The organism is Pseudomonas sp. T8 (genome assembly GCF_024610635.1).
Lineage (GTDB): Bacteria > Pseudomonadota > Gammaproteobacteria > Pseudomonadales > Pseudomonadaceae > Aquipseudomonas > Aquipseudomonas chlororaphis_I.
In genome coordinates, this window is record NZ_CP102374.1 from 2272569 (window position 1) to 2387911 (window position 115343).

Consider the following 115343-nt stretch of genomic DNA (forward strand, 5'->3'; position numbering starts at 1 on the left):
TCGTATTCCAAATTTGTTTAAAAAACGAGCAAGGCCAACTGGACTGAATTCAATAGTGATCAATACTTGAACTGTCGGCGTGACATCTCCCCCAAGTGAAGCGCCGATGAAGGTACCAAGGGATGGCGTGCCTTTGTTTTACTCCTAATGGTCTTAACCCGGATTCACCCCCCAGAACCCGGGTTTTTTTTGCCTGCGATTCAGCCCTTGACGTGCGCCAGCGGGAACAGACGCTTGAAGTTCTCGGTGGTCTGCTCGGCAAAACGCTCGTAGGGCTCCCCACGCAACATGGCCAGGAACTCGGCGACTTCACGCACATACTGCGGCAGGTTGGGCTTGCCGCGATAAGGAATCGGCGCCAGGTACGGCGAATCGGTTTCCACCAGCAAACGGTCGGCCGGCACCTGGCGTGCCACGTCCCGCAGCGCATCGGCATTGCGGAAGGTGACGATTCCAGACAGGGAAATGTAGAAACCCAGGTCCAGAGCGGCCTTGGCCATGTCCCAGTCTTCGGTGAAGCAGTGCAGGACCCCGGCTTGCGGCAACGCCGCTTCGCGCAGCAGGGTCAGGGTATCGGCGCGCGCGCCACGGGTATGGACGATCACCGGCTTGCCGGTCTGCTGGGCGGCTTGCAGATGCAGGCGGAAAGACTCCTGCTGCAACTGCGCGGCTTCCGGTTCGTAGTGGTAATCCAGGCCGGTCTCGCCGATGGCCACCACCCGCGGGTGGTTCAGTTCCTGCAGCAGCCAGTCGAGGGCTGGTGCGGCGCCGGGCTGGACATCCAGGGGATGGACACCCACCGAGCAGTCGACATCGTCATAACGCTCGGCCAGGGCTTTGACGTCGGCCGCATTGTCGGCACTGACGCCAATACACAGGAAATGCCCGACACCGCGCTGACGAGCCGCGTCCAGGGCGGCGTCAAGGGAGCCGTCGTGCGCGGCAAGGTCGAGGCGATCGAGGTGACAATGGGAATCTACAAGCATAAGAAGCGACAACCACATTCGGTCAATGAACAGGCCGGCCCGAGCGGCAGCCGGCGATTCGGTTTGTTTCCAGGTGCCGCCGTCAGTTGCGGCCAGGCAGTGCGGCCCACTGCACCAGCAAGGCTTCGAGCAACAGCACCCGATTGAGGTTGGCCTTGTTCAACACCTTCTGGCGTTGCGCAAGGATCCAGTCCTGGATCTCCAGAACCTTGGCCTGGGAGGATTTCTGCGCGAGGTACTGCACCACTTTGCGCATATCGGCCAACCCCAGCCCCTCCTCGTCCTGCGTCAGCTGATAACGCAGGATCAGGCTCGACCAGTCGCAAAACCAGTCGAACAGCAACAGCAAGGGTATCGCATTCCAGCCTTCGGCCAGCTGGGTCGGCGATTGCTGCTGCTTGAGCAACTTCTTCACCCCGTCGACCACCTGCGCCCGCTGCTCGCGCGCGCCCTGGGCTTGCAGGCTGACAGCTGCCAGGGGCGAACCGGCCGCCAGGGTCAACAGCTCGACCCGCTCCTCTTCCGAGCAGTCCGGCAGGGCCTTGCTCAGCCATTGCAGGCTCATGGCCTCACTGGGCAGAGGACAGGCCTGCTGCACGCAGCGACTCTTGATGGTCGGCAACAAGCGGCTCGGCTGGTGGCTGACCAGCAGCAACACCGTATCGCCGGACGGCTCTTCGAGGCTTTTCAGCAGCGCGTTGGAAGCGTTGATGTTCATCGACTCCACCGGCTCGATCAGCACCACCTTGCGCCCGCCCAGCTGCGCGGTCTGCACCACGAAGCTGACCAATTCGCGCACCTGATCGACCTTGATCGCCTTGTCCGCTTCTTCCGGCTCCAGCACGTAGTTGTCCGGGTGGCTGCCGGCCTGCAGCAGCAGGCACGATTTGCACTGCCCGCAGGCATCCAGCCCCGCCGGATGCTGGCACAGCAGGCGCGCCATCAGGCGCTCGGCCAGCGCACGCTTGCCGATGCCCGCCGGACCATGGAGCAGATAGGCATGGGCATGCTGGGCACGGCCCGCCAGTTGCTGCCAGAGCTCGTCCTGCCAGGGAAAGGCCTCAGCCACGGTGCAACTCCAGCAATTTCGGCAACAGGGCGTCCAGCGCCTGCTGGACCCGGGACAGTGGTTGCGCCGCATCCACCAACAGGTAACGCGCCGGGTCGGCCGCCGCACGCTTCAGGTAGGCCTGGCGTACCGCGTCGAAGAACACCCGGCCTTCCAGCTCGAAACGATCCAGGCGACCACGGGCGCTGGCGCGGGCCAGACCCACTTCGACCGGCAGGTCGAACACCAGGGTCAAATCAGGCCGCAGCTCACCCTGAACGAACTGCTCCAGGGTCGCGATGCGCTCGACGGACAAACCACGACCACCGCCCTGGTAGGCGTAGGTGGAATCGGTAAAACGGTCGCACAACACCACTGCGCCACGCGCCAGTGCCGGACGAATCACCTCGGCCAGATGCTGGGCGCGCGCGGCGAACACCAGCAACAACTCGGTATCAGGATTCATGACCTCGTCGCCGGGGGTCAGCAGCACCTCGCGGATCCGCTCGGCCAAAGGCGTGCCGCCCGGCTCGCGGGTCAGCAAGACCTCGATGCCGGCCGCGCGCAGGCGCTCGGCCAGGTATTCGCGGTTGGTGCTTTTACCCGCGCCTTCCGGGCCTTCCAGAGTAATAAACAAGCCAGTCACAGGCAGTCCTTAATCAAAGTCATTGCGGGCTTTTCGGCTCGGGCTCGACGGGAGTTTCGACCGGTGCTTGCGGCGATGCTTCCGGGCTCACCTGGGGAGCCTCCTGAGAGGGCTCTTGAGGAGGCTCTTGAGGCGCCACCTGCGGAACCGCCTCGGGCGCCGTATCGGGCGACGGCGCCGGAGTCGACTCCGGAGTCTCGGAAGCTGCCGGGCTGCCCGTCGGTGCCGGGCTGGAACGATAATCGGCGCGACGCTTGAGCTGGAACTCGCGCACGGCATTGTTGTGCGCATCCAGATCATCGGAGAACACGTGACTGCCATCGCCACGCGCCACGAAATACAGACTGCTGCCCGGCACCGGGTTGAGCGCGGCATGGATCGCCTCGCGGCCAACCATGGCGATCGGGGTCGGCGGCAAGCCACTGATCACGTAGGTATTGTAAGGGGTCGCTTCCTTCAGCAGAGCGCGGGTCAACTTACCGTTGTAACGCTCGCCCAGACCATAGATCACCGTCGGATCGGTTTGCAGCAACATGCCAACCTGCATGCGGCGCACGAATACCCCGGCAATCTGTCCACGCTCCTGGGGCACGCCGGTTTCCTTCTCCACCAGCGAGGCCATGATCAGCGCCTGATAAGGCTCGGTGTAAGGCACATCGGCCGAGCGCTTGTTCCATTCCTTGGCCAGCACCTCGTCCAGGCGGTTGTAGGCCTTTTCCAACAGCTCGGCATCGGTCATCCCGCGCACGAAACGGTAGGTATCGGGAAAGAACCGGCCCTCGGGGAAAACGCCGCCGTGGCCGAGCTTTTCCATGACTTCGCTGTCACTCAACCCATTCAGGGTCTGCTCGAGCTTGTCATGCCTGGCCAGCGCGGCACGCACCTGGCGGAAGGTCCAGCCCTCCACCAGGGTCAGGCTGTACTGCACCACTTCACCGCGCTGCCAGACCCCGATCAGGCCTTGCGCGGTCATCCCAGGAGTCATGCGGTATTCGCCGCTGTGCAGCGGCTGCCCTTCCATATTGAAGCGCCAGTACAGGCGCAGCCAGAACGCGTCCTTGAGAACGCCATTGGCTTCCATACGGTTGAAGGTACCGCCAGGCGTCGAACCGGCCGGCACGTCGAGCAATTGCTCTTGGGTCAGGTTGAGAGGCTGCTCCAGCGCCGAATTCAACTTCCAGGCCGAGGCGCCCAGCGCCAGACCTGCCAGAACCAGTCCGGTCTCCAGCAGAAGCAATAGTTTACGTCTCACAAATCAGGCATCCAGTAGCGTGCGGGCAATGCGTTGCAGTTTACGGGTGAGCGGTCCGGCCGACCAGCGCAGCGCGCCACAGGCAAGCACCGGCCAAATGCCATAAACGCTGTTGCAGACAAAGACTTCGTCGGCCTGTTGCAACTGTTCGAGACTGATGTCGGCGATTTCCGTGGGGATCCCCAACGACGCGGCCTGAAACAATATTTCAGCGCGCATCACTCCGGCGACCCCGCAACGGCTCAAATCGGCCGTGAACAAGGCACCGTCGCGCACCAGGAACAGATTGCTGAACACCCCCTCGATCACCCGTCCGGAAACATCGAGCATCAAGCCTTCGGCATGCTCGCTGTCCTGCCACTCGGAACGGGCGAGAACCTGCTCCAGTCGGTTGAGGTGCTTGAGGCCGGCGAGCAGGGGCTGCTCGGACAAACGGGTGGTGCAAGGGAACAGTCGAATCCCCAGCTCGGCATGCTCTGCCGGGTAAGCCGCTGGCGCATTGCCTTGGAGGATTCGCCGCGGCTGCGCTCGCGGGTCGGCGGCATAACCGCGCAGGCTATCGCCACGGGTGAGGATCAGCTTGAGCACGCCCTCCCCCAGCAGCGAGGCGTAGGCCGTGAGTTCGCTGCGGATCAAGGCTTGATCGGCAGCGATGGCCAGACGCGAACAGCCCTCGGCCAGGCGCAGCAGGTGTCGCTCCAGCAACAAGGGCTGGCCCGCCTTCACCGCGATGGTCTCGAACAGACCATCGCCATAAGCCAGGCCGCGGTCCTTGAGCGACAGAACGTCAGCCGGCTGACCGTCGACCCAGCTGTCCATCAGCCGGCGAACCGGCGGAACACCAGGGAGCCGTTGGTACCACCAAACCCGAAGGAGTTGGACAACACCACGTCGATGTCCATGTTGCGTGCGGTGTGCGGCACGAAATCCAGGTCGCAACCTTCGTCCGGCTCATCGAGGTTGATGGTCGGCGGCGCTGCCTGGCTGTTGATCGCCAGCACGCTGAAGATGGCCTCGATCGCGCCCGCCGCACCCAGCAGGTGGCCGGTCATGGACTTGGTGGAGCTGATGGCCAGTTTGTAGGCGTGATCGCCGAACACGCTCTTGATCGCCTCGGCTTCCGCCAGGTCACCGGCAGGGGTCGAGGTACCGTGGGCGTTGATGTACTGCACCTGCTCGACGTTCAGCTTGGCGTCACGCAGCGCATTGGCGATACAGCGCGCCGCACCGGCGCCATCGGCGGGTGGCGAAGTCATGTGGTAGGCGTCGCCGCTCATGCCAAAACCGATCAGTTCGGCATAGATGGTCGCGCCACGGGCCTTGGCGTGCTCCAGTTCTTCGAGCACCAGCGCGCCGGCACCGTCGGACAGCACGAAGCCATCACGGCCTTTGTCCCAAGGACGGCTGGCACGGGTCGGCTCGTCGTTACGGGTCGACAGCGCGCGGGATGCGCCAAAGCCGCCCATGCCCAGGCCGCAGGCGGCCATTTCAGCGCCACCGGCGATCATCACGTCGGCTTCGCCAAAGGCAATGTTGCGGGCCGCCATGCCAATGCAGTGGGTTCCCGTGGTACAGGCCGTGGAAATGGCGTAGTTCGGCCCCTGGGCACCCAGATGGATGGACAGGAATCCGGAAATCATATTGATGATCGAGCCAGGCACGAAGAACGGAGAAATTCGACGCGGGCCAGATTCATGCAGCGTGCGGCTGGTTTCTTCGATATTGGTCAAACCGCCAATACCCGAACCCATGGCAACGCCGATTCGCTCACGGTTGGCATCGGTCACTTCCAGGCCGGCATTACGCACTGCCTGAAAACCGGCCGCCAAGCCGTATTGAATGAACAGGTCGAGCTTGCGGGCCTCTTTGACCGACAGGTACTCCTCGACATTGAAGCCTTTTACCGAGCCGCCAAAACGGGTGGAATAGGCAGAAAGGTCGGTGTGTTCGATCAGACCAATGCCACTGCGGCCAGCCAGAATGCCCTGCCAGCTGCTCGGAACATCCGTACCCAGTGGCGACAACATACCCATACCGGTGACTACGACGCGTCTACGCGACACAGCACTCTCCTTTTTTCTAATGACGACACTTTGCATCAGGCCTAAAGAAAAAACCGCACGCCGTGACGGCAGTGCGGTTTTTCCATGACAGCAAAAGACGACTAAATACGATTAAGCCTGGTGGCTGGTAACGTAGTCGATAGCTGCTTGAACGGTAGTGATCTTTTCAGCTTCTTCGTCAGGGATTTCGGTCTCGAATTCCTCTTCCAGAGCCATCACCAGCTCAACGGTGTCAAGGGAGTCGGCACCCAGGTCTTCAACGAAGGAAGCGGTGTTAACAACTTCTTCTTCCTTAACGCCCAGTTGCTCAGCAACGATTTTCTTGACGCGCTCTTCGATGGTGCTCATACCTTGTTTTCACTCCTAATGGACAAATTCAGGCAGCTGGCCAGTGGGTAAGTGTATAGAAAGGCTTTTCAGCTTTTCAACTGAAAGCTTCACTCCTCAAACCCTTTGGCCACCTGCCCTATAAATTGATTGCAGCTTTATAACGGATTTTAGACAGCTCGTATGACATTTTTTTGAAGCAATCCGTCACATTTAACTCACATGTACATCCCGCCGTTCACCGGGATTGTAGCCCCGGTCACGTATGCCGCACCGTCGGATGCAAGAAAAGCGACCACTTGCGCGATCTCTTGAGCCTGCCCCAGACGACCCAGCGGAATTTGGGTTTGCAGCGCTTCACGCTGCGCTTCAGGCAAATCGCGGGTCATGTCGGTATCGATGAAACCCGGGGTCACCGAGTTCACGGTAATCGACCGCGAGCCAACCTCACGCGCCAGAGCACGGCTGAAACCTTCCAGACCGGCCTTGGCGGTGGCGTAGTTTACTTGGCCAGCGTTGCCCATGGCACCCACCACCGAACCAATACTGATGATTCGACCCCAGCGAGCCTTGGTCATGCCGCGCAGAACGCCCTTGGACAGGCGATACAGACTGTTCAGGTTGGTATCGATCACGTCGTACCACTCGTCGTCTTTCATGCGCATCATCAGGTTGTCACGGGTAATACCGGCGTTGTTCACCAGGATCGCCGGCGCGCCGAACTGCTCCTGAATGCTGGCCAGTACGGCAGCAACGGACTCGTCGCTGGTGACGTTGAGCTCAAGGCCGGTGCCTTGAATGCCGTTTTCCTTCAAGGTGGCAGCAATGCCCTCGGCACCCGAAGCGGAAGTTGCGGTACCCACAACGATCGCGCCCAGGCGACCCAGTTCAAGGGCGATGGCCTGGCCAATACCGCGGCTGGCGCCGGTAACCAATGCAACTTTACCTTGCAGACTCATGCAGGCTTCTCCTAATTCAGACCAACACTGCGCGAGCGGCAGCGAAGGCATCTGGGGTGTTCAGGTTAGAGGTCGATACGCCTTCGGCGCAGCGCTTGTTGAGACCCGCCAGGACCTTGCCCGGACCGCACTCGACCAATTGGGTAGCGCCCTTGGCCGCCAGAGTCTGCACCGACTCCACCCAACGCACCGGCTTGTACAGCTGTTCCAGCAGGTCGCGCTTGAGGGTTTCGAGATCCGGCGCCACATCGGCGCTGACGTTCTGTACCAATGGAATCTGTGGTGCCTGCCAGTTGATGGCGGCAATCGACTCGGCGAAGCGCTCGGCGGCCGGACGCATCAGCTCGCAGTGCGATGGCACGCTGACCGGCAATGGCATGGCGCGCTTGGCGCCACGCGCCTTGCAACCCTCGATGGCGCGCTCGACAGCGGCCTTGGCACCGGCGATCACTACCTGGCCCGGGGAGTTGAAGTTGACCGCGCTGACCACTTCACCTTGTGCGGCTTCGGCACAAGCGGCCAGCACATCGGCATCTTCCAGGCCGAGAATCGCCGCCATGCCACCCTGCCCCGCAGGAACGGCTTCCTGCATCAATTGACCGCGACGCTCTACCAGCTTCACGGCCTCGCCCAGAGTCAGACTGCCAGCGGCAACCAGTGCGCTGTATTCACCCAGGCTGTGGCCGGCGACGAATGCCGGGCGCGCACCGCCTTCCGCCAGCCACAGACGCCACAGGGCGATGGAGGCTGTCAGGATGGCCGGTTGGGTTTTATCGGTTTGATTGAGCAGCTCTTCGGGACCCTCTTGGGTCAAGGCCCAGAGATCGTAGCCCAGAGCATCGGAAGCTTCTTTGAAGGTTTCGAGGATCAACGGGTACTGCGCGCCCAACTCGGCCAACATGCCGAGGGACTGCGAGCCCTGTCCTGGAAAGACGAATGCGAGGGATGCAGACATGTAACAAGCCCCTAATGATCTTGTCGTCGGAGAATTGACGCCGCACCGTGGTGGACGCAAGAAACTGAGAGTTGGATGGCCAATTGAACTGAGCGGTCACATTTAAGCATTTCCGAGTGCAAACGCCTAAAGCAACAGATCTTCGAGCCGGCCGTGCAGGCGCTCCGGGAGGTTTTCCTGGATCTCAATCAATGCCCGTTGAATCGCACTCTGGAAGCCTTGAACCCCTGCCGAACCGTGGCTTTTCACGACTATTCCCTGCAAGCCGAGAAAGCTCGCACCATTATGCCGCGCCGGCGCCAGATCGGCCTGCAGGCGCCGCATCAGCGGCAACGCCAGGGCGCCGACCACACGGGAAACCGCGTTTTGCTTGAACAGCGATTCGATACGCGCAGCAATCATGGTCGCCAACCCCTCGCTGGACTTGAGCAGGATATTGCCGACAAAACCGTCGCATACCACCACATCCGCCTCGCCGCGATACAAGCCGTCACCCTCGACAAAACCGATGTAATTCAGCCCCCTGGCATTCTGCAACAGGCTCGCCGCCAGCTTGACCTGCTGATTGCCCTTGATGTCTTCGGTACCGATGTTGAGCAATGCCACTCGCGGACGAACGACCCCCAATGTCTCGGCCGCCACCGATCCCATGACAGCGAACTGGAACAGGTGCTCGGCACTGCAATCGACATTGGCACCCAGATCCAGCAGCTGACAATAACCGCGCTGGGTCGGAATGGCCGCCACCATCGCCGGACGATCGATGCCCGGAAGGGTTTTCAGCACATAGCGCGACAACGCCATCAGCGCTCCGGTATTGCCGGCACTGACACAGGCCTGGACCTTGCCATCGCGCAGCAGCTCGAGCGCCACCCGCATGGAGGAATCCGGCTTGCCACGCAGAGCCTGGGAAGGCTTTTCATCCATGCCAATGACTTCTGCGGCGGGCACAACCGTCAGGCGCGCGCGATCCACAGCCGAATGACCGGAAATCAGTTCTTCTAGAAGGAAAGGTTGGCCGATGAGGGCCAGGTGCAACGAGGGGGTGGCAGACAGGCAAGCAAGGCTGGCCTGAACAATGCTGCGGGGACCGAAGTCCCCGCCCATTGCGTCAATCGCGATGACTTGAGCGGACAAGGATTACTCGTCAGCGCCCTTGTCGATCACTTTACGACCACGGTATACGCCTTCTGGCGATACGTGGTGACGCAGGTGAACTTCACCAGTGGTCTTTTCTACGGACAGGGTGCTAGCCTCGAGAGCGTCGTGCGAACGACGCATGTCACGGGCAGAGCGGGATTTTTTGTTCTGCTGAACAGCCATAATTGATTAACTCCTAAACGTTTGGGTCACGCTTTAACTGCGCCAATACACTGAACGGGTTGGACCGCGTTACCTCGTCCTCGCTCGGTTCGGGCTCATCGAGACCCGCCGGCTGCTGGCATTCTTCCGGATGATGAGCAGGCACGATGGGCAAGGCGAGCAAAAGCTCCTCCTCGATCAAAGCCTGCAGATCCAAAGGATCTTCGCCCAGTTCCAGCACGTCATAACCTTTCGGCAACGACTGGGTATTCGCACCCTCCTTCACCACAGCATAACTGCACTCGCTATGGATCGGCAGGGTGACCAGCTCAAGACAACGCTGGCAAACCATTTTGACTTCGACGTCGATGGAGCTGTGGATAACTACAGCTTTACGTTCGTCACGCTCGAAAACGAATTTAGCCTGCACCGTACCGACATTGTCGGAAAGCGGGTCGCAGAGTCTCTCCAAATCAGCCAGCAGCAGTTCACCTTGGAGGGTGGTGCCACGGTCAGCCAATTTGCGCGGGTCAACGTGAGGTGGAATCGGGTCATTCAACATAGGCGCAGCATTATAGGGATGCCCCCGGCCATGTCAAAGGAAATTCAGCCCTGTCCGTCACTTGCAAGCCCCGCTAGAATTCGCGGCCAGCCTCAGGAGATGCGCATGCTGCCTTTATTACTTGCCTCAAGCTCGGCCTACCGCCGCGAATTGCTCACCCGCCTGCGCCTGCCATTCACCTGCTGCTCACCGGATATCGATGAAAGCCACCGTCCCGCGGAATCCGCCACCGAGCTGGTCAAGCGTCTCGCCGAAGAGAAAGCCCGAGCGCTGGCCGCCACTCACCCAGGACACCTGATCATTGGCTCGGACCAGGTCGCGGTGCTCGGCGAGCGCATTATCGGCAAGCCCCACACTTTCGAAAAGGCGCGCGAACAGTTGCTCGCTGCCAGCGGCGCCAGCGTGACCTTTCTCACCGGCCTGGCCCTGCTCAACAGCAAGAGCGGCCATTGCCAGGTCGACTGCGTACCCTTCACCGTGCACATGCGCGACTTGAACCCCGCCCGCATCGAGCGCTACCTGCACGCGGAACAGCCTTATGACTGCGCCGGCAGTTTCAAGGCCGAGGGCCTGGGCATCAGCCTGTTCCGCAGCACCGAGGGCAGCGACGCCAGCAGCCTGATCGGCCTGCCACTGATCCGCCTGGTAGACATGCTGTTCGCCGAAGGCGTGGAAATCCCCTGACCGACCACCCATAAAAAAGCCGGCCACAAGGCCGGCTTTTTTTGAAAGCAGCGCATTCAGCGCAGCGTTGGCCCCTGAAACCCCATCCACATGGCCAGATGCTCGGCAACACTGGCACCCAGCTTTCTCGAGAAGCGATCGAAAGGCGACTCCTGAACGGTGAAGTCCACCAACTCCTTCTCGCCGACCACATCCCGGGCAACCGAGCTGGCACTGCCCAGACCATCGATCAAGCCCAACTGCAGCGCCTGCTCGCCGGACCAGACCAGACCGGAGAACAGCTCCGGATGCTCCTTGTCCTTGAGACGCTCGCCACGCCCCTGCTTGACGCTGGCGATGAACTGGCGATGAGTGGTATCCAGCACGCCCTGCCAGAACTGGGTTTCCTCGGGCTTCTGCGGCTGGAACGGGTCCAGGAACGACTTGTGCTCACCCGAGGTGTAGGTACGACGCTCCACCCCCAGCTTCTCCATGGTGCCGACGAAACCATAACCGGCTGCCGTGACACCGATAGAACCTACCAGACTCGCCTTGTCCGCGTAGATCTGATCGGCAGCACTGGCAATGTAGTAGGCGCCGGAAGCCCCCAGATCGGAAATAACCGCATAGACCTTGATATCCGGATGCAGGCCGCGCAGACGACGGATTTCGTCATAGACATAACCCGACTGCACCGGACTGCCGCCAGGGCTGTTGATACGCAGCACAATGCCCTTGACCTTCGAATCCTCGAAAGCGGCACGCAAGCCGGTCACGATGTTGTCGGCGCTCGCCGATTCCTTGTCCGCGATCACACCCGTCACCTCGATCAATGCCGTGTAACCGGCCCCGCGGGTGGCGGTTTTTTCCATATCCATCAACGGCGTAAACAGCGCCAGGGCCACAAGCAGATAAACAAAGGTCAGGAGCTTGAAGAAAATCCCCCAGCGCCGTGAGCGCCGCTGCTCCTGCACACCGGCCAGCAGGGTCTTTTCCAGCAGCTTCCAGCTCTTGTCGTCAGCACTGTCGGCAGCCGATTTGCTCGGCGCTTTCCATTCGTCGCTCATGCTTCTTTACCCCAAAAGGCTCAATTGCCCCGCTGGCTGAGCCAGGCATGCAATTGAGGAAAACTATCGATAGACAGGCGCGGCTCATAAGCCTGCAAGGCTGCCAGCGATTGCGCGCCATAACTGACCGCAACCGATGCCATGCCCGCGTTACGCGCCATCAGCAGGTCGAAGGAGGAATCCCCGACCATCAACGCTTGCTCGGGGCGCACCTCGCAATGCGCCAGGATCTGCTCGAGCATCAGCGGATGAGGCTTGCTCGCGGTTTCGTCGGCAGCGCGAGTGATGTCGAAATAATCTTCCCAGCCATGGGCCTTCAACACCCGGTCCAGGCCACGACGCGCTTTACCGGTCGCTACCGCCAGATGATATCCCTCGCGCCGGAAAGCTTCGAGAGACTGCACTACCCCGGCAAACAACGGAGAAGGCTCGGCCTCCAGAGCAATGTAGTGATCGGCATAGTGCTGGCGGAAATCCACCAGCTCGGCATCGCTGATGTGTGGATACAGCGTGCGGATCGCCTCCGGCAACCCCAGGCCGATGATGCCCTTGACCGCAAAATCGTCGCACCGGGCAAATCCCGAGCGATCGGAGGCCACATGCATCGCCTCGACTATCCGACCAATGGAGTCGGCGAGGGTGCCGTCCCAGTCAAAGATCAGCAGCTTGTAATCAGGGTGCACTCAGGCGCTCCACGGTCTTGGCCCACATTTCATCCACCGGTGCCTGCAATTTCAGCTCGCCGCCATCGGGCAGCGGCACGGTCAGCATGTAGGCATGCAGAAACAGGCGCTTACCGCCCAGGTCACGAATTTCCTTGGTGAAATCGTCGTCGCCGTACTTGCTGTCGCCAGCAATGCAATGCCCGGCATGCAGGGTATGCACACGGATCTGGTGAGTACGGCCGGTTACCGGTTTGGCTTCGACCATGGTGGCGAAGTCACCGAAGCGGCGCAGCACCTTGAACACGGTCAAGGCCTCCTTGCCCTCCTCGTTCACTTCGACCATACGCTCGCCGGAACGCAGGTTGCTCTTGAGCAATGGCGCACGGACCTGCTTGATCGAGGTCGCCCAGTTCCCACGCACCAGCGCCATGTAGCGCTTGTCGACACCATCGCCGCGCAAGGCTTCATGCAGATGGCGCAGCATGCTGCGCTTCTTGGCGATCATCAGCAGACCGGAAGTATCGCGGTCGAGGCGGTGAACCAGTTCCAGTTCCTTGGCGTCCGGGCGCAACTGACGAAAGGCTTCGATCACCCCGAAATTCAGACCGCTGCCGCCATGCACGGCGATGCCGGCGGGCTTGTTGATCACGATCAGGGCCTTGTCTTCATAGACAATCGAAGCCTCCAGGCGCTGCAACAGCCCCTGCGCCACCGGCACAGGTTCGTCGCGCTCAGGCACGCGCACCGGCGGCACGCGCACGATATCGCCGGCCTGCAGCTTGTATTCGGGCTTGATCCGACCCTTGTTCACTCGCACTTCGCCTTTGCGCAAAATGCGGTAAATCAAGGTCTTGGGCACGCCTTTGAGCCGAGCGAGGAGGAAATTGTCGATTCGTTGGCCGGCATATTCCGGCGAGACCTCAAGCAGTTGAACGCCTGGGGTCGAGGGGGCAGTAGTCGTCATGGCGCAAATGATAACAATTTTTTATGGAATTGAAGCACTTAATGATTACTGCTATAGTCGCGAACGCCGCCAAAAGCGGCCTGGACAGCGGACCAACGGCCAACAGCCGGCCCTGACCAACGCAATTCACCAGGATGCGAGGCCGTCCTACGGGGCTTTCGCTACGAACGGTGGAGTTTTGCAGTTGTAACAAGCGCAGGTGACATGAGGCCTGAAGCACGCCGAAAAGCAGAGTTCCCACTCGCCTTTCGAGCAAATATTCACGGCCAGTTCACAAAGTGCAGTCAGCTACGAACGAACCCGAGCGAGCGCTTCGGAAACACCGCCTAAATTAGCCATGATGCGTGAGCTCCCCTTTCGGAGCTCACGGTAAATGCCAACCCGCTGCGGATTCTGCGCGCGGCAGCACCCGAATTATCAGGGATACGTGTAGGGTGGAGATGCACAACCGTCGGACTGTGTAGCATTAGGCTTTATCAAGACGCTTCATCTCGTCCACAGTCGCCGGTTGATTCCTCCTCCTGATTGAGCTTTTGCTTAAGAGGTGCCTTTTGTCACCCCAGCAAGCAGGACGCGTGAGTCGCGAGTTCGCCCCAACTGGCCGGATTTCGCTAGACACTGGAGCGGCCAACCGCTCCTGACGCACCTGACACCGACCGTGAGAAGTCGTGTGTGCCGAACGCCGTTTCCGGCAGCCCGGAAACCGACGGTACTACATGAAAAGAATGCTGATTAACGCAACTCAACCCGAAGAGTTGCGTGTTGCACTGGTAGATGGCCAACGCCTCTACGACCTGGACATCGAATCCGGTGCACGCGAGCAGAAGAAGGCCAACATCTATAAAGGCCGTATCACTCGCATCGAACCAAGCCTCGAGGCTGCCTTTGTCGATTTCGGCTCTGAGCGCCACGGCTTCCTGCCCCTCAAAGAAATCTCCCGCGAATACTTCAAGAAAGCCCCCGAAGGCCGCGTCAATATCAAGGACGTCCTGAGCGAAGGCCAGGAAGTCATCGTTCAGGTCGAAAAAGAAGAACGTGGCAACAAGGGCGCAGCCCTGACCACCTTCATCAGCCTGGCCGGTCGTTACCTGGTGCTGATGCCGAACAACCCGCGTGCCGGCGGCATCTCCCGTCGCATCGAAGGCGAAGAGCGCAATGAACTGCGCGAAGCCCTGAACGGCCTGGTAGCCCCTGCCGACATGGGTCTGATCGTGCGCACTGCCGGCCTGGGCCGCAGCAGCGAAGAAATGCAGTGGGACCTCGACTACCTGCTGCAACTCTGGACCGCCATCAAAGAAGCCTCGCTGGACCGCGCAGCGCCTTTCCTGATCTACCAGGAAAGCAACGTGATCATCCGCGCCATCCGCGACTACCTGCGCCAGGACATCGGCGAAGTGCTGATCGACAGCGTTGAAGCCCAGGACGAAGCCCTGACCTTCATCCGCCAGGTGATGCCGCAGTACGCCAGCAAGATCAAGCTGTACGAAGACAGCGTCCCGCTGTTCAACCGTTTCCAGATCGAAAGCCAGATCGAAACCGCCTTCCAGCGCGTCGTCGAACTGCCTTCCGGTGGCTCCATCGTCATCGATCCGACCGAAGCCCTGGTGTCCATCGACATCAACTCGGCCCGTGCCACCAAAGGCAGCGACATCGAGGAAACCGCCCTGCAGACCAACCTGGAAGCAGCGGAAGAAATCGCTCGCCAACTGCGCCTGCGTGACATCGGCGGCCTGATCGTCATCGACTTCATCGACATGACCCCGGCCAAGAACCAGCGCGCCGTGGAAGAGAAAGTCCGCGAATGCCTGGAAGCCGACCGCGCCCGCGTCCAGGTCGGTCGCATCTCGCGCTTCGGCCTGCTGGAGATGTCCCGTCAGCGCCTGCGCCCATCCCTCGGCGAAAGCAGCGGCATCGTCTGCCCACGCTGCAACGGCACCGGCATCATCCGCGACGTCGAATCGCTGTCGCTGGCGATCCTGCGCCTGATCGAAGAAGAAGCCCTGAAAGACCGCACCGCCGAAGTTCGCGCCCAAGTGCCGATTCCGGTCGCGGCCTTCCTGCTCAACGAAAAACGCAATTCGATCACCAAGATCGAACTGCGCACCCGTGCTCGTATCGTCATTCTGCCGAACGACCATCTCGAAACGCCGCACTTCGAAGTCCAGCGTCTGCGCGATGACAGCCCGGAAGCCAGCATCAACCAGTCCAGCTACGAAATCGCCGCTGCCGCTGCCGAAGCCGAAGAAGTCCAGCCAGCCGCCGCGACCCGCACCCTGGTTCGCCAGGAAGCCGCCGTCAAGACTGCTCCAGCCCGCGCCAACGCACCGGTTCCAACCGAAGTTGCCGCCGCTCCTGTTGCCGCCCCGGCCGCCGTTGCCGAGCCAAGCCTGTTCAAGGGCCTGGTGAAGTCCCTGGTCAGCCTGTTCGCCACCAAGGAAGAGCCAGCCGCTCCGGTCGTGGTTGAAAAACCGGCCACCGAACGTCCTGCGCGCAACGAAGAACGCCGCAACGGTCGCCAGCAGAGCCGCAACCGTAACGGTCGCCGCGACGAAGAACGCAAGCCACGCGAAGAACGCGCCCCTCGTGAAGAGCGCGCACCGCGCGAAGCCCGCGAAGAGCGTCAGCCACGTGAAGTCCGCGAGGCTCGCGAGGAAGTCCAGGCCACCGCTCGCGAAGAGCGCGCGCCGCGTCCGCCACGGGAAGAGCGTCAACCACGCCCACCACGCGAAGACCGCAAGCCACGTGGCGAGCGTGAAGAGCGTGTGCGTGAACTGCGCGAACCGCTGGACGCCGCTCCTGCCGCTACCGCTGAAGAGCGTCCGGCTCGCCAGCCACGCGAAGAGCGTCAACCGCGTCCACCGCGTGAAGAGCGTCAACCACGTGCCGAACAGGCCGCTGCCGTCGCTGAAGAAGAGCTGCTGCCGAACGAAGAGCAACTGCAGGAAGACGGCCAGGAGAACGCCGAAGGCGATCGTCCACGCCGCCGCTCCCGTGGCCAGCGTCGTCGCAGCAACCGTCGTGAGCGCCAGCGTGACGCCAACGGCAATGTGATCGAAGGTTCGGAAGAGAACAGCGAAGAGCCAAGCAGCGCCGATCTGGCCGCAGGCCTGGCGGTAACCGCCGCCGTTGCCAGCACCGTGATCAGCGCCCCGGCCGAAGCCCAGGCTCACGAGCAGGCCGAACGTGCCACCGCTGCCGTCCAGGAAGCCGCACCGACCGTCGAAGCACCGGTCGTCGAGGCCACCACTGCGGTAGGGATTCCAGCAGCACCTGCTGTTGAAGTCGCCCAGGCCCGTGAAGAACAGCGTGAAGAACAGACCGCGCAACCTGCTGTTGTTGCAGAACAACCCGCAGTGGTTGCCGAGCCAGTGATCGAAGCGCCAGTCGCACAAGCACCAGCGGCAGAGCCAGCCCAGGAAGCGCCTCGTACCTTCGAGCGTGCCGCCGAGGCGATCGTTGCCGAAGCGCCTGCGCCAGTCGCAGAAGTCGTGGCTGCTGAGCCTGTAGTTGCCGAGCCTGTAGTTGCCGAGCCTGTGGTTGCCGCACCGGCAGCACCGGTTGAAGCACCTGCCGCCGAAGTGGCTGCGCCGGTTGTCGAGACCGCTCCGGTCAGCGCCCTGACCAGCACCGGTCGCGCACCAAACGACCCACGTGAAGTGCGTCGTCGCAAGCGCGAAGCCGAGCGTCTGCAGAAGGAGGCCGAACTGGCTGCCGCTGCCGCCGCTGAAGCTCCGGTAGAAGCCGTAGTGGCTGCCGAGCCTGCGCCGGTGGTTGCCGAGGTGGTCGAGGCTGCTCCTGCTGCCGAACCGGCCATCGAGCAACCTGCCCCTGCTGCCGACGAAGCCCCGCGCTCCGTCGAAGAAGTGGTAGAGCACAAGCCAAAGGCCCTGGAAGAAGAGCACGAGCCTAAACCTCTCGTCTGATTCCTAGCCCGATAAAAAGCCCCGCCTGGTCACCCAGGCGGGGCTTTTTTATGGTTCTTCACGGAATACCGGGAAAGACGCTCTTGATCTTCATGAAAAAGAATTCGCTATCCCGGTAACCGTACGCCATTCGTTTGATGACCTTTATGCGATTGTTTATTCCTTCCAGCTGACCGGTGTGCATCGGCCAGCGAACGCGGCTGACGATGCCCCGCCAGTAACTCTTTAGCCGTTTGGCGAACTGGATCAGTGCCGGTATTTCGCTTTCATGAGCATGGCGCAACCATTGCTTCCAGGCCGATCTCCAGCTCCAAGCGGTATTCGGCGTCCAGAGCGTTTTGAGTTCAGCCTTCATCAAGTAGACCGTCATCAACGCTTGGTTGGCCGCCAGCAAATCCTGCAAGTGAACCTGTTGTTCCGGCGTTTTCAGATTCTGTGGATTGCGTAGCAGTAGCCATCGCGCTTGCTTGATGACCTTACGAGCAGGCTTGTCGTGGCGTAGCCGATTAGCCTCGTCAACGCGGACCCGATCAATCACCTCTCGGCCATATTTGGCCACCACATGGAAGAGGTCGTAGACCACGCGCGCTTTGGGGCAGTGCCGGCGAACCTCCAGGTCAAAAGCGGTGTTCATGTCCATCGCCACCGCTTCGATTCGGGCGCAACCCTCTGGTCCCAACTCTTCGAAGAACGGCCTGACCGCCGCACGGCTGCGGCCTTCGCCGATCCACAGCACTCGTCGTGTATCCGCATCCAGCACCACACTGGCGTAACGATGGCCCTTGAACAGAGCGAACTCGTCCATCACCAGACGCCGTGGTTGCGCCTTCGGCAGATCGCTCAATGCCGTTTGCAGGGCGCGACGCTCTAGCAGCCGAACGGTGTCCCAATGCAACCCAAACAGTTGAGCCACGTGTAACGTGGGAAGGCGCTCGCAGGCTTGAATCACCGCATCGGCCAAGCGGCGCGTCATACGGGCATAGCGATCCAGCCAACTGACAGTCTCCATGCGTTTGCCGCAGTCACGACAGCCAACACGTCTGAGCAAAACGCTGAGGCGCACTGCACGGCCGAGAATGGGCAAATCACGAACGACTCGCTCGCAATACTCGTGAGTGGTTGAACAGGGCTTTTGGCATCCACCACAGGAAGGGAGTCGGGTGGTGTGGGGCGTCAGATCGATCTGTAGGGCATCGCCATCAGGCTTGATCGTGACGACAGAAAAGCCCTCCCAAAAAGGAAGGAAAGTATTAATATCGTGCATAAGAACGCCGGTTTTTTAGATGTGTTTGCTCGCACGAACATCATCAATCAAATCGGCGTTCTTGTTTCTGTGTTTCCCGGAATTCCGTGAAGAACCTTTTTTATGCCTGCGATTCTTTGATCATCACGCCCGCTGCGAGAGCGAACACAACGATCTCAACCGGTAAAAACCAACGCCTGCGGCACATCCACGTCCCACAACACGCCTGCATCCGCCAGCTCTACCTCGACAACCTGCCCCGCGGCAAACAATGGCCTGGCGCCTCGATCCCCGGACAAGCCCTGCAACGCCTGCCCAAAGGCCGCGCCAAAAGCCACCGGATGACCATAGGCACCGTCATGCACAGGTACCCTGATCATTCGCTCGCCCAGCCCCCGCGCCACACTTTCGATACTCGACGGCAGGATAAAGGGCATGTCCCCCAGCAGCACCAGCCAGCCACTGGCATCGGTACAGGCTCCGACGGCGGCCGCGAGGCTATCGCCCATGCCCGGCGAATCCAGAAGCACCACCTGGCAGCCATAGGCTTCAGCCAGGGTAATGACTTCGCGGCGATCCGGTGTTGTCACCAACACCCTACGAGCCAACAACGCGGGCAAGTTCTTCAAGACCTGTTCGATTACCGGCCTGACCACCCTGTCCCGCCCCTGGCATGGAGCCAGCAACTTGTCCTGCCCGGCCCCTGCCGCCTGCCGATAACGGCTGCCCTGCCCTGCGGCCAGGACCACCGCGCACAGCGACTGACTCAAGCGCTCACCTGCGCAGTGACTTGAGACGGCTTTTTCTGCAACAGGTCGATGCCGTTCTTGATGGCGACGATCTCCGACATCACCGACAAGGCAATCTCCGCCGGCGTATGGCTGCCGATATGCAGGCCGATAGGCCCGTGCAAGCGTTCGATGGCCTGCGGCTCCAGCCCCAGCTGGGCTAGGTTCTCCCGACGCTTCTGACTGTTGACCCGAGAACCCAGCGCCCCGACGTAAAACGCCCGGGAATTGAGCGCGGTCAGCAGCGCCATGTCATCCAGCCTCGGGTCATGGGTCAACGCGACAATGGCGGTACGCTCGTCGGTCTCGATGCTCAGCACCGCATCGTCCGGCATCCCCGCCACAAAACGCCCATGCTGCTCTTCCCAGCCGTAGACGAACTCCTTGCGCGGATCGCAGATCAGCACTTCGAAGTCCAGCAGCCGCGCCATTTCCGCCACATACCGCGACAACTGCCCGGCGCCGATCAGCAACAGCCGCCAGCGCGGGCCATAGATCGCCCGCAGGGTCGTGTCATCGAAGCTCAGCACGTCGGTCTTGCTGGCCGGCTTCAGCAGCACTTCGCCGCTGCTCAGGTTCAACTCCCGGGCAACAATCTCATGCGCCTCGCAACGCGCCAGCAGTTCGGCGACCCAGGCCGGATCGCCAACCCGCTCCTCGGTCAGGCGCAGGGTGCCGCCGCAAGGCAGGCCAAAACGCGCGGCCTCCTCGCGGGTCACGCCATAGGTCACCAGCTGGACCGGCGGCCCGTCCTGAGGCAGGCGGCCATCGTGCAAACGGGCGATCAGGTCGTCCTCGATACAACCACCCGAGACCGAGCCGATCACCATGCCGTCTTCGCGCAAGGCCAGCATGGCGCCCGGTGGCCGCGGCGCGCTGCCCCAGGTCTGGACCACGCTGTACAAGGTCACGCGCTGCCCCGCGCGGCGCCATTCCAGCACGCTGCGCAGGACATTCAGATCAACGCTGTCCATCAGGCCTTACCCGCTTGTTGCCAGCCTTGCAGCTGGTAACGCACGGGTAGGTTGCGGATGCGCTTGCCGGTGGCGGCAAAGATCGCATTGCACAGGGCCGGCGCGATCGGCGGCACGCCCGGCTCACCGACACCGCCCAACGGCACATCGCCCGGCGGCGTCACCAGGTGCACGGCAACCTCCTTCGGCGCCAGGGACATGCGCGCCACTTCATACATATGGAAGTTGTCCTGCTGGACCTTGCCGTCCTTGAAGCTGATCTCGCCCACCACCGCATTGCCCAGGCCCATCACACAGGCGCCCTCGAATTGCGAGCGGATACGCTCAGGGTTGATCTGCGGACCGCAGTCCACGGCGATATCGGCCTTGTGCACGATCAGGGTGCCATCATCCTTGACCTCGACCTCGATCACCGCCGCCACATAGGTGACGAAGCTGTAGTGCACCGCCAGCCCCAGGCCACGGCCCTTGGGCAGGCTGCGTCCCCAGCCCGCCGCCTTGGCCGCGGTCTCCAGCACGCCGCGCATGCGGGCGGTGTCGATCGGGTAACGCTCCGGCGACTCACCGTAGTTCCATTCTTCGCTCAAGGTCCGTGGATCGATCCGGCGATCCGGCCCCAGCAGCTTGAGCTGGTACTTCAACGGGTCCTGACCGGCCTTGTGGGCCAGTTCGTCGACAAAGCTCTGGATGGCGAAACCGTGGGGGATGTTCGACACCGAGCGATACCAGCCAACCCGGGTATGCGCGGCGGCCTCGGGGTTTTCCAGGCGCACGTTGGGAATCGCATAGGCCAGGTTGGTAAAGCCCATGCCCAGCTCGAAGGCGGCCTCATGGTTCATGCCCGGGGCGAACAGCGCAGTGATGCTCGGCGCCACGGTGCGGTGCAACCAGCCGGACGGCATGCCGTCCTTGTTCAGGCTGGCCTTGAGGTATTCCGCCGACACGGTGTGAAAGTAGGAGTTATGAATGTCGTCTTCGCGGGTCCATTGCACCCGCACGGCCTTGCCCGGCACTTCCTTGGCGAGGATCGCCGCCTCGAGGATGAAGTCGGGTTTGGATTTACGCCCGAAGCCACCGCCGAGCAGGGTGATGTTGACCGTCACCTTGTCGAAGGGAATACCCAGGCGCTCGGCGATACGTTCGCGGGTCACCTGTGGCGCCTGGCTCGGCGCCCAGGCTTCGCACTGGCCGTCCTTGAAGCGCGCCACGGCGACCATCGGCTCCATCGGCGCCTGCGCCAGGTGCGGCAGGTAGTAGGAGGCTTCCAGGCTGCTGTCGGCGCCGCTCATGGCTTCATCGATATTGCCGGTGCTGCGCACCACCTTGCCCGGCTTGAGCGCCGCGGCCTCCAGCTCCTTGCGGTAGGCAATCGAGTCGTAGCCGGCGTTGACGCCATCGTCCCATTCGATCTTCAGCGCCTCGCGGCCCTTGATCGCCGCCCAGGTGTTGCTGGCGATCACCGCCACGCCCCCCAGCGGCTGGAACTCGGACGGCAGCGGACGGCTGTCGATCTGCAGCACCTTGATCACCCCCGGGACCTTCAGCGCCGCGCTGCCATCGAAGGATTTGACCTTGCCGCCATAGACCCGTGGGCGCGCAACCGTGGCGAAGAGCATGCCGTCGAAATGCACATCGGCGCCGTAGACCGCCTGGCCGTTGACGATGTCCGCACCGTCGATGGCGCGGGTGCCCTCCTTGCCGATGTAACGGAATTCGCCCGGCTGCTTCAAGCGCAGACTGTCACGGGCCGGCACCGCCAGGGCGCTCGCCGCGGCGGCCAGGGCGCCGTAGCCCAGTTCACGGCCGCTCGGCTGGTGGATCACTTTATGCAACTGCGCCCGGCACTCGGCCAGCGGGACTTTCCACTGCTCGGCCGCCGCTTGTTCAAGCATGGTCCGGGCGGCCGCGCCGCAGCGCCGCATCGGCTCGTACCAATGGCGCATGCTGCGCGAACCGTCGGTGTCCTGGTTACCGAACAGCGCCTCGTCGCCCGGTGCCTGCTTGACCTTCACCAGCGCCCAGTCGGCCTCCAGTTCGTCGGCGACCACCATGCTCAGGCTGGTACGCACGCCCTGGCCCATTTCCGAACGGTTGCAGAGCACGGTCACGCTGCCATCGGCGGCGATGCTCACGTACACCTTGGGGTCATCGACCCAGCCATGGGGCATACCATCGGCACCGAATTTCTTCTCTTCGGCAAAGGCATCCTGCCAACCCCAACTGGCCGCCAGCACCAGCGCACCGGTGGCGCCAACGCCCTTGAGAAAACCGCGGCGGCTGAGGTTGCTCAAGGCAAAATCATTCGGCAGCTGGCTCATGCCTTGGCCTCCTTCAGGTGGCTGGACGCCTGGCGGATCGCGGTCTTGATCCGGTTGTAAGTGCCGCAACGGCAGATGTTGCCGACCATGGCGGCTTCGATCTGTTCGTCGCTGGGGTTGGGGTTGACCTTGAGCAAGGCGGTGGCCGACATGATCTGCCCGCCCTGGCAGTAGCCGCACTGGGCCACTGCGCTGTCCAGCCAGGCCTGCTGTACGACTTTGCCGACCGGGTCGCTGTGCAGGTTGTCGATGGTGCTGACGTTCTGCCCGACCACCGAACCGATCGGCGTGATGCAACTGCGCGCCGGGGAGCCGTCGATATGGATGGTGCACGCGCCGCACAGGCCCATGCCGCAACCGAACTTGGTACCGTTGTAGCCCGCCACGTCGCGGATAGCCCAGAGCAGCGGCATGTCCTCGGTGACATCCAGTTGATGATCTTGACCGTTGAGTTTCAGAGTAATCATGGGCACGCCCGCATATTTTCCGTTTATGGGGTCGAGCAATCTGCCGTTGAGTACAACGACTTGCAGGAGCAGATCGACTCAGGCTAATGGGCTCTCTTATGAAGACGAGACGTCTTCACCGGGCCTTTGGAGGTACAAATAGTTGCATTGTTAGCAGGCTAAGTTAAGCCGCGATTAACAAAAAAGCCTTGCAGGGTGTGAACCCGTGCAAGGCTTTGCTAGTGCGCTCTGAGCTTAGCTCAACGGGCTCAATAGAGATTGGGTTCCATCTCCAGCTGAACATGGAAGCGCTCGGCGATATCCTGCTGGATCCTTCGCGCCAGGCTCAACAACTGCAAGCCCGTGGCACCGCCATAGTTGACCAGCACCAGCGACTGCAAGCGATGCACCCCGGCATCGCCATCGCGAAACCCTTTCCAGCCCGCCTGCTCGATCAACCAGCCAGCTGCCAGTTTCACCTGCCCGTCCGCCTGTGGATAACCCACCAGCCCCGCATGCCGCCGCCTGATCTCGGCCGCCAGCGCCGCGGGCACCACCGGGTTCTTGAAGAAGCTGCCGGCATTGCCCAGCACGGTCGGGTCCGGCAGCTTTTCGCTGCGGATGCTGCAAATGGCGCGACTGACATCGCTGGCCGTCGGCTGCTCGATGCCCTGCTCGCTCAAACGCTGGCGCACCGGGCCGTACTCCAGATGCAGATGCTCGCTGCGGGCCAGGGCAAACCGCACCCGCAGAATCAGCCAGCGGCCGGCCTCTTGCTTGAACAGGCTGTCGCGGTAGGCGAACTGGCATTGTTCCAGGCTGAAATCGCGCAGCTCGCCGCTCTGCCGATCCAGCGCGGTCAGGCCGGCGAACACATCCTTGATCTCGACCCCATAGGCGCCGATGTTCTGCATCGGTGCCGCGCCCACGGTCCCCGGGATCAGGCTGAGGTTTTCCAGGCCGGACAAGCCCTGCTCAAGGGTCCATTGCACGAACGGGTGCCAGGTCTCGCCGGCTTCGGCCTCGACCACCACTTGCTGGCCATCGTCGCTCAGCAGGCGAATGCCCCGGGTGCTCATGCGCAAGACCAGCGCCGGAATATCAGCGGTCAGCAGCAGATTGCTGCCGCCGCCAATCACCAGCAGCGGCAGTCGGTGCTGCGCCGAATAGGCCAGCGCCTCACGCACGTCGGCGTCGCTGTGGGCCTCGGCGAACAGCTGCGCGCGCACATCGACACCGAAAGTGTTGAAGGGCTTGAGGGAAACCTGGGACTGCAGATGCAAGCTCATAGGCGCCCCTTCAGCTCGATGACCAGCCGGTCGCTGGCGTACTCGATCAGGTCCAGCACCTGTTCGAAACCTTGCTCACCGTCGTAGTAAGGATCTGGCACCTCGTCCACCGCCGCTTCGTAGCGGCGCAGGAACAGGTCCAGCTCGGCCTTGCCCTGGGCCGGCTGCAGCGCCTTGAGGTTGCGCAGGTTGCTCTCGTCCATGGCCAGGATCAGGTCGTAGCGGGCAAAGTCCGCACTGCTGACCTGCTGGGCGCGCTGGGCCGACAGGTCGTAACCGCGCAACAGCGCTGCGCGCTGGCTGCGCTTGTCCGGCGCCTTGCCGATGTGCCATTCGCCGGTCCCGGCGGACGCGACTTCGACCCGATCGGCCAGCCCCGCTTCGCGCAACTTGTGGCGCAATACGCCTTCCGCCGTCGGCGAACGGCAGATATTGCCCAGGCAGACAAACAGAACCCGCATCAGGCCTCCAGCAGGCGACGAACGCGCTCAAGGTCTTCGGCGGTATCGACGCCACCGGGCGGCGCTTGCAGGGCATCGGCGACATGGATGCGCACGCCGTGCCACAAGGCCCGCAACTGCTCCAGCGACTCGGTGTTTTCCAGCCAGCACGGGCCCCAGTTGACGAAGTCATGCAGGAAGCCGGCGCGGTAGGCATAGATGCCGATATGGCGGCGATAAGGCACGCCTTCCGGCAGCAGGTCGCGGTTTTTCGCAAAGGCGTCGCGCGCCCAGGGCAACGTGGCGCGGCTAAAGGTCAGGGCCAGGCCGTTGATGTCACTGACCACCTTGACCACGTTCGGGTTGAACAGAGTCTCGACGTCTTCGATCGGCTCGGCCAGGGTGGCCATGCTTGCTTCGGTGTGGGCGGCCAGGTTGGCGGCCACCTGATCGATCACCGCCGGCGGGATCAACGGCTCGTCGCCCTGGACATTGACCACGATGGCGTCTGCCGCCAGGCCCAGCTGGCTGGCGACTTCCGCCAGGCGATCGGTCCCGGAATTGTGGTCTTCGCGGGTCAGCACCGCTTCGGCACCGAAACCCTGGCAGGCCTCGACGATACGCACATCGTCGGTCGCCACCACCACGCGCTGGGCGGCGCTCTTGCAGGCCTGTTCCCAGACGTGCTGGATCATCGGCTTGCCGGCGATCAACTGCAGCGGTTTACCCGGCAGGCGGGTGGAGGCGAATCGGGCTGGAATGACAACGGTAAAGGCTGTGGTCATTTATCCAGGCGCTCGTCGGTGCTGAGGGTGCGGGCTTCGCTTTCCAGCATGACCGGGATGCCATCGCGAATCGGATAGGCCAGGCCGGCGCCTTTGCTGATCAGCTCGGTCTTGTCGGCGCTGAGCTTCAGCGGTCCCTTGCAGATCGGGCAAGCGAGGATATCGAGCAATTTGGTGTCCATGAGAATTCCCTGGATAGAAGCGTTTAAGGCAAAAGACGAGCGGGCAACAGGCGCATCAGCTGTGTATCGAACCAGGCCACGAAGGCCGGGGATGGCACAGCATCCACCGCCAGATACCACCAGTCGGAAGCCGCGAAGGTGCGGCACTTCACCGCATCCTTTTCGGTCATGACCAGCGGCAGCGACGGGGTGAAACTCAGCGCCTGCGCGCTGTATTCGGCGTGGTCGGCAAAAGCATGCGGGACAGGCTGCCAGTGTAGCGTTTCAAGGGTAGTGAAGAAACGTTGCGGATTGCCGATACCGGCCACCGCATGTACCGCCTGCCCTGGCGCGAAGTGCTCAAGCCCGCGGCGTTCGCCGCTTTGCAGATTGACCAGGGCGGTGGGCGCCAGGCGAAAGGCAAACCCATCCTCACGATCGTCGCTGGCGCCGTTGTAGAGCACTGCGTCGACGCTTTGCAGGCGCTCGACCGGCTCGCGCAGCGGCCCGGCCGGCAGGCAGCGCCGGTTGCCCAGGCCGCGCGCGGCATCGATCAGCACCAGTTCGAGGTCGCGGGCCATGCGGTAATGCTGCATGCCGTCGTCGGAGAGAATCAGGTCCAGCGGCTCGGCGGCCAGCAAGGCCCGCACGGCGCGGCTGCGGTCGGGGTCGATCATCAGCGGCACGCCGGTGCGCTGGACGATCAGCAAGGGTTCGTCGCCAGCGATATCGGCGCTCTGCTCGGCGGCGACCCGCCATGGCAACTGCGGCGGCTTGGCGCCGTAACCACGGCTGACCACGCCAACCCGCAGCCCGCTGCGCTGGCAATGCTCGATCATCCACAGGATCAGCGGCGTCTTGCCGGTACCGCCCACGGTGATATTACCCACCACCACCAGCGGCACCGGCGGCTGGTAGACATTGCCCTCGCCGGCCAGGAAGCGTTCACGCTTGCGCACCACCACCCGGCGATAGAGCCATTCCAGGGGCCGCAACAGGCTCAGCACGGGATGGCCGTTGTACCAGGCAGCGAGCAAACGATCGGACATGGCCATCAGGGTGCTGGCGCCGCCTCGACGGTGGTCATGCGCAGATGGCTGAAACCGAGCTTGCCGGCGGCGTCCATCGCGGTAATGACGGCCTGGTGCTGGGTCTTGCCATCGGCGCTGATGGACAGAGGCAGGTTGGTGTCACCCGCCGACTCCTTCTGCAAGGCTTCGATCAGGCTGGCCAGGTCGCTCTTGGGCAGCACCTGGTTGTTCACCGAAAACACCCCGTCGGCGCTGATGGCGATATCCAACTGCTTGGTCTGCTGGTCTTCGGCCGGCGAGCCGCTGACGGCCTCCGGCAACTCGACGCGCAACTGGGTTTCCCGGGTAAAGGTGGTGGTCACGACGAAAAACAGCAGCAGGATAAACACCACGTCGATCAACGACGCAAGGTTGATATCAATAGTTTCCCGTGGCTTGCGGCGGAATTTCACGCTTTGCCCTCGGCCAGATCGACGTCGCGGTCGCCCTGCACCACTTCGACCAGCTTGATGGCTTCCTGCTCCATGCCAACCACCAGCTCATCGACCCGGCGTTGCAGGAAACGGTGGAAGAACACCGCCGGGATACCGACCATCAGGCCGGACGCGGTGGTAATCAGCGCCTTGGAGATACCACCGGCCAGCACTGCGGCGTTGCTGGTCATGCCCGAGCCCATGAACGAGCTGAAAATATCGATCATGCCCAGCACCGTCCCCAGCAAGCCCAGCAGCGGCGCCATGGCGGCGATGGTGCCGAGGGCATTGAGGTAGCGCTCCAGTTCGTGAATGACCCGGGCGGCGGCTTCCTCGATGCACTCTTTCATGACCTCGCGACCATGCTTGGAGTTGGCCAGGCCGGCGGCCAGGATCTCGCCCAGGGGTGAATGGGCGCGCAGTTCCTTGAGCTTGTCCTTGTTCAGCTGTTTGTCCTTGATCCAGCGCCACACCTGGCCCAACAGATGTGGCGGGGTAACGCGGCTGGCCCGCAGGGTCCACAGGCGCTCGGCAATGATGCCGACCGCAACAATGGAACTCAGAATGATCGGCAACATCATCCAGCCGCCGGATATGACCAATTCCCACACAGTGACAGTCCCCTCGAAAAAGTGCGCCACTCTAACATAGGGGCCGAATGCACCGAAGAACCTGATGTCGCATGCCTTCAGGCTTTAATAACTCTCGGTTATTTAAGGAGATAGTGGCCATTTGCGCCAAAAGCGTCGCTGCGCCCGCAGGCTCGTCGGTTCGGTGTAGGTGCCCAGCATCAACCGTAGCGCTCCTTGCTCCGCGCTGTCGTAAATGGCAGTCCCTTGCTGGCGATAACGCTCGACGACCTGCGGGTGCGGATGCCCGAAGCCATTGCCGTGCCCTCGGGAAATCAGCACCGCCGAAGGCGCAAGGGCCTTGAGCAAAGCCGGGGACGACGAGCTGCGGCTGCCGTGGTGCGGCGCCTGCAACCAATGGGTCTCGACGGCCAGCGGGGTATCCAGCAACGCTCGTTCCGCCAGGACGTCGATATCCCCCGTCAGCAGCAAACGCTCGCCCTTGGCCTCGACCTGCATCACGCAGGACTTCTGGTTGCCATTCTGCGCATCCGTCCATTGCCACAAAGAAAACCGTACTCCGTCCCAGTGCCATTGCTCGCCGCTGGCGCAAGGCTCTGCCGACAAATAGGCCGGCAAACCCTCGGGATCGCCGCTGACCAGCCTGGCCACCGGCAAGCCGCGCTGGATGGCGTCGGCGCCACCGGCATGATCGGCATCGGCGTGGCTGAGCAGCATCAGGTCGAGGCGCGCGATGCCCAGCTTACGCAACGATGGCAGCACTACCCGGGCGCCCAGGTCGGAATCACCAAAACGCGGGCCGGCGTCATACAGCATCGCGTGCTCGCGAGTCCGCACCAGCACCGCCAGGCCCTGCCCGACATCCAGCTGCCAGACTTCCGCCTCGCCGTATGGCAGCGTGTTTTTCGGCGGAAACACCATCAACAGCAGCATCGGCCATCCCAAGGGACGCAGCGGCACACCCGCGGGCAACAACAGCAGAAAGGCCCCCAGCGCACTGATGCTCCAGGCCCAGAGCGGTATGGCCGGTGCTATCCACGCCGGCCATTGGGCAGCCAATAGCGCCAGACCGCGGAACAATAAATCCAGCAAACCACCGGCCAGCCAGAGCAGGCCTTCGCCCAGGTAAGGCACCGGCAGCAACAAGGTCCCGAGCAACGCCGGCGGCAGCACCAACAGACTGATCCAGGGTTCCGCCAGCAGATTGGCCAGCGGCCCGCTGAGGCTGATGGGCAACCCCAGCGCCAGCAGCACCGGGCACAGGCCGATGGCGATCAACCATTGAATACGGGTCCAGGACTGCCACCAGCGCCAGCCCCCCAGACGCCCGCCAAAGATCAGGATCAGCACCGCCACCGCGGTAAAGGACAGCCAGAACCCTGGCTGCAGGCTGGCCAGGGGCTCGAACAACAGCACCGCATTCAACGCCAGCAGGAACGGCCACCAGGCGCCCAGGTGACGAAAGCGCAGGCGCCAGATCAGTACCAGGGCAACCATCACGCAGGCACGACGCACCGGCACATCGAAGCCCGCCAGCAATCCGTACCCCAGGGCCGAAGCGAACGCCAGCCCACAGGCCCAGGGCAGCCAGGGCCAACGTCCGGGCCACAGGCCGTAGCGGGCCAGCCCCGCCACCAGGGCATACATTACGGCAGCCAGCAAACTGATGTGCTGCCCGGAAATCACCATCAGGTGCACGGTCCCGGTGTCTTGCAGGACACGCCAATCCTCCCGGCTCAGCCCCGAGCCGTCACCCAGCACCAGGGCCGCCAGGCCACCGGCGCGCCCCTGGGCATCGACTTGCAGCAAGCGTTGGCGAATGCGCGCACGCCAGCTCTCCTGCGTGGCGGCCAGCAGTTGCCCATCCTTGACCGTGCCCGTGGCGCCAATGCGCTGGGCCAGCAGCCAGGCCTCGTGATCGAAGGCCTGCAGATTGACCAGCCCAGCGGGCCGCTTGAGTTTTACCGCCAGGCGCCAGCGTTCGCCGCTGTGCACCGGCGGCCCGCCATACCAGGCCAGGCGCAGGCGCTGGGGAATCCGTCCGCGCCGTGCCCGCCCGCCTTCCAGTTCGAAACGCAGCACGCCCTCGGCCTGCTGCGGCAGTCCCACTACCCGGCCCTCAAGCCAGCGGGTCTGTCCGTCGAGCGGTTCCGGCAAACGATCGTCCAGCGCCCATTGCGCACTCACGCAAGCCCACGCCAGGCCCAACAGGAAAAAAGCCAATGGATAGGTGCGAAACGGCAGCAGCATCAAGGCCACCACCGGCAGCACTGCCAGCCATCCGATCGCTGGCAGCGCCGGCAAAAAGCGCAGGCTCAAAAGCCCCGCCGCCAACGCCAGCATCCCTGTGCGCATAAGCCCGTCCTTGAGCAGTTTTTGAGTGTTCCCACTCTCTGGCTTAGCTCAGCGGACAGGGCGCCAGCTTTATCATTTGTCACAAAGTCTGAATGGGCGCCTTCTAGAATCCGGGCATACTTGCCGCTTGAACTGACCGAGAAGCCTTATGCCCCGGCGCCTATTCAAACGTTACATGCCAGATCCAACCAGCATCAGGGAACACAAGTCCTTACGCTTTCTTGGCACATTGCTGCATGACCCCAACCTCTGGCACCTCAACCGGCACTCCGTGGCACGCGCCATGGCGGTCGGCCTGTTCGCGGCCTTCATGCCGATCCCGGCGCAAATGTTGCTGGCCGCGGTGCTGGCCATTTCCGTGCGCGGCAACATGCCGATTGCCGTGAGCCTGGTCTGGCTGACCAATCCGATCACCATGCCGCCGGTGTTTTTCTGCACCTATCAGGTCGGTGCCTGGTTGATGAACGTGCCCGCCCGGACCCTGCCCGACGAGCTGACCTGGGAATGGATCAGCGGCGAACTCTCGACTCTCTGGCAACCCTTCCTGCTGGGCTCGGTGGTGGCCGGCCTGGTGCTGGGCGCCCTCGCCTATTGCCTGACCATGCTGTACTGGCGCTGGTGGGTCGGCCGGCAATGGCGCCGCCGCAGGCAGAGCCGGCTGTAGAAACGCAAACGGCCTCCCGAGGGAGGCCGTTGTTGTATCTGCGCAGGCTTACTGGCGCATGCCGCGACCGCTGACCAGCAGGCGGGCACAACCGAAGTACAGGACCACGGTGGCGACCAGCATGAAGGTAATGGCCACGCTGATCTGGATGTCGGAAACCCCCAGGATGCCGAAACGGAAGGCGTTGACCATATGCAGCACGGGGTTGGCCAGCGACACCGTCTGCCAGAACGGTGGCAGCAGGGTGATGGAATAGAACACTCCGCCCAGATAAGTCAGCGGGGTCAGCACGAAGGTCGGGATGATCGAGATATCGTCGAAGTTGCGTGCAAATACCGCGTTGATAAAGCCCAGCAGCGAAAAGATGGTCGCGGTCAGGACCACCACCAGCAAGGTAATGCCCAGGTGATGCACTTGCAGATGGGTGAAGAACAGCGACAGCAGCGTCACGATCACGCCCACCGCCAGCCCCCGCAGCACACCGCCCAGGGTGTAGCCGATGAGGATGGTGTGCGGCGATACCGGCGACACCATCAATTCCTCGATGGAGCGCTGGAACTTGCTGCCGAAGAAACTCGAGACCACGTTGCCGTAGGAGTTGGTGATCACCGACATCATGATCAGGCCCGGCACGATGTACTCCATGTAGGTGAAACCGCCCATGTCGCCGATCTGCCGGCCGATCAGGTTGCCGAAGATCACAAAGTACAGAACCATGGTGATCGCCGGCGGCAGCAGGGTTTGCGGCCAGATCCGGGTAAAACGCCGGACTTCGCGATAGACGATGGTGTTCAGCGCGACAAGGTTGGGCCGTAGCTCGGAACTCATACCGCCACCTTCGACAGGTTTTTCTCCACCAGGGACACGAACAACTCCTCAAGGCGATTGGTTTTGTTACGCAGGCTCAGCACTTCGATGTTCTGCTGGGCCAACTGGCTGAACAGCGCGGTGATGCCCACGGCCTTGTCGACCTGGACTTCCAGGGTGTGACTGTCGACCAGCTTGCTCGGATAGCCGATCAGTTGCGGCGCCACCTTCATGTCGGTCTTCAGGTCGAGCAGGAAGGTTTCCACATGCAGCTGGCTGAGCAGCTGGCGCATGCTGGTGTTCTCGACGATGGTGCCGTGGTCGATGATGCCGATGTTGCGGCACAGCTGCTCAGCCTCCTCCAGGTAATGGGTGGTGAGGATGATGGTGATGCCTTTCTGGTTCAGTTCGGTGAGGAAGGTCCACATCGAACGACGCAGCTCGATGTCCACGCCAGCGGTTGGTTCGTCGAGGATCAACAGGCGCGGCTCGTGCACCAGGGCGCGGGCGATCATCAGCCGGCGCTTCATGCCGCCGGACAGCGAGCGCGACGGCACATCGCGCTTGTCCCACAGCCCAAGCTGGGTCAGGTACTGCTCGGCCCGCTCCTTGGCGACCTTGGTCGGGATGCCGTAGTAACCGGCCTGGGTCACGACGATGTCGAAGGTCTTCTCGAACTGGTTGAAGTTGAACTCCTGCGGCACCACGCCGATGCAACGCTTGAGCGCGGCGGGCTCGCGGTCCAGGTCATGGCCGAAGACACTCACCGTGCCGCTGGTCTTGTTTACCAGGGTCGAGAGGATGCCGATGGTGGTGGATTTGCCGGCACCGTTGGGGCCGAGCAAGGCGAAGAAGTCACCTTCGGCGACATCCAGATCGATACCACTCAGGGCCTGGAAACCGTTGCCGTAGGTTTTGGTTAGCTGCCGGATGGACAGAGCGGAACTCATATCGGATTTACGCACCAAGAAGGGAGAACATTATAGGTAAGGGCGGATCGCCTGCATTGCAACGGCGCCGGATACACCCAATGGTGCTTGCCGACGCCGCACAAGTACAGTCACCTGTGTTGATAGTCAGTATTAAGTCAACGCGGTCATCACCGCCTTGCGATAGGCCGGACGCTGCTGCAAGCGTGCGTACCAGGCTTGCAGATTAGACAATGGCGGGCGCTCGATGGGCATTTCGAACCAGGCATAAATGAAACTGCCCAGGGGGATATCGCCCATGCCGATTTCGTCGCCGGACAGGTAGGGATGTTCGGCCAGGGCCTGGTCGACCACTGCCAGCAGTTCGCCGCAGTTGTGCAGCGCGGCATCGATCTTGTCCCAGTCCTGCTGCTGCGCCGGCGTGCGCAGCACACCCCAGAACAGGTGGCGGAAGGGTTCGGCAAAGGTCGAGGTGGTCCAGTCCATCCACTTCTCGGCCGAGGCCCGCGCCCGCACATCGTCCGGGTACCAGGCCGTACCGGCGGCATGGCGCGCGACGAGATAACGCACGATGGTGTTGGATTCCCACAGCACGAAGCCGTCGTCCTCGATCAGCGGAATCCGCCCATTGGGGTTCATCGCCCGATACGCCGGGGTATCCACCACGCCGAAGGCGCCACCGGCATCCACCGCCTCGTAGGTCAGGCCCAGTTCTTCGGCGCACCACAATGCTTTCCTGACATTCGACGAGTTTTTCCGACCCCAGATCTTCAGCATGACCGCTCCTCAGTGATGAATGCCGAGGCAGTCTACGCCGGATCAGACCTGACTCAAATCACTCTGCATGTCGCCCAGCAGCATCGGCATCTGCTCGCCGAACAGGTGCGGATAACAGGTTTCCAGGTGTTTGAAGAAGAAGGTCTCGGGGACGTCGGCGAACTGTCCGTGGTCCAGCACGTACTCCATCATCTGCTCACCCTGGCGGTTGAAGGGGTGGAATACGCTGTCGTGGCGGCCATCGAACTCCAGTGGTGCCACATCGTACATCTCGCAGAGTTTCCGGTTGAACGCTGGCGTGGCCTTGACCCAGCGCCCTTGCAGGTACAGCTCGGTATAACCGTGCATGGCAAACACGTCGCTGCGCAGCAATTCCAGCAAACGCGGGGTCGACAGGTGATTGCGCACGTCCGCCAGGCCGATCCGCGCGGCAATCCCGCAATGCCGCGCACAACCGGCGAGCAGGGTGGCCTTGGGCACGCAGTAACTTTCGCCCGCGGCCAGGGCATGGCTGCCACGCAGGGTCTCGGGGTCGCGACTGAAGGTGTAGGGGTTGTAGCGCACGGCCTCGCGCACCGCGTAATAGAGGCTCACCGCCTGCTCCAGCGGATCGCTGCTGGGGCCACGATGAGTTTCCGCGAACTCCACCACCGCGGGATGGTCACTATCGATGAAGCGGCTGGGACTCAAGTACTCGTGCATGGGGATATCTCCGAGTGAAGTCTCGAGTCTAACGACGGCCTCATCCCAGCGATAACGACGTTTCGGCCAAACATCAGAGGCTGCCGCTTCGAGCCTGACAAGATCGACAAGCTGCTGACCCGATGCCTGACGCGCTGCGTCCGCTTCTTCTTACCGCTTCAAGCGCACTGCCCTGTCACCCCTTTTGTCGGATGCCGACTAAGCTCTTTGGGTGATTTTGCCCCTGGCTTCACGGAGGATTAAATATGCTGTTGTTGTGGATACTGGTTCTGCTGGTCGGTATTGCCTACCTGGCCCACCGCCGCATCGCCCCCCTGCCCGCCCTGGGCGTGGTGGCCGTCTACCTGCTGGCCATGGGCGCCTTCAGCCATGCACCGGGCTGGTTGCTGCTGATCTTCTGGGTATTGCTGGCCGCGGTGGCGGCGCCCTTGCTACTGCCCGACCTGCGCCGCAAGTACTTCAGCGCCCCGCTGTTCAGCTGGTTCCAGAAAGTCCTGCCGCCGATGTCGCAAACCGAACGCGACGCCATCGATGCCGGCACGGTCTGGTGGGACGGTGAACTGTTCAGCGGCCGTCCGGACTGGAACAAACTGCTGGCCTACCCGAAAGCGCAACTGAGCGAAGAGGAACAGGCCTTCATCGACGGCCCCACCGAAGAACTGTGCGCCATGGTCAGCGACTGGCAGATCGGCCAGTCCATGGACCTGCCGCCCGCGGCCTGGGAGCACATCAAGCAACACGGCTTCTTTGCCCTGATCATTCCCAAGGAGTTCGGCGGCAAGGGTTTCTCCGCCTATGCCCACTCGCAAGTGGCGATGAAACTGGCAACCCGCAGCGGCGACCTGGCGTCCACCGTGATGGTCCCCAACTCCCTCGGCCCGGCCGAATTGCTGCTGCATTACGGCACCGACGAACAGCGTAACCACTACCTGCCGCGGCTGGCCCGTGGCGACGATATCCCGTGCTTCGCCCTCACCGGCCCGCTGGCCGGTTCCGACGCTGGCGCCATGCCCGATACCGGGGTGATCTGCAAAGGCCAATGGCAAGGCGAGGAAACCATCGGCCTGCGCCTGAACTGGGAAAAGCGCTACATCACCCTGGGCCCGGTCGCCACCCTCCTCGGCCTCGCCTTCAAGGCCTACGACCCGGACCACCTGCTGGGCGAGGATGAAGACCTGGGGATCAGCCTGGCACTGATTCCGACCGACACCCCCGGCGTGGAAATCGGCCGCCGCCACCTGCCGCTCGGCGCCGCCTTCATGAACGGCCCGAACTCCGGCAAGGACGTGTTCATCCCCCTGGACTTCCTTATCGGCGGCCAGGAAATGCTCGGCAAAGGCTGGATGATGCTGATGAACTGCCTGTCGGTCGGCCGCTCCATTTCCCTGCCGGCCGTCGGCACCGGCGCGGCCAAGTTCACCAGCCTGGTGACCGGCCAATATGCCCAGGTGCGTGAGCAGTTCAACGTCCCGCTCAACGCCTTCGAAGGCATCCAGGAAGCCCTGGCCCGCATCGGTGGCAACGCCTGGCTGATGGACAGCGCGCGCATGCTCACGGCCAATGCCGTCGACCTGGGGGAAAAACCCTCGGTGCTGTCGGCGATTCTCAAGTACCACCTGACCGAACGCGGCCGCGAGTGCATCAGCCACGCCATGGACGTGCACGGCGGCAAGGCCATCATCATGGGCCCGAACAACTACCTGGGCCGCAGCTGGCAAGGCGCGCCGATCTTCATCACCGTGGAGGGCGCGAACATCCTCTCGCGCAACCTGATGATTTTCGGCCAGGGCGCCATTCGCTGCCATCCGTTCGTGCTCAAGGAAATGGCCCTGGCCGGGCGCGAAGACCACGATCAGGCGCTGGTCGAATTCGACGGCCTGCTGCTCAAGCACATCGGCTTTGCCGTGAGCAATGCGGCCAGCACCTTGGTGCTGAACCTGGGCCTGGGGCACTTGGAACAAGCGCCGGGGGACAAGCTCAGCCAGGGTTATTTCCGAGCCCTCAATCGCCAGGCCGCGGCCTTCGCCATGCTGGCCGACCTGAGCATGATGCTGCTGGGTGGCGAACTGAAACGTCGCGAACGCCTGTCGGCACGCCTCGGCGATGTGCTCAGCCATATGTACCTGGCCTCCGCCGCCCTCAAGCGCTACCACGACCTGGATTCGCCGGAGCATCTGCAACCACTGTTCACCTGGGCCATGGAAGAAAGCCTCGGCCAGTCGGAACGGGCGCTGGACAAACTGCTCGAGAACTTCCCGAACCGGGTGCTGGGCTGCCTGCTACGGGTGGTGGTCTTCCCCTTCGGCCGCCGCCACAAAGGCCCGTCCGATGAACTGGATGCCGAGGTCGCCGCGATCATCGGCCGGGCCAAGGGCGACCCGACCCTGGAAGAACTGCTGGCTGGCTGCTACCGCCCACAATCGGCAGAGGACCCGGTCGGCGCCCTGCAACAGGCCTTCGACTTGTTGAGCGCCAGCCATCCTCTGCAGAAAAAACTGCACGAGGCGCTGAAAAGCGGCCAGGTCAAACCGGTCGCCGGCGAACATGCCATCGACGCCGCGCTGGAAGCCGGCGTATTGCAACCGGTGGAAGCCCAGACCCTGCGCGAGGCTGAAGCCGCCCGCCGCAAAGTCATCGACGTCGATGACTTTGCCAAGGAAGAGCTGACCCTGAGCGAAGGGAAAACCCGCTAAGGCGCAAGACCGTCAGGCGGATTATGAAACCGGGCGCGGGAGCTATATACTCCCGCGCCCGTTTTGCTGTTGAGGACTCATGTCATGTCCAACGTCGTCGCCGATCACCTCGTCCTGCTCGACCATTTGCGCAGTATCCTGGTCGCCGTGGGTGAAGCCGAGCAGGTTCCCGAAGAAAGCCATGCCTTGTTCCTGGAACGCTTCGACGAACTGCGCGCCTCGCTGCCGATCGACCCGATCGAAAGCCAGTACCTGGGCCAGGACCTGCTGTGCCAGGTGATGCAGCGTTATCCACAGGTCGCCCATCTGGTACCGCGCGACCTGCTGTGGTTCTTCGCCGGGGATTGCCTGCACTACATGCCCGACGAAGAAATCGACCTGTACCAGGCGCTTGAAGAACGCCGCTACGAGGCCGAGCAGAACGATGAACCGTTCGACTGGAACCAGGAAAAGCAGCTGCTGGCGCTCTCCGCCCAGGACAGCAAGCACTGAGTCCGGCCCGGACACTACAAAGGCCCGCATGGTTGAACCGGCGGGCCTTTTGTTTTTCTGCCCATGAGCGGCTGGCTCAGCCGGCGCCATCGCCTTCGGGCTGTTCGTAGCCTTTGGTCTCCTGCTTGCCCTGCCGACTCAAGGTCGGCTCCTTGGCCAGGCACTCCACCAGGTAATCGATGAATACCCGCAGCTTCGGCGGCAAGTAACGGGTCGGCGAATGCAGCAACCAGGCGCCGCCATGGTAGGAGGCGAGAAACGTCCAGTCCGGCAGTACCTGCACCAGCAAGCCCTGCTCCAAGGCATGCCGCGCAGTGAAGTACGGCAAGCTGCCGATGCCGATATGTTCCAGCACCGCCCCCAGCCGGACCCCGGTGTGATTGGCCGCATAACGCCCGCGCACGCCGACGGTCACCGACTTGCTGCCCTTCTTGAACTTCCAGCGCGCATCGCTGGGGGTTTCGCCCAGGTAAATGCAACTGTGGCTGAGCAGGTCATGGGGATGGCTCGGCGTCCCGTGCTCGGCCAGGTACTGCGGCGTGGCGCACAGCATATGGTCGATGGTCAGCAACTGGCGCCCGACCAGCCCCGCCGGCGGTTGATCGGTGATGCGAATGGCCAGGTCGACGTTGTCGTCGATCAGGTCGATATTGCGATCTTCCAATAACAGCTCGACATCGACCTTGGGGTAACGCCGCAGAAACTCGGGCATATAGGGGTGCACGACAAAACGCCCGACCGCCTTGGGCACGCTGACCCGCACCAGCCCTTCGGCTTCGTGGGTGAACTGACCGCTGATTTCCATCACCGACTTGGCGGCGCTGACCATCTCGCTGCAACGCTTGAACACCTCCTCGCCCCCTTCGCTCAAGCGCAACTTGCGCGTGGTGCGCTGCAGCAGGCGGGTCGCCAGCGCCTTCTCCAGACGGGAAATGCTGCGGCTCACTGCTGACGGTGAAGAGCCCAACTGGCGGGCGGCTTCGGAGAAGCTGCCGACCTCGACGACCTTGACGAAAATCGCCATTTCACCCAGCAGCGGAAGGGGGAGATTTATGCTCACAGCACAACAGTCCTTTGATATTTGAACGGATTATCACGCAATTCCGTCGCGCCATATAATTAAAAAAGACATTTTAATAAGGGCACGGAATATGACGCTTCGCCTCTTTTTTCATAATGATGAACTCAAGGCCAACGTTGAAGTGCTCGAATGCACCCCGCAAGACAACGAATTCGCGGTGGTCCTGCGTGCCACGATTTTTCATCCCCAAGGCGGCGGCCAACCCTGCGATACCGGCTGGATCGGCGACAGCCAGGTATTGCGCGTGGTCCAGGAACCCGAGCGGATCGTTCATTACGTCAGCCAGCCGGTGCAACCGGGCATGGTCCAGGTCCAGGTCGATGAGCAGCGCCGCCAGTTCAATACCCGCATGCACTCGGCCGGGCACCTGATCGGCCATTTCGGCGAAACCCGCGGCTGGGTCCCGGTCAAGGCCCATCACTGGCCTGGCGAGGGCCGCGTGTCCTTCAAGCCCGGCGACAGCCCGCAGGAACTCGACGTCGACAGCCTGCAGAGTGGCATCGATCACTGGATTGCCGCCGACCTGCCGCGCCTGGTCTCGCTGCGTGAAGGTTCGCGGGAAATCGGTTTTGGCGAGCTTCCCGCCTATGGTTGCGGTGGTACCCACGTGAAACGCCTGAAGGAATTGGGCAACGTCACTATCGCCTCCCTCTCGCAAAAGAAAGGAATGCTTTCGGTTCACTACCACGTGGACTGATTCATCGGCGGTGTCGCCTTGCACATCACGCGACGCATCGCCTGACACAGGGGAAACCCGCGTGCGCGGGTTCGACGACTATCGGATAGAGGGATCTGCAGATGATGCTTGACGTCGAGCGTCTCGATGAGACGTGCATAAAAAAACTGGCCCAGGAACAAGTGCTCGCCCTGCGCATCAAGAACTTCCTGCCGCACGCCCAGGCGATCCAGTTGGGCGACAAGATTCTCGCTCCCGGCTTCGAGGGCTACATCAACGCTCCCAGCATCGGCCGTATCGGCATGGCGTTTTATGAAGCGGAAAACCAGCCGCTGCTGATCGAGGACTATTTCGAGCGCGCCACCGCCAACATCGACGAACTGCGTTCGCGCTGCGCCCCCTACGCCTCTCCTGTCGACACCCTGCGCTGCATGCTCGACGAGTCCTGGCCGGCCGGCGCCCACCTGGAAAACCTGTACGGGCGCAAGATGTACGTCGGCCTGTCCCGGGTGGTGAAGCCCGGCGTGTGCTTCCTCGCCCATCACGACATCTTCGCCAAGGACGCCCCCGACAGCTTCCAGGCCCACAGCCTGGAAGCGCAGTTCGCCTGCAACCTCTACCTGAACATGCCCGAGGCCGGCGGCGCCCTGCAGATGTGGAATCACGATATTTCGCCGGACCAGTTCGACGAGATGCGCGGCGACAGCTACGGCATCGATCCCGCCCTGCTCGGCACGCCCTCGCTGGAGATTCGCCCGGAGCCCGGGGATTTCATCATGTTCAATTCAAGGCGCATGCACGCCGTCACCCCGGGGGTGGCCAACCCGCGCCTGAGCCTTTCCTTTTTTGTCGGCTATCGCGGCAGCTCGTCCCCCCTGACCTTCTGGAGTTGAAATGCTTTCCAACTATCTAGGCGAATTCCTGGCCCTGGCGACCATCCACTTTCTCGCCGTGGTGGCTCCCGGGCCTGACTTTGCCGTGACCATCCGCCAGAGCGTGCGCTTTGGCCGGGTGGTCGGGCTGTGCACGGCCATCGGCATCGGCGCGGGGATTTCCGTGCATGTGCTGTACACCCTGCTGGGGGTCGGTGCGCTGATGCACACCACGCCATGGCTGCTGAGCGTGGCCAAGGTGGTGGGCGGTGCCTACATTCTTTATCTCGGGGTCAGCCTGCTGCGCAGCAAGCCCAAGACCTCGATCGAAGGCAGCGATGCGGGTAATGATCAAGCACAGCGGCAGACGTTGCCCAAGGCCTTCATGACCGGTTTCCTGACCAACGCCACCAACCCCAAGGCCACGCTGTTCTTCCTGGCGATTTTCACCACGGTGATCAGCGCCAGCACACCGCTCAAGGTGCAGGCGCTCTACGGTGTGTGGATGTGTTGCGTGAACGCGCTGTGGTTCGTGATCGTCGCGCTGTTCTTTTCCAGCCCGCGGGTGCGCTTGTTGTTCATGCGCATGGGCCATTGGTTCGAACGGACCATGGGGGTGATCCTGATTCTGTTCGCCGGGCGCCTGATCCTGTCGATGTAAGCCTCCCAACGCCCAGCTCGATCGAGCCGCCGGTAACTGGCGGCTCGATCCAGGCTTTGCTCAGTGCAGGTCCACGGTCAACGGATGGATGACAGGGCCTGAAGCAAGGCTCCCTCAGGTTTCGCCATTTCATCCAGTACTGAAAAGTGCGTGCAACCCGGCACGTGAACCAGCCGCACAGACTCTCCTCGAGCCAAGGCCTGCTTGGCGTACTCATCGGACTGGCGCACCAGTTCCGACAGCTCGTCGGCGCCTACCGCGACCCATGTATTGGCGCCCTTGTCGATATGGTGCAGCGGGCTATACGCATCGATTTCCGCATCCGAGAGGCTCAGCTTCTCGTTCAGCCAAGACAGGCTGATGGGTTCCAGGTCGACCAGTGCGCTGATGGCCAGGACATCGGTCACCCATGGGTGCGAGCGGAACTGCAGCGCCAGGTGCCCGCCTGCCGAGTGCCCGCTCAAGACTACCTTGTGCCCTGCGATCCCCAGCTGATCGGCGTCGGCCTGAAGATGCTCGAGCAGGCTGCCAATCTCACTGACGATCTGGGTCATCGAGGCTTGCGGCGCAAGCGTGTATTCGGCCAGGACGACGTTGAACCCCGCCGCCAGGGGCCCGGCGGCGATGAATGCAAAGTCTTCCTTGCTGCAATTCTGCCAATACCCGCCATGGATGAAGATGAGCGTCGGGGCGTCGGCTTTTCCACAAGGCAGCCAGTCATAACGCTGTCGAAGCGCCGTGCCGTAAGGCAGGTTGAGGCGACCGGCCGCAGAGGCATAGAAACTGGCGCTACGCGCCTGCAAGGCGGCGTAGATACCGGGGAAATCCGGCACCGCTTGCGTATTGTTGTACGCCGCATCGAGTTGGGCTTGATTCATGTCGCGATAGAGAAGGGTCATTGTCATCTCCGGTGGAAGGAATGTTTGAAAGGGCTTGGCCAGCGATCTGCGGTTCGTTCGGACCTATCCGGCATTGGCCGGGGTGACTTCAGGGGATCGGCTTCGCTGTCCACGGCTGCTCTCTGTGCGAGGAGTGCCACGCGTGGCGGGGGTTGTAGGCAGGAAGGTGGGCAGAACGCGGCTCGAATGCGTTAAAGAGTGAGTGGAGCCCATGTCAGACGTAAATCAGTCGATTCTTAAAACTTATAGGATTTTTCTTACCAACCACCTTGAGCGAACGGGCGGCGCTGGGCGAGCTCAACCAGCGCCGCCATCGTTCGTGATGGGATTGTCGGAATGCTTTCCTAGTAATCAGTTCGTCATGCTCAAGCCCGCGCAGGATCGCGTTGAGTATTCTCCAGCGCCTGTCGCAACACCTGCTGCGTCAGCGGCTTGAACACCACATCGTCCATCCCGGCGGACAGGCAGCGCTGGATCTCCGCATCCTCGGCACTGGCGGTCGCACCAAGGATCCAGCAGCGCCGGCGGCCCTCCTCGCGCTCCTTCTGGCGGATGCGCAGGGTCAAGTCATAGCCACCCAGGCGCGGCATCTGGCTGTCGGTGATCAACACATCGTACTCGGCAGCCAGCCAGGCTTCCCATGCCGCCTGACCATCCTCGACCAGCGTCACGCGATGCCCCAGAACCAGCAATTGCTCTTCCAGCGTCAGCCGGCTGAACGCATTGTCTTCGGCGACGAGAATGTTCAGCGAAAGCGCCTCCGTGCTCGCCTGCGGCACTTCTGCCGCGGCTTCGGCGGGCGCCTCGGCCAGGGGCAGTTGCAGGGTCACGCTGAAGCAGGAGCCGATATCCGGCTCGCTGCTCAGGACGATGCTGCCGCCCATGAGTTCGACCAATTGCCGGGTGATATTCAGCCCCAGGCCGCTGCCAAAGGTTTGCCCGGCCTGGGCCGAGCCGACCTGGGAGAATGGCTGGAACAACCTGGCCTGATCCTCCTCCGAGATACCGATACCGCTGTCGATCACCTCCAGCACCAGGTGCAGATGCTCTGCTTCCCGACGGCCCGAGGCATGCAGCGTCACCCTGCCCCGCTCGGTGAACTTGATGGCGTTGCTCAACAGGTTGAACAGCACCTGTTTCAAATGCAGCGGATCGATCAGCACCCATTGCTCCATGTCGCCCGTGAACTGCATCTCGAACGCCAGGTGCTTCTGCCGCGCCATGCCGACCACCAGGGGCGCGATAGCTTCAATCTGCGCCTTGAGCTGCACCGGCTCCGGTGCGGAATCGATCATGCCGGACTCGATCCGGGTCAGGTCGAGCACATTGCCGAGCAGCAACAGCAGCCCCTGCGCGGCCTCTTGCGCGATCGCCAGCGAAGCCTGGTCCAGCTCGCCCCGTTCGGCCTTCTGCTGCACCACTTCCTGCAGGCCGATGATGGCGTTCAGCGGGGTACGGATCTCATGGCTCATGGTGGACAGGAACACGCTCTTGGCCTCGTTGGCTGCTTCGGCCTTCTCCCGCGCCAGCGCCAGCTCGCCTTCGGCCTGGCGAGTCTTGCGCACCTGGCGGGTCAGGTAGAAACCCCAGATCAGCGACAGCAGGACCAGCAAGCCGAATACACCGCCGAGCCGCAGGATATTACTGCGGTGATCACGCCAGAAATGGCTGCCGGTGGTAGAAATACGAGGTTCCCAATGCGCCACGATGTCCGCCACCTCCTCCGGGGTAATGGCGACCTGAGCCTTCTCCAGGATGCTGCGCAACTCTTCCTGCCCCTTCAGCACCCCAAGGCTGACCGGCCGGGAGAACTCGTCGAGAATGCCGATCACCCGCAAGCGATTGTTGAAACGCTGCGCGGACAGGAAACGGCCGGTGTAGTCACTGCCGATGAACGCGTCGCTACGCCCGTCATCGACACTGCGCATGGCCTCCAAAAAGTTGGGATAGATCTGTAGCCGGATATCTGGATAGTCCTGCTGGATGATCGGGTTGATGAAGTAACCGGGGACACTGGCCAGGCGCTTGCCTTGCAGGTCTTCAAGGCTATGAAAAGGGCTGCCCTGGGTACGTGCGGATCGTGGCCCGGCCATCAGCACGACCGAGCTCCTCAGATAAGGAAGAAGGATATCCATATCCGCCTCGGTATCAGGATCTGCCGAGGTGACCGAGGTCATCAGGGTCTGGCCCTGGGTTATCTGCGCCTTCATCTCGGTATAGTTCTGCGCCCGGACAGGGCGAAACGTCAGGCCGCTTCGCTGGCTGATCAACTTGAGGTAATCGGGGCCGATACCCCGTACCTGCCCACCGCTGTCCAGTTGCCCCAATGCTCCGAGAGAGTCACTGACGCTCACCGGGATTTCCGGGTGTGCCGCCAGCCAACGGTTCTCGGCGGGCGTCAGTTTCACGCGCTGCTGGGTCAGGCGCAGGCTGCTCCCCGCACTCCAGTTACGCAGGATCTTTTCGCTATGCCGCGAGCGTATGGACGGCAAGGCGCGTTCGATCACACCATGCAATCGCGTATCGGAAGCGCGCACCAGGAAACCAAAACCACGGCTTTCCACCGGAGCGAAGTTTTCGATATGCAGGTCCAGCAGGTAGTTGATGTTGATCAGGTAGTGAGCCGACACCGCATCGTCGATCACCCCATCGACCTCACCCAGGCTCAATGCCTCGAGCGCGCGCAGCGGCGAGACAAAGGGCAGGACCTGGCTGTTCGGATAAGCGGCGGAGACTTTTTCCTCGGCACGATAGCCGGCAAATACGCCGAGCCGGGTGCCGGTTTTCTCTGGGTCGAAGGGGCGGCTCTCGGCTGTTACCAGCACGGGTTGGTTCGGTTCATAGGCCTGAGTCAGTAGCAAGCCGTGGTCCTCGGCATCCACCGCGGAGCCGCCGCCGACCAGGTCGATCTCGCCATTGTGCAAGGCGGCCAACGCCGCCTGCCGGGAAGCAAACAGACGGACATGAGGGGGGACTTCGAACAGCAAGGCCAGATAGTCCGCGGTGATTCCCTGAAAGCGATTGACGTCGAGCATGCCCAGCGGCGGGTAGTCGGGCAGTGCCACCCCGATCGTGAGCGGACCTCTGCTTGCCAGCCACTGGCGGTCTGCTTCGCTCAGCCATGGTCGGCTGGTCACTGCCACCCTTGCGATAAGCGAGATGTCTGATTCCTGTGCGAGTAGTAGCGGCGATGGAGCAAGTAACAGGCAGAGAACGACAATCCGACAGCACGCTGGAATCATGGAATACCTTCCTGGAATTCGAACCCCGGCAACCGGCGTAAGCGGGCCATTGCCCCACGAACAACAGCATCACCCTCTTATGGAAAGTGACGCTTTGATCTGTGGCAAATAGGGGATGGATCAAGAGTGATCCGTCGGTATTCTAGCCGGGCGCCGGCTGTTGTGAAATCAGCGGCGAGAACCTCTCTTGAGCGGCCTTCCATTTGCTCTCTGGCGCGCTCGGAAAAGCTGGATAACAGCGGGCTGGCGACAGAGATCCGGCCGGGCTGGGAACAGGTCGGCGAGCAAAAGGATTTGTGCCCGCCGCCAATAGCAATCAGTTGTAGTTGATAACGAAGCTCATGGTCGCATCGCCTTTGCCCGGTTTCATCTCGTCCCCTGTCGGAGCGTACTTGGCTTTGCCGGAGAATCGGTAAATGGAGCCATCGGCAGCATCCCTGTTCCAGTCGAGAGCGACGGATCGGGCGATGTCGAACGGCAACTTGACGCCCTTGTCGTTGACCAGGGAAATTCCCACCCCCGATGCGACACCGGACTGGCCCAGATTGGAAAGCTTGAGCATGCCGTCGGCCTGGGAGGTGCCTTCGAAGTAGACTTTCACCGGAACTTTTGCACCAGACGTCAACCCGCTACAGCGCACATCGAAGTTGAACGGCACCTCCCTGGCGCTACCATTCTTGATGTGCTGGATGGTTTGTTTACCCATCTGCACATTGACCGCCGCGCCCACCGACTCGCATCCGGAAAAATACACATCGTTGACCAGTTCGGTAGTGCCTTGCCCTTTGACCTGAAGGGCAGCACCTCCGGCTACCCAATCTATGGTGAACGCCATGGGTACACTTTTTCCTGACTCTACATCGCGGCCCGTGCGGATGATCCTCGTTACTAGATACGAAGGGAGCGCCTTACCTCCCAAGTTATGAAGCCCCTGGCTATAGAAAGGACACACCAAAGAACCCCACCAGTTCAAACAGAATTGAACGCCAAGGCCTTTGACACCTGTTTCATAAACCTTAGGTATCGCCGATGGTTTCAGTGCAGTACTGATGCGGATAGTGAGCTCCTGGTAATCATCAGAGCACGTAAAAGAACCACTCCAGAGCCTCACCTCATGCCTGGCAAGTTCCCCTCCAATAGGAGCTTCCTTAATGGCGGCCTGAGAGGGTAAAACGATGTCCAGCGCTCGCGGGATATCCGGATACGTACAAATTGCAAACGCCTCCCGAACAAACAGACCGGATAAAAACATCAAGACAAGTACCAGTTTTCGCATATAAATAGAATTCCTTCCCACGCCCCGTTAAGTGTCCGAGTACAAATCGATGATGGCCAAAAGAAGTAGCAAGAAAGTTTCCGTCGCTACCAAAAAGACGCCAAACCTCAGCCGGAGATAGTGCTGTCGTATTTGAGGATTCCGCCGTAATCACCAATGACTTCGAATTCAACCTTGAGGTCGTTGGCCTGGACGCCGTTCGGCAGTTCGGGAATCTCGACCTGGGCAGTGGTGGTCGGCGCGACCATATCGATCGGTGCAGTGAAACTCTTGCTTCCCATCCGCAACGTGATCGCGGCAAAAGACTGATGGAAAGCCGATGGATTGGTCACTTCCAGATAGGGTTTGCCGTCTTTGGCCAGCAGCCGCCACTTGAGCTGTTGCGGGGCCTGCACGACCTTTCCCGGTAGCCCGGCTGGCCGGTAGAACAGCTTGAGACGCTGCTGCACGGCGATTTGCAGGGTATTGTCCTCCCGGGACTTTTGCGGGACCTCGCGCACGTTCAGCCAGAACACCGACTCCTTGTCGGTCGGCAAGCCCTTGCCGCTGTAGAGGATGCGCAGCACTTGCTGCTGCTCGCCACTCAGGCGCTTGAGCACCGGGGTGAGGGCGAAGGGCACATCCTCGCTCTTGTCAGCCCCCTCTATCCAGGCCTGGAACATCAGGTCCTCGGCCGCGCTGTTCTTGATCACCAGGGAGGCTTCCTTGCTCGGTGCCGCAAGCACCACACGGGTGTTTTCCAGATTGATGCCAGCCTGGGAAGAGGTAGAAAAAAGCAGGGACAAGCTGGCCAGAATCACTCCGGCGATGACTGGAATCTTCACGGTAAATGCTCTACTCCGTGTGAATCGAACGGCTGAGGCCCAGTGTTTCGCCTTAGTGAAAAATATCGATGGCGCGATAAGGCCACTGTGCCGATATGAGTAACGTTCGAATGGATCGGGGGGAGGAAATTTACATGAGATAATTCTTATTATCAGTAGGACGATTCTCAAAATCCCCCCGATTCTGGGCCGTCGCGCCAATATCCAGCGCGGAAATCGTAAGCACAGGCAGCGCCCCCCAAGGACGACTCCTTGGGTATTTGCAACCCTGAATTTTCAGGTCGATATGAATGTGCGGCCGTTATTTAAATAATATGACTGCTAACTTCATGCCCCATCGACCTGACTACCGACAAAAACAAACGCAATATAAAAATCTGGAGATCAAGCGAATATAAGTCGACTCCCTCAAGACAAATAACCGCCCCATCATTTATATCCGAACCTCAATTCCAACAATCACCACGCAAAACTTTCAGCGACACTGAAACTTCCCAATACCGCCGCGCCTCGCCTCCAAAAAAGAGGCTAGCCAGAAGCGGTCCGAGCATGCAGCCAAAACAAAAGCAGCGCGGGGTATGGCACAAAGCCCGTCAATGCGGCCCTTTTACAGCGTGAGGCAGGACAAGCCTCAACAGCAGCGAGCAAGAGCCTCCTGCCTCCCCATTCAAACAGGAAAGGGCTAACCACCAGTTAAGAAAGTTCTGGTTTTTTTGCCCCCTGCCTTTTGCTTAATTAATCACCCCGGCCCAACCAGCAAATACAAGCAACTCCCAGAAGGCTCCACAGCCGCGCCAATTAATGCTTGAAGCAAACAAGTCAATCGAACATCGAAAGTATGGAACCCCCTTTAAAGCCCATGACTCGATAAAGGTTTTTCATACCCCATCCAAACAATCGGTCCCAAGTGCACGAAATCCAATTTGGTTGAGAGAAACAGCCCGCGATTGCGTATTGGCGCAGCACCCGACGGACCAAGCGTTCTTCCCTCCTTCCCCCATGGCTTGGGAGGACTGACACACCGTCTTTCACGATCGCTCGGAGCAGGCCGTCATTCCCGCTCCACACCCGTAGTACCCGTTCTGCTGGGGGGACCAGCAGAGTATTCACTTAGAGGATGCACCATGAACAAAAGTTATGCATTGATCTGGAACCAGGCCACTGGTTGCTGGAACGTCGCCAGCGAAGGCACCCGACGCCGAGGCAAATCAAGCCGGCTCAAGGTCGTGATCGCCGCCGGCTTCTCGCTGCTGGGCCTGCTGGCTCAGGCCCCGGCCTTCGCCCTGCCGGGAGGAGCGGCGATAGTCGCGGGCGAGGCCGGCATTCACACCACCAGCGACGGCAAGCAAATGACCGTCGAGCAGCAGAGCAACAAGCTGATCACCCACTGGAACGACTTCAGCGTCGCCGGCGACGAAAGCGTCAGCTTCCATCAGCCCGGTAGCCAGTCGGTCGCCCTCAACCGAGTGGTCGGCACCAACGGCAGTGATATCCAGGGCCGCATCGACGCCAACGGCCAGGTGTTCCTGATCAACCCCAATGGCGTGGTCTTTGGCAAATCCGCCCAGGTCAACGTCGGCGGCCTGGTGGCCTCCACGCAGAACATCAGCGACAAGGACTTCCTCGACGGCACCTATCACTTCGCCGGCGACTCCAGCGCTGCGGTGAGCAACGCCGGCCAGATCACCGCCAGCGAAGGCGGCAGCGTCGCCCTGCTCGGCGCACAGGTCAGCAACAGCGGGGTGATCCAGGCGCAAATGGGTAGCGTCGCGCTGGGCGCGGGCAAGGACTTCAGCGTCAACTTCGACGGCAACGGCCTGCTCAACCTGCAGGTGAACGGTGCCGCGGTGGATGCCCTGGTGCAGAACGGTGGCCTGCTCAAGGCCGACGGCGGCCAGGTGCTGATGACCGCCAGCAGCGCCAGCAGCCTGCTGAAAAACGTGGTGAGCAACCAGGGCGTGATCGAGGCCAAGACCTTGCAGAACAAGGCCGGCAAGATAGTCCTCGACGGTGGCGACAACGGTATCGTCCAGGTAGCCGGACGCCAGGACGCCAGCGCCCTGGGAGGCCAGGGCAACGGTGGCGTGGTGGAAAACCGCGGTGCCCGGGTCGAAGTGCAACTGGCCGCGCAAGTGGACACCCGCGCCGACAAGGGATCGACCGGTACCTGGAAGATCCTCTCGGACGAGGTGAGCGTTTCCAAGGTAGACAACAGCACCCGCGGCCTGGTCATCGGTGGCGGCCTCAACGGCAACAGTGCAACAGGTGGCACCACCGGCGCTGCCCCGACCCTGCATGCCGATACCCTGGCCCAGAACCTGGCCCGGACCAACGTCGAACTGAGCAGCAAGGGCAACCTGTCGGTCAACCAGGCGGTTTCCTGGAACAGCGGCAACAAGCTCGGCCTGACCGCCGAACGCGGTGACGTCCAGGTGAATGCGGCATTGAATGCCACCGGCGCCGGCGCGGCCCTAGCCCTGAATGCCGCGCAGGGCGGCATCCGCCTGAATGACAATGTCGCGTTGAGCGGATCGGGAGCCAGCCTGGAGCTGAATTCCAAAAACGGCCACAGCCTCAAGGATGACAAGAGCGTCACCCTCTCCGGTGCGGATGCCCGCTTCAGCGCCAACGGCGAGGCCTATCAGGTGGTGCAGAACCTGAAGCAGCTGCGCGATATCGAAAACGACATGACTGGCCGTTATGTACTGGGTAACCAGATCACCGGCCAAGGCCGCTTCAAGACGCTTGGCGAAAAAAGCGCCTTCACCGGCAAGCTCGATGGCCTGGGCAATACCATCAGCGACCTGTCGATCTATGGCACCGGTGCCTTTGTCGGGCTGTTCAGCGCAAACCTGGGGCAGATCAGCAACCTGAACCTCGAACGCATTTCAGCCAGCGGCGCCGATTCCAAGGACTACAACACCCAGGTCGGCAGCCTTGCCGCGATGAACATGGGTAGCATCCGCAACGTCAAGGCCAAGGATGTACGGGTGACCGGGGCGTCTCACTTCAACACCCTGGGTGGCCTGGTCGCTCTCAACCTGAACGGCGACATCGCCAACTCCTCGGCCAGCGGCCTGGTGATCGGCAACAAGTACACCTATGCAATGGGTGGCCTGGTGGCCGAAAACGTCTCCAGCTCCGGCGGCGTGGCGAGAATCACCAATAGCCATGCCGATATCAACCTCAGGGGGCAAATGAACAGTGATATCAGAAACGCAGGTGGATTGGTGGGCTCGAACCGCGGGGTCATCGCCAACGCCTCCAGCACCGGCACGATCAGCCTTGCCGCCGCCAACCTGAACATCGGTGGCCTGGTCGGTGAGAATACTGGGGCTGGCAGCATCACCAACTCAAGCTCCAGCACTCATATCTCGGGTAGCCAGGCGCGTCGGATCGGTGGCCTGGTCGGCTCCAACCTGGGTTCTCTGACCAACTCTCACGCCAGTGGCGAGGTAACCGGCAACGGCACGGAAGCGATTGGCGGCCTGGTGGGCAAGAATCAGGGGGGGGCGATCGCCAACAGCTCTTCCAGCAGCAGCGTGTCCGACCTGTATGGTAAAAATGTAGGCGGCCTGATTGGCCACAACCAGGGCGGCCGCATCGATAACGCCTCGTTCTCCGGCACGGTAAAAGGCGGCAGGACTGCCAATATCGGTGGCCTGATCGGCCTGAACCAGGACAGCTCGGTCAGCAACAGCTCGGCCAAAGGCAATGTGTCAGGTTTGTACGATAGCAATGTGGGTGGTCTGATTGGCTACAGCCAGAACAGCCATATCGATAACGTGACCGTCTCTGGCGCGGTGAATGGCGACCGCAAGGCGAAGGTCGGCGGACTGATCGGTTTTAGCGAAGACTCCTCCATCGCCAACGCATCTTCCACCTCGATGTCCGTTACTGGTGGCAATAACACCTTTATCGGTGGCCTCGTCGGCTATAGCCAGAATAGCGATATCGCCAACTCATCGGTATCCACCACAGTGACCAGCGGCAGCGGAAGCCAGATCGGCGGCCTGGTCGGCTACAGCAAAAATACCGACATCACCAACGCTTCTGCATCCGCCACGGTGACCGGCATCGGCAATAACCTGGCCGGCGGTCTGGTGGGCCACTACGAGGATAGCCGTATCACCAACGCCTCGGCATCCGGCACGGTGAGCAGCGGCAACGACAGCATGGTCGGCGGCCTGGTTGGTTACAACCAACGTGGCGATATCACCAACTCCACGGCATCCGCCGCGGTGAGCGGTGGCGACAATAGCCAGGTCGGCGGCCTGGTCGGCAGACAACAGGGCAAAGTCACCAACTCCTTCGCCAAAGGCTCGGCCAAAGGCGGTCGCTATAGCAGCGTGGGAGGTATGGCCGGGTCGAATGAAGGGGAGATCCGCAACTCCACAACCACCAGTGACGTCAGCGGCGGTTATGGCGCGCGCCTGGGCGGGCTGGCGGGAATGAACTTCGCCAAGATGTACCAGTCGTCAGCAGGTGGCAAAGTCGATGGCTCTGCCTCCGCCGGACAATTCTACGGTGGCCTGGTCGGCATCAACTCCTGGTCGGAATTGCAATCCAACAACAGCGTCTTTGGTGAAGCGGCCAAAGTGCAGCCGGTTGGCCTGCAGTTCTAAGAGCAGAAACCCTGCCCCTCGTCATAGGGGAGCAGGGCTTGTTGTCTGAGTGAAAAAGAGGGGGGTAATGATTCAGCCGAATCATTGCCCCTCTCTTTTTATCTGGCCCCTCTCTGCGCCCTCCTCCCGTGCTCTACTTCTCGACCGCGGCCTCAGCAGGGTCGACACCCGAAACGCTGGACCGGGTGAGGCGGTAGATGGATGCGCAGTAGGACAGCAGCGCCAAGGTCGCCAGCAAGCCACCGGCCAAGCCGATATAGGCGAACCCGAGCTGGCCCCCTACCCAGCTGCCAAGCAGTGCGCCGCCACCGATGCCGATGTTGTAGATCCCCGAAAACAGCGCCATTGCCACATCGGTCGCGTCCGGAGCGAGCACCAGGACCCTGGATTGCAGCGCCAGCCCGAAGCCCATGATCGCCATCCCCCAGATCAGGCTGAGCCCACCCAGATACGAAACCTCCCCGCTCAACGGCAGCAGCAAGGCCAGGCACAGGATGAGCAAGGCCACCGTCACCAGCAGAAAGCGCTGTGGGCTGTAGCGGTGAAACCTGCTGAACAGTAGCGAGCCGAAGATACCGGCACCGCCGAACAGCAGCAGGATCAGGGTCACCACATCGCCACTCAAGCCGGCGACCACCTTGATGAAAGGCTCGATGTAGCTGTAGGCAGTGAACTGCGCGGTGACCACCAGGGCTGTCAACACATAGAGCGCCACCAACGCAGGCCGCTTGAACAATACCGGCAGGCTCCTGAGAGAGCCCGAGTTCTGGCTGGGCAATAACGGCAAGCTCCTGGCCAGCCAGAACACCAGCACAGTGGCCAGGCCAGCAATCACGATAAAGGTGGTGCGCCAACCCATGGCCTCGCCCAGCAACCGGCCGAGGGGAATACCCAGCACCATCGCCAGGGAGGTACCGGTGGCCAGCAGGCCCAGTGCCTGGACCTGCTTTCCCGGTGGCGCCAGACGCACCGCCAGGGATGCGGTGATGGACCAGAACAGCGCATGAGATAGGGCCACACCGATCCGGCTCAGCAACAGCATGCCGAAACTCGTGGCCAGCCCCGACAGGATGTGGCTGACGATGAACATCCCGAACAGCACGAGCAACAGCTTGCGCCGCTCGACGTTGCGCGTCAGCAGCATGACCGGCAGCGAAGTCAGGGACACGATCCAGGCATAGAGGGTGAGCATCAGGCCGACCCGGTCCGTCGACAGATCGAAGCTGCTGCCGATCGAGCTCAACAGCCCGACGGGAACAAACTCCGTGGTGTTGAACACAAAGGCCGCCAAGGCCAGTGCGATGACTGCCCGCCAATTACCCTTAGTTGTCGCCACGCAGATACTCATTTAAAGGTTGCACCACGCTATCGATGGTCAATCAGGCCCAGACCGTCGCAAACCCCGTGCCAAACGCACACTCACAAAGGTTGGGCGCACGGTCGGGAGCATGCAGGCGCTGAACAGGACTGCGCCAGCGTACAGGACAAGGGGAAAAACAGCGCCATCCCGCGCTACAGGGGACAAATGGACCGAAGCTCGGCCACTGCCGACAGAAACGAAAAAAGGGTCCCGAATGGGACCCTTTTTCGATGAGCTACAGACCTTTGAGAATCTGTAGCTCTATGTTTGGAGCGGGAAACGAGACTCGAACTCGCGACCCCGACCTTGGCAAGGTCGTGCTCTACCAACTGAGCTATTCCCGCAAATGGCGTCCCCTAGGGGACTCGAACCCCTGTTACCGCCGTGAAAGGGCGGTGTCCTAGGCCACTAGACGAAGGGGACACGCTACCCGGAACACATGGTGTGTGTTTCGGTGTCCAGATCCGCATCCGAAGACTTGGTTCTGGTTTCACTCAGCCCCGCCCGAAAGCAGTGCCGTTTAAAATTGGAGCGGGAAACGAGACTCGAACTCGCGACCCCGACCTTGGCAAGGTCGTGCTCTACCAACTGAGCTATTCCCGCATTGGCGTCCCCTAGGGGACTCGAACCCCTGTTACCGCCGTGAAAGGGCGGTGTCCTAGGCCACTAGACGAAGGGGACACACTACAACATTCACTCCCTGCCGCGTTTCGCTGTGTGCTTTACGCTGCAAGTGGCGCGCATTCTATGGATGGATTGGAGGGTCGTCAACCCCCTGATATAAATTTATTTAAATCAATGACTTCGGGGTGGTTTGCGAGCCCTTTCGGGCATTTGTGCAGCCTGTGCCTTGACGCCTATATTCTGACACTCGACAAGGCGCTATAGTCCACATCCATAGGTGATGGCAATATGAAACCAGCCAGACATTTCCTATATAAGCAGAGAATCGGCCTGTTTCTGCTCGTCGACCTGCGCTAGGCGCCCCAAGGCTAAGTCACTACACTCGCCACTCGTACGCGAACCCCAGAAAGAGGTCTTACACGGTGACACCACTCATGATCACCCTGCTAGTAGTAGCCGGGATCGTACTTTTGATCGCCATTGGCTACATGAACCATGTGGTGGAAAACAACAAACTGGAAAAGGCCCGTACCAAGGTCGAACTCAATGACCGCCTGCGCCGTTGCGGCGAAATCACCGAGACCTTCCCCGGCCAGTTCATGTCGCCGGCGCTCAAGCTGCTGATGACCCGCCTGGAGCTCAACGTCGTTCAGCGCCTGTTGAACCTGAACAAGTCCGATGCCGCGCTCAAGGCACGTATCGCCGAGTTGAACGCGCTGGTCGGCCAGGGCGAATCGATTCCGGTCAACAACCCGCCCTGCCCGATCCAGACCGAAGCCAAGGCCAAGGACGTGCGTTTTCTCCTGGAAGCCCTGCATGGCCAGGTGACGCGCGCCGCCCAGGACGGTTTCCTGCCAACCAACGAAGCCAAGCGCTGGATCAGGGAAATCCGCCACATCCTGGTGCTGCTGCACATCGAGTTCTTCAACAACCTCGGCCAGTACGCCCTGCAGCAGGAACAACCCGGCCAGGCGCGCCTGGCGTTCGAGCGTGGCGTGCAGTACCTGCGCAAGCAGCCGGACCCGGCGGTCTATCGGGAACAGTTGGAGTACCTGGAAAAACTCCTCGCCCGCTCCAACGCGATGGTGTTGACCAACACCCAGCCGGTCGAAGGCGAGGTCAACCAATTGACCGAAGGCCTGAAAGTGGTCGAAGCCGACGCCGACTGGAAGAAGAAAGCCATTTACGACTGACCGGCAACAGCCGTGCGAGCAACTCGCACGGCACGGTCTATAAAGGCTGCGCCCCTGGCGGCGCAGCCTGTAGCAAGCATCCGCGGCATTACAACCGGAAATGCCCGACCATCCCCTTCAATTCCGCCCCCAACTGCGCCAGCTCGATGCTCGACGCTGCATTGCCCTGCATGGCCAGTGACGACTGATCGGCGCTGGCGCGGATGCTGGTGACGCTGCGGTTGATCTCTTCGGCGACCGAGCTTTGTTGTTCGGCGGCCGCGGCGATCTGCTGGTTCATCTGCTGAATCAGCGACACCGCCGTGGCGATGCTGCCCAGCGCGCTTTCGGTCTGCAGCGCATCGCTGACCGCCAGCTTGACCAGTTCACCGCTGCTCTGGATCTGCTGCACCGAGGACTGCGCCGCCGAGCGCAAGGCACTGACCAGGCGCTCGATCTCTTCGGTGGATTGCTGGGTGCGCTTGGCCAGGGCCCGCACTTCGTCGGCGACCACCGCAAAGCCCCTGCCCTGCTCGCCGGCACGCGCCGCTTCGATGGCCGCGTTCAGCGCCAGCAGGTTGGTCTGTTCGGCGACACTCTTGATCACGCTGAGCACGGTGCCGATGTTCTGGATCTCGGCGCTGAGGCTTTCGATGCTGGAGCTGGCACTGGTGGCCGAATCCGCCAACTGCTCGATGCGCTGCATGCTCTGGCGCACCACCTGCTGGCCACTTTCGACCTTGTCGTCGGCGGTCTGCGCCGCTTGCGCCGCTTCTTCGGCGTTGCGCGCGACATCGTGCACGGTGGCGGTCATCTGGTTCATTGCCGTCGCCACCTGCTCGGTTTCTTCCTTCTGGCTGCTGACCTCCAGATTGGTCTGCTCGGTCACCGCCGACAGCGACTGGGCCGAGCTGGCCAACTGCTCGATGCCCGCCTGCAAGCCGCTGACAATACCGCTCAGGCCACTGCCCATCTGTTGCATCGCCAGCATCAACTGGCCGATTTCATCCCGGCGCGTCACTTCCACTGTCGTGCTCAGGTCGCCGGCGGCGATCTGCTGCGCCACGCGCATCACGCTGCGCAGCGGAGTGACGATCAAACGGGTAATGATCCAGGCCGCCAGCACGCCCACCAGCAATGCCAGGGCCGACGAAGCGACGATCAGCAGCGAGTTCTTTCTCAGCTCCGCCTGCATCGACTGATCCTGCGCGCCGTACGCCTGGTCGACCCGCTCCATCACCTGCGCAGCGCGCTCGTGCAGCTGCTGATAGACCTTTTTCTCCTGCGCCAGCAAGCCGGTGTATTCAGCGAGCTTTTCGCTGAAGCCGCCGATATGCCCGACCACCTCGTTGAGCACGGTCTGATAACCGGCGTCCTTGACCACGGTCTTGAGCTGCTCGGCCTGGGCCAGGGCCTGGTCGGCCTGCTCGATCTTGCCCTGCTCGACCTCTTCCTCGCCCTTGCGGCTCTGGTCCAGGCGCACCCGGGCTTCGTTCATGGCTTGCAGCATCAGGCGCGAGACCTGGCTGACCTGATTGGCCTGCTCGACGAACTCGCTGCCCTCCTTGCCGGCGGATTCCTTGAGCGTATAGGTGCCGTCATCGGCCAGACCGGCCTGCAGTACGTCGAGGTTGTTGGCCACGCTGGACACCGACCAGCTGGCCATTTCCAGCGCCAGGTCCTTGGCCTGGGTCAGCTCGACGAACTCGTCGAAGGCCTTGCGGTAAGCCCCCAGCGCCTGCTCGACGTCGGTCATCACCGGCACGTTCGCCGCCGAGCGCTCCTTGAGCTGCGCCGCCAGCCCCAGCAGGCCATCGACGCCCTCATGCAAGGCGTCCGCGGTTTTTGCGTCGCCGTGCAAGGCATAGTTCTGTTCGAGCAGGCGGACCTTGAGCAGACCGCTGTTGAGCGACGACATCTGCTTGAGGCCATCGAAACGCTGACTGATGGTCTGCAGGGACCAGACACCTATGGCCGCCACCAGCGCTGTCAGAAGCAGCACCAGGGTGAAACCGACACCCAGTTTTTTCGCCATGCCGAGGTTGGCAAAACGTCCGTTCGTGGCCGAATTCATTGCGCTCAGTCCCCTTCCAGTCCCCAATGGCGACAGGGCCATTGTCCAGTTTTGCAGGTTCGCAACGGGCTGCACTGGAGCACAAGTCTCTGGCGTCGGAATAATGGCAAAAAGCTACGTTCAGGTCGTTTTCAGAATGGTCGAGGTCGATCCGGTACAGCCCTGGCAATACTCGTTCATCAGGGCCGTCGATAAGGCAGGCGAGCCTCAGATGGCGGTGGCGCCACCGTCGACAGCCAGTGCATGGCCAGTGGTGAAGGCCGCGCCGTCGCTGCACAGATACAGCACCGCGCTGGCGATTTCCTCGACCTTGCCGATCCGTCCGACCGGGTGCATGGCCGCGGCGAATTCGGCTTTCTTCGGATCGGCCTCGTAGGCGCGGCGGAACATGTCAGTGTCGATCACCGCCGGACACACCGCGTTGACGCGGATTTTCTTCTTCGCGTACTCGATGGCCGCCGACTTGGTCAGGCCGATCACCGCATGCTTGGAGGCGGCATAGATGCTCATCTTCGGCGCCGCGCCCAGACCGGCCACCGATGCGGTATTGACGATGGCCCCGCCGCCCTGGGCGAGCATCAGCGGCAACTGGTGCTTCATGCACAGCCAGACGCCCTTGACGTTGACCGCCATGATCGCGTCGAACTCGTCCAGGGTGCCGTCCGCCAGCTTGCCCTTCTCGATTTCGATCCCGGCATTGTTGAAGGCATAGTCGAGACGTCCGTAGAGGCTTACCACCTGCGCCATCAGGTTCTGCACATCCGCCTCGTCGGTGACGTTGCAACGCACGAACGACGCCTCGCCACCGGCGGCGCGAATCAATTGCACCGTGCCTTCGCCGCCGGCGACGTCCAGGTCGGCCGCCACCACTTTCAGCCCCTCTGCGGCGAACGCCAGGGCCGTGGCCCGGCCAATACCCGCCGCTGCGCCGGTGACCAAAACGACCTGGCCGGAAAACGTCATGCTCATGGTGATGCCCTCGATGGAATGCATGGATCGGATTGGCCCAGTCTAGGCACAGGCAACGGGCACGCGGCAGCACTATCAGAGGGCCGGTTGCCCACTTATCCGCGCTGGTGATGAAGACGGCCATACGACCATCACGCCTCTGGATCGCGCCCTATTCGCTACAGCGGCAAACCTTGCGGCATCAGGGCTGAAGGTCTATCAACTAGGGTTCCATTGATCCTCGAGTGCCTGCCATGACCACCCTGACCAATCGCCAGTTTCTGCTCGCCAAACGCCCGGTGGGCGCGGCAACCCGCGAAACCTTCACCTACCAGCAGGTTGCCGTCGGCGAACCGACGGCCGGGCAGATCCTGGTGAAGAACGAATACCTGTCCCTCGACCCGGCCATGCGCGGCTGGATGAACGAAGGCAAGTCCTACATCCCGCCGGTGGGCATTGGCGAAGTGATGCGTGCGCTGGGCGTGGGCCAGGTGATCGCCTCGAACAACCCCGGCTTCGCCGTCGGCGACTACGTCAATGGCGCCCTGGGCGTGCAGGATTATTTCCTCGGCGAGCCGCGCGGCTTCTATAAGGTCGACCCGAAACTGGCGCCGCTGCCGCGCTACCTGTCGGCCCTGGGCATGACCGGCATGACCGCCTATTTCGCCCTGCTGGACGTCGGTGCGCCAAAGGCCGGTGAAACCGTGGTGCTGTCGGGCGCGGCCGGCGCGGTGGGCAGCATTGCCGGGCAGATCGCCAAGATCAAAGGCTGCCGGGTGGTCGGCATCGCCGGTGGCCAGGACAAATGCAAGTTCCTGATCGATGAGCTGGGCTTCGACGGGGCCATCGACTACAAGAGCGAAGACGTCCATGCCGGCCTCAAGCGCGAATGCCCGAAAGGCGTCGATGTGTATTTCGACAACGTTGGCGGCGACATTCTCGATGCGGTGCTCAGCCGCCTGAACTTCAAGGCGCGGGTGGTGATCTGCGGCGCCATCAGCCAGTACAACAATAAGGAAGCGGTCAAAGGCCCGGCCAACTACCTGTCGCTGCTGGTCAATCGCGCGCGCATGGAAGGCTTTGTGGTGATGGACTATGCGGCCCAGTTCGCCGCCGCCGGGCAGGAAATGGCCGGCTGGATGGCCAAGGGGCAGCTCAAGAGCAAGGAGGATATTGTCGAGGGGCTGGAGACTTTCCCGGAAACGCTGATGAAGCTGTTCAGCGGCGAGAACTTCGGCAAGCTGGTATTGAAGGTTTGAGACAGGCTTTTTGAATGGCGTTGGCTGGTCGATTGTTTCGCGAGCAAGCTCGCTCCTACAGGAAACGCGTCCCCTGTAGGAGCGAGCTTGCTCGCGATAGCGCGAAGCGCGCTTACGCCAGCTCGGCCACCACGGCCGCGAGGGCCTTGGCCGGGTCCGCCGCCTGGCTGATCGGACGGCCGATCACCAGGTAATCGGAGCCGGCATCCAACGCCTGGCGCGGGGTGAGAATGCGCCGCTGGTCGTCCTGGGCGCTGCCCGCCGGACGAATCCCCGGGGTCACCAGTTGCAGCGACGGGTGCGCGGCCTTCAGCGCCTGGGCTTCCAGGGCCGAACAGACCAGACCGTCCATGCCGGCCTTTTCCGCCAGGGCGGCGAGGCGCAACACCTGCTCCTGCGGTTCGATATCCAGGCCGATGCCAGCCAGGTCTTCTCGCTCCATGCTGGTCAGCACGGTCACGCCGATCAGCAGCGGTTTCGGGCCGCTGCGCTGGTCGAGCACTTCGCGGCAGGCCGCCATCATGCGCAAGCCGCCGGAGCAGTGCACATTGACCATCCACACGCCCATCTCCGCGGCAGCCTTGACGGCCATCGCGGTGGTGTTGGGGATGTCATGGAATTTCAGGTCGAGGAAGACTTCAAAACCCTTGTCGCGCAGGGTGCCGACAATTTCCGAGGCGCAACTGGTGAACAGTTCCTTGCCGACTTTGACCCGGCACAGCTTGGGGTCCAGCTGATCAGCCAGTTTCAGTGCGGCGTCACGGGTGGGAAAGTCCAGGGCGACGATGATAGGAGTCTGGCAAGCGGACATGAAGGGGGCTCTCAGGCAAGTCGAAATCGGCGCGGATTGTAGCGCAAGCGACGGCGCTCCGGGACCCGATGATCGGTAATTCATCGCCAACGGCAGCTTGCGTAGCGACAAAACCGTGCAAATGCCCGAGCCTGGCGGCAATTGTGTCGAGCCCGATACACTCCCGACACGCCGGCAACAACCAGCCCGGCTACCCTCGCCAGCCGCAACACTCCCGAACAGCACTTCCAGCCCCAGGGCCGGACGCCTATGCTGAAGCCACCACCTCGCCGCCCCTCTTTGTGGCAGGCAGCCTACCTGGCAGATGATCGCACGCATGCATAACACTCCAGCTCCCCTCAATGACGATCAGAAAGCACCTGGCACGGGTGACGACAAGCGCTGGAACACCCGGGCGCTGATCGTCGACGACGACATACCGATCCGCGAATTGCTGATCGACTACCTGGCCCGCTTCAATATCCACGCCACCGGCGTGACCGACGGAGCGGCGATGCGCCAGGCCTTGCAGGCGGAACACTTCGACGTGGTGGTGCTCGACCTGATGCTGCCCGGCGAGGATGGCCTGTCCCTGTGCCGCTGGCTGCGCAACGAATCGGACATCCCGATCCTGATGCTCACCGCCCGTTGCGAACCCACCGACCGGATCATCGGCCTGGAGCTGGGGGCCGACGACTATATGGCCAAGCCCTTCGAGCCCCGGGAACTGGTGGCGCGGATCCAGACCATCCTGCGCCGGGTCCGCGACGACCGCACCGAACAGCGGGCCAATATCCGCTTCGACAACTGGCGCCTGAACAGCGTGCTGCGCCAGCTGATCTCCGCCGACGGTCTTGTCGTACCGCTGTCCAACGCCGAGTTCCGCCTGCTCTGGGTGTTCATCGAACGCCCGCGCCGGGTGCTGAGCCGCGAACAGTTGCTGGACGCCGCCCGTGGTCGCTCCATCGAAGCCTTCGATCGCAGCATCGACCTGCTGGTCTCGCGCCTGCGGCAGAAGCTCGGCGACGACCCGAAATCACCGCAGTTGATCAAGACCGTGCGCGGTGAAGGCTACCTGTTCGACGCCCGAGACATCGGCTGATGCGTGGGCGCTTCGATACGCTGTTCGGCCGCCTGTTCGGGGTGTTGCTGATCGCGATCGTGCTCGCCCACCTGCTCGCCTTCTTCTGGTTCCGCCTCTACGGCCCGCCTCCACGCCCGCCGGCCAGCGAATTCAGCGGCCAGCCACAACCCGGCAACGGGCGCTTCGAACCGCGGCCGCCGCGGCCCTGGTTCGGCGGGCCGATCGTACCGCTGACCTTCCAGTTCATCTCGCTGATCATCGCCGCCTGGTACGGTGCCAAGCTGCTGACCCGACCGATCCAGCGCCTGAGCGACGCCGCCGAGCGCCTCAGCGAAGACCTCGACAGCCCGCCGCTGGACGAGTCCGGCCCGCGGGAAGCGCGGCAGGCGGCCCACACCTTCAACCTGATGCAACGGCGCATCCAGGAGCAGGTCAAGCAGCGCGGGCGCATGCTCGGCGCGGTTTCCCATGACCTGCGCACGCCCCTGTCGCGCCTCAAGCTGCGGCTGGAACAGATCGAAGACCACAGGCTGCAGGGCCAGATGCGCCAGGACCTCGACGACATGATCAGCATGCTCGACGCGACCCTGAGCTACCTGCACGAACAGCGCACCAGTGAAACTGTGCAGTGGATGGATGTGCAGGCGCTGGTGGAATCGCTCTGTGAAAACGCCCAGGATCAGGGCGCCGACGTGCAGACCAGCGGCCATTGCGCGCCCCTGCAAGTGCAGCCGATGGCCCTGCGTTCCTGCCTGAACAACCTGCTGGACAACGCCCTGCGCTATGCCGGGCATGCCCGCATCAGCCTGCAGGACAGCCGCGAGCAGGTGCTGATCCGGGTCATCGACCACGGCCCGGGCATTGCCGAAGACCAGCGTGAAGCGGTGTTCGAACCCTTCTATCGGCTGGAAGGCTCGCGCAACCGCAACTCCGGTGGCGTCGGCCTGGGCATGACCATCGCCCGCGAGGCCGCCGAACGCCTGGGCGGGCAACTGCACCTGGAAGAAACCCCAGGCGGTGGCCTGACCACCGTGGTGCGCCTGCCCCGCGTCTGAACCGCCGGTGTGTACCGACCGGTACAACGCTCACATACCCACGACACCTCGCCGCCTGAGCGCCGCCGTCACCGTAGCCGCTGCCGAGCAGCGCGAGGCTGCGATCGGCTTGGGCGGCACTCCGACGTAGCGGTCGTAAACCAGTCAACACCTTAGCTCCGGCAGACTACCCATGCTGCGTTTGTGAGCATCAGGTTTCTGCCTGGAAGAATGCATGGCCTGGTTTTACGGCGCTTCGCGGTCGATCGCAGTCTCGCAGGCTCGGCAGCGGCTACAGGAGCGGGCACGAATACCCGCGTTCTGCATGGATCAGCGCTTGTCTTCGACCCGCGCCTGGCTGGCGCTCCAGTCGGTCAACAGGCTGTAGGCCACGGCCAGCAGGGTCGGGCCGATGAACAGGCCGATGAAGCCGAAGGCGATCAGCCCGCCGAAGACCCCGAGCAGCACGATCACCAGCGGCAGGTTGCCGCCCCGGCTGATCAGGTAGGGTTTGAGCACGTTGTCGACGCCACTGATGATGAAGGTGCCCCAGATACCGAGGAACACCGCCATCCCGTATTCGCCTTTCCAGGCCAGCCAGGCGGTGGCTGGAATCCACACCAGCGGCGGGCCCATGGGAATCAGGCTGAGCAGGAAGGTGACAATCCCCAGTACCAGCGCGCCCGGCACGCCGGCGATCAGGAAGCCGATCAGGGCCAGGATCGCCTGGGCCGCCGCGGTGCCGATCACACCGTTGACCACCCGCTGCACCGTACCGGCCACCAGCTCGATGTAGTAGCCGGCGCGGTCGCCGATCAGGCGCTCCAGCAGCCCATGGACGAACGCCGCCAGGCGCGGGCCGTCGCGATAGAAGAAAAACACGAAGACGATGCTCAGGGTCAGTTCGAGGATCCCGCCACCGATCTGCGCGCTGCGGGCCAGCAGCCAGTTGCCGACCTGCCCCAGGTAAGGCTTGATCGCCAGCATCATCGCCGCGCCCTGCTGGTCGATGCTGTCCCACAGCCCCACCAGGCGTTCACCGACGAAGGGCACGCCGGCCAGCCAGCTCGGCGCTTCGGGCAGGCCGTCGACCTGCACATCCTTGATAAAGGCGGTGGCATCGCGCACATGGTCGGCCAGGTTGAAACCGAGCCAGACCAGCGGCGCCGCCACCAGCAGCATCCAGCCCAGGGTCAGCACGGCCGCGGCCAGGGACTCGCGGCCATTGAGCCAGCGGGTCAGCAGGCGCATCAGCGGCCAGCTGGCAAACGCCAGGACCGCCCCCCAGAACAACGCGGACCAGAACGGCGCCATGACCCAGAAGCTGGCGCCGAACAGCACCAGAAGCAGGATCTGCACCAACAGGCGATCATTATTGAGCATGTAGGATCTCGAGAAAGGTCAACTCACCAAGCGTAGGCGAAAGGCGGATCACCCGTTCGCCTGCGCCCGTTCAATGCAACAGTTCAGCGCAGCAGCTCAAGGCGCAGGCCTGGGGCCTCGCTGCCGCCGGTTTCCATGCGGGCCGCCCGCACGCCCTGGCCGATCAGGGCCTGGCGCCAGGCTTCGGCATTCGGCCCGGAAACACTGACCCGCAAGGTGGCATCGAGGTTCAACCCGCGTGACAGCAAGGTCAGCCAGGTGGGCTGGGGTTCGCCGCCGAGCTTGGGCAGGTCCAGTTCGCCGGTGTCCTTGAGCTGGCGCAACAGAGTAGCCGAGGTCGGCAACAACTCGCCCAGGGGAGTACTGGCGTCGAACTGCTCGACATGCAGGTACGCCCGGCGATTGCCACGGGTAATGCTGTACAGGGCCACCAGCGAGTTGTCGTTGGGCGCGGCCAGGCGCAACAGCAGGTAGGCCTGCTGGACATCGGCGCCGTACAGCTTGGCGTTGCCGAACACCTCGTTGGCCCACAGGCTGCTTTCCCCGCAATCCCGGGCCTGGCACCAGAACAACAGTTCGGCGCCCTGCTTCTGCAAGGCTTCGCGGGCAGCCGTAAAGGCCGCGGTCGAGGAATGCTCCGGCGGCAGCTCGTAGGTCACCGACGTCGCGGTGCCGCGCGCGCCGACCTGGCCATCGAAACGCAGCTGGCCGCTGATCTTGCGGATCGAGCCCATGGGATAGATCCGCTCCATCTCGGCCGCCGGACGGTAGTCGACGATCTGCGCGTCAGGCATGCGCGGCACGATCGGCAGGTCATGGCTGCCGGGCAAGTCGGCGGCGAGGAGCAAGGGGCTGGCACAGGACAGCAGCAGGACACTGAATAAACGCATGGATGCTCTCATCGGATCAGCATGGCCTGGGCACCCTTGATGACACTGGCGTCATCCGTACGCTGCGGAACCTGCAGCCCGCGCTGCACCGCCGGTCGCGCCTCGAGGGTCGCCATCCAGCGTTGCAGGGCCGTCAGGCCTTCCACCGGAACCCCGGACCAGTCATGGCCGCGTACCCAGGGAAAGGTGGCGATATCGGCAATGCTGTAGTCGCCGGCGAGGAATTCGACCTCCTGCAAGCGGGTGTCGAGCACCTCGTACAGGCGCCGGGTTTCATGCTGGTAACGATCGATGGCGCCCTGGAGCTTTTCCGGAAAGTAGCGGAAGAACACATTGGCCTGGCCCTGCATCGGGCCGATGCCGCCCATCTGGAACATCAGCCACTGGATCACTCGGGAACGGCCCTTGGGATCGCTGGGCAGCAACTGCCCACTGAGTTCAGCCAGATAGAGGAGAATCGCGCCGGATTCGAACACGGCGAAATCGCCGTTGGCGCGGTCGACAATCGCCGGAATCCGGCCATTGGGATTGATCTTGAGAAAGCCTGGAGCCTTTTGTTCCTTCTTGTCGAAACTCAGGGCATGCACCGTATAAGGCAGGCCGAGTTCCTCGAGCACGATAGAGACCTTGTGGCCATTCGGGGTCGCAGCGGTGTAGAGATCTATCATGGTTGTCTCCCATTTCAACCCGCCCAGCCTCGACAGTTGCCCGCTGCAAGTCAAGAAACGGCGAAAAACCTATTGAAACAGTCTGCAACAAGGCTCGCGCCGGCTTCGTCGTTCAAGTGCAGGTGATGGCCACCAGGCAGCTGTTCCCGGCTAAAGGGTAGCCGCTCCAGCAACTCCGGGTGCTTGGCCAGCATACCGTCGGCCGCCACCACCAGATGGGTCGGACAGGACAGGCGCTGGACGAAGGTCATGGCCTGTTCCTGGGTCAGGCGCAGCGGCGAAGCCAGGGTCAGGCGGCTGTCGCTGCGCCAGGTGTAGCCCCCCGGAACCGGCATCAGGCCACGTTGCGCGAGCAGTTCGGCGGCTTCGCGGCTGACTGCGACCATGCCCTTCATCCGCACTTCGATGGCGCGGTCCAGGGTGGCGTAGACCGGCTTGCGCTTTTCCCGCAGGTCCAGCTGGGCCTGCAGGGCCATGCCCATGCGCTCGGCGGCATTCTCACCGGTGGCGGTCGGCGGAATCACCCCGTCGATCAGCGCCAGGTGGCTTACCCGCTCGGGCAACGAGCCGGCCAGCACCAGCGAGACGATCGCGCCCAGGGAATGCCCGAGCAGGCCAAAACGTTTCCAGCCCAACTGCTCGGCGACCTGCAACACGTCATACACATAATCCCAGAGCGCATAGCTGGCACCCAGGGGGCGGTGCCCGGAATGGCCATGCCCGGCCATGTCCAGGGCGACGATGCGCAAGCCGCGCAGCCGGGGCGCCAGCCGCGCGAAGCTGTTGGCGTTGTCCAGCCAGCCGTGCAAGGCAATGACCGGCAAACCGTCCTCGGGGCCGAACAGGTGGGCCGCCAGCTCGATATGCGGCAGGCTCAGGCGGACTTCTTCCACCGCGGCGCTCATGCGCAGCTCCGTTCGGCGCGGGTTTCCCAGCGGCTGAAGAGTTTTTTCAGCAGGGCCGCGGTGTCTTGCGGGCGCTCCAGCGGGAACATGTGCCCGCCCGGCATGCTCAGGGATTCGCCATGGGGCATGCGCCCGACACTGCTGGCGTGATGCTTCATCACCACCCGGCTCTGACGCCCGCGCACCACCGCCAGCGGCACCTTCAACTGCCGGGGGCGGCCCGGGCTGGTGTGCGGTACGCCGCGATAGATGCTGATCTCGGTGGCCGGGTCGAAGCGCAGCCGCAAACGGCCGTCGACCTGATGCAGGCCGTGTTGCAGGTAGGCGTCGAAACACTCGGGGTCGAAGCCGCGGAACAGGGTCTTGCCGGCAAAATACTTGCGCGCCGACTCCAGGTCGCTGAACTCCTCGCGCCGGCCCAGGGTCCGGCCGGCGGGGGTCAGGCGGTCGATAAAACCGAAACGCTTGGCGGCGCGAATCACCCATTGATCGGCACGGGTCAGCACCGGCGAGTCGAGCATCACCACCCCGCGATACAGCTCCGGGCAACGCAGCGCCGCGTGCAGGTGCAGGACGCCGCCGAAGGAATGGCCGACGCCCCACACCGGTTCGGCCTGCTGTTGCAGATGGTGGATCAGTTCGTCCACCAGGTTGAGCCAGTTGTCATCCGCCGGAAAGCGCGGATCGTGGGCGTGCTGCTGCAAGTGCGCCACTTGATACTCGGGCGCCAGGGCGGCGAACAACTTGCCGTAGGTCCCCGAGGGAAACCCGTTGGCGTGAGCGAAAAACACCTGTTGCGACATACCGGCTAACTCATGAACAAAAAACGATGGCTGATTGTCCGCACGCCATTGCCCGACGGCAATGACAGTAACGGTCAAGAATGATGACACTCCGCTTCAGCCTATGGGTACCGCTCAACGTGCCGGCGGCGTCTGCCCCAGCGGCACCACGGCCATGGTCAGGCGCGATACGCAGCTGGCCTTGCCTTCGTCGCTGCAGAGGCGAATATCCCAGACATGGGTGGTACGCCCGATATGAATCGCCCTGGCCACCGCCGTCACCCGGCCGGAACGCAGGCCGCGCAGATGGTTGGCGTTGATCTCCAGGCCCACGCAGTAGAACTTGCTGGCGTCGATGCACAGGTAGCTGGCCATGGAGCCGACCGTTTCCGCCAGCACCACCGAGGCGCCGCCGTGCAGCAGGCCATAGGGTTGGTGGGTACGATGGTCGATCACCATGCTAGCGGTCAGGGATTCGTCGTCGAAGGACTCGAAGCGGATGTCCAGCACCTCACCGATGGTGTTTTTCTGGATCGCGTTCAGTTGCTCGATGTTCGGGGTGGTACGCCATAGGCTCATCACTGCATCCTTTAGGGGGGTTAACCGCGCTCAATCCTGCCACAGCACCGCTTCGGAGCGCTCGCTCCACTCTTTGAAGCGCTCGCCGTAGGTGGCTTCGATGACATTGCGCTTGATCTTCAGGGTCGGGGTCAGAAAGCCGTTTTCCACCGCCCAACTGTCCTTCACCACCACCAGGCGGTGCAAGCGTTCATGTTTATCGAGCGCGCCGTTGACCTCATCGAGCAGGCTTTCCAGGCTCGCATGCAGGCCGCCACGGGCACCGCCGGCGGCGTCCTGCAAACCGGCCGCGGACAACACGCACAGGCCCAGCGGCGCACTCAGGCCATCGCCGACCACACACACCTGCTCGATCCGCGAATGCACCGCCAGCCGGTTCTCGATCGGCGCCGGGGCCACGTACTTGCCCTTGCTGGTCTTGAAGATTTCCTTGAGCCGCCCGGTCAGGCGCAGATTGCCATCGGCGTCCTGCTCGCCCTTGTCGCCGGTGCGCAGGAAACCATCCGCGGTGACGGTTTCCGCGGTCTTCTGTGGGTCCTTGAAGTAGCCGAGCATGGTCGCCCCACTGCGCACCTGGACCTCTCCGGCCTCGTCGATCCGCACCTCGACGTCCGGGCAAGGCCGACCGATCCAGCCGGGTACATGCTGGCCGCTGCGGCCGATGTGAGAATAACCGCAACTTTCGGTCATGCCGTACACCTCCAGCACGTCGAGGCCCAGGCGCTGGTACCAGTCCAACAGGGTCTGCGGCACCGGCGCGGCGCCGGACAAGGCGACCCGCAGTGCATCCAGCCCCAGCCCGGCCAGCACCTTGTGCCCGACCCGCTTGCCGATGAGCGGCAGGCCCAGCAGGAAGTCCAGGCGCTTGGCCGGAACCTTGCTGTACACGCCCATCTGGAACTTGGTCCAGATCCGCGGCACACCGAACAGCGCCGTTGGCCGCGCCCGCTGCAGGTCGATGAGAAAGGTCTCCAGGCTCTCGGCGAAGAACACCGTCTGCCCGGTATAGATCGCCGCCAGCTCGACGAACATGCGCTCGGCCACATGGCACAGCGGCAGGTAGGACAGCAGCCGGTCCGTCGGCCCGAGGCCGAACAGCTGGGTGCCGCGGGTCGCCGCAAAGCCCAGGGTGCCGAAGCTGTGCATCACGCCCTTGGGCAGGCCGGTGGTGCCCGAGGTGTAAATGATGGTCGCCAGTTGCTCGGCGGCGGGGTTGGGGTCGTCCTGGATCGGCGAGCACTGCTGCAACTGGTCCCAGGTGAAGTCGAAGCGGCCTTCGGGGCAGATCGGCAGGCTGATGGTCGGCAGCCCGGGTTTCACGCCGGGGGCCATCGCCGGCCAGTCATCGAGCTTGCCGATGAACACCAGGGCCGACTCGGAATGCTCCAGCACCTGAGCCACCGAATCGGCGGTCAGGTTGGGATACAGCGGCACGGAAACGTGACCGGCCATCCAGATCGCCAGGTCGGCGATGATCCAGTGGGCGCAGTTCTTGGAAATGATCGCGACATGACTGCCCGGCGGCAGCTCGCGGGCGCGCAGCCAGTGAGCGGCGCGGCGGGCCTGGTGGCCGACGTCGGCCCAGGTCAGCTCTTCGACCCGGCCACCACCCAGGGGCTGGACCAGGAAACGTTGGCGGGGATGACGAGCTTCGCGCTCGTAGAACACTTCCAGCGGCAAACGAAAAGCAGCAGACATGCGACTCGCTCCTTTGTTTTTGTTCTGATCGTGAGGCTAGCCAACCAAGCACTTGCTCGGGCGACTATTCCACGCACAAAGGAACGCTGCAAGTTAAGAAATGTAGCGAAAAGCCCAGATCGTCGTGGGAGCGAGGCTTGCCCGCAATAAGAGGAACGCGCTGCTTCAGACAGTCCGCGCCGCTTCCTTCGCGGGCAAGCCTCGCTCCTACGGTTCAGGGATTCTTGATGCTGTTGAGGGTCATCAGGCCGGCCAGCGGCCAGTCGCCTTCGAGTTCCGCCAGGCCTGCGGTGTGCATCGGCTGGGGATTGCGCAGATGGCCATGCTGCAGGAGGCCGATCAGGTTACCCACCAGCGGCTGGTGGCTGACCAGCAGCACGTTGTCCGCCGAATCGAGCTGGGCGACCACCGACAACGGGTTGTTGTCCGGCGTCAGCCAGGACACGGTGCGGATATCCGCTTCGAAGCCCAGGGCTTCGCGCACCAGCTTCGCCGTCTGCTGCGCCCGCGCATAAGGGCTGGCGATGATCGCGCTGAGCGGCTGGCCGATCAGGTGCGCGGCGCTGCGCAGCGCTTCCTCGCGGCCATGCTCGGTCAGGTTGCGCTCGGCATCGCTGCGTGCATGCGGCTCGGCTTCACCGTGGCGCAACACCCAGAGCTTCACAGCTTGGGCTCCTCGTCGCGCACCGGATGGGGCGCCGGTGGCACCACGTGCGGCGCTTCGCCTTCAGGGGCGCGCGGGGCCGGCCAGTCGGCGAACGGCCAAGGCTTCTGGTCGGTGTGGAAACTGCCGAAGCGGCCGATCTGCGCCAGGAACTGGCTCAGGCTGTCGCCGAAGTTCATCAGGCTGGCACTTGGCGAGCCGTAGATCAGCCGGTAGATCAACTGCACCAGCACCAACGCGCCGAGGATGAATTGCGCCACTTGCCAGACCAGCACGAACACCAGCATCCACAGCACACGCAGGAGGATGGATTCGTACTTGGCTTCGGAATTCGTATCGTTCATGTCTCGCTCCTGTCCTGCTCAGTTGAAACCACTGGGGGAGATAAAGTCGACATCGGTTTTCGGCTCGCCGCGCATCAGCAGCTCGATGACCTGATTCAGCGTGCGACCTTCAAACAGGATGGCATGTAATCCGGCCACCAGCGGCATATATACGCCCACTTCCTGTGCCTTGACCTTGAGCACCTTGAGGGTGTTCACGCCTTCGGCCACCTCGCCGAGCCGGTCCACCGCCTCTTCCAGGCTCAGGCCTTCGCCCAGGGCGAAACCGACCTGATAGTTGCGGCTCTTGGGCGACGAGCAGGTGACGATCAAATCGCCAACCCCCGCCAGGCCGAGGAAGGTCATCGGGTTGGCGCCCTGGCTGACGGCGAAACGGGTCATTTCCGCCAGCGCCCGGGTAATCAGCATGCTCTTGGTGTTTTCCCCCATGCCCAGCGCCACGGCCATGCCGGCGATGATCGCGTAGACGTTCTTCAACGCCCCGCCCAGCTCGACGCCGAAGCGGTCGGCGCTGGCATAGACGCGGAAGGTACGGCCATGCAGGGCCGCCTGCACGCGCTGGCAGAGTTCTTCGTCTTCACTGGCGACCACGGTGGCGGTCAAAGCGTGCTCGGCCACTTCACGGGCCAGGTTCGGCCCGGACAGCACGCCGATCCGCGCTTGTGGCGCGATCTCTTCGAGGATTTCGCTCATCAGCTTGAAGGTCTGCGCCTCGATGCCCTTGGTCAGGCTGACCAGCAGCTTGCCGGCGAGCAGCTGCGCATGGGGTGCCAGCACCGAGCGCAGAGCGCTGGAGGGCAAGGCGACAAAACACAGGTCACTGTCGTTCAGGGTGGCCAGAAGATCGGTCACCGGCTCCACCGCCGGATGAATCTTGATGCCTTTGAGGTAACGCGGATTTTCGCGATGAATGCGAATGGCCTCCGCCTGCTCCGGGTCGCGCATCCACTGCCGCACCCGATGGCCGTTCTCGGCCAGCAGATTGGCCACGGCGGTACCAAAGCTTCCGCCTCCCAGGACCGCGATAGGGCGCTGTTCAGTCATATGCAATCCGTCAATCCATACAGTGGCGATGGCGGCATTATACGGGGCGGCCCTGCGGCGGCCAGCCCCGTGAACAATTAGGCACAAATGCCGGGAAAACGCCGATTAGACCCCGGATTGTCGGGGTTATCGACTGGAAAACCCGGTCATCTCGGTTAACATGCGCGGCAATTATCCGTTATCAAGGCTGTGCCGTGTATCCTGGCCCTCCCCTCTCCCGCCCATCGCTCTTGCTGGCGCTGCTGTGCAGCACCCCGGCGTTGGCCGACGATCTGTTCCTGGACAGCCAGCCGCTGCCGGAAATCCTCACCGCCACCCGTCTGAAACAGTCCCCCGCGGCCGTGCCCGGCAGCATGACCGTGCTCGACAGCGAACTGATCAACGCCAGCGGCGCCCGCGACATCAGCGAGCTGCTGCGCCTGGTGCCGGGGATGATGGTCGGCAATATCAACGGCAACCAGGCCGCGGTGAACTATCACGGCACCAATGCCAGCGAAGCGCGGCGCATGCAGGTGCTGATCGACGGGCGCTCGGTGTACCGGGCGGGCCTGGCCACCGTGGACTGGAGCGACATTCCGGTGGCCATGGAGGACATCGAGCGCATCGAGGTGTTCCGCGGCCCCAATACCGTCAGTTACGGCGCCAATGCGCTGATGGCGGTGATCAACATCATTACCCGCTCGCCCGCCAACAGCCACGGCACGCGGGTCAAGGTCACCCGCGGCCAGCGCGGTATCAGCGACTGGTACGCCAGCCAGGGCACCGGCTGGGACAGCGGCGACCTGCGCCTTTCGCTCTCCGGGCAGGAAGACGACGGTTTCGACAGCGATCGCAACGGCGCCGACTACCGCGACAGCCGGCGCTTGAACCGCTTCAGCCTGTCGGTCAGCCAGATGCTCAACGAGCAGCAGAGCATCGACTGGCAGCTCAGCGCCAAGGAAGGCAGCAACCAGCGCCCCTATACCTACCGCCCGGTGTTCTCCGGTATCACCTCGGCCGGCTACAACTCCGACGTGATAGCCAAGGACTATGCCGGCTCGCTGCGCTGGAACCTGGACATCAACCCGGACCATAGCCTTTATATACAAGGCTCGGCCCAGCACTGGGACCGCCAGCAGAACTGGCGCGCCTGTGACGCCGAAGTGTCGTTCAGCCCGGAACTGACCCGCCTCTGGCAGCTCAACCCGAACTACGCCGAAGTGCTGGCCCGGCACATGGAGAATTTCACCGGCTCCGGCGCCCCTCCGGGCACCGCGACCGAACAGGCCCTGGCGAACCAGGTGCTGACGCAATGGAAGGACGGCGCCAAGCGCACGGTCTGCGGGGATATCGACCAGAGCGCCCGTGAATCGCGCTACGACCTCGAACTGCAGGACACCCTGAGCCTGTCCGACGGCGTGCGCCTGGTCAGCGGCCTGAACTATCGCTACGACCGCGCCGACTCGGAAACCTATTTCAACGGCACCCTCGACGACAGCACCTGGCGCGCGTTCGGCCAGCTGGAATGGCGCGCCACCGAACACTGGCTGCTGCAGGGCGGCGCCATGTTCGAGGACTCGCAACTGAGCGGCAGCTCGCTGACCCCGCGGGTGGCGATCAACTACCTGATCAACCCGCGCCACGGCCTGCGGGCGGTGTATTCGGAAGCGATCCGCTCGCCGGACATGTTCGAAAACAACGTCAACTGGAGCTACCGGGTCACCAAGCTGAGCCCGACCGCCTACGGCCAGCCCAGCGCCCAGTATTTCGTCAAGACCCGCGGCCCGGGCAACCTCGACCAGGAACGCATGCGCTCGCGGGAGCTGGGCTACAACGGCTTTTTCGCCGACCTCGGGCTGAACCTCGATGTGAAGCTGTTCTACGACGAAATCAGCGGGATGATCAGCGAGCCGTTGCGCAACAACCAGTACATCGCCAGCAACAGCAACTCCTCACGCTTCGCCGGTACAGAAACCCAGCTGGACTGGCGCCTGGACCCGGCGGACCGGCTGCGCCTGACGTACGCCTATGTCGATGCCGAGGCCAGCAACCCGCTGGACGAGCAATTGACCGCGCGCCACAGCGGCTCGGCGGGCTGGTTGCGCGACTGGGGCCAGGGCTGGTCCAGCGCGCTCTTCTACTATGGTTCCAGCGCACTCAACGGTTACCGCTTCGAACGGGTCGATACCCGCGTCGCCAAGCGCATCCCCCTGGGCAAGGGCAGCCTGGAGCTGGCCGGCGTGCTCCAGCAACGGCTCGACAACGAGCCCACCACCTTTGTCGACAACAACTATGACTCGCAACACGTCCTCTACTTCAGTGCGGAGTTGACGTTCTAGCATGAGCCACCGTCAGTCAGGGATGACGCTTGCCTTGAGCCGATTCCGGGTTCGCCTGCTGCTGTTCTGTTGCCTCTGGGGTGCACTCCCCGCATGGGCGGCCCAGGTGTTGCTGACCGGCGCCGAAGACAGCACCGGCGTGCGGGCCTTCGCCCAGGCACTGGCGCAACAGCGGCCACAGGACGAAGTGCGCTTCGAACTCCTGGCCAACCTGCCTGCCCCCGGTCAATTGCCGGCGGGCACCCGGCTGATCCTGCTCGACCCGGCGAGCCTGGAGTGGCGCCAGAAAGATACCCAGGGCCCGGCCACCCTGGTACTGCGCATCGGCCGGATCCAGGCCCAGCAGCGCCTTGGGGCAACGGCCTCGCCCCGGCTGAGCCTGTTATGGAGCGACCCGCCGCTGGCTCGGCAATTGCAATTGATCCGCAAGATCCTCCCCCAGGCCCGGCGGGTCGGCGTGCTCTACGGCGCCGACAGCGAATTCCTGCTCAAGGAACTGCACCAGGCCGCCCATCCCCTGGGGCTGGAAATCGTCGCCGAGCGCTGGGACGACACCAATGACAGTCGCCCGCTGCAAAGCCTGCTGAAAAGCAGCGACGTCCTGCTGGGGCTGGACGACCCACAGCTGTACAACCCGAAAACCGCGAAGAACCTGTTATTGAGCAGCTATGCCCGGCAGCTGGCGCTGATCGGCCCCAATGCCGGATTCGTCAAGGCCGGCAGCCTGGCCAGCACCTACAGCGACCAGGACGACTGGCTGCAGGTGCTCGACGATTTGCTGGACCGGCCCACGACCCACTGGCCGCGTACCCTGTATCCGCAACCGTTCAAGGTGTTGAGCAACCCGCAAGTGGCACGCTCCCTGGGTGTCGAACCGATTGACGAGCAATCGGTGGCGACCCAGCTGGCCGAAGGAGAAAAACGCCCATGACCTTCCGTCGCCGTTGGGACATCAGTACCCGCACCCAGATCATCTGCCTCGGCCCGGCGCTGCTGCTGACCCTGCTGCTGATCAGCTTCTTTACCTTCGTGCGGATCCAGGATCTGCGCCAGGAGCTCAATCACACCGGCCAGTTGATCGCCAACCAGCTGGCGCCGGCCACCGAGTACGGGGTGATTTCGGGCAACAGCGAAGGCCTCGAGAGCCTGCTCAAGGCCACCCTGGCCACGCCCCATGTGCGCTTTCTCGAAGTCCAGGACAGCCGCAACAAGATCCTGGTGTACGTCGAGCAGCCTTCGGAAACCCACAACCGCTCACAGCAGGTGGAAGTGTTCCAGGCCCCGGTGCGCCTGCAACGCATCCAGCTCAACAACGACTTCTTCCAGGACGACCCGGGCGCCAGCGCTACCCCCAACGCGGACTACCTGGGGCGGGTGATCGTCGGCATGTCCAACGACGCCTTCAGCCAGCGCCAGCAGGAGATCCTGTTCAAGGCCGGCATCCTCGCGCTGTTCGCCCTGCTGTTCACCTTCCTCCTGGCCCGCCGCCTGGCGGCCAGCCTGTCGCAGCCGATCAGCGCCATGGGCACCGCGGTCAAGGCCATTCAACAGGGTGACTTCAAGACTCCGCTGCCGATCGTCGACGATGCCGAGCTGGGCGATCTTTCGCGGCATATCAACAACCTCGCCGCCGGCCTCGAGCAGGCCAGCCGCGAGCAGCACCAGGCCATGGCGCAATTGATCCAGACCCGCGAAGAAGCGGAACGGGCCAACAACGCCAAGTCGGACTTCCTGGCGATGATGAGCCATGAACTGCGCACGCCCATGAACGGCGTGCTGGGCATGCTGCAACTGCTCGAAACCACGGAAATGACCGATGAGCAGCACGAGTACGCGGCGCTGGCCTCCGAATCCACCGAGCACCTGCTCAAGGTGATCAACGACATCCTCGACTTCTCGCGCATCGAGCGCTCGGCCCTGGAGCTGGAGCACATCCCGTTCAACCTCGCCGAACTCATCAGCAGCTCGGCCCAGGCCTTCCAGCACAGCGCCGCGCAGCGCGGGCTGGACCTGCAACTGCGCTTGCCGCCCGGCATGGAGTCGCTGCAAGTCAAAGGCGACCCGACGCGCATCCGGCAGATCCTGGTGAACCTGATCGGCAACGCCTTGAAGTTCACCGAACAAGGCAGCGTCACCATCGAGCCGCAATGGCAGGCCCTGGACCATGAACTGCTGTGGTTCACCTGTAGCGTGCGCGACAGCGGGATCGGCATCAGCCCGCAAAGCCTGGAACTGATGTTCAACGCCTTCCAGCAGGCCGACAGTTCGATTTCCCGGCGTTATGGCGGCACCGGCCTGGGGCTGCCGATCGCCCGCACCCTGGCCGAACGCATGGGCGGCACCCTGCGCGCGCAGAGCGAGGAAGGTCGCGGCTCGGTGTTCACCCTGGAGATCCCGCTGGCGCTGTACCAGCAAAGCCTGCCGGTGCTGGCGCCGCGAGTGCACAGCGGGCATGCCCATGGCGAAGGACGCAACGTGCTGCTGGTGGAAGACAACCCGGTCAACCAGACCGTGATCCAGGCCATGCTGCGCAGCCTGGGCTTCACGGTCAGCATCGCCACCGACGGCGCCCAGGCCATTCGCAGCGCCGAAAGCCTGATTTTCGAGGCGATCCTGATGGATTGCCGACTGCCGCTGATCGACGGTTACGAGGCCACCCGGCAGATCCGCCAACTGCCCGGATGCGCCGACCTGCCGATCATCGCCCTGACCGCCAACGCCTTGCAGGGCGACCGCGAAGCGTGTTTGTCGGCGGGAATGAACGATTACCTGGCCAAGCCGTTCAAACGCACGGATCTGCAGCAAATACTCCAACGTTGGGTGCAGTAGCGGCCATTTATCGACCATCTGCGACTGGCGTGAAGGGCGAAAGTGCGGCAGTCTTAGGCACCCGAACAGGCCCCTCACAGGGCCTGTATAATAATTTCAGTGCACAAGTGTACATTCATGTCCCTTGTGCTGTGACTTTCACCACAACGCAATAGTCTATGAGTAGGCTGCCGGCTCGAGGCATGAACGCTTCGATCGGCCGGGAAGATTTGCCCCACCCTGCCGCATGGGACTATTGAGGAGCTCGCATGACCAAACAAAACGCCTTTACTCGGGAAGATCTGCTGCGCTGCAGTCGCGGTGAGCTGTTCGGCCCAGGTAACGCGCAACTGCCCGCCCCGAACATGCTGATGGTGGATCGCATCACTCATATCAGCCAAGAGGGTGGCAAGTACGGCAAAGGTGAATTGGTCGCCGAGCTGGATATCACCCCCGACCTGTGGTTCTTCGCCTGCCACTTCGAAGGCGATCCGGTGATGCCAGGCTGCCTGGGCCTCGACGCCATGTGGCAACTGGTTGGCTTCTTCCTGGGCTGGCAAGGCCTGCCGGGCCGCGGTCGCGCCCTGGGTTCGGGCGAAGTGAAGTTCTTTGGCCAGGTGCTGCCGACCGCCAAGAAAGTCACCTATAACATTCATATCAAGCGCGTCCTCAAGGGCAAGCTGAACATGGCCATCGCCGATGGTTCGGTCAGCGTCGACGGCCGCGAAATCTACACCGCCGAAGGCCTCCGGGTCGGCGTTTTCACCTCCACTGACAACTTCTAAGGGTTATCCGCATGCGCCGCGTCGTTATCACTGGTCTGGGCATCGTTTCGTGCCTGGGCAATGACAAAGAGACCGTCTCCGCTAACCTGCGTGCAAGTCGCCCTGGCATCCGCTTCAACCCGGAATATGCCGAAATGGGTCTGCGTAGCCAGGTTTCCGGCTCCATTGACCTCAACCTCGAAGATCTGATCGATCGCAAGATCTATCGTTTCGTCGGCCACGCGGCGGCTTACGCCTACCTGGCCATGAAAGACGCCATCGCCGACTCCGGCCTGACCGAAGAGCAGGTTTCCAACCCGCGTACCGGCCTGATCGCCGGCTCCGGCGGCGCCTCGACCCTGAACCAGATGGAAGCGCTGGACATCCTGCGCGAGAAAGGCGTCAAGCGCGTTGGCCCATACCGTGTCACGCGGACCATGAGCAGCACCGTTTCCGCGTGCCTGGCCACTCCGTTCAAGATCAAGGGCCTGAACTACTCCATCGCGTCTGCCTGCGCCACCAGTGCCCACTGCATCGGTACCGCCATGGAACAGATCCAGATGGGCAAGCAGGACATCGTGTTCGCCGGCGGCGGTGAAGAAGAACACTGGAGCCAGTCGTTCCTGTTCGACGCCATGGGCGCCCTGTCCAGCAAGCGCAATGACACCCCGGAACAAGCCTCCCGCGCCTACGACGCCGACCGTGACGGTTTTGTCATCGCCGGCGGTGGCGGCATGGTGGTGGTCGAGGAGCTGGAACACGCCCTGGCCCGCGGCGCGAAGATCTACGCCGAAATCGTTGGCTACGGCGCGACGTCCGACGGCTACGACATGGTGGCGCCAAGCGGCGAAGGTGCAATCCGTTGCATGCAGATGGCCATGTCCACTGTCGACGCACCGATCGATTACCTGAACACCCACGGCACCTCGACTCCGGTCGGCGACGTCGCGGAAATGAAAGGCGTGCGTGAAGTGTTCGGCGACAAGGCTCCAGCCATCAGCTCCACCAAGAGCCTGTCGGGTCACTCCCTGGGCGCCGCCGGCGTTCACGAAGCGATCTACTGCCTGCTGATGATGGAAGGCAACTTCATGGCCGGTTCCGCCAACATCGAAGAGCTGGATCCGGAAGTGGCCGACATGCCGATCCTGACCAAGACTCGCGAAGACGCCACCATCAACACCGTGATGAGCAACAGCTTCGGCTTCGGCGGCACCAACGCCACCCTGGTCCTGAAGCGCTGGCAGGGCAAGTAAGCCCCGCCGCTTCGCTCTATGAAAAACGCCCCGACTGGTTCGGGGCGTTTTTTATTGGGCGACTGTTTTCCCGAAGCCCTTACACCGAGAACCGCGCCACCAGGGTGTTCAGGTCCACCGCCAGCCGTGACAACTCCTGGCTCGCGGCACTGGTCTGGTTGGCCCCGGCCGAGGTCTGCATGGCCAGGTCGCGGATGTTCATCAGGTTGCGGTCCACCTCCCGAGCCACCGCCGCCTGCTCCTCCGAGGCACTGGCAATCACCGTGTTGCGCTCGTTGATCAGGGTGATCGCCCCGGCGATTTCCTCCAGCGCCGCCCCCGCCGCCTTGGCCAGTTCCAGGGTCGAACGGGCCCGGCTGTTGCTCTGCTGCATGGAGCTGACGGCCTGCTCGGTGCCCAGCTGAATGCCGCCGATCATCTGCTCGATCTCCTGGGTCGATTGCTGGGTGCGATGAGCCAGCGCCCGCACCTCGTCGGCCACCACGGCGAACCCGCGGCCGGCATCCCCGGCCCGCGCCGCCTCGATGGCGGCATTCAGGGCCAGCAGGTTGGTCTGCTCGGCCACCGAACGAATCACATCCAGCACCTTGCTGATGCCATAGACCTTCTGCGCCAGCTCTTCGACCTGGGAGGCGTTGGCGGTCACGTCGTCGGCCAGGGACTCGATGGACTGTACCGTCTGTCGCACCTGCTCACGCCCATGCTGGGCAATCAGGTCGGACTGACGGGAGGCCTCGGATGTCGCCACGGCATTGCTGGCCACCTCCTCCACCGCGGCGGTCATCTGGTTCACCGCCGTCGCCGCCTGCTCGATTTCCTGGCTCTGCTGGTGCAGGCCGCGCGTGGCGTCCTCGGTCACGCAACTGAGTTCCTCCGAAGCGGAAGCCAGCTGGCTGGAAGAGTCGGAGATGCGCCGGATGGTCTCCCGCAGGCTGTGCTGCATGGCCTTGAGCGCCTGCAGCAGGCGCGCCGGCTCATCCTTGCCACTGATGCGGATGTCCTCGGTCAGGTCGCCGCCGGCCACCACCTCGGCTACGTTCAGCGATTGCGAGAGCGGCAGTACGATGCTGCGGGTCAGCAACAGGGCCAGGACAATGGTCATCAGGCCAGCCACCACGACCATCACGACTACCCAGACCTTGGCGTTGCTGAACACCGCCCTGGCCAGCTCGGTGGCCAGGTTGGCGTTGTGCCGGTTCAGGGCCACTAACTCATTGAGGGTGCCCGCCAGCTCATCGGCCAGTTGGCTCATCTCGCCATTGACCACCGCGACCGCATCCTCGACCCGCCCCTGTTGCGACAGTGCCATTACCTGGTTCTGATGCTCGAGGTAGCGCTTCTCGGCGGCTTTGTAGCGATCGAACAGCACACGCTCTTGCGGCAGCACAATCAGCGCGTTATAGCGCTCCTGGGCCACCGTCATGCCGCGCTTGATCTCATTGAGTTTGCTTTCGTTCTGCGCCAGGGCCTGGGGGCTGCGGTTGAGCAGCAAGCGCATAGTCAGCGCGCGGACCCGCAGCAGGTCCTGATTCATTTCGCCCACCGACATCACACTGGGCAGCCAGTTGTTGTCGACCTCGTCGGACTGCGCGCGCATGTTCGCCATCTGCAGCAGGGCGAACGCCCCCAGGCCGAACACCATCAACGCCAGCAGGCCGAAGCCCAGGCCTGCGCGCGGTGCAATGTTGAGACTCCTGATGCTCATTCTCCGGTTCCTTCCAAAAGCGCTGCATTCGCCATGCAGCGGGCTGCTGTTGAAAGTATCGGGTCGCGGAAAATTTGCTTAAGACGAAAACGTGATATCAAAACGCCCAAGCACTCCGATGCCTGGGCGTAAACGATTCAGCGTACGGTAAAACGCTGCTGGACCAACAAACGGTCACCCTGGAACACCATGAAGCGCCACTCGCCGGGGATCACTTCATGACTCTCGGTGAACTCATAGGCCATGATGTCCTGCGGCGCGCCCGGTACCAGTTTCTGGGTCACTTCGAGCTTGTCGTGACGCTGGCCATCCGGGGTGCGGATACCCGGTGTGAAATACAGCAGGGTCAGCGGCACATCCTCGGCCACCTTGCCGGCCAGCTGATAACGCAGGCCGAACTTGGTGCCCAGCCGCGCAGGCACGATCTCGGTCTGCTCGATGTTCTCGTTGCTGCGCCGCAGCACCCGCTCACCCGACTGCAACGCGGCCTTCGGCCCCTCGAACACACCATATTCCACCGGGCCTTCGACACGGACTTCAGCACTGGCAAAGCCACTGAGCATCATCAGCGCCGCCAATGCGCTTAAACGGGTGAGGTGCATATCGCGCTCCTTGATTGAGATGGCGCGAGCCTATGACGCAGGCATGACAGGCTGATGACAAACCTGCATCGCCAGCGCCTTGGCAACGCCCGCGCACTGGAGCCTCCCAGGATCAACGAGCGCGCGGCAGCACGGCGAGGAAGTTGTCCTGGGCCACCTTGCGCGCCACGTCCTCCGGCAAGGCATCGAGAAAGGGCTCGAAGCTGCGCATTTCCCGCCCCAGCTTGTTGAATCGCCCGACAACGTCCGAACCCAGCATGAACCGCTCGGGAAAGCGCTCCACCAGCTTTACCCACTCCGCCCGGGGCACGCCCTGCTCATCCAGCAGGTACGGCCTGAGCACGCTCCAGGACAGGTCGATATACAGGTTGGGATAGGACTCGAGCATCCGCGCCAGGGTCGGCAGGAGAAAATTCAACTGCACCTGATGCCGGTGGATCTCCATGCTGGTGCCCGCGTGGGCCCAGATAAAACGCGTGTGGGGGTGATTGCGCAGCGGCTCTTCGATTTCCCTCAGGTACAGCGGGTTCTTTTCGCGCTTGGAGGTGATGTTGGAATGCAGCATCACCGGCAGGTCGTTTTCCGCCGCCAGGTGATAGATCCGCGTCATCGCCTCGTTATTGGCCCGTGGCGTATCGCCGGAGGTCAGCGCGGTCAGGTCGTCGTGGCGGGTAAAGACCTCGCCGATGCCCTGCCACAACCCCGGATTGAGGTCGAGCATGCGCTGGATATGGGCCTCGGAGTTCTTGTCGTTGGGGTTGAAGCCCGACAGGAACGGATGGAAGTGCCGGCGCTGCTCGGGCGTCAGGCGATTCACCGCGGCGGCGACAATCACATCGGTAGCGCTGTACCAGTAGGCATCCGCGTCATCGCCGGCGTAATAGCGCGGCCGCTTGGGTTCGTCTTCATGCCATTTCTTGGCCACCGGGATACCGGAAATCATCACATGCTCGATGCGATTGTCGGCCATGGCCTTGAGCAGCTTGTCCATGCCCGCCGACTCCTGGAAGAAGTCGACGTAATGCAGGTGGGCATCGCTGTAGGCGTAGTCGCGGGCCTGGGCCCAGGCGCTCGGCAGCAGCAACAGCAAGGTGCTCAGGTAGATCCAGCGCATGGGTGGGCTCCTGTCGATTCACGCTGGGTAGACCCTGCCCCGGAGGCGGCGGTTCAGAAAAAGGGGAACGCACAACCAGCGTAATGCTCTATAACTGCACCACCTTTCAACGACTGCTCACTGCCCGAGGTCCGTCATGACTATCACCGTCAACACCGAATCCAGCGAAGGTTTCCGCCACAGCATCCAGATCGATGACCACCAATTGTTCGCCGACCTGCCCAAGACCCTGGGCGGCGAAGGTTCCGCGCCGGAACCCCACGACTTTTTCGATGCTGCCCTGGGCGCCTGCAAGGCCCTGACCCTCAAGCTGTACGCGCAGAAAAAAGAGATTCCGCTTACTGGCGTCACGGTCGAGGTCAAGCACGACAACAGCCAGGAGCAGAAAGGCAAATACGCGCTGCACGTCAAACTGACCCTCAAAGGCGTGCTCACCGACGCCCAGCGTGAAGAGCTGCATCGCGTCGCCGACCGCTGCCCGGTGCACAAGCTGATGACCACCGCCGAGGTGAGCATCGAGACCCACCTGTCCGAAGGCGCCTTCAGCCAATAGCGCCACGGGCTGCACAAGCGGGTTATGCTCCCGGGCATAACCCGATCAGCCTGGAATGCACCATGAACACACCGCTCGTGATTCGCCCTCGCGCCGAGGACGTCGAAGGCCAACCCATCCTGCGTCCGCTGCCCTCGGCCCAATGCCGCAGCGTGGGGCCCTTCGTGTTTTTCGATCACATGCTGCAAACCCGCTACCCCGCGGGCAAGGGCATGAATATCCGCCAGCATCCGCATATCGGCCTGTCGACCCTGACCTACCTGTTCCAGGGGCAGATCCAGCACAAGGACAGCCTCGGTTCCGACCAGGTGGTGGACCAGGGGGATGTCAGCTGGATGACCGCCGGCAGCGCCATCGCCCACGTCGAGCGCACCCCGCAGGCGCTGATCGACAGCGACTTCAGCATGCACGGCCTGCAGGTCTGGCTGGCCTCCCCCAAGGCCCATGAACAAGGCCCGGGGCACTACAGCCACCACCCGGCCGCGACCCTGCCGGTCAGCGACAACCTCGGGGTCAGGATCCGCATGATCGCCGGCAGTGGTTTCTGCCTGGAATCGCCGGTCCCGGTGCTCTCCCCGACCCTGTATGCCGAAATACAGCTGCAGACCGCGACCACCCTGCTGATCCCCGCCGAACACGAGGAGCGCGCCCTGTACGTGCTCGAAGGCGACGCCCAGCTGGACGGCGAGCCCGTCGAACCCCATGCGCTGGTGATCCTGCCGGCCGGCACCACCCCGACCCTGTTCGCCGACAGCGACTGCCACGCCGTGCTGTTCGGCGGCGCGCCGCTGGACGGTCCACGGCGGATCAACTGGAACTTCGTCTCCAGCGACCCGGCCCGTATCGATGAAGCCCGCCAGCGCTGGGCCGCCGGCGACTGGCCGACGGTGCCGGGGGAAAGCGAACGAATCGAACTGCCCAAGGGCAAAGGCTCGCCGTCCCCTCTGTAGCGCCTGGCGTTCAATAGCCTGGGCAGGTCAAGTACTGGCCCAGGCTCTACCGCCGCCAGGCTGCGCAACCAGCTACCGGCCGGCGCGAGCGGTTGCGGGTAGCCGGATCCCGGCCTATGGTCCAAGCGATGCATAGCCTGCGACCGCCGCGCGATGATTCGCCGTGGGTCGCTGTCCATCCAGCGCAACGTTGCGCAGCGAGGTGACCACATGCCAAACGACTCCCGTCCTGCCGTGCTCGAACTGATCGGCAACACGCCGCTGGTGCGTGTCAGCCGTTTCGATACCGGCCCCTGTACGTTGTTTCTCAAGCTTGAATCGCAAAACCCCGGAGGTTCGATCAAGGACCGTATCGGCCTGGCGATGATCGACGCCGCCGAACGCGACGGCCGCCTGCGCCCCGGCGGCACCATAGTCGAGGCCACCGCTGGCAACACCGGCCTGGGCCTGGCCCTGGTCGGCCGCGCCAAGGGCTACCGGGTGGTCCTGGTGGTGCCGGACAAGATGTCCACCGAGAAGGTCCTGCACCTCAAGGCGATGGGCGCCGAGGTGCACATCACCCGCTCCGATGTCGGCAAGGGCCACCCCGACTACTACCAGGACATGGCGGCGCGGCTGACCAAGGAGATTCCCCACGCCTTCTTCGCCGATCAGTTCAACAACCCGGCCAACCCGCTGGCCCACGAATGCAGCACCGCGCCGGAAATCTGGGCCCAGACCCAACATGATGTGGACGCCATCGTGGTCGGCGTCGGTTCGGCCGGCACCCTGACCGGGCTGACCCGTTTCTTCCGCCGGGTACAGCCGGACCTGGAGATGGTGCTGGCCGACCCGGTGGGCTCGGTGATGGCCGAATACAGCCGCAGCGGCGCCCTGGGCACGCCCGGCTCCTGGGCCGTGGAAGGCATCGGCGAAGACTTCATTCCGTCCATTGCCGACCTTTCCAGCGTGCGCAAGGCCTATTCCATCAGCGACGAGGAAAGCTTCGAGCACGCCCGCCAGCTGCTGCGCGCCGAAGGCATTCTCGGCGGCTCTTCGACCGGCACCCTGCTGGCCGCGGCCCTGCGCTACTGCCGCGAGCAGACCGAGCCGAAGCGAGTGGTCAGCTTCGTCTGCGACACCGGCACCCGCTACCTGTCGAAGATCTATAACGACCAATGGATGAACGATCAGGGCCTGCTTGCGCGCAAGCGCTACGGCGACCTGCGCGACCTGATCGCGCGGCGCTTCGAGGACGGCCGGGTGATCAGCGTAGGGCCGGACGACACCCTGCTCACCGCCTTCCAGCGCATGCGCCTGGCCGACGTCTCGCAACTGCCGGTGCTGGTGGACGGGCAGCGGCTGGTCGGAGTGATCGATGAGTCGGACATCCTGCTGGGCGTGCACGAAGACGCTTCGCACTTTCGCCAGACCGTGGCCAGCGCCATGAGCGATCAGCTGGAAACCCTGCCTCCCAGCGCCAGCCTGGCCGAACTGGAGGCGGAACTCGACCGTGGCTTCGTGGCGATCATCGCCGACGCCTCGGGCTTCCACGGTTTGATTACCCGGGTCGACATGCTCAATCACTTACGGAGATCGCTAACATGAGTCAACAGGATGAAACCGGCGCGCCGCGTGCCTTCGCTACCCGGGTGATCCATGCGGGGCAGACGCCGGACCCTTCCACCGGGGCGCTGATGCCGCCGATCTACGCCAACTCCACCTATGCCCAGCAGAGCCCCGGGGTGCACAAGGGCCTGGACTACGGGCGTTCGCACAACCCCACGCGCTGGGCGCTGGAGCGCTGCGTGGCGGACCTCGAGGGCGGCACCCAGGCCTTCGCCTTCGCCTCCGGGCTGGCGGCGATTTCCAGCGTGCTCGAACTGCTCGACGCCGGCGCGCATATCGTTTCCGGCAATGACCTGTATGGCGGCACCTTCCGCCTGTTCGAACGGGTGCGCCGGCGCAGCGCCGGGCATCGCTTCAGCTTCGTCGACCTGTCCGACCTCTCGGCCTTCGAAGCGGCGTTGCAGGACGACACCCGGATGGTGATGGTCGAGACCCCGAGCAATCCCCTGCTGCGCCTCACCGATCTCGCCGCCATCGCGCGCATCTGCCGCGCGCGGGGCATCATCTGCGTCGCCGACAACACCTTTGCCAGCCCGTGGATCCAGCGCCCGCTGGAGCTGGGCTTCGATATCGTGCTGCACTCGACGACCAAGTACCTCAACGGCCACTCCGACGTGATCGGCGGCATTGCGGTGGTCGGCCAGAACCCCGACCTGGCCGAGCGCCTGGGCTTCCTGCAGAACGCCGTGGGGGCCATCGCCGGGCCGTTCGACGCCTTCCTCACCCTGCGCGGGGTGAAGACCCTGGCCCTGCGCATGGAACGCCACTGCAGCAACGCCCTGGAGCTGGCGCAATGGCTGGAACGCCAGCCACAGGTGGCGCGGGTCTACTACCCGGGCCTGCCGTCCCACCCGCAGCACGCCCTGGCGCGACGGCAAATGCAGGCTTTCGGCGGGATGATCTCCCTCGATCTGAACTGCGACCTGGCCGGCGCCAAGCGTTTTCTCGAGAACGTGCGGATCTTCGCCCTGGCCGAGAGCCTGGGCGGGGTGGAAAGCCTGATCGAGCACCCGGCGATCATGACCCACGCCAGCATTCCCGCGGAAACCCGGGCGCAGCTCGGCATCGGCGATGCTCTGGTGCGCTTATCCGTGGGGGTCGAGGATGTCGAGGACCTGCGCGCCGACCTGGCCCAGGCGCTGACGCGGATCTGAATGGCTGACAGGCACAAAAAAGCCCGCCTGGCGTACAAGGCGGCTCGCTGAGAGCCGCATTGCATCGCCAGGCGGGCTTGTCGTTCCCGGGGCTCAGCCCTTGAACACTTCATCCAGCAGGTTGTGCATCGAGGTGAAGGCACGGCCCGCGGTCCTGGCGTCGTACATCATCATGCCCGGCACATTGGCGTGCGGATCGGTGAAGGAATGCACCGCGCCGCCGTAGCTCAGCAACTGCCAATCCACGCCTGCGGCATTCATTTCTTCTTCGAAGGCCGGCAACTGCTCTTTCGGCACCAGCGGGTCGGAGGCGCCATGCAGCACCAGTACCGAGCCCTTGATGTTCCGCGCGTCGGCCGGGTTCGGCGTATCCAGGGTGCCGTGGAAGGACACCGCGGCTTTCAGCGGCGCACCGCTGCGGGCCAGCTCCAGGGAGCAGCAACCACCGAAGCAGAAACCGAAGGTGGCCAGCCTGGCCTTGTCCACCGCGGCTTCCTGCTGGCTTTGCAGCGCCTCGAAGGCCGCCTGCATGCGCTTGCGCAGCAGGGCCCGGTCATCCTTCAGCGGCATCATGGCGGCGCCCGCCTCGTCGCCGTTGCTCGGACGGACCTGTTGCCCGTACAAGTCGGCGATCAGCACCACATACCCCTTGGCGGCCACCGCCTCGGCGATCTTCTCGGCACCGGCGCTGACCCCCATCCAGTTCGGCGCCATCAACAGCCCCGGACGCGGACCCTGCTGGCTGGCATCGAACGCCAGGCGGCTTTCATAGGATTGACCATCAATCTGGTAGACCAGGGAACGAACAGTGACTTGGCTCATTTCAGACTCCTGATTCAAAAACACCGGAATGAAAAAACCCGCCGAAGCGGGTTTTTATGCAACGCAGTTAAACCGACAGTTCAACCAGCAGCTTGTTCAGACGACGCACATAGGCGGCAGGGTCTTTCAAGCTGTCGCCGGCCGCCAGGGCCGCCTGATCGAAGAGGATGTGCGACAGGTCGCCGAAGCGCTCGTCGCTCTGCTCGCCGTCGAGTTTCTCGATCAACGGGTGAGCCGGGTTGAATTCGAAGATCGGCTTGGAATCCGGCACCTTCTGCCCGCTGGCCTCAAGGATCTGGCGCATCTGCAGGCCCAGGTCCTGCTCGCCGATCGCCAGGATCGCCGGGGAGTCGGTCAGGCGGTGGGAAACCCGCACTTCGCTGACGGTATCGCCCAGGGCGGTCTTGATCCGCTCCACCAGGCCTTCCTTGCTCTTGGCGACTTCTTCCGCGGCCTTCTTGTCCTCTTCCGAGTCCAGGTTGCCCAGGTCCAGGTCACCACGCGCCACGTCGACAAAGCTCTTGCCGTCGAAGTCGCTCAGGTAGCTCATCAGCCACTCGTCGATGCGGTCGGTCAGCAGCAGCACTTCGATGCCTTTCTTGCGGAAGACTTCCAGGTGCGGGCTGTTCTTGACCTGCGCGTAGGTTTCGCCGGTGAGGTAGTAGATCTTGTCCTGACCTTCCTTGGCGCGAGCCAGGTAGTCGGCCAGGGAAACATTCTGCTCGCCGTCGTCGCCCTGGGTGGAGGCGAAGCGCAGCAGGCCGGCGATCTTTTCCTTGTTGGCGAAGTCTTCGGCCGGGCCTTCTTTCATCACCTGGCCGAAGTTTTTCCAGAAGCCCTTGTATTGCTCAGGCTCGTTCTTCGCCAGTTTTTCCAGCATGTCCAGCACGCGCTTGGTCAGCGCCGACTTCATGGAGTCGATGATCGGGTCTTTCTGCAGGATTTCCCGCGACACGTTCAGCGACAGGTCGTTGGAGTCGACCACACCCTTGATGAAGCGCAGGTACAGCGGCAGGAAGGACTCTGCCTGATCCATCACGAACACGCGCTGCACGTACAACTTCAGGCCTTTCGGCGCTTCACGCTGGTACAGGTCGAATGGCGCACGGGCCGGCACGTACAGCAGCGAGCTGTATTCCAGCTTGCCTTCGACCTTGTTGTGGCTCCAGCTCAGCGGGTTCTCGAAGTCATGGGCGATGTGCTTGTAGAACTCCTGGTATTCCTCGTCCTTGATCTCGGTACGCGGACGGGTCCACAGGGCACTGGCGCGGTTGACGGTTTCCCATTCCTGCGCAGGTTTCTCTTCACCCTCGGCGGCAGCAGCCTCTTTCGGCAGCTCGATCGGCAGGGCGATATGGTCGGAGTACTTCTTGATGATGTTGCGCAGGCGCCAGCCATCGGCGAACTCGTCGTCGCCGGACTTCAGGTGCAGGACGATACGGGTGCCGCGGTCGGCCTTGTCGATGGTCGCGACTTCGAACTCGCCTTCGCCCTTGGAGGACCAGTGCACGCCCTCGCTGGCAGCGAGGCCGGCACGACGGCTGAAGACATCGACCTTGTCGGCGACGATGAAGGCGGAATAGAAGCCCACGCCGAACTGGCCGATCAGGTGCGAATCCTTCTTCTGGTCGCCCGTGAGGTTTTTCATGAAGTCGGCGGTGCCGGACTTGGCGATGGTCCCCAGGTGGGTGATCACATCTTCCCGGCTCATGCCGATGCCGTTGTCTTCGAGGGTGACGGTCTTGGCGTCCTTGTCGAAGCTCACACGGATTTTCAGCTCCGCGCCACCTTCCAGCAACTCAGGCTTGGACAGGGCTTCGAAGCGCAATTTGTCGACAGCGTCAGAGGCGTTCGAGATCAGTTCGCGAAGGAAGATTTCCTTGTTGGAATACAGCGAATGGATCATGAGGTGCAGCAGTTGCTTTACCTCGGTCTGGAAGCCCAGGGTTTCCTTTTGAGTTTCCACACTCATGGTCATCAAACTCCAATCAGATGGCATAAGCCGCGCCCGGAGGGCTTACGGCGGGATGTCCACAGAGTTGGGGGCTAGACCTGAGATTTCAAGGGCCTGGACTTTCTTCGAGCTTGAAATGTGCTCGGGCGGTGGCAATCGGCTCCTCCGCGCTGCTCTGCCAGGCGGTGATGGCCACGTTCGCCACCCGCCGGCCCTGGCGGCAGACCTGGCACCTGGCATAGGTATCGCGAAACTGCCCGGCCCGCAGGTAATCGAGGGAGAAGTCGATGATCTTCGGCACTCCGGGCGAACCGGTGCCAATCAACAGATGCAGGGCCGCGGCCAGCTCCATGAAACCGGCGATCACCCCACCGTGCAGGGCCGGCAGCAACGGGTTGCCGATGTTGTCGCGGTTGGCAGGCAGGCGAAACAGCAACTCATCACCCTGTCGCGAACACTCGATGCCGATCAGCCTGGCGTAGGGAATCATCTGCAGCAGTGCGGCGTAATCGCCCTGCTGGTGGGCACGCTGCACTTGTTCCTGGAAATCGTCGCTCATGGCTGCTCACCCTTGATGGCGCCGGCAAAACCTTTGCTGCCCTTGATGCCCTTGCCCATGCGCATGAAGGTGCCCACCACATGGGCAACGGGGTGCTCGGGATCGTCCTGATAGGCAAAACCGCGGGTGAAAATCACATCGCTGGTCACCCGATAGCACTGGGCAAAGCCGTACACGCTTTTGCCCGGTTCCGCCGGATGCATGTAATCGATGCGCAGGTCCAGGGTCGGGCAGACTTCGAACTCCGGCAGGACGCACAAGGTGGCCATGCCGCAAGCGGTGTCCATCAATGAGGTCAGCGCGCCACCATGGATCACTCCGGTCTGTGGGTTGCCGACTATCTGCGGGCTGTAAGGCAGCGTCAGGGTGATGCCGTCTTTTGAAGCGCTGTGCACGCTCATGGCCAATACCTGGCAATGGCGCAGCGCCGACAAAAACCGCGTCGCACGCTCAAAAACAGGGTTTTGCTCCATAAGGCAATTCTCTAGTTGATGTCAAAACCGCTCAGTTAACGAGGCCGGTAAAAGTTCCATATTGCTGGCACTTTATATATCTTTAGCTTTCAAGGAACTTAACCTGTAGAGCCATGCTCGAAAGGCCAGAAGATATCTTCAATAAGGAGAAACACCCCATGCGTAAGACTTTAGCTATTGCCCTGATGCTGACCGCTTCCCTCGGTCTCGCTGCCTGCGATAAAAAATCCGAGGACAAAGCTCAAGATGCCAACCAACATGCTGAGCAAGCTCAACAGAAACTGAACGAAGCTCAGGATAAAGTGAACGAAGCCGCAAAAGAAACCGTCGATGCAGCCAAAGATCAGGTTGAATCGAGCAAAGCAGCTGTTGAAGAAGCTGCCAAGGAAGCCGCTCCTAAAACCAACTAATCCGGTTTTAGTGCAGCAAAAAGAAAGCCCGCCTAGTGCGGGCTTTACTTTGTCTGGAATAACCTCTAAGCCAACAGGCGGCGAAAAATCGGACTAAGCATCAGCAACATTGAACAGAGCAGACCGATAAACCAGACCAGACTGCGCTGCCAGGCAAGATCCGCCCAATAGCACAGCAGATAGATAACCCGCGTAATGACGAAGACAATCGCCAGCCCATCGATCAACCAACCCTGAGTCTGGGTGGTATGGGCCATCAGCACCCCGACCGCGAATAACATGAAGGCTTCGAAGCTGTTCTGGTGCGCCGCCAGCGCCCGGGCACCGAATCCCGTAAGTTGCGCCTGTTGTTGGCGTGGCAGGTGATTGTCGTAACCGCCCTGCTCTTTCATGGCCCTGGCCACCGGCATCCGTGCCACGTAAATCAGCAGTGCGCTGATAAACACACACCAGAACGCGATACTCATCAGGCAATCTCCTTGTTCACCTCGGGCAACGGCGCCTCTGTAGGGGTATAGACCATCACGTCCAACACGTCGGAATGAAACTCCCGGCGGTACAGCACCAGCACCACGCCCGCGCTCATCAGCATGAACAGCCAGGGGCTGACGAACCAGGCCAGCATGCTCATGCCGAAGTAATAGGAACGCAGGCCGAAGTTGAACTGGTTGGCGGCCATGGAAATCACCCGCGCAGCCCGCAGGGCAAAGGCTTTTCGCTCCTGTTCGGAAACATGTCGCTCACCGATCATTGGCGCCGAGCCGACGAGGATGGCGGCGAAGTTGTACTGGCGCATGCACCAGCTGAAGGTGAAGAAGGCGTAGACGAACACCAGGGCCAGGCACAGCAGCTTGATCTCCGACATGCCCTGGGAGGCCTGCTGCACCATGGGAATGTCGGCCAGCAGCGACACCGCACGCTCGGAAGCACCGAGCACGGTAAGGATACCGGCGAGGATAATCAGGGTGCTGGAAGCGAAGAACGAGGCATTGCGCTCCAGGTTGCCGATCACGCTGGCGTCGGCGATGCGGTTGTCGCGCAGCAGCATGCGGCGCATCCAGTCTTCCCGGTACAGGTGCAGCACGCTGGCCAGGCACGCGGTGTCGCGGCCCTTCCACGTGGCGTAGCGGGTATAGCCACCCCAGCAGATGACAAACCAGAGGGCGGCGATGAGATGGATCAGGTTGGCTTCGACGAACGACATGCAGGTTCCCGGATAGGCGTTGGCAGAGTGCGGATACAACTGGCACTGCTTCGACGTTGATCGAGGAAAAAAGACACCATCCCTCGCCCATAAAAAATGCCCCGCATCGCTGGATACGGGGCATTTTTTTATGGTTACTCGGTGCCCGCTCGTGACGGGCATCGGGCAGATAGCGGTTTAGGCCAGGGCTTCGCTGCGCTTGCCCAGCAGGCGGTCGCAGACTACAGCGACTACCAGGGTCATGACCGAAGGCACCAGCCACGCCAGGCCCTGCTCGCTCAGCGGCAGGTGCATCAACTGGGTGGGCATCCAGTCCGCCAGGCCGGCGCCCTTGAGGGCGTCGATCAGGCCGAACAGGAAGGACACCAGCATCACCGGACCGACGATGCGGCCTTGCTCATGCCAGAAGTCCTTGCAGAAGCTCAGGGCCACCAGGGCGATGCATGGCGGGTAGATAGCGGTCAGCACCGGGATGGAGAAAGCGATCAGCTTGGTCAGGCCCAGGTTGGACACCAGCAGCGAGAACGCCGCCAGGATGATCACCAGAGTCTTGTACGACAGCGGCAGTACGCGGCTGAAATACTCGGCGCAGGCACAGGTCAGGCCGACCGCAGTCACCAGGCAGGCCAGGGAAATCAGCACGGCCAGGAAGCCGCTGCCCAGGGAGCCAAAAGTGTGTTGCACATAAGCGTGCAGCACCGCCGCGCCATTGGTGGCGCCGACCGCGACTTCGTGGCTGCCCGAGCCCAGGCGGAACAGGCTGACATACACCAGCGCCAAGCCGACGCCGGCAATCAGCCCGGCGATGATCGCGTAACGAGTGATCAGGCGTGGCGACTCGACACCGCGGGAGCGGATGGCGTTGACGATGACGATGCCGAACACCAGTGCGCCCAGGGTATCCATGGTCAGGTAACCATTGATGAAGCCTTGGGAAAACGGCGCCGCGACGTATTCGGGAGTCGCCACACCGATATCACCGGCCGGCAAGGCGAACGCGGCGATGCCCAGTACGGCCAGGGCGATGATCTTCAGCGGCGCGAGGAAACGCCCAACGGTGTCCAGCAGGCGTCCCGGGTAGAGGGAGATGAAAAACACCAGCAGGAAATACGCCGAGCTATAGAGGAACAGCGCCAGCGGGCTTTCGCCGGTCAGCGGTGCCAGGCCGACTTCGAAGGATACGGTCGCGGTACGCGGCGTCGCGAACAACGGGCCGACCGCCAGGTAGCAGACCGCCGCCAGCAGGCCACCGGCGATTTTGCCGATCGGGCTGCTCAGCGCGTCCATCGCCCCGCCGACCTTGGCCAGCGCAACGACGGTCACCACCGGAAGGCCCACGGCGGTGATCAGAAAGCCCAGCGCCGCGATCCAGACGTTAGGTCCGGACTGCAAGCCGACGATAGGCGGGAAGATGATATTGCCGGCCCCGACGAACAGGGCAAAGGTCATAAAACCCAGTGCCAGAATGTCCTGGCCTTTCAACACTTTCATTAAGGAAATACCACACTACTGAATCGGAATTTAGAGAGGGATTTCCCTTATGGGTGAGGGAAATGCTGTCGGTCCGTATAGGACTGACCCGTTTAGCGCGCAGCTTCCTTGTGGGACGCAGACGCAAAAGAGGCGGCTAGCCTACCGAATTTGTAAGACAAACGCACTGTTAGAGGGCGAACTGTCCGATAAGCGACATTTGCGTGTCGCGTTTACGTATTAAAAGCAGCTGCAAGATACAAGTTTCAAGCAACAAGCTTCTCTTGCAGCTTGCCGCTTGAGGCTTGCAACTGCTCTTAACGAACAAAGGCCACCCGAAGGTGGCCTTTGTCAGCAGAGTTGCAAGCTAAGCGCGAGGCTTACTTGACAGCCCAGCCAGTCAGCTCGGCCAGGGCCTTGCCGATGTCTGCCAGCGAACGCACGGTTTTCACGCCTGCGTCTTGCAGAGCAGCGAATTTCTCGTCTGCAGTGCCTTTGCCGCCAGAGATGATTGCGCCAGCATGGCCCATGCGCTTGCCCGGAGGAGCAGTCACACCAGCGATGTAGGAAACAACCGGCTTGGTCACGTTAGCCTTGATGTAGGCAGCCGCTTCTTCTTCAGCCGAACCGCCGATCTCACCGATCATCACGATCGCTTCGGTCTTCGGGTCTTCCTGGAACAGCTTCAGGATGTCGATGAAGTTGGAGCCCGGGATCGGGTCACCACCGATGCCGACGCAGGTGGACTGACCGAAACCGGCGTCAGTGGTCTGCTTGACGGCTTCGTAAGTCAGGGTACCGGAACGGGAAACGATACCGACCTTGCCTGGCAAGTGAATGTGACCTGGCATGATGCCGATCTTGCATTCGCCTGGAGTGATCACGCCCGGGCAGTTAGGGCCGATCAGGGTAACACCCAGCTCGTCGCACTTGACCTTGGCATCCAGCATATCCAGGGTAGGAATGCCTTCGGTGATGCAGACGATCAGCTTGATGCCGCCGAAAGCCGCTTCCAGGATGGAGTCCTTGCAGAAAGGAGCTGGAACGTAGATCACGCTGGCGGTGGCGCCAGTGGCAGCTACAGCGTCTTTCACGGTGTTGAAGACAGGCAGGCCCAGGTGCTCGGTGCCGCCTTTGCCCGGAGTTACGCCGCCAACCATCTTGGTGCCGTATTCGATGGCTTGCTGGGTGTGGAAACTACCTTGCGAACCGGTAATACCCTGGCAGATAACTTTGGTGTCTTTATTGATCAGGACGCTCATTATTTGCCCTCCGCAGCTTTGACAACTTGTTGAGCAGCGTCGGTCAGGCTGGTAGCAGCGATGATGTTCAAGCCGCTTTCTGCCAGTACTTTAGCGCCCAGTTCAGCGTTGTTGCCTTCAAGGCGAACAACAACCGGGATTTTCACGCCGACTTCTTTCACTGCACCGATGATGCCTTCGGCAATCATGTCGCAACGAACGATGCCGCCGAAGATGTTGACCAGTACTGCAGCGACGTTGGTGTCGGACAGGATGATCTTGAAGGCTTCGGTCACGCGCTCTTTGGTAGCGCCACCACCTACGTCGAGGAAGTTGGCTGGCTTGCCGCCGTGCAGGTTGACGATGTCCATGGTACCCATGGCCAGGCCGGCACCGTTGACCATGCAGCCGATGTTGCCTTCCAGGGCCACGTAGTTCAGTTCGAACTTGGCAGCGTGCGCTTCGCGCGGATCGTCCTGCGACGGATCGTGGAAAGTCTTCAGCTTAGGCTGACGGTACATAGCGTTGGCGTCGATGTTGATCTTCGCGTCCAGGCAGTGCAGATCGCCATCAGCCTTGATCACCAGCGGGTTCACTTCCAGCAGAGCCAGATCGTGGTCCTGGAACAGTTTGGCCAGGCCTACGAAGATCTTGGCGAACTGGGCAACTTGCTTGCCTTCCAGGCCCAGCTGGAAAGCCAGCTCGCGACCCTGGAATGGCTGAGCGCCAACCAGTGGATCGATAGTGGCTTTGAGAATTTTTTCTGGAGTGTCGTGAGCGATTTTCTCGATGTCCACGCCACCTTCGGTGGAAGCCATGAACACGATGCGACGGCTCGAACGGTCGACGACAGCGCCCAGGTACAGCTCTTTAGCGATATCAGTGCACGATTCAACCAGGATCTTGGTGACTGGCTGACCATTGGCGTCAGTCTGGTAAGTCACCAGACGCTTGCCCAACCACTGTTGAGCGAATGCTTTAGCGTCTTCTTTGCTGCGAACCAGCTTTACGCCGCCCGCTTTACCGCGACCACCGGCGTGAACCTGGGCTTTGACAACCCACTCGGAGCCGCCGATCTTGTCGCAAGCTTCTGCTGCTTCTTCCGGGGTGTCTACCGCGTAGCCTTTGGATACTGGCAGGCCGTATTCAGCGAACAGCTGCTTACCCTGATACTCGTGAAGATTCATGCTTTTTACCGTCTTCGTTAGGTACTGCGCATTCGGCGCTGCGCTCTTGATGAGTGCCGCGCCACCTGTGACCGCTCCCCACCGGACTCCCCTGCCCCGCCTCCGCAACCTGGGCTGCGGCACGACGCCTGAAGATTCCCGTGAGGTCGAGTCCAGCGGACGTTCCGCGGTGAGTCTTGCTCGCAAGGCTCACGACGGGCAATCCGCCGTGGTTTCTTATTGTCTTAACGCTTTTTGCGGTTGGCGATGTGGATGGCGCCGCCATTCACTGCCAGTGCTGCTTCGTGCAGCGCTTCGGACAGGGTCGGATGGGAGAAAACCATCATGCCCAGGTCTTCGGCGCTGGTGCCGAATTCCATGCCGATCGCACCTTGCTGAACCAGCTCCGCCGCGCTTGGGCCGATCACGTGGACGCCCAGTACGCGGTCAGTCTTGGCATCAGCGATGACTTTTACGAAACCACCGGTGTCGTTGGCTGCCATGGCACGGCCGCTGGCTGCGAACGGGAAGGTGCCGACGTTAACTTCAACGCCTTCAGCTTTCAAGGCCTGCTCGGTCTTGCCAACCCACGCGATTTCCGGGTGAGTATAAATAACCGAAGGGATCAGGTCATAGTTCATCTGAGCCTTGTGGCCCTTGATGCGCTCGACGACCATGATGCCCTCTTCCGAGGCCTTGTGAGCCAGCATCATGCCGCGAACCACGTCGCCGATCGCGTAAACGCCCGGTACGGTGGTGGCGCAGTGATCGTCAACGTGCACGAAACCGCGCTCGTCGAGGGTCACGCCGCAATCGGCAGCCAGCAGATCAGTGGTCACCGGACGGCGACCAACGGCTACGATCAGCTTGTCGAAAGTGATGTTCTGTTCGCCGTTGGCATCGGTGTAGGTCACGACCACTTCTTCGCCGTTGACCTTGGAGCCGGTGACGCGAGCGCCCAGCTTGATGTCCAGACCCTGTTTGGTCAGGGTTTTCAGCGCTTCCTTGGAGACGGCGGTGTCGGCAGCCATCAGGAAGGTGTCCAGGGCTTCCAGGACAGTCACTTCAGCGCCCAGACGGGACCATACCGAACCCAGTTCCAGACCGATCACGCCAGCGCCGATCACGCCCAGGCGTTTTGGTACGGATTGGAATTCCAGGGCGCCGGTGGAGTCGACGATCACTTTCTGATCGACCGGAGCCGGTGGAATGTCGATTGGACGGGAGCCTGGCGCCAGGATGACGTTCTCGGCTTCGATCACTTCCACCGAGCCGTCTGGCTTGGTGACTTCGACTTTCTTGCCGGCCAGCAGTTTGCCGTGGCCCTGGATGGAGGTCACGCCGTTGGCCTTGAACAGGGTGGCAACACCGCTGGTCAGGTTTTTCACGATGTTGGCTTTGCGGCCGACCATCGCAGGCACGTCCATGGACACGCCAGCGTGGCTGATACCGTGGATCGCGAAACCGTCTTGGGCTTCGTGGAATTTCCAGGAGCTGTCCAGCAGCGCCTTGGAAGGGATGCAGCCGACGTTCAGGCAAGTACCGCCGAGGGCCAGCTTGCCCTCCTTATCGGTATATTTCTCGATGCAGGCAGTCGTGAGGCCGAGTTGCGCAGCTTTAATGGCAGCTACATAGCCGCCAGGGCCTGCGCCAATCACTACCACGTCGAATTTCTGAGTCATGTGTCATTCCTTCTCGAATCAAACCGGACGGCCTCTTGTGGAGGCCGTCGTGGGACGAAGCTGTTCGTTTCGGCGAAAGGCCGATCATCGCTGATCGGCCCATGCTACGAAATCAGATATCCAGCAGCAGACGAGCCGGGTCTTCCAGCAGGTTCTTGATGGTAACCAGGAAGGTCACTGCTTCTTTGCCGTCGATCAAACGGTGATCGTAGGACAGAGCCAGGTACATCATCGGACGGATAACCACCTGACCGTTGATCGCCATAGGACGCTGCAGAATGTTGTGCATGCCCAGGATCGCCGCTTGCGGCGGGTTGACGATCGGAGTCGACATCATCGAACCGAAAGTACCACCGTTGGTGATGGTGAAAGTACCGCCGGTCATTTCTTCCATCGACAGTTTGCCGTCACGGGCTTTCTTGCCGAAGGTGGCGATGCCGCCTTCGATTTCAGCCAGGCTCATCAGTTCGGCGTTACGCAGAACCGGAACCACCAGACCGCGGTCGCTGGATACGGCAACACCGATGTCGGCGTAGCCGTGGTAAACGATGTCGGAGCCGTCGATCGAGGCGTTGACCGCCGGGAAACGCTTCAGCGCTTCGGTAGCAGCCTTGACGAAGAACGACATGAAGCCCAGGCGTACGCCGTTGTGGGACTTCTCGAACAGATCCTTGTACTTCGAACGCAGGGCCATGACTTCGGTCATGTCGACTTCGTTGAAGGTGGTCAGCATCGCCATGTTCGACTGGGCTTCGACCAGACGCTCGGCAACCTTGGCACGCAGACGGGTCATTGGAACGCGCTTCTCGACGCGGTCGCCGGCAGCGAATACCGGAGCAGCGGCGGCTGGAGCAGCAGCCTTGGCAGGCGCGGCAGCCGGAGCGGCTTTCTTGGCAGCAACGGCTGCAACCACGTCTTCCTTGGTCACACGACCGCCTTTGCCGGTACCGGCAACGGAGGCGATGTTGATGCCGTTCTCTTCAGCCAGCTTGCGCGCGGCTGGAGCAGCGATTGGATCGTCTTCGCCTTCGGCGGCAGGTGCTGCGGCCTGAGCGGCAGCTGGTGCGGCAGCGGCTGGAGCAGCGGCAGCGCCTTCAGCGATGGAGCCCAGTACTTCGTCGGACAGAACGGTATCGCCTTCGTTCTTGACGATAGCGCCCAGCACGCCGTCAGCGGTGGCCAGAACTTCCAGCACGACCTTGTCGGTTTCGATGTCGACGATCAGTTCGTCGCGCTTGACGGCGTCGCCCGGTTTTTTGTGCCAGGTGGCAACGGTGCCATCGGCAACCGATTCCGGGAAAGTGGGGGCTTTGATCTCGATAGCCATTATCTGTGGTTCCTTAAATTCGGTTTCAGGTGCGCGAAGGCGTTAAACAGTGAAAGCATCTTGCAGCAGTTTTTCCTGCTGCTCGGCGTGCATCGATGCGTAACCGCATGCAGGTGCAGCAGAGGCTACACGGCCCGCGTACTCGAGTACGAGCGACTTGTCGTGATTACCAACGATGCGGCGCATGTGGTGCTGGCTGCAGTACCAGGCCCCCTGGTTCATCGGCTCTTCCTGACACCAAACGACATGTTTGAGGTTGGTGTACGGAGCCAGGACTTCGTTCAAGTCGTCCTCAGGGAATGGGTACAGTTGCTCGATACGCACGATGGCGATGTCGTCGCGGCCTTCGGCACGGCGTTTTTCCAGCAGGTCGTAGTAGACCTTGCCGCTGCACAGAACCAGACGATTCACGCCTTTTGGATCCTGGGCATCGATTTCCGGAATAACGGTCTGGAACGAACCTTCCGCCAGATCTTCCAGGGTCGAGATGGCCAGTTTGTGACGCAGCAGCGATTTCGGAGTCAGGACCACCAGCGGCTTGCGCAGCGGGCGAATCACCTGACGACGCAGCAGGTGGTAGATCTGGGCCGGGGTGGTCGGCATGCAGACCTGGATGTTGTGCTCGGCGCACAACTGCAGGTAACGCTCCAGACGAGCCGAAGAGTGCTCCGGACCCTGACCTTCATAACCGTGCGGCAGCAGCATGGTCAGACCGCAGAGACGGCCCCACTTGTGCTCGCCACTGGTGATGAACTGGTCGATCACCACCTGGGCACCGTTGGCGAAGTCGCCGAACTGGGCTTCCCAGATCACCAGCGCGTTTGGCGTGGTGGTCGAGTAACCGTATTCGAACGCCAGTACGGCTTCTTCGGACAGGAACGAATCGTACAGATCGAAACGTGGCTGGCCGTCGTACAGGTGCTGCAGCGGAATGTAGGTGCTGGCGTCTTTCTGGTTGTGCAGAACCGCGTGACGGTGCGAGAACGTACCGCGGCCAATATCTTGGCCGGTCATGCGGATCGGGTGACCTTCGAACGCCAGGGTCGCGTATGCCATGGTTTCGGCATAACCCCAGTTGATCGGCAGGCCGCCGGCTTGCATCTTCTGACGGTCTTCGTAGATCTTCGCGACCTGGCGCTGAACCACGAAGCCTTCCGGCAGCTCCAGCAGCTTGGCGGACAGTTCCTGCAGGGTCTTCAGATCGAAGGTGGTGTCGTGACGCGCAGTCCAGGCGTGGCCCAGATATGGACGCCAGTCCACGAACAGCTCTTTGTTCGGCTCTTTGACCAGGCTCTTCACGACGTGCAGGCCGTTGTCCAGCGCGTTGCGGTATTCGTCGACTTTCGCCTGAACACGCTCGGCGTCGAGCACATTGGCCTGGACCAGACGATCGGCATACAGCTCACGGGTGGTGCGCTGCTTGGCGATCTGCTGGTACATCAGAGGCTGGGTGCCGCTTGGCTCGTCCGCTTCGTTGTGGCCGCGACGACGGTAGCAGACCAGGTCGATCACCACATCGCGCTTGTACTGCATGCGGTAGTCGATGGCCAGCTGGGTCACGAACAGTACGGCTTCCGGATCATCACCATTCACATGGAGGATCGGCGCCTGGATCATTTTCGCGACGTCGGTGGCGTACTCGGTGGAACGCGAGTCCAGCGGGTTGCTGATGGTGAAACCGACCTGGTTGTTGATCACGATGTGCACGGTACCGCCGGTCTTGAAACCGCGGGTCTGCGACATCTGGAAGGTTTCCATCACCACGCCTTGACCTGCGAATGCAGCGTCACCGTGGATGGAGATTGGCAGAACCTTGTCACCGGTCTGGTCGTTGCGACGATCCTGACGGGCGCGCACCGAACCCTCGACCACTGGCGAAACGATTTCCAGGTGGGACGGGTTGAAGGCCATGGCCAGGTGAACTTCACCGCCGGTGGTCATCACGTTGGACGAGAAGCCCTGGTGGTATTTCACGTCACCGGAGCCCAGCTCGACCTTCTTCTTGCCTTCGAACTCGTCGAACAGCTCGCGCGGGTTCTTGCCGAAGGTGTTGACCAGGACGTTGAGGCGACCACGGTGGGCCATGCCGATCACGACTTCCTTGGTGCCGTAGGAACCGGAACGCTGGATCAGCTCGTCGAGCATCGGGATCAGGCTTTCGCCGCCTTCCAGGCCGAAACGCTTGGTGCCCGGGTACTTGGTGCCCAGGTATTTTTCGAGGCCTTCAGCTGCGGTGACGCGCTCGAGCAGGTGACCCTTGATATCCGTGGAGTAGGTCGGACGGCCGCGCACGCTTTCCAGACGCTGCTGGAACCACTGGCGCTGCTCGGAATCGGTGATGTGCGTAAATTCAGCGCCGATGGTGCGGCAATATGTCTGCTGCAACGCTTCGTGAATTTCGCGTAGGCTCGCTTCCTCTTTGCCGATGAACAGGTCGCCGGCACGGAAGGTCGTATCAAGATCGGCATTGGTCAAGCCGTAATGATTGATTGACAGGTCTGCAGGTGCAGGACGCTGCCACAGCCCCAGCGGGTCAAGCTGGGCTGCCTGGTGGCCACGCATACGGTAGGCCTGGATCAATCGCAGCACTTCAACTTGCTTCTTCTCGTGCTCGCTGCTCACGCTACCGGCGGATACCGGCTGGGCGCGGCGCTGGTTCTTTGCCAGCAACACGAAATGATCGCGGATTGTCGAGTGCGAAACATCGATGGCAGTGCTGCCGTCGGTAGGCAACTTCTGGAAGTAAGTGCGCCACTCTTCTGGCACAGCGTTAGGGTCGTGCAGGTAGAGCTCGTAGAGCTCTTCCACATAGGCAGCGTTACTACCGGATAGGTAGGCGCTGTTCCACATGCGCTGCATCACGCTTTCTTGCATGCTTGGTCACCCTCGGTTAGGGGAACACCACCGGCGAAGACACCGAGCAAACTTGCAAAAGTCCGAGTGCAGCGACCAAAACAAGCCACTTAGGATCACGCTGATAGTCCGGGTACCAGCCCGGATGCCCCTGCTTGTCTCATTTCTTCAAAATACGAGCGGCAACTTTGTGAGCTGCTGCTCAGCTTAAAACTACGGCGCCGGTTGAAGCCTGCGCCGTAGCCTCTACGGGTACAGCGGTCCTGCCTTTACAACAGCTGGGTTACAGCAGCTGAATCACACGCCGCTCGAGAGCAGCATGTTACGTATGTGACCGATGGCCTTAGTCGGGTTCAGGCCTTTCGGACAAACGTTGACGCAGTTCATGATGCCGCGGCAGCGGAATACGCTGAACGGATCATCCAGTGAAGCCAGACGCTCGGACGTCTTGGTGTCACGGCTGTCTGCCAGGAAGCGATAGGCTTGCAGCAGTGCAGCTGGACCCAGGAACTTGTCCGGGTTCCACCAGAAGGACGGGCAGGAAGTCGAGCAGCAAGCGCACAGGATGCACTCGTACAGACCATCGAGCTTTTCGCGCTCTTCAGGGGACTGCAGACGTTCGATGGCCGGAGCCGGCGTGTCGTTCTGCAGGAATGGCTTCACCTTCTCGTATTGCTTGTAGAAGATGCTCATATCGACGACCAGGTCACGGATAACCGGCAAACCTGGCAGCGGACGAACAACCAGCTTGTTGTTCTTTACCACGGCAGACAGCGGCGTGATGCACGCCAGGCCGTTCTTGCCGTTGATGTTCATGCCGTCGGAACCGCAAACGCCTTCACGGCAGGAGCGACGATAGGAGAAACCTTCGTCCTGCTCTTTGATCAGCGCCAGTACGTCCAGCACCATCAGATCCTTGCCACCGGTGTCGACCTGGAAAACCTGGGTTTTCGGCGCGGAGTCGGTGTCAGGGTTGTAACGATAAACTTCGACTTGCAACATATCGATCACCCTTTAGTAAGTCCGGACTTTTGGCTCAAAAGTCGGAACAGTCTTCGGCGAGAAGTTAACGGCACGCTTGGCAACGCGCTTCTCACCCGGGAAGTACAGGGTGTGGCACAGCCAGTTTTCGTCGTCGCGGTCTTCGAAGTCTTCACGGGCATGGGCGCCGCGGGACTCTTTGCGCACCTCGGCAGCGATGGCGGTGGCTTCGGCCACTTCCAGCAGGTTCTGCAGTTCCAGTGCTTCGATACGGGCAGTGTTGAACGCCTGCGACTTGTCGTTGATCTTGACGTTGGCGATACGGGTACGCAGCTCGGCCAGCTGGGCAATGCCCTTCTGCATGTACTCGCCGGTACGGAATACACCGAAGTAGTTCTGCATGCAGTTTTGCAGCTCGCGACGCAGGGTAGCCACATCTTCGCCATCAGTACGCTCGTTGAGAGCGTTCAGGCGTGCCAGTGCAGCCTCGATGTTGGCGTCGGTCGCGTCATCGTATTCGATGCCGTCGGTCAAGGCTTTTTCCAGATGCAGGCCGGCAGCGCGGCCGAATACCACCAGGTCGAGCAGCGAGTTGCCACCCAGGCGGTTGGCACCGTGAACCGATACACAAGCCACTTCGCCCACAGCGAACAGACCGTGGATGATCTCATCCACGCCTTCGGCGTTCTGGGTGATTGCCTGGCCATGAATGTTGGTCGGCACGCCGCCCATCATATAGTGGCAAGTTGGAACTACTGGTACTGGAGCAACCACCGGGTCAACGTGAGCGAAAGTCTTGGACAGTTCGCAGATGCCTGGCAGACGGCTGTGCAGCACTTCCTCGCCCAGGTGGTCGAGCTTGAGCATCACGTGGTCACCATTCGGACCACAACCGTTGCCGGCGATGATTTCTTTAACCATCGAACGGGCAACAACGTCACGACCGGCAAGGTCCTTGGCGTTCGGAGCATAACGCTCCATGAAACGCTCGCCGTGCTTGTTGATCAGGTAACCACCTTCACCACGGCAACCCTCGGTCACCAATACACCGGCGCCGGCGATGCCGGTCGGGTGGAACTGCCACATTTCAATGTCTTGTACCGGCACGCCGGCACGCAGCGCCATGCCGACACCGTCACCGGTGTTGATCAGGGCATTGGTGGTGGATGCGTAGATACGACCCGCGCCGCCGGTCGCCAATACGGTGGCTTTCGCGCGGATGTAGGTGGTTTCGCCGGTTTCGATGCAGATCGCGATCACACCGACGAACGCGCCTTCCTGGTTCTTCACCAGGTCAACGGCGTAGTACTCGTTCAGGAAGGTGGTGCCGGCTTTCAGGTTGCCCTGATAAAGGGTGTGCAGCAGCGCGTGACCGGTACGGTCGGAAGCTGCGCACGTACGGGCAGCCTGGCCGCCTTTACCGTAATCCTTGGACTGACCGCCGAAAGGACGCTGGTAGATACGACCGGTTTCGGTGCGGGAGAACGGCAGACCCATGTGGTCCAGTTCGAAAACCGCAGCCGGGCCTTCCTGACACATGTATTCGATAGCGTCCTGGTCACCGATGTAGTCGGAACCCTTGACGGTATCGTACATGTGCCAGCGCCAGTCATCGTTCGGGTCGGCCGACGCGATGGCGCAGGTGATGCCGCCCTGGGCCGACACAGTGTGCGAGCGGGTCGGGAACACCTTGGTGATCACTGCAGTCTTGTGGCCGCCCTGGGCCAGCTGCAATGCGGCACGCATGCCGGCGCCGCCGCCACCAATGATGATGGCGTCGAAAGAAATCGTTGGAATGTTAGCCATGAATCAGATACCCCAGAGAATCTGCACACCCCAGACGAAGTAGGCGAACATTGCAACGCCGCATACTGCCTGGAAAAGGAAACGTACTGCAGTCGCCGATTTGCCCAGCGCCATCGGCGTCAGGTAGTCGGTCGAAATGGTCCACATGCCGACCCAGGCGTGAGCGCCCAGAGCAACCATGGCCAGCAGGCTGAAGATACGCATCCAGTTGTTGGAGAACAGTGCGTGCCATTGCTCGTAGCCAAGGCCCGGGTTCGCAACGAGGTATCCGATCAGGAAGATGAAATAAGCCGCGAGAACGACCGCAGACACACGTTGTGCCATCCAGTCATAGAGGCCCGAACGCGACAGGTTCGTGACGTTAGTTACCATATCCAAACTCCTGCCAGAACGATTACCACCACGGATACGGCGATAACGATTTTAGAGCCCAGCTTGCCGCCTTCCAGCGTCTCACCGATGCCCATGTCCATGATCAAATGGCGCACACCGGCAACCAAGTGATACAGCAAGGCGGACAGGATGCCCCAAATCACTAGCTTGGCTAGCGGACTGGTCAGACACGCTTTCACCTCGCCGAAGCCTTCCTCGGAGCTGAGCGACTTGTCCAATGCATAAAGCATGATGGCAAGGCTCACAAAGAGGATGACACCGGAAATACGGTGAAGGATGGACGTGTAAGCAGTGACTGGGAGTTTGATGGTCCTTAGGTCTAGGTTTACAGGTCGTTGGCTATTCACGGCTTTTTTCACACTGAAGAGCCCCTAACAATCAGGGCAAAGTTGTTGGGGAGTGCACTGGTCAGGTACCCACCACCCAGGGAGTGACGACCCCCATCAAACCGGGCCCGAAAGCCCATGGCGGTCGGTGGCCGAGTATAGACAGTTAGGCTACTAATGACAACGCAATCACCTTCCCCTAATAGCTCATTGCGTTAGGCGGATAAAAGGCGTAAATGGCGGGGAATTTCGAGGAAAAAGTACGGTTAAAGCCTTCTGGGGCAAGACTTTAGGCAAATTGACATTCGGATTTATCTCACTATAGTGGTGCGGGCCCTGCGTGGGGGGTCTGTCTGATGATTTCAAGCATAAATAGGAGGCCACATGGCTGACAAAAAAGCGCAGTTGATCATCGAGGGCGCAGCCCCCGTCGAGCTGCCCATTTTAACCGGCACCGTTGGTCCCGATGTAATCGATGTTCGGGGCTTGACGGCCACGGGCCGCTTCACCTTTGACCCGGGTTTCATGTCGACCGCCTCCTGCGAGTCGAAAATCACCTATATCGACGGCGACAACGGCATTCTGTTGCACCGCGGCTACCCGATCGAACAGTTGGCTGAAAAGTCGGACTACCTGGAAACCTGCTACCTGCTGCTCAACGGCGAACTGCCGACCGCAGAACAGAAGGCCCAGTTCGTCAGCAACGTGAAGAACCACACCATGGTTCACGAGCAGCTGAAGACTTTCTTCAACGGCTTCCGTCGCGACGCCCACCCGATGGCCGTCATGTGTGGCGTAGTCGGTGCCCTCTCGGCCTTCTACCACGACTCCCTGGACATCAATAACCCGCAGCATCGCGAAATCTCCGCGATCCGCCTGGTTGCCAAGATGCCGACCCTGGCCGCGATGGTTTACAAGTACTCCATGGGCCAACCCATGATGTACCCGCGCAACGACCTGTCGTACGCGGAAAACTTCCTGCACATGATGTTCAACACCCCGTGCGAGATCAAACCGATCAGCCCGGTGCTGGCCAAGGCAATGGACCGGATCTTCATCCTCCATGCCGACCACGAGCAGAACGCATCGACCTCCACCGTACGCCTGGCAGGCTCCTCGGGTGCCAACCCGTTCGCCTGTATCGCTGCCGGTATCGCCGCACTCTGGGGCCCGGCTCACGGCGGCGCCAACGAAGCGGTACTGACCATGCTCGACGAAATTGGCGATGTCTCGAACATCGACAAGTTCATCGCCAAGGCCAAGGACAAGAGCGATCCGTTCAAGCTGATGGGCTTCGGTCACCGTGTCTACAAGAACCGCGACCCACGCGCCACCGTCATGAAGCAGACCTGCGACGAAGTACTGAAAGAACTGGGCATCAAGCACGACAAACAACTCGAACTGGCCATGCGCCTGGAAGAGATCGCCCTGACCGACCCGTACTTCATCGAACGCTCGCTGTACCCGAACGTCGACTTCTACTCGGGGATCATCCTCAAGGCCATCGGCATTCCAACCAGCATGTTCACCGTGATCTTCGCCCTGGCGCGTACCGTCGGCTGGATCTCGCACTGGAAAGAAATGCTCTCCAGCCCTTACAAGATCGGCCGCCCTCGCCAGCTGTACACCGGCTACGAGTCGCGCGACATCACCAAGCTGGAAGACCGCAAGTAAGACCTGTTGCCTTGCGCTAACGTCTTGACTGCAGCGGATACGGCCTCTTTATAGAGGCCGTATTTGTTTATGCTCCCCTCCCCCGCCATTTCCTTGTAGCAGCCTGTGTTCGGCCGCACAGCGGATGTAGAACGCCAAGTCCGCACTACTCTCACTGTGAAAAGCTTGCGAGCGCTGCGCGCTCGATCGCAGGCTGCGCCAGCGGCTACAAGGGACGACCCATTCCTGGAACCAATAAAAATGCCCCTGTCTTTCGACAGGGGCATTGGTTTGCAACTCAGCTTATATATAGAAGCCGATACCCAAAGGCCTTAGTGCGATACCGCCCCGCTGGCGCCCAGGCCGGTCTGCGAGCGTACGAATTGCGGGAAGAACAGCGCCCGCTCATTGTCAGCCGCAGTGGACTTGTCGGTGATGGAGAAGAACCAGATCCCGATAAAGGCAATGATCATCGAGAACAGCGCCGGGTACTCGTAAGGGAAGATGGCTTTCTCATGCCCCATGATCTGCACCCAGATGGTCGGGCCGAGGATCATCAGGCCCACGGCACTGACCAGGCCCAGCCAGCCGCCAATCATCGCACCGCGGGTGGTGAGTTTCTTCCAGTACATGGAAAGCAGCAGTACCGGGAAGTTGCAGCTCGCCGCGATGGAGAACGCCAGGCCGACCATGAACGCGATGTTCTGGCTCTCGAACAGGATGCCCAAGGCAATCGCCAGCACACCCAGGCAAACGGTGGTGATCTTCGAGACGCGGATTTCATCCTTCTCGTTGGCCTTGCCCATCTTGATCACGCTGGCATACAGGTCATGGGAGACCGCCGAGGCACCGGCCAGGGTCAGGCCAGCCACCACCGCCAGGATAGTGGCGAAGGCCACCGCCGAGATGAAGCCGAGGAACACGCTGCCGCCTACGGCATTGGCCAGGTGCACCGCCGCCATGTTGTTGCCGCCGAGCAGAGCGCCCGCCGCATCCTTGAACGCCGGGTTGGTGCTGACCAGGAGGATCGCGCCAAAACCGATGATGAAGGTCAGGATGTAGAAGTAGCCGATGAAGCCGGTGGCATACAGCACGCTCTTGCGCGCTTCCTTGGCGTCGCTCACGGTGAAGAAGCGCATCAGGATGTGCGGCAGACCCGCGGTACCGAACATCAGCGCCAGGCCGAGGGAGAACGCCGAGATCGGATCCTTCACCAGGCCGCCCGGGCTCATGATCGCTTCACCTTTGGGGTGAACCTTGGTGGCTTCGGAGAACAGCATGTTGAAGTCGAAGTTGACATGCTTCATGACCATCAGCGCCATGAACGAAGCGCCGGACAGCAGCAGGACCGCCTTGATGATCTGTACCCAGGTGGTCGCCAGCATGCCGCCGAACAGCACGTACAGCACCATCAGGATACCCACCAGGATCACCGCCACATGGTAATCGAGGCCGAACAGCAGCTGGATCAGCTTGCCGGCACCGACCATTTGCGCGATCAGGTAGAACGCCACCACCACCAGCGAGCCGCAGGCCGACAGCGAGCGGATCTGGGTTTGCCCGAGGCGATAGGACGCCACGTCGGCAAAGGTGTACTTGCCCAGGTTGCGCAGGCGCTCGGCGATCAGGAACAGAATGATCGGCCAGCCCACCAGGAAGCCGATCGAATAGATCAGGCCGTCGTAGCCGGAGGTGAACACCAGGGCGGAAATCCCCAGGAAGGACGCCGCCGACATGTAGTCACCGGCAATCGCCAGGCCGTTCTGGAAACCGGTGATCTTGCCACCCGCAGCATAGTAGTCGGCCGCCGACTTGTTGCGCTTGGAGGCCCAGTAGGTGATGCACAGGGTGGCCCCGACGAACAGCACAAACATGATGATCGCCGAGACATTGAGGGGTTGTTTATGTACTTCGCCGGTCAGGGCGTCGGCCGCCCAGAGACTTGGAGCAAAGGCCGCGACGCTAAAAAAGGCCAATAGACGCCGGATCATTGCTGAGCCTCCTTGAGAATCGCATTGTTCAGGTCGTCGAATTCGCCATTGGCGCGTCGCACGTAGATGCCGGTCAGGACAAAGGCCGCGACAATCAACCCGACACCAATGGGAATGCCCCAGGTGATGGATGATTCAGGACTGAGTTTTGCCCCCAGTACATGGGGTCCGTAGGCAATCAGCAGGATGAAGCCCGAATAGAGCCCGAGCATGACCGCCGACAGTATCCAGGCGAATCGTTCGCGCTTGCTGACCAGCTCCTTGAAACGCGAGCTGTTTTGAATCGAGAGGTAAATGCTGTCGTTCATTGTTTTTATCCTCGCAGCACAGATTTTAGTTGGAACGTAGTCCACTCTATGCAGCTCTGGAGCCGGTTCCAGACGACCTTAGTATTAGAACGACAGCCTCCCTGACAGGCACTTTTACGCCGGGCAAAACAAAAGGCCGCCGGGTGCGAACACCCGGCGGCCTCGAGACCTGCAAGCTAGACGCCTCGCGATCAGTTAGCGGTCCACTCGGCAACGCGCTCAGGGTGTTTGGCCACCCAGTCCTTGGCCGCGGCTTCCGGTTTGGCGCCCTCTTGAATTGCCAGCATCACCTCGCCGATTTCATCCTTGGAAGCCCACTGGAACTTCTTCAGGAAGGCCGCAACCTCCGGCGCTTTCTTCTCCAGGCCTTTGCTGCCGATGCTGTTGACGGTTTCAGCGGCGCCGTAAACACCTTTCGGATCGTCCAGGAAGCGCAGCTTCCACTTGGCGAACATCCAGTGCGGCACCCAGCCGGTGACCGCGATGGAGTCCTTCTTCTCTTCGGCACGGGTCAGTTCGGCAATCATCGCCGCGCCCGAACTGGCTTGCAGCTTGTAGTCCAGGCCGTAGTCCTTGATGGCCTGGTCGGTCTTGAGCATCACGCCCGAACCGGCATCGATACCGACGATCTTGTTCTTGAAGGTGGTGTCATCCTTCAGGTCGGCGATGCTCTTGGGCTTGACGTACTCCGGCACGATCAGGCCGATTTTCGCGTCCTTGAAGTTGGGACCGTAGTCGACCACCTTGTCCTTGTTCTTGGTCCAGTACTCGCCGTGGGTCACCGGCAGCCAGGCCGACAGCATGGCATCCAGCTTGCCGGTGGCCACGCCCTGCCACATGATCCCGGTTGCCACAGCCTGCAACTTCACGTCATAACCGAGTTTCTGCTTGATCACCTCAGACGCTACATACGTGGTCGCCACACTGTCCGACCAACCGTCGACATAGCCGATGCTCAGGGTTTTGCTATCGGCGCTGGCCAGGGTTGAACTGATCGCAAGTACCAGACCGGCACCTGCGCCTAAGAGTCGTCGCATCTTCATCGTTACTTCCCCGAAAGTGCTGCGCCCGACGGATGCCGAGCCGCGTCAACCTGTTGTTATGGTGCACAGCGCCCTCATCACGCCCCACCAACTTGCTCGAACATCAGCGCGATTGCCCTATGAGAGCCCTGACGCGTCGATCATCAACCTGACGCCAAAGGTGACCTGCTCTGACTGCGACCTCAAAACATTCAGCAACGACACCAGTTCGCCAGTAATCAGGACATGCCCAAAACAGTCGCCCAATCCCGCCCGAACTTTGCATGTCAAAATCATGCAGGCCACCTGGGCAGCGGCAAATCCGGGTAAGATGCTCGGCTTCGTTTCCTGACGGCCTGACCATGCCCTCGATTGCCCGCTTCCCGCTCCTGCCCTATCTATTCGCCTGCCTGCTGGGAGTCTTCGCGCTCTGCGGTTTCTGGTACGGCCTCGGCCAGCCGGTGGTGCTGCCGGATGTCGCCAGCGCCAGTCACAAGTTGCAATGCGCGTCCTACACCCCGTTCGACAAGGACCAGTCGCCCTTCGACCAGCCGTTCAAGTTGCGCCCGGAGCGCATGGACGCCGACCTGGCATTGCTGGCGACCCGCTTCGAGTGCATCCGTACCTATTCCATGACCGGCCTCGAAGCCCTGCCGGACCTGGCGCGCAAGCACGGCCTGAAGCTGATGATCGGCGCCTGGGTCAACAGCAACCCGGTGGACAGCGAAAAAGAGGTCGACCTGCTGATCGCCTCGGCCAATGCCAACCCGGATGTGGTGAGCTCGGTGATCGTCGGTAACGAAGCCCTGCTGCGCAAGGAAGTCACCGGCCCGCAACTGGCCAGGCTGATCAACAAGGTCAAGGCTCACGTCAAGCAGCCCGTCACCTACGCGGATGTCTGGGAGTTCTGGCTCAAGCACCCGGAAATCGCGCCGGCGGTGGACTTCCTGACCATCCACCTGCTGCCCTACTGGGAAGACGATCCGTCCAACATCGACGCCGCGCTGAACCATGTGGCCCAGGTGCGCCAGGTGTTCGGCAACAAGTTCGCGCCCAAGGACGTGATGATCGGCGAAACCGGCTGGCCCAGCGAAGGCCGCCAGCGCGAAACCGCCCTGCCGAGCCGGGTCAACGAGGCCAAGTTCATCCGTGGTTTTGTGGTCATGGCCGAACAGAATGGCTGGCATTACAACCTGATCGAAGCCTTCGACCAGCCGTGGAAACGCGCCAGCGAAGGCGCCGTCGGCGGTTACTGGGGACTGTTCGATGCCGACCGCCAGGACAAGGGCGTGCTCGCCGGGCCGGTATCGAACCTGCCTTACTGGCCATTGTGGCTGGGCGTGGGCGGGGTGATCTTCCTCGCCACGCTGATCCTCGGTGGCCGGGTCCGCGGAACTCGTGCGGCCTTGGTCCTGCCTTTACTCGGCGCCCTCGCCGCCTGCTCCATTGGCGCCTGGGGCGAGCTGGCGCGAGTCACCAGCCGCTTTGCCGGGGAATGGTTCTGGGCAGGCCTGCTGCTGGCCCTGAACCTGTTGGTGCTGGCCCACGCGGCACTGAGCCTGAGCCCCCAAACCGGCTGGCGCCAGCGCGCTTTCGACAGCCTGGAAAAACGTGCCGGCTGGCTGCTCGCCGCCGCCGGTTTCGCCGCCGCGGTGATGATGCTGGAGCTGGTGTTCGACCCGCGTTATCGCAGCTTCCCCAGCGCCGCCCTGCTCCTGCCAGCCCTGGTCTACCTGTGCCGCCCGGTGCGGGTGCCGCGTCGCGAAATTGCCCTGCTGACCTTTATCGTCGGTGCCGGCATCGCTCCTCAGCTGTATCGCGAAGGCCTGGAAAACCAGCAGGCCTGGGGTTGGGCCCTGGTCAGCGTGCTGATGGTCGCCGCCCTGTGGCGCAGCTTGCGGGCTCGCAAAGCCTGATCAGAACCGTGTAGGAGCGAGGCTTGCCCGCGATGGCGTCGCCGCGGTTTAGCAGTCATACCCCGCGTCATCGTTGATCGCGAGCAAGCTTCGCTCCTACAGAACAGCGCGAGGCGCCCTTACCAGCCGCAAGGCACCGATGACGATGGCAAACACTGCCAGGCTGGTGTTGTAGAGCGCCAGCGCCGGAAAACCGAACAGCAGCGCCAGCACCGCCAGGCTCCAGCCGGCACGACCCGGTATCACGAAGGCGATCAGGGCCGCCGCCAGCGCCGCCCAGCCCATGACCTTGAAGTGGATCAGCAGCCCCAGGCTGGAACGTGCCTGGCACTCCCAGCGGCTGGCTTCGTCGACACAGACGCCGACCCATCGAGCGTCCTCCATGAAGCCGTAGCGCACGCCATAACTGGCGGCCAGCCACAACGGCAGGACAACAAGCAGCAGAATCACGGGAAGACGGCGGGACATGAAGCACTCCGATAAGCGAAAACGGCGCCCAGCATAATCGCCCGAGGCCGGTAAGCAAGCGTGTTGCACAGATAACTGTTGAGCAAACAGCGACAAAGTGTATCGTCTGGCGACTATTACCGCCGATCCGGCTTTGCCCTGCCTTGATCGTTTTTTGTGCCGTGCCATGGCACTTCGGCAGCAACCCGGTGGTCATAGCCTGCGAACTTCACTCGGCACCTTCCTCTACAGGGATTTAGTCATGCTCCGTTCCTTGCGCTTCGCTGCCCTGTTTGGCGGCCTTATCTCGAGTGCGTCCGCGCTCGCGGTCGACATCGACGCCGCCAGCTATGGCTACCCCTTGACCAACCCGTTCGAGGCGACCATTGCCACCACTCCGCCGGACCTGCGTCCGAAGCTGCCGAGTGACGACGATATCAATCAGTCCGACCGCAGCCTGACCTTGCGCCCCGAGCGCGAATTCATCCTGCCGGACAACTTCTGGGCCGTGAAGAAGCTCACCTACCGCATCGCCGAGCAGGACCATGCCGCACCGCTGATCTTCCTCATCGCCGGCACCGGCGCGCGCTACGACAGCAGCCACAACGAATACCTGAAGAAGCTCTATTACCAGGCCGGCTATCACGTGGTGCAGCTGTCCTCGCCCACCAGCTTCGACTTCATCAGCGCCGCCTCGCGGTTCGCCACCCCGGGTGTGACCAAGGACGATGCCGAAGACATATACCGCGTGATGCAGGCGGTACGCGCGCAGAACCCGAAACTGCCGATCACCGATTTCTATCTCACCGGCTACAGCCTCGGCGCCCTGGACGCGGCCTTCGTCAGCAAGCTGGACGAAACCCGGCGCAGCTTCAACTTCAAGAAAGTCCTGCTGCTCAACCCGCCGGTCAACCTCTATACCTCCATCACCAACCTCGACAAGCTGGTGCAGACCGAGGTCAAGGGCATCAATAACACCACCACCTTCTACGAGCTGGTGCTGAACAAGCTGACCCGCTACTTCCAGCAGAAGGGCTACATCGATCTCAACGATGCCCTGCTCTACGACTTCCAGCAGTCCAAGCAGCACCTGAGCAACGAGCAGATGGCGATGCTGATCGGCACCTCGTTCCGCTTCTCCGCCGCCGACATCGCCTTCACCTCGGACCTGATCAACCGCCGCGGCCTGATCACCCCGCCCAAGTACCCGATCAGCGAAGGCACCAACCTCACGCCATTCCTCAAGCGCGCCCTGCAATGCGACTTCGACTGCTACCTCACCGAGCAGGTGATCCCGATGTGGCGCGCCCGCACCGACGGCGGCAGCGTGCTGCAACTGATCGACCAGGTGAGCCTGTACGCGCTCAAGGATTACCTGCAGGACAGTCCGAAAATCGCCGTGATGCACAACGCCGACGACGTGATCCTCGGCCCCGGCGACCTGGGGTTCCTGCGCAAGACCTTTGGCGACCGGCTGACGGTCTACCCCCATGGCGGCCATTGCGGCAACCTCAACTACCGCGTCAACAGCGACGCCATGCTGGAGTTCTTCCGTGGCTAAACATCTCCTGCTCATCGCTGCGTTATTCTGCGCAGGCTATGCCAATGCCAATGCCGACGACGGCCAGACCGCGACACCCGTGGTCGCAGACGAGGATGGCTTCACCCAACCGCTCAAGCGGCTCAAGTTCAACCCGGGCCTGGACCAGCGCGAGTTCGAGCGCTCGACCCTCAACGCGCTGAACGTCTACGACCCGCTGGAGTCGTGGAACCGCCGGGTGTACCACTTCAACTACCGCTTCGATCAGTGGGTGTTCCTGCCGGTGGTCGACGGTTACCGCTACATCACCCCGAGCTTCCTGCGCACCGGTGTGAGCAACTTCTTCAACAACCTGGGCGACGTGCCGAACCTGGTCAACAGCCTGCTGCAGTTCAAGGGCCAGCGCTCGCTGAACACCACCGCCCGCCTGCTGGTCAACACCACCATCGGTATCGGCGGTCTCTGGGACCCGGCCACCAGCATGGGCCTGCCACGCCAGAGCGAAGACTTCGGCCAGACCCTGGGCTTCTACGGCGTGCCGGGCGGCGCCTATTTCGTCCTGCCGATCCTCGGCCCCTCGAACCTTCGCGATACCGCCGGATTGGCCGTGGACTACACCACCGAGTCGGCGATCAACTTCCTCAACGTCTCCGAGGTCAGTTCGAACCACCCGGAACTCTGGGTCCTGCGCAGTATCGACAAGCGCTATCAGACCAGCTTCCGCTACGGCCAGCTGGACTCGCCGTTCGAGTACGAAAAAGTCCGCTACGTCTACACCGAATCGCGCAAGCTGCAAATCGCCGAGTGATCCCTCCAGGGCCCCGCCATTCGTGCAGGGCCCTTTTCTTCGCCGCACCGATACCCTCGCCCTTCTCAGCACCTGCACCCTCTCCGGAAGCAGAAAAATCCTCATTGGAATTTCCCAGGCAAGTAGATACGATGCTAATCATTAGCTAGCTATCTATGTGCCTTGCCAATGAAAAGCCCCACCCTGCGAATCCCCGATTTCTGGCTGGCCGTCCTGGCTCCCAGCCGCAACGACCTGCTGTTCGCCATCAGGAACATGATCGCCGGGGGCATCGCCCTGTACCTGGCCTTTCGTTTCAACCTCGAGCAGCCGCAATGGGCCCTGACCACCGTGTTCATCGTCAGCCAGCCCAGCAGCGGCATGGTCCTGGCCAAGGGCGCCTTCCGCCTGCTGGGCACCTTTAGCGGCGCCCTGGCCTCGATCCTGCTGATCGGCCTGTTCGGCCAGGCGCCCCTGTTGTTTCTGCTGGCGATGGCGCTGTGGCTGGCCTTCTGCACCACCGGCGCTTCGCTGCTGCGCAATCATGCTTCCTACGGCTTCGTACTGGCCGGCTACACCGCGGCGATCATCGCCCTGCCCGCCACCACCCATCCGCTGCTGGTGTTCGACCAGGCCGTGGCCCGCTGTTCGGAAATCAGCCTGGGAATCATCTGCGCGGCGATCGCCAGCACCGTGTTGTGGCCGCGCCGGGTCGAACAGGCGCTGGCCACCCAAGGCAAGCTCGCCTGGCAAGCCGGCATGCGCGCCGCGGCCTCCGAGTTGATCGGCCAGGACCAGCGCAAAGGATTGCTGGAAGCCCTCGGCAAGCTGGTGGCGGTCGATGCCCAGCGCGATCACGCCTGGTTCGAAGGGCCTCAGGGGCGTCGGCGCTCCCAGGCCCTGCGGGTGCTCAGTCGCGACTTGCTGAGCCTGTTGCGCGCCGCCCGCGGCGTGGCCCGCCAGCGGCTGATGCTCGACAGCGCGGCGAATGCCGCGGTGGCACCGCTGATCGAACAACTGGCCACGGCCCTGGAACACAGCCACGAGGCAGACATCGCCCAGCTGTGGGCACGCCTTCAAGAGGCACTGCAGGACCGCAGCCTGTCGCAGGATGCACATCTGTGCCTGATGCAATTGGCCCAGGTGCCGGCGCTGCTGGAACGCAGCGCGCGGACTCTGCAGGCCGTCGAGCAGGGCCGGGTACCCCATGGCGCGCCTGGCGCCCTGTCCTGGCACCGGGATATCGAGCAAGGCATCCTCGGCGGCCTGCGCAGCGCCCTGGCGTTTCTCGCCGTGGCCGGCTTCTGGGTGCTCTCGGCCTGGCCCTCCGGCCTGGGCGCGGTATCGATCTGCGGGGTGGTGCTGAGCCTGTTCGCCGGCCGGGAA

At 62.1% G+C, this 115343-nt stretch carries 102 protein-coding genes, 4 tRNA genes and 2 pseudogenes (1 of these 108 only partly in view); 28 read left to right on the forward strand and 80 right to left on the reverse strand.

Annotated elements, in window-relative coordinates:
* Positions 1-200: 200 nt before the first annotated feature.
* The 12 genes from NRG23_RS10115 to NRG23_RS10170 form a co-directional block, all read right to left on the reverse strand.
* On the reverse strand, positions 201-986 hold the full coding sequence (locus NRG23_RS10115; RefSeq protein ID WP_007928065.1) for a TatD family hydrolase: 786 nt from the start codon (positions 984-986) through the stop codon (positions 201-203).
* 82 nt (positions 987-1068) lie between these two features.
* Positions 1069-2055, reverse strand: a complete 987-nt coding sequence (locus NRG23_RS10120; RefSeq protein WP_016702167.1) for a DNA polymerase III subunit delta' — start codon at positions 2053-2055, stop codon at positions 1069-1071.
* The gene (gene tmk / locus NRG23_RS10125) at positions 2048-2680 is read right to left on the reverse strand and encodes a dTMP kinase (RefSeq protein ID WP_257374588.1); all 633 of its coding nucleotides are present in this window, start codon (positions 2678-2680) and stop codon (positions 2048-2050) included. Before tmk ends, NRG23_RS10120 begins: the two co-directional genes overlap by 8 nt.
* 19 nt (positions 2681-2699) lie before the next feature.
* Positions 2700-3932 carry an endolytic transglycosylase MltG gene (mltG, locus tag NRG23_RS10130; protein ID WP_009047838.1) on the reverse strand — a complete coding sequence of 411 codons (1233 nt, stop codon included), beginning with the start codon at positions 3930-3932 and terminating at the stop codon, positions 2700-2702.
* A gap of 3 nt (positions 3933-3935) precedes the next feature.
* Positions 3936-4751, reverse strand: a complete 816-nt coding sequence (gene pabC, locus NRG23_RS10135; protein WP_038631123.1) for an aminodeoxychorismate lyase — start codon at positions 4749-4751, stop codon at positions 3936-3938.
* Positions 4751-5995, reverse strand: coding sequence for a beta-ketoacyl-ACP synthase II (gene fabF / locus NRG23_RS10140; protein WP_009047836.1), 1245 nt, complete (start codon positions 5993-5995; stop codon positions 4751-4753). The genes pabC and fabF overlap by 1 nt, the downstream gene beginning before the upstream one ends.
* A gap of 111 nt (positions 5996-6106) precedes the next feature.
* Positions 6107-6343, reverse strand: coding sequence for an acyl carrier protein (gene acpP, locus NRG23_RS10145; RefSeq protein WP_003175607.1), 237 nt, complete (start codon positions 6341-6343; stop codon positions 6107-6109).
* A gap of 197 nt (positions 6344-6540) precedes the next feature.
* Positions 6541-7281 carry a 3-oxoacyl-ACP reductase FabG gene (gene fabG / locus NRG23_RS10150; protein WP_009047835.1) on the reverse strand — a complete coding sequence of 247 codons (741 nt, stop codon included), beginning with the start codon at positions 7279-7281 and terminating at the stop codon, positions 6541-6543.
* 16 nt (positions 7282-7297) lie between these two features.
* On the reverse strand, positions 7298-8236 hold the full coding sequence (gene fabD / locus NRG23_RS10155) for an ACP S-malonyltransferase (protein WP_257374589.1): 939 nt from the start codon (positions 8234-8236) through the stop codon (positions 7298-7300).
* Positions 8237-8362: 126 nt separating this feature from the next.
* Positions 8363-9373, reverse strand: a complete 1011-nt coding sequence (gene plsX, locus NRG23_RS10160) for a phosphate acyltransferase PlsX (protein WP_257374590.1) — start codon at positions 9371-9373, stop codon at positions 8363-8365.
* A gap of 3 nt (positions 9374-9376) precedes the next feature.
* Positions 9377-9559, reverse strand: coding sequence for a 50S ribosomal protein L32 (rpmF, locus tag NRG23_RS10165; RefSeq protein WP_003179396.1), 183 nt, complete (start codon positions 9557-9559; stop codon positions 9377-9379).
* 13 nt (positions 9560-9572) lie between these two features.
* Entirely contained in the window at positions 9573-10100 is a 528-nt protein-coding gene (locus tag NRG23_RS10170; protein WP_009047832.1) for a YceD family protein, read from the reverse strand.
* A 105-nt stretch (positions 10101-10205) separates the two neighbouring features.
* On the opposite strand from NRG23_RS10170, the gene NRG23_RS10175 reads away from it, so the two are divergent.
* Positions 10206-10784, forward strand: a complete 579-nt coding sequence (locus tag NRG23_RS10175; protein ID WP_257374591.1) for a nucleoside triphosphate pyrophosphatase — start codon at positions 10206-10208, stop codon at positions 10782-10784.
* Between the two features lie 56 nt (positions 10785-10840).
* On the opposite strand, the gene sppA is transcribed toward NRG23_RS10175, so the two are convergent.
* The 3 genes from sppA to rluC are packed head-to-tail and all read right to left on the reverse strand — an operon-like array spanning position 10841 to position 13459.
* Positions 10841-11830, reverse strand: a complete 990-nt coding sequence (sppA, locus tag NRG23_RS10180) for a signal peptide peptidase SppA (protein ID WP_009047830.1) — start codon at positions 11828-11830, stop codon at positions 10841-10843.
* 20 nt (positions 11831-11850) lie between these two features.
* Positions 11851-12513: an HAD-IA family hydrolase gene (locus NRG23_RS10185; protein ID WP_009047829.1), complete on the reverse strand. Its 663-nt coding sequence runs from the start codon at positions 12511-12513 to the stop codon at positions 11851-11853.
* On the reverse strand, positions 12503-13459 hold the full coding sequence (rluC, locus tag NRG23_RS10190) for a 23S rRNA pseudouridine(955/2504/2580) synthase RluC (RefSeq protein ID WP_007928042.1): 957 nt from the start codon (positions 13457-13459) through the stop codon (positions 12503-12505). The genes NRG23_RS10185 and rluC overlap by 11 nt, the downstream gene beginning before the upstream one ends.
* A 716-nt stretch (positions 13460-14175) precedes the next feature.
* Between rluC and rne the strand changes: the two genes are divergently transcribed.
* Positions 14176-17382: a ribonuclease E gene (gene rne, locus NRG23_RS10195; RefSeq protein ID WP_124339771.1), complete on the forward strand. Its 3207-nt coding sequence runs from the start codon at positions 14176-14178 to the stop codon at positions 17380-17382.
* A 58-nt stretch (positions 17383-17440) separates the two neighbouring features.
* On the opposite strand, the gene NRG23_RS10200 is transcribed toward rne, so the two are convergent.
* The 13 genes from NRG23_RS10200 to NRG23_RS10260 form a co-directional block, all read right to left on the reverse strand.
* Positions 17441-18646 (reverse strand): ISL3 family transposase, encoded by a 1206-nt coding sequence (locus NRG23_RS10200; protein ID WP_038575043.1) that lies wholly within the window; start codon positions 18644-18646, stop codon positions 17441-17443.
* Positions 18647-18801: 155 nt separating this feature from the next.
* On the reverse strand, positions 18802-19395 hold the full coding sequence (locus tag NRG23_RS10205; RefSeq protein ID WP_257374592.1) for an NTP transferase domain-containing protein: 594 nt from the start codon (positions 19393-19395) through the stop codon (positions 18802-18804).
* The gene (locus tag NRG23_RS10210) at positions 19392-20387 is read right to left on the reverse strand and encodes an XdhC family protein (protein ID WP_016702175.1); all 996 of its coding nucleotides are present in this window, start codon (positions 20385-20387) and stop codon (positions 19392-19394) included. The genes NRG23_RS10205 and NRG23_RS10210 overlap by 4 nt, the downstream gene beginning before the upstream one ends.
* Positions 20387-22705 (reverse strand): xanthine dehydrogenase family protein molybdopterin-binding subunit, encoded by a 2319-nt coding sequence (locus tag NRG23_RS10215; RefSeq protein WP_257374593.1) that lies wholly within the window; start codon positions 22703-22705, stop codon positions 20387-20389. The genes NRG23_RS10210 and NRG23_RS10215 overlap by 1 nt, the downstream gene beginning before the upstream one ends.
* Entirely contained in the window at positions 22702-23172 is a 471-nt protein-coding gene (locus NRG23_RS10220) for a (2Fe-2S)-binding protein (RefSeq protein ID WP_009047823.1), read from the reverse strand. Before NRG23_RS10220 ends, NRG23_RS10215 begins: the two co-directional genes overlap by 4 nt.
* Before the next feature lie 248 nt (positions 23173-23420).
* The gene (gene murB, locus NRG23_RS10225; RefSeq protein WP_257374594.1) at positions 23421-24440 is read right to left on the reverse strand and encodes a UDP-N-acetylmuramate dehydrogenase; all 1020 of its coding nucleotides are present in this window, start codon (positions 24438-24440) and stop codon (positions 23421-23423) included.
* Positions 24437-24901: a low molecular weight protein-tyrosine-phosphatase gene (locus NRG23_RS10230; protein WP_007931667.1), complete on the reverse strand. Its 465-nt coding sequence runs from the start codon at positions 24899-24901 to the stop codon at positions 24437-24439. The genes murB and NRG23_RS10230 overlap by 4 nt, the downstream gene beginning before the upstream one ends.
* Complete coding sequence (kdsB, locus tag NRG23_RS10235) at positions 24901-25665, reverse strand: 3-deoxy-manno-octulosonate cytidylyltransferase (RefSeq protein WP_009047820.1); 765 nt, start codon at positions 25663-25665, stop codon at positions 24901-24903. The genes NRG23_RS10230 and kdsB overlap by 1 nt, the downstream gene beginning before the upstream one ends.
* Positions 25662-25847 carry a Trm112 family protein gene (locus tag NRG23_RS10240; RefSeq protein ID WP_007931663.1) on the reverse strand — a complete coding sequence of 62 codons (186 nt, stop codon included), beginning with the start codon at positions 25845-25847 and terminating at the stop codon, positions 25662-25664. Before NRG23_RS10240 ends, kdsB begins: the two co-directional genes overlap by 4 nt.
* Positions 25848-25870: 23 nt before the next feature.
* The gene (gene lpxK / locus NRG23_RS10245) at positions 25871-26881 is read right to left on the reverse strand and encodes a tetraacyldisaccharide 4'-kinase (RefSeq protein ID WP_028683134.1); all 1011 of its coding nucleotides are present in this window, start codon (positions 26879-26881) and stop codon (positions 25871-25873) included.
* On the reverse strand, positions 26881-27309 hold the full coding sequence (locus NRG23_RS10250; protein ID WP_009047818.1) for a biopolymer transporter ExbD: 429 nt from the start codon (positions 27307-27309) through the stop codon (positions 26881-26883). The genes lpxK and NRG23_RS10250 overlap by 1 nt, the downstream gene beginning before the upstream one ends.
* Positions 27306-27941, reverse strand: a complete 636-nt coding sequence (locus tag NRG23_RS10255) for a MotA/TolQ/ExbB proton channel family protein (RefSeq protein ID WP_009047817.1) — start codon at positions 27939-27941, stop codon at positions 27306-27308. Before NRG23_RS10255 ends, NRG23_RS10250 begins: the two co-directional genes overlap by 4 nt.
* A 102-nt stretch (positions 27942-28043) precedes the next feature.
* Positions 28044-30275 (reverse strand): DNA internalization-related competence protein ComEC/Rec2, encoded by a 2232-nt coding sequence (locus NRG23_RS10260; RefSeq protein WP_257374595.1) that lies wholly within the window; start codon positions 30273-30275, stop codon positions 28044-28046.
* Positions 30276-30423: 148 nt separating this feature from the next.
* Here NRG23_RS10260 and NRG23_RS10265 point away from each other — a divergent pair, with 148 nt between their 5' ends.
* A complete protein-coding gene (locus NRG23_RS10265; protein WP_009047815.1) occupies positions 30424-30939 on the forward strand; it encodes a DUF2062 domain-containing protein in 516 nt (171 codons plus the stop codon).
* A 48-nt stretch (positions 30940-30987) separates the two neighbouring features.
* On the opposite strand, the gene NRG23_RS10270 is transcribed toward NRG23_RS10265, so the two are convergent.
* The 4 genes from NRG23_RS10270 to NRG23_RS10285 form a co-directional block, all read right to left on the reverse strand.
* Positions 30988-31767, reverse strand: coding sequence for an ABC transporter permease (locus tag NRG23_RS10270; RefSeq protein WP_007931651.1), 780 nt, complete (start codon positions 31765-31767; stop codon positions 30988-30990).
* On the reverse strand, positions 31764-32696 hold the full coding sequence (locus tag NRG23_RS10275) for an ABC transporter ATP-binding protein (protein ID WP_009047814.1): 933 nt from the start codon (positions 32694-32696) through the stop codon (positions 31764-31766). The genes NRG23_RS10270 and NRG23_RS10275 overlap by 4 nt, the downstream gene beginning before the upstream one ends.
* A gap of 132 nt (positions 32697-32828) precedes the next feature.
* Positions 32829-33452, reverse strand: coding sequence for a glutathione S-transferase family protein (locus NRG23_RS10280; protein ID WP_124339768.1), 624 nt, complete (start codon positions 33450-33452; stop codon positions 32829-32831).
* A 42-nt stretch (positions 33453-33494) separates the two neighbouring features.
* Positions 33495-34154, reverse strand: a complete 660-nt coding sequence (locus NRG23_RS10285; RefSeq protein WP_038580923.1) for a transglutaminase family protein — start codon at positions 34152-34154, stop codon at positions 33495-33497.
* 245 nt (positions 34155-34399) lie between these two features.
* Between NRG23_RS10285 and NRG23_RS10290 the strand changes: the two genes are divergently transcribed.
* Both NRG23_RS10290 and NRG23_RS10295 read left to right on the forward strand, forming a co-directional pair.
* A complete protein-coding gene (locus NRG23_RS10290) occupies positions 34400-36847 on the forward strand; it encodes an acyl-CoA dehydrogenase (protein ID WP_124339767.1) in 2448 nt (815 codons plus the stop codon).
* An 84-nt stretch (positions 36848-36931) separates the two neighbouring features.
* A complete protein-coding gene (locus NRG23_RS10295) occupies positions 36932-37339 on the forward strand; it encodes a PA2817 family protein (protein ID WP_007931642.1) in 408 nt (135 codons plus the stop codon).
* Between the two features lie 76 nt (positions 37340-37415).
* Here the strand turns inward: NRG23_RS10295 and NRG23_RS10300 are convergent, their stop codons facing one another.
* Entirely contained in the window at positions 37416-38399 is a 984-nt protein-coding gene (locus tag NRG23_RS10300) for a LysR family transcriptional regulator (RefSeq protein ID WP_257374596.1), read from the reverse strand.
* Positions 38400-38490: 91 nt separating this feature from the next.
* Between NRG23_RS10300 and NRG23_RS10305 the strand changes: the two genes are divergently transcribed.
* The 3 genes from NRG23_RS10305 to NRG23_RS10315 all read left to right on the forward strand — a co-directional run bounded on the left by NRG23_RS10305 (position 38491) and on the right by NRG23_RS10315 (position 40629).
* Positions 38491-39117 carry a hypothetical protein gene (locus NRG23_RS10305; RefSeq protein WP_081362299.1) on the forward strand — a complete coding sequence of 209 codons (627 nt, stop codon included), beginning with the start codon at positions 38491-38493 and terminating at the stop codon, positions 39115-39117.
* A gap of 101 nt (positions 39118-39218) precedes the next feature.
* Positions 39219-39989 (forward strand): 2OG-Fe(II) oxygenase, encoded by a 771-nt coding sequence (locus NRG23_RS10310; protein ID WP_081362300.1) that lies wholly within the window; start codon positions 39219-39221, stop codon positions 39987-39989.
* A 1-nt stretch (position 39990) separates the two neighbouring features.
* The gene (locus tag NRG23_RS10315) at positions 39991-40629 is read left to right on the forward strand and encodes a LysE family translocator (RefSeq protein WP_081362301.1); all 639 of its coding nucleotides are present in this window, start codon (positions 39991-39993) and stop codon (positions 40627-40629) included.
* Between the two features lie 77 nt (positions 40630-40706).
* Here the strand turns inward: NRG23_RS10315 and NRG23_RS10320 are convergent, their stop codons facing one another.
* From NRG23_RS10320 to NRG23_RS10335, 4 genes are all read right to left on the reverse strand, one after another.
* Positions 40707-41528, reverse strand: coding sequence for an alpha/beta hydrolase (locus NRG23_RS10320; RefSeq protein WP_257374597.1), 822 nt, complete (start codon positions 41526-41528; stop codon positions 40707-40709).
* Between the two features lie 365 nt (positions 41529-41893).
* Positions 41894-44770, reverse strand: a complete 2877-nt coding sequence (locus NRG23_RS10325) for an ATP-binding protein (RefSeq protein ID WP_257374598.1) — start codon at positions 44768-44770, stop codon at positions 41894-41896.
* 316 nt (positions 44771-45086) lie between these two features.
* Positions 45087-46046 carry a fimbrial protein gene (locus tag NRG23_RS10330; protein ID WP_110176030.1) on the reverse strand — a complete coding sequence of 320 codons (960 nt, stop codon included), beginning with the start codon at positions 46044-46046 and terminating at the stop codon, positions 45087-45089.
* Between the two features lie 107 nt (positions 46047-46153).
* Positions 46154-46870 carry a molecular chaperone gene (locus NRG23_RS10335; RefSeq protein ID WP_038631098.1) on the reverse strand — a complete coding sequence of 239 codons (717 nt, stop codon included), beginning with the start codon at positions 46868-46870 and terminating at the stop codon, positions 46154-46156.
* Positions 46871-47994: 1124 nt separating this feature from the next.
* Here NRG23_RS10335 and NRG23_RS10340 point away from each other — a divergent pair.
* Positions 47995-51495, forward strand: coding sequence for a GLUG motif-containing protein (locus NRG23_RS10340; RefSeq protein ID WP_257374599.1), 3501 nt, complete (start codon positions 47995-47997; stop codon positions 51493-51495).
* Between the two features lie 133 nt (positions 51496-51628).
* Here the strand turns inward: NRG23_RS10340 and NRG23_RS10345 are convergent, their stop codons facing one another.
* The 5 genes from NRG23_RS10345 to NRG23_RS10365 form a co-directional block, all read right to left on the reverse strand.
* On the reverse strand, positions 51629-52843 hold the full coding sequence (locus NRG23_RS10345; protein WP_257374600.1) for a sugar transporter: 1215 nt from the start codon (positions 52841-52843) through the stop codon (positions 51629-51631).
* Positions 52844-53123: 280 nt separating this feature from the next.
* A tRNA-Gly gene (locus tag NRG23_RS10350) sits at positions 53124-53199 on the reverse strand.
* A gap of 3 nt (positions 53200-53202) precedes the next feature.
* Positions 53203-53278: transfer RNA gene (locus tag NRG23_RS10355), tRNA-Glu, on the reverse strand.
* Between the two features lie 104 nt (positions 53279-53382).
* Positions 53383-53458 (reverse strand) — tRNA-Gly (locus NRG23_RS10360).
* A 2-nt stretch (positions 53459-53460) separates the two neighbouring features.
* Positions 53461-53536, reverse strand: a tRNA-Glu gene (locus NRG23_RS10365).
* A 377-nt stretch (positions 53537-53913) separates the two neighbouring features.
* Here NRG23_RS10365 and NRG23_RS10370 point away from each other — a divergent pair.
* A complete protein-coding gene (locus NRG23_RS10370; RefSeq protein ID WP_041987207.1) occupies positions 53914-54672 on the forward strand; it encodes a hypothetical protein in 759 nt (252 codons plus the stop codon).
* An 88-nt stretch (positions 54673-54760) separates the two neighbouring features.
* Here the strand turns inward: NRG23_RS10370 and NRG23_RS32810 are convergent, their stop codons facing one another.
* The 3 genes and pseudogenes from NRG23_RS32810 to NRG23_RS10380 form a co-directional block, all read right to left on the reverse strand.
* The gene (locus NRG23_RS32810; protein ID WP_371858165.1) at positions 54761-55642 is read right to left on the reverse strand and encodes a methyl-accepting chemotaxis protein; all 882 of its coding nucleotides are present in this window, start codon (positions 55640-55642) and stop codon (positions 54761-54763) included.
* Between the two features lie 30 nt (positions 55643-55672).
* Positions 55673-56767, reverse strand: a pseudogene (locus NRG23_RS32815) (methyl-accepting chemotaxis protein); the annotation flags it as partial.
* A gap of 165 nt (positions 56768-56932) precedes the next feature.
* Positions 56933-57694: an SDR family oxidoreductase gene (locus NRG23_RS10380; RefSeq protein WP_038583874.1), complete on the reverse strand. Its 762-nt coding sequence runs from the start codon at positions 57692-57694 to the stop codon at positions 56933-56935.
* Between the two features lie 233 nt (positions 57695-57927).
* On the opposite strand from NRG23_RS10380, the gene NRG23_RS10385 reads away from it, so the two are divergent.
* The gene (locus NRG23_RS10385) at positions 57928-58932 is read left to right on the forward strand and encodes an NADP-dependent oxidoreductase (protein WP_257374601.1); all 1005 of its coding nucleotides are present in this window, start codon (positions 57928-57930) and stop codon (positions 58930-58932) included.
* 112 nt (positions 58933-59044) lie between these two features.
* Here the strand turns inward: NRG23_RS10385 and pyrF are convergent, their stop codons facing one another.
* Positions 59045-59743 (reverse strand): orotidine-5'-phosphate decarboxylase, encoded by a 699-nt coding sequence (gene pyrF, locus NRG23_RS10390; protein ID WP_007931610.1) that lies wholly within the window; start codon positions 59741-59743, stop codon positions 59045-59047.
* A 316-nt stretch (positions 59744-60059) separates the two neighbouring features.
* Between pyrF and NRG23_RS10395 the strand changes: the two genes are divergently transcribed.
* Positions 60060-60824 (forward strand): response regulator, encoded by a 765-nt coding sequence (locus tag NRG23_RS10395; protein ID WP_009047795.1) that lies wholly within the window; start codon positions 60060-60062, stop codon positions 60822-60824.
* Positions 60824-61861, forward strand: coding sequence for an ATP-binding protein (locus NRG23_RS10400; protein WP_257374602.1), 1038 nt, complete (start codon positions 60824-60826; stop codon positions 61859-61861). The genes NRG23_RS10395 and NRG23_RS10400 overlap by 1 nt, the downstream gene beginning before the upstream one ends.
* Positions 61862-62170: 309 nt before the next feature.
* On the opposite strand, the gene NRG23_RS10405 is transcribed toward NRG23_RS10400, so the two are convergent.
* The 10 genes from NRG23_RS10405 to NRG23_RS10450 all read right to left on the reverse strand — a co-directional run bounded on the left by NRG23_RS10405 (position 62171) and on the right by NRG23_RS10450 (position 70797).
* Complete coding sequence (locus NRG23_RS10405; RefSeq protein WP_009047793.1) at positions 62171-63223, reverse strand: AI-2E family transporter; 1053 nt, start codon at positions 63221-63223, stop codon at positions 62171-62173.
* Between the two features lie 83 nt (positions 63224-63306).
* On the reverse strand, positions 63307-64113 hold the full coding sequence (locus tag NRG23_RS10410; RefSeq protein WP_038631081.1) for a DUF4892 domain-containing protein: 807 nt from the start codon (positions 64111-64113) through the stop codon (positions 63307-63309).
* 8 nt (positions 64114-64121) lie between these two features.
* Positions 64122-64781 (reverse strand): glutathione S-transferase family protein, encoded by a 660-nt coding sequence (locus NRG23_RS10415; protein ID WP_103331295.1) that lies wholly within the window; start codon positions 64779-64781, stop codon positions 64122-64124.
* A gap of 50 nt (positions 64782-64831) precedes the next feature.
* Complete coding sequence (locus tag NRG23_RS10420) at positions 64832-65686, reverse strand: alpha/beta hydrolase (protein WP_009047790.1); 855 nt, start codon at positions 65684-65686, stop codon at positions 64832-64834.
* Complete coding sequence (locus tag NRG23_RS10425) at positions 65683-66489, reverse strand: alpha/beta fold hydrolase (RefSeq protein ID WP_009047789.1); 807 nt, start codon at positions 66487-66489, stop codon at positions 65683-65685. Before NRG23_RS10425 ends, NRG23_RS10420 begins: the two co-directional genes overlap by 4 nt.
* 114 nt (positions 66490-66603) lie before the next feature.
* The gene (locus NRG23_RS10430) at positions 66604-67047 is read right to left on the reverse strand and encodes a hotdog fold thioesterase (protein ID WP_007931583.1); all 444 of its coding nucleotides are present in this window, start codon (positions 67045-67047) and stop codon (positions 66604-66606) included.
* A gap of 30 nt (positions 67048-67077) precedes the next feature.
* Complete coding sequence (locus NRG23_RS10435; RefSeq protein ID WP_257374603.1) at positions 67078-68745, reverse strand: AMP-binding protein; 1668 nt, start codon at positions 68743-68745, stop codon at positions 67078-67080.
* A 214-nt stretch (positions 68746-68959) separates the two neighbouring features.
* Positions 68960-69409, reverse strand: a complete 450-nt coding sequence (gene sixA / locus NRG23_RS10440; protein WP_009047787.1) for a phosphohistidine phosphatase SixA — start codon at positions 69407-69409, stop codon at positions 68960-68962.
* Positions 69406-69753, reverse strand: coding sequence for a DUF4389 domain-containing protein (locus tag NRG23_RS10445; protein WP_007931570.1), 348 nt, complete (start codon positions 69751-69753; stop codon positions 69406-69408). Before NRG23_RS10445 ends, sixA begins: the two co-directional genes overlap by 4 nt.
* A gap of 18 nt (positions 69754-69771) precedes the next feature.
* Positions 69772-70797 (reverse strand): NAD(P)H-dependent glycerol-3-phosphate dehydrogenase, encoded by a 1026-nt coding sequence (locus NRG23_RS10450; RefSeq protein WP_009042808.1) that lies wholly within the window; start codon positions 70795-70797, stop codon positions 69772-69774.
* 194 nt (positions 70798-70991) lie between these two features.
* Between NRG23_RS10450 and NRG23_RS10455 the strand changes: the two genes are divergently transcribed.
* From NRG23_RS10455 to fabB, 5 genes are all read left to right on the forward strand, one after another.
* The gene (locus NRG23_RS10455; RefSeq protein WP_029526155.1) at positions 70992-73115 is read left to right on the forward strand and encodes a TonB-dependent siderophore receptor; all 2124 of its coding nucleotides are present in this window, start codon (positions 70992-70994) and stop codon (positions 73113-73115) included.
* Position 73116: 1 nt separating this feature from the next.
* On the forward strand, positions 73117-74046 hold the full coding sequence (locus tag NRG23_RS10460; RefSeq protein ID WP_373922253.1) for an ABC transporter substrate-binding protein: 930 nt from the start codon (positions 73117-73119) through the stop codon (positions 74044-74046).
* Complete coding sequence (locus tag NRG23_RS10465; protein ID WP_038631071.1) at positions 74043-75944, forward strand: ATP-binding protein; 1902 nt, start codon at positions 74043-74045, stop codon at positions 75942-75944. The genes NRG23_RS10460 and NRG23_RS10465 overlap by 4 nt, the downstream gene beginning before the upstream one ends.
* A 248-nt stretch (positions 75945-76192) precedes the next feature.
* Positions 76193-76708 carry a 3-hydroxyacyl-[acyl-carrier-protein] dehydratase FabA gene (gene fabA, locus NRG23_RS10470; protein WP_007931558.1) on the forward strand — a complete coding sequence of 172 codons (516 nt, stop codon included), beginning with the start codon at positions 76193-76195 and terminating at the stop codon, positions 76706-76708.
* An 11-nt stretch (positions 76709-76719) separates the two neighbouring features.
* Positions 76720-77940 (forward strand): beta-ketoacyl-ACP synthase I, encoded by a 1221-nt coding sequence (fabB, locus tag NRG23_RS10475; RefSeq protein WP_257374605.1) that lies wholly within the window; start codon positions 76720-76722, stop codon positions 77938-77940.
* A gap of 79 nt (positions 77941-78019) precedes the next feature.
* Here fabB and NRG23_RS32820 read toward each other — a convergent pair whose 3' ends face one another.
* From NRG23_RS32820 to NRG23_RS10490, 4 genes and pseudogenes are all read right to left on the reverse strand, one after another.
* Complete coding sequence (locus NRG23_RS32820) at positions 78020-78883, reverse strand: methyl-accepting chemotaxis protein (RefSeq protein WP_371356849.1); 864 nt, start codon at positions 78881-78883, stop codon at positions 78020-78022.
* A gap of 39 nt (positions 78884-78922) precedes the next feature.
* Positions 78923-79645: pseudogene (locus NRG23_RS32825) on the reverse strand (MCP four helix bundle domain-containing protein); the annotation flags it as partial.
* A 137-nt stretch (positions 79646-79782) separates the two neighbouring features.
* The gene (locus NRG23_RS10485; protein ID WP_009047781.1) at positions 79783-80247 is read right to left on the reverse strand and encodes a DUF3859 domain-containing protein; all 465 of its coding nucleotides are present in this window, start codon (positions 80245-80247) and stop codon (positions 79783-79785) included.
* Between the two features lie 112 nt (positions 80248-80359).
* Positions 80360-81361, reverse strand: a complete 1002-nt coding sequence (locus tag NRG23_RS10490) for an amidohydrolase family protein (RefSeq protein ID WP_009047780.1) — start codon at positions 81359-81361, stop codon at positions 80360-80362.
* Between the two features lie 136 nt (positions 81362-81497).
* On the opposite strand from NRG23_RS10490, the gene NRG23_RS10495 reads away from it, so the two are divergent.
* The 4 genes from NRG23_RS10495 to NRG23_RS10510 all read left to right on the forward strand — a co-directional run bounded on the left by NRG23_RS10495 (position 81498) and on the right by NRG23_RS10510 (position 85626).
* Positions 81498-81914 (forward strand): OsmC family protein, encoded by a 417-nt coding sequence (locus tag NRG23_RS10495; RefSeq protein ID WP_007931549.1) that lies wholly within the window; start codon positions 81498-81500, stop codon positions 81912-81914.
* Between the two features lie 62 nt (positions 81915-81976).
* Positions 81977-82864 carry a pirin family protein gene (locus tag NRG23_RS10500; protein ID WP_101282009.1) on the forward strand — a complete coding sequence of 296 codons (888 nt, stop codon included), beginning with the start codon at positions 81977-81979 and terminating at the stop codon, positions 82862-82864.
* Positions 82865-83074: 210 nt separating this feature from the next.
* Positions 83075-84451 (forward strand): pyridoxal-phosphate dependent enzyme, encoded by a 1377-nt coding sequence (locus tag NRG23_RS10505; RefSeq protein WP_257374606.1) that lies wholly within the window; start codon positions 83075-83077, stop codon positions 84449-84451.
* Positions 84448-85626 carry a PLP-dependent aspartate aminotransferase family protein gene (locus NRG23_RS10510; RefSeq protein ID WP_028681905.1) on the forward strand — a complete coding sequence of 393 codons (1179 nt, stop codon included), beginning with the start codon at positions 84448-84450 and terminating at the stop codon, positions 85624-85626. The genes NRG23_RS10505 and NRG23_RS10510 overlap by 4 nt, the downstream gene beginning before the upstream one ends.
* 93 nt (positions 85627-85719) lie before the next feature.
* On the opposite strand, the gene NRG23_RS10515 is transcribed toward NRG23_RS10510, so the two are convergent.
* The 4 genes from NRG23_RS10515 to NRG23_RS10530 all read right to left on the reverse strand — a co-directional run bounded on the left by NRG23_RS10515 (position 85720) and on the right by NRG23_RS10530 (position 89434).
* A complete protein-coding gene (locus NRG23_RS10515; protein WP_038631063.1) occupies positions 85720-86448 on the reverse strand; it encodes a dienelactone hydrolase family protein in 729 nt (242 codons plus the stop codon).
* Positions 86449-86515: 67 nt separating this feature from the next.
* A complete protein-coding gene (gene htpG / locus NRG23_RS10520) occupies positions 86516-88420 on the reverse strand; it encodes a molecular chaperone HtpG (RefSeq protein WP_029526163.1) in 1905 nt (634 codons plus the stop codon).
* Between the two features lie 88 nt (positions 88421-88508).
* Complete coding sequence (locus NRG23_RS10525; protein ID WP_038631061.1) at positions 88509-88961, reverse strand: PaaI family thioesterase; 453 nt, start codon at positions 88959-88961, stop codon at positions 88509-88511.
* Positions 88958-89434 (reverse strand): PaaI family thioesterase, encoded by a 477-nt coding sequence (locus tag NRG23_RS10530; RefSeq protein WP_028681909.1) that lies wholly within the window; start codon positions 89432-89434, stop codon positions 88958-88960. Before NRG23_RS10530 ends, NRG23_RS10525 begins: the two co-directional genes overlap by 4 nt.
* A gap of 158 nt (positions 89435-89592) precedes the next feature.
* Between NRG23_RS10530 and NRG23_RS10535 the strand changes: the two genes are divergently transcribed.
* Positions 89593-89844: a hypothetical protein gene (locus NRG23_RS10535; protein ID WP_009047772.1), complete on the forward strand. Its 252-nt coding sequence runs from the start codon at positions 89593-89595 to the stop codon at positions 89842-89844.
* A gap of 65 nt (positions 89845-89909) precedes the next feature.
* Here NRG23_RS10535 and NRG23_RS10540 read toward each other — a convergent pair whose 3' ends face one another.
* From NRG23_RS10540 to sdhC, 12 genes are all read right to left on the reverse strand, one after another.
* Positions 89910-90311 carry an MAPEG family protein gene (locus tag NRG23_RS10540; RefSeq protein WP_009047771.1) on the reverse strand — a complete coding sequence of 134 codons (402 nt, stop codon included), beginning with the start codon at positions 90309-90311 and terminating at the stop codon, positions 89910-89912.
* Positions 90311-91048 carry a DUF599 domain-containing protein gene (locus NRG23_RS10545; protein ID WP_053278013.1) on the reverse strand — a complete coding sequence of 246 codons (738 nt, stop codon included), beginning with the start codon at positions 91046-91048 and terminating at the stop codon, positions 90311-90313. The genes NRG23_RS10540 and NRG23_RS10545 overlap by 1 nt, the downstream gene beginning before the upstream one ends.
* Positions 91049-91225: 177 nt before the next feature.
* A complete protein-coding gene (gene brnQ / locus NRG23_RS10550) occupies positions 91226-92539 on the reverse strand; it encodes a branched-chain amino acid transport system II carrier protein (RefSeq protein ID WP_009047769.1) in 1314 nt (437 codons plus the stop codon).
* Between the two features lie 359 nt (positions 92540-92898).
* Entirely contained in the window at positions 92899-93780 is an 882-nt protein-coding gene (sucD, locus tag NRG23_RS10555; protein ID WP_007931513.1) for a succinate--CoA ligase subunit alpha, read from the reverse strand.
* Positions 93780-94946, reverse strand: a complete 1167-nt coding sequence (gene sucC / locus NRG23_RS10560; RefSeq protein WP_009047768.1) for an ADP-forming succinate--CoA ligase subunit beta — start codon at positions 94944-94946, stop codon at positions 93780-93782. The genes sucD and sucC overlap by 1 nt, the downstream gene beginning before the upstream one ends.
* 224 nt (positions 94947-95170) lie before the next feature.
* Positions 95171-96607, reverse strand: a complete 1437-nt coding sequence (lpdA, locus tag NRG23_RS10565; RefSeq protein ID WP_007931507.1) for a dihydrolipoyl dehydrogenase — start codon at positions 96605-96607, stop codon at positions 95171-95173.
* A gap of 112 nt (positions 96608-96719) precedes the next feature.
* Entirely contained in the window at positions 96720-97934 is a 1215-nt protein-coding gene (gene odhB, locus NRG23_RS10570; protein WP_257374607.1) for a 2-oxoglutarate dehydrogenase complex dihydrolipoyllysine-residue succinyltransferase, read from the reverse strand.
* A gap of 42 nt (positions 97935-97976) precedes the next feature.
* A complete protein-coding gene (locus tag NRG23_RS10575) occupies positions 97977-100808 on the reverse strand; it encodes a 2-oxoglutarate dehydrogenase E1 component (protein WP_257374608.1) in 2832 nt (943 codons plus the stop codon).
* A gap of 276 nt (positions 100809-101084) precedes the next feature.
* Complete coding sequence (locus tag NRG23_RS10580; RefSeq protein ID WP_007931501.1) at positions 101085-101789, reverse strand: succinate dehydrogenase iron-sulfur subunit; 705 nt, start codon at positions 101787-101789, stop codon at positions 101085-101087.
* 12 nt (positions 101790-101801) lie between these two features.
* On the reverse strand, positions 101802-103574 hold the full coding sequence (gene sdhA, locus NRG23_RS10585) for a succinate dehydrogenase flavoprotein subunit (protein ID WP_016702210.1): 1773 nt from the start codon (positions 103572-103574) through the stop codon (positions 101802-101804).
* A gap of 3 nt (positions 103575-103577) precedes the next feature.
* A complete protein-coding gene (gene sdhD / locus NRG23_RS10590) occupies positions 103578-103946 on the reverse strand; it encodes a succinate dehydrogenase, hydrophobic membrane anchor protein (RefSeq protein WP_007931497.1) in 369 nt (122 codons plus the stop codon).
* Entirely contained in the window at positions 103940-104326 is a 387-nt protein-coding gene (sdhC, locus tag NRG23_RS10595) for a succinate dehydrogenase, cytochrome b556 subunit (protein WP_169915034.1), read from the reverse strand. The genes sdhD and sdhC overlap by 7 nt, the downstream gene beginning before the upstream one ends.
* A 351-nt stretch (positions 104327-104677) precedes the next feature.
* Here sdhC and gltA point away from each other — a divergent pair, with 351 nt between their 5' ends.
* Positions 104678-105967, forward strand: coding sequence for a citrate synthase (gltA, locus tag NRG23_RS10600; RefSeq protein WP_009047765.1), 1290 nt, complete (start codon positions 104678-104680; stop codon positions 105965-105967).
* A 311-nt stretch (positions 105968-106278) separates the two neighbouring features.
* Here the strand turns inward: gltA and NRG23_RS10605 are convergent, their stop codons facing one another.
* From NRG23_RS10605 to NRG23_RS10615, 3 genes are all read right to left on the reverse strand, one after another.
* Positions 106279-107937: a cation acetate symporter gene (locus NRG23_RS10605; RefSeq protein WP_257374609.1), complete on the reverse strand. Its 1659-nt coding sequence runs from the start codon at positions 107935-107937 to the stop codon at positions 106279-106281.
* Positions 107934-108245 (reverse strand): DUF485 domain-containing protein, encoded by a 312-nt coding sequence (locus tag NRG23_RS10610; RefSeq protein WP_007931481.1) that lies wholly within the window; start codon positions 108243-108245, stop codon positions 107934-107936. The genes NRG23_RS10605 and NRG23_RS10610 overlap by 4 nt, the downstream gene beginning before the upstream one ends.
* A gap of 191 nt (positions 108246-108436) precedes the next feature.
* Complete coding sequence (locus NRG23_RS10615; protein ID WP_009047763.1) at positions 108437-109288, reverse strand: glycine betaine ABC transporter substrate-binding protein; 852 nt, start codon at positions 109286-109288, stop codon at positions 108437-108439.
* 341 nt (positions 109289-109629) lie between these two features.
* On the opposite strand from NRG23_RS10615, the gene NRG23_RS10620 reads away from it, so the two are divergent.
* Positions 109630-111183: a beta (1-6) glucans synthase gene (locus NRG23_RS10620; RefSeq protein WP_216310595.1), complete on the forward strand. Its 1554-nt coding sequence runs from the start codon at positions 109630-109632 to the stop codon at positions 111181-111183.
* A 96-nt stretch (positions 111184-111279) separates the two neighbouring features.
* Here the strand turns inward: NRG23_RS10620 and NRG23_RS10625 are convergent, their stop codons facing one another.
* Positions 111280-111651: a hypothetical protein gene (locus tag NRG23_RS10625; RefSeq protein ID WP_009047761.1), complete on the reverse strand. Its 372-nt coding sequence runs from the start codon at positions 111649-111651 to the stop codon at positions 111280-111282.
* Between the two features lie 241 nt (positions 111652-111892).
* Here NRG23_RS10625 and NRG23_RS10630 point away from each other — a divergent pair, with 241 nt between their 5' ends.
* From NRG23_RS10630 to NRG23_RS10640, 3 genes are all read left to right on the forward strand, one after another.
* Positions 111893-113191, forward strand: a complete 1299-nt coding sequence (locus tag NRG23_RS10630; protein WP_009047760.1) for a serine protein kinase PrkA — start codon at positions 111893-111895, stop codon at positions 113189-113191.
* Positions 113184-113978: a VacJ family lipoprotein gene (locus NRG23_RS10635; RefSeq protein ID WP_053268506.1), complete on the forward strand. Its 795-nt coding sequence runs from the start codon at positions 113184-113186 to the stop codon at positions 113976-113978. Before NRG23_RS10630 ends, NRG23_RS10635 begins: the two co-directional genes overlap by 8 nt.
* Before the next feature lie 168 nt (positions 113979-114146).
* Positions 114147-115343, forward strand: the 5' portion of a protein-coding gene (locus NRG23_RS10640) for an FUSC family protein (RefSeq protein WP_257374610.1). It continues 837 nt past the right edge of the window; the window shows 1197 of its 2034 coding nt (coding positions 1-1197); its start codon is at positions 114147-114149; its stop codon lies beyond the right edge, outside the window.

Bases quoted from the DNA above. Each gene is read 5' to 3' on its own strand.
- NRG23_RS10115 (WP_007928065.1), bottom strand. From the start codon at position 986: ATGCTTGTAGATTCCCATTGTCACCTCGATCGCCTCGACCTTGCCGCG.
- pabC (WP_038631123.1), bottom strand. From the start codon at position 4,751: ATGGACAGCTGGGTCGACGGTCAGCCGGCTGACGTTCTGTCGCTCAAG.
- acpP (WP_003175607.1), bottom strand. From the start codon at position 6,343: ATGAGCACCATCGAAGAGCGCGTCAAGAAAATCGTTGCTGAGCAACTG.
- fabG (WP_009047835.1), bottom strand. From the start codon at position 7,281: ATGAGTCTGCAAGGTAAAGTTGCATTGGTTACCGGCGCCAGCCGCGGT.
- fabD (WP_257374589.1), bottom strand. From the start codon at position 8,236: ATGTCTGCATCCCTCGCATTCGTCTTTCCAGGACAGGGCTCGCAGTCC.
- rpmF (WP_003179396.1), bottom strand. From the start codon at position 9,559: ATGGCTGTTCAGCAGAACAAAAAATCCCGCTCTGCCCGTGACATGCGT.
- NRG23_RS10170 (WP_009047832.1), bottom strand. From the start codon at position 10,100: ATGTTGAATGACCCGATTCCACCTCACGTTGACCCGCGCAAATTGGCT.
- NRG23_RS10175 (WP_257374591.1), top strand. From the start codon at position 10,206: ATGCTGCCTTTATTACTTGCCTCAAGCTCGGCCTACCGCCGCGAATTG.
- sppA (WP_009047830.1), bottom strand. From the start codon at position 11,830: ATGAGCGACGAATGGAAAGCGCCGAGCAAATCGGCTGCCGACAGTGCT.
- rluC (WP_007928042.1), bottom strand. From the start codon at position 13,459: ATGACGACTACTGCCCCCTCGACCCCAGGCGTTCAACTGCTTGAGGTC.
- rne (WP_124339771.1), top strand. From the start codon at position 14,176: ATGAAAAGAATGCTGATTAACGCAACTCAACCCGAAGAGTTGCGTGTT.
- NRG23_RS10200 (WP_038575043.1), bottom strand. From the start codon at position 18,646: ATGCACGATATTAATACTTTCCTTCCTTTTTGGGAGGGCTTTTCTGTC.
- NRG23_RS10210 (WP_016702175.1), bottom strand. From the start codon at position 20,387: ATGGACAGCGTTGATCTGAATGTCCTGCGCAGCGTGCTGGAATGGCGC.
- NRG23_RS10215 (WP_257374593.1), bottom strand. From the start codon at position 22,705: ATGAGCCAGCTGCCGAATGATTTTGCCTTGAGCAACCTCAGCCGCCGC.
- NRG23_RS10220 (WP_009047823.1), bottom strand. From the start codon at position 23,172: ATGATTACTCTGAAACTCAACGGTCAAGATCATCAACTGGATGTCACC.
- murB (WP_257374594.1), bottom strand. From the start codon at position 24,440: ATGAGCTTGCATCTGCAGTCCCAGGTTTCCCTCAAGCCCTTCAACACT.
- NRG23_RS10230 (WP_007931667.1), bottom strand. From the start codon at position 24,901: ATGCGGGTTCTGTTTGTCTGCCTGGGCAATATCTGCCGTTCGCCGACG.
- kdsB (WP_009047820.1), bottom strand. From the start codon at position 25,665: ATGACCACAGCCTTTACCGTTGTCATTCCAGCCCGATTCGCCTCCACC.
- NRG23_RS10240 (WP_007931663.1), bottom strand. From the start codon at position 25,847: ATGGACACCAAATTGCTCGATATCCTCGCTTGCCCGATCTGCAAGGGA.
- lpxK (WP_028683134.1), bottom strand. From the start codon at position 26,881: ATGGCCATGTCCGATCGTTTGCTCGCTGCCTGGTACAACGGCCATCCC.
- NRG23_RS10260 (WP_257374595.1), bottom strand. From the start codon at position 30,275: ATGCGCACAGGGATGCTGGCGTTGGCGGCGGGGCTTTTGAGCCTGCGC.
- NRG23_RS10265 (WP_009047815.1), top strand. From the start codon at position 30,424: ATGCCCCGGCGCCTATTCAAACGTTACATGCCAGATCCAACCAGCATC.
- NRG23_RS10270 (WP_007931651.1), bottom strand. From the start codon at position 31,767: ATGAGTTCCGAGCTACGGCCCAACCTTGTCGCGCTGAACACCATCGTC.
- NRG23_RS10275 (WP_009047814.1), bottom strand. From the start codon at position 32,696: ATGAGTTCCGCTCTGTCCATCCGGCAGCTAACCAAAACCTACGGCAAC.
- NRG23_RS10280 (WP_124339768.1), bottom strand. From the start codon at position 33,452: ATGCTGAAGATCTGGGGTCGGAAAAACTCGTCGAATGTCAGGAAAGCA.
- NRG23_RS10285 (WP_038580923.1), bottom strand. From the start codon at position 34,154: ATGCACGAGTACTTGAGTCCCAGCCGCTTCATCGATAGTGACCATCCC.
- NRG23_RS10290 (WP_124339767.1), top strand. From the start codon at position 34,400: ATGCTGTTGTTGTGGATACTGGTTCTGCTGGTCGGTATTGCCTACCTG.
- NRG23_RS10295 (WP_007931642.1), top strand. From the start codon at position 36,932: ATGTCCAACGTCGTCGCCGATCACCTCGTCCTGCTCGACCATTTGCGC.
- NRG23_RS10305 (WP_081362299.1), top strand. From the start codon at position 38,491: ATGACGCTTCGCCTCTTTTTTCATAATGATGAACTCAAGGCCAACGTT.
- NRG23_RS10310 (WP_081362300.1), top strand. From the start codon at position 39,219: ATGATGCTTGACGTCGAGCGTCTCGATGAGACGTGCATAAAAAAACTG.
- NRG23_RS10315 (WP_081362301.1), top strand. From the start codon at position 39,991: ATGCTTTCCAACTATCTAGGCGAATTCCTGGCCCTGGCGACCATCCAC.
- NRG23_RS10320 (WP_257374597.1), bottom strand. From the start codon at position 41,528: ATGACCCTTCTCTATCGCGACATGAATCAAGCCCAACTCGATGCGGCG.
- NRG23_RS10325 (WP_257374598.1), bottom strand. From the start codon at position 44,770: ATGATTCCAGCGTGCTGTCGGATTGTCGTTCTCTGCCTGTTACTTGCT.
- NRG23_RS10330 (WP_110176030.1), bottom strand. From the start codon at position 46,046: ATGCGAAAACTGGTACTTGTCTTGATGTTTTTATCCGGTCTGTTTGTT.
- NRG23_RS10340 (WP_257374599.1), top strand. From the start codon at position 47,995: ATGAACAAAAGTTATGCATTGATCTGGAACCAGGCCACTGGTTGCTGG.
- NRG23_RS10345 (WP_257374600.1), bottom strand. From the start codon at position 52,843: ATGAGTATCTGCGTGGCGACAACTAAGGGTAATTGGCGGGCAGTCATC.
- NRG23_RS10370 (WP_041987207.1), top strand. From the start codon at position 53,914: ATGATCACCCTGCTAGTAGTAGCCGGGATCGTACTTTTGATCGCCATT.
- NRG23_RS32810 (WP_371858165.1), bottom strand. From the start codon at position 55,642: ATGCTGGCGATGCAACAGATGGGCAGTGGCCTGAGCGGTATTGTCAGC.
- NRG23_RS10380 (WP_038583874.1), bottom strand. From the start codon at position 57,694: ATGAGCATGACGTTTTCCGGCCAGGTCGTTTTGGTCACCGGCGCAGCG.
- NRG23_RS10385 (WP_257374601.1), top strand. From the start codon at position 57,928: ATGACCACCCTGACCAATCGCCAGTTTCTGCTCGCCAAACGCCCGGTG.
- pyrF (WP_007931610.1), bottom strand. From the start codon at position 59,743: ATGTCCGCTTGCCAGACTCCTATCATCGTCGCCCTGGACTTTCCCACC.
- NRG23_RS10395 (WP_009047795.1), top strand. From the start codon at position 60,060: ATGCATAACACTCCAGCTCCCCTCAATGACGATCAGAAAGCACCTGGC.
- NRG23_RS10400 (WP_257374602.1), top strand. From the start codon at position 60,824: ATGCGTGGGCGCTTCGATACGCTGTTCGGCCGCCTGTTCGGGGTGTTG.
- NRG23_RS10405 (WP_009047793.1), bottom strand. From the start codon at position 63,223: ATGCTCAATAATGATCGCCTGTTGGTGCAGATCCTGCTTCTGGTGCTG.
- NRG23_RS10410 (WP_038631081.1), bottom strand. From the start codon at position 64,113: ATGCGTTTATTCAGTGTCCTGCTGCTGTCCTGTGCCAGCCCCTTGCTC.
- NRG23_RS10415 (WP_103331295.1), bottom strand. From the start codon at position 64,781: ATGATAGATCTCTACACCGCTGCGACCCCGAATGGCCACAAGGTCTCT.
- NRG23_RS10420 (WP_009047790.1), bottom strand. From the start codon at position 65,686: ATGAGCGCCGCGGTGGAAGAAGTCCGCCTGAGCCTGCCGCATATCGAG.
- NRG23_RS10425 (WP_009047789.1), bottom strand. From the start codon at position 66,489: ATGTCGCAACAGGTGTTTTTCGCTCACGCCAACGGGTTTCCCTCGGGG.
- NRG23_RS10430 (WP_007931583.1), bottom strand. From the start codon at position 67,047: ATGAGCCTATGGCGTACCACCCCGAACATCGAGCAACTGAACGCGATC.
- NRG23_RS10435 (WP_257374603.1), bottom strand. From the start codon at position 68,745: ATGTCTGCTGCTTTTCGTTTGCCGCTGGAAGTGTTCTACGAGCGCGAA.
- NRG23_RS10445 (WP_007931570.1), bottom strand. From the start codon at position 69,753: ATGAACGATACGAATTCCGAAGCCAAGTACGAATCCATCCTCCTGCGT.
- NRG23_RS10450 (WP_009042808.1), bottom strand. From the start codon at position 70,797: ATGACTGAACAGCGCCCTATCGCGGTCCTGGGAGGCGGAAGCTTTGGT.
- NRG23_RS10460 (WP_373922253.1), top strand. From the start codon at position 73,117: ATGAGCCACCGTCAGTCAGGGATGACGCTTGCCTTGAGCCGATTCCGG.
- NRG23_RS10465 (WP_038631071.1), top strand. From the start codon at position 74,043: ATGACCTTCCGTCGCCGTTGGGACATCAGTACCCGCACCCAGATCATC.
- fabA (WP_007931558.1), top strand. From the start codon at position 76,193: ATGACCAAACAAAACGCCTTTACTCGGGAAGATCTGCTGCGCTGCAGT.
- fabB (WP_257374605.1), top strand. From the start codon at position 76,720: ATGCGCCGCGTCGTTATCACTGGTCTGGGCATCGTTTCGTGCCTGGGC.
- NRG23_RS32820 (WP_371356849.1), bottom strand. From the start codon at position 78,883: ATGCAGCACAGCCTGCGGGAGACCATCCGGCGCATCTCCGACTCTTCC.
- NRG23_RS10485 (WP_009047781.1), bottom strand. From the start codon at position 80,247: ATGCACCTCACCCGTTTAAGCGCATTGGCGGCGCTGATGATGCTCAGT.
- NRG23_RS10490 (WP_009047780.1), bottom strand. From the start codon at position 81,361: ATGCGCTGGATCTACCTGAGCACCTTGCTGTTGCTGCTGCCGAGCGCC.
- NRG23_RS10495 (WP_007931549.1), top strand. From the start codon at position 81,498: ATGACTATCACCGTCAACACCGAATCCAGCGAAGGTTTCCGCCACAGC.
- NRG23_RS10500 (WP_101282009.1), top strand. From the start codon at position 81,977: ATGAACACACCGCTCGTGATTCGCCCTCGCGCCGAGGACGTCGAAGGC.
- NRG23_RS10505 (WP_257374606.1), top strand. From the start codon at position 83,075: ATGCCAAACGACTCCCGTCCTGCCGTGCTCGAACTGATCGGCAACACG.
- NRG23_RS10510 (WP_028681905.1), top strand. From the start codon at position 84,448: ATGAGTCAACAGGATGAAACCGGCGCGCCGCGTGCCTTCGCTACCCGG.
- NRG23_RS10515 (WP_038631063.1), bottom strand. From the start codon at position 86,448: ATGAGCCAAGTCACTGTTCGTTCCCTGGTCTACCAGATTGATGGTCAA.
- htpG (WP_029526163.1), bottom strand. From the start codon at position 88,420: ATGAGTGTGGAAACTCAAAAGGAAACCCTGGGCTTCCAGACCGAGGTA.
- NRG23_RS10525 (WP_038631061.1), bottom strand. From the start codon at position 88,961: ATGAGCGACGATTTCCAGGAACAAGTGCAGCGTGCCCACCAGCAGGGC.
- NRG23_RS10530 (WP_028681909.1), bottom strand. From the start codon at position 89,434: ATGGAGCAAAACCCTGTTTTTGAGCGTGCGACGCGGTTTTTGTCGGCG.
- NRG23_RS10535 (WP_009047772.1), top strand. From the start codon at position 89,593: ATGCGTAAGACTTTAGCTATTGCCCTGATGCTGACCGCTTCCCTCGGT.
- NRG23_RS10540 (WP_009047771.1), bottom strand. From the start codon at position 90,311: ATGAGTATCGCGTTCTGGTGTGTGTTTATCAGCGCACTGCTGATTTAC.
- NRG23_RS10545 (WP_053278013.1), bottom strand. From the start codon at position 91,048: ATGTCGTTCGTCGAAGCCAACCTGATCCATCTCATCGCCGCCCTCTGG.
- brnQ (WP_009047769.1), bottom strand. From the start codon at position 92,539: ATGAAAGTGTTGAAAGGCCAGGACATTCTGGCACTGGGTTTTATGACC.
- sucD (WP_007931513.1), bottom strand. From the start codon at position 93,780: ATGAGCGTCCTGATCAATAAAGACACCAAAGTTATCTGCCAGGGTATT.
- sucC (WP_009047768.1), bottom strand. From the start codon at position 94,946: ATGAATCTTCACGAGTATCAGGGTAAGCAGCTGTTCGCTGAATACGGC.
- lpdA (WP_007931507.1), bottom strand. From the start codon at position 96,607: ATGACTCAGAAATTCGACGTGGTAGTGATTGGCGCAGGCCCTGGCGGC.
- odhB (WP_257374607.1), bottom strand. From the start codon at position 97,934: ATGGCTATCGAGATCAAAGCCCCCACTTTCCCGGAATCGGTTGCCGAT.
- NRG23_RS10575 (WP_257374608.1), bottom strand. From the start codon at position 100,808: ATGCAAGAAAGCGTGATGCAGCGCATGTGGAACAGCGCCTACCTATCC.
- NRG23_RS10580 (WP_007931501.1), bottom strand. From the start codon at position 101,789: ATGTTGCAAGTCGAAGTTTATCGTTACAACCCTGACACCGACTCCGCG.
- sdhA (WP_016702210.1), bottom strand. From the start codon at position 103,574: ATGGCTAACATTCCAACGATTTCTTTCGACGCCATCATCATTGGTGGC.
- sdhD (WP_007931497.1), bottom strand. From the start codon at position 103,946: ATGGTAACTAACGTCACGAACCTGTCGCGTTCGGGCCTCTATGACTGG.
- gltA (WP_009047765.1), top strand. From the start codon at position 104,678: ATGGCTGACAAAAAAGCGCAGTTGATCATCGAGGGCGCAGCCCCCGTC.
- NRG23_RS10605 (WP_257374609.1), bottom strand. From the start codon at position 107,937: ATGATCCGGCGTCTATTGGCCTTTTTTAGCGTCGCGGCCTTTGCTCCA.
- NRG23_RS10610 (WP_007931481.1), bottom strand. From the start codon at position 108,245: ATGAACGACAGCATTTACCTCTCGATTCAAAACAGCTCGCGTTTCAAG.
- NRG23_RS10615 (WP_009047763.1), bottom strand. From the start codon at position 109,288: ATGAAGATGCGACGACTCTTAGGCGCAGGTGCCGGTCTGGTACTTGCG.
- NRG23_RS10620 (WP_216310595.1), top strand. From the start codon at position 109,630: ATGCCCTCGATTGCCCGCTTCCCGCTCCTGCCCTATCTATTCGCCTGC.
- NRG23_RS10625 (WP_009047761.1), bottom strand. From the start codon at position 111,651: ATGTCCCGCCGTCTTCCCGTGATTCTGCTGCTTGTTGTCCTGCCGTTG.
- NRG23_RS10630 (WP_009047760.1), top strand. From the start codon at position 111,893: ATGCTCCGTTCCTTGCGCTTCGCTGCCCTGTTTGGCGGCCTTATCTCG.